The sequence below is a fragment of the Mesorhizobium sp. WSM4830 genome, from assembly GCF_055811495.1.
In genome coordinates this window covers 1-114,363 of record NZ_JBVVQI010000021.1, presented here as the reverse complement: position 1 = coordinate 114,363, position 114,363 = coordinate 1, and the positions used below count along the sequence as shown (strand labels likewise).

Genomic DNA, 114,363 nt, shown 5'->3' with positions numbered 1-114,363 from the left:
TGCTGTCGCCTAGCAAAATTAGCTTGTCAAAATTGTTTTTTTAGACGCAGTCTATATCACCCCCTCCTTTAGCGCTGCTTAGCGGCAACCCTATGGGCCGGGGTCTTGCGCCGGGGGCCACCGCAGCTCATCCGCAGTCGATTCGCCGCACCGCACGGCGCTTCACCGCCATTCGATTAGACGCCACTTACGGAACAACAAGGTGGCGTGGGCGTTTGCCTAGAGGGTTCGCCGCTTCGACCGGAATTGCCGTGTCGCAACCGTAAAGGCGAGGCCCGTAACAACAGGAGTAGACGATGAAAATCCACCTTGTTCCTGCTGCGGCGGGATTGGTGTTGCTCGCCGGCGTCGGCGTGGCCACCGCAGACCAGGTGATTGTCACGCCCGAACAGCAGACGGTCATCCGCGAATACGTCCACAAGCACCCGTTGGCGTCGATCAATCTTCTGGGGGTGGAGCTCAATATCGGTTCCACGTTGCCCGATACGGTCGAGCTGCAACCGATCGATGTTCCCGACGTGAAGTACAGATACGTCGTCGTCGGCAATCGCACGGTGCTCGTCGATCCAGGCACCCGCAAGATCGTGCACGTCCTCGACTGATCGGCGTTCACAACCGCGAACCGGATTTGGAAAGGTCACGATCTAATTACCAAATCAGAGCTCCATCCCGAGCGATCGGGATGGAGCCGCTGTCGTCTCGAAACAAGGAAAGGAGCCATTCCCATGCTGCCGCATGTCGAGCCGGTCAACGTGGCCGCCGCCGTCGACAAACTGCTTGCTGAACGAGGCGATGGCCTGCTGTCGATGAAGGCGGCGATTGCACTGTTGCGCGAACGCACCGGAACCGAGCGCTCGGACGCCGACCTTGAGGGGCTGATCATCAAGAAGGCGGCGCTCCTCGGCGTCGCCGTCCTGTGTGACAGAGAGGTTCAATGACGGTGTTGCCTAGCGCTCAAGACGCCGGTCGAAATTTCAGCTAGAACAAAGTTGCTTACGCATGAACCGAGCCGACGGAGGCAACAGTGACGGACAGGCAGGAACGGATTCGCCAGCGGGCACACGCGATCTGGGAACAGGCAGGCAGGCCCGACGGGGCGCATCAGCAGCATTGGGATCAGGCTACCGCCGAAATCGACGCAGAAATCGCCACGAAAGAGAAGACCGCCAGCCGGCCGAAGCCGACATCACGTCAGCCTAAGACGGCGCCCGCCGCCAAGAACGGAACCAAACCCAAGGCGCGACCACGCAAAACGTGAACTCGAGCGGATTTGATTCCAACGCCGGATCTCGCGGTGGACTCATCGTCAGGTGTTCCTGGCCTGTTCCGTGGTCGGAACAGCACCAGAACTGGTTCCGTTGCGGCTGTGTTCGTCCATCGCAGTGCCCATCAGCTGACACTCGCATCTGCTTCAGCAGGTAGAGGACAGTTCGGCCGATCTCGGTGGTGTTCCGCCTTCCAAGTAAAACTTTCGGAAAAATTGGCTACAAAATTCACTGGGCCGTTCTGTGAACAGATACCATGAGGCCAGAAAGTTGACTGGCAAAGAAACCGATCATCTTCTTGCAAATTAGTAGGCATGCAACCGGCGATGTCGCTGGCTGTTCAGCGCAACTACAGCAAGGAGAGTGTTATGACCACCATGATCAAAACAATCACCGATGCGGTGGCAGGCAGCGCAGTTATTTTCATGCTCTCGATGCCCGTGAATGCCGCGGACGGAATTGCCGTTGGTGTTGGAACATCCATCGGCGGCAATGGCGGCATCAAAGCCGGCCTCGGCGCGACGGTTGGCAGTCGCGGCGGCATCAACGCCGGTTCCGGCGCAACAGTTGGCGGCAACGGCGGCATCAAGGCAGGCCTCGGTGCCTCGGTGGGCGGCAGCGGCGGCATTAACACCGGTGCCGGCGCAACGATTGGCGGTTCCAGTGGCATCGCCGCGGGCGCCGGCGCATCGGTCGGGGGCAGAAGCGGCATCAACGCCGGTGCCGGTGCAACGATCGGCGGTTCCAGTGGCATCGCGGCGGGCGCCGGGGTAGGTATCGGCAGCCGCGTTAACGCAGGCGCCGGCGTCAGGGTCGGCAGTGGCATCAATGTCGGCGCCGGTGTCGGGATCGGTGGTGGGAGCAATCCGAGCAATCCGTCCAACCCGGGCAGCCCGTCCAATCCCAACAATCCCCTCAATCCCAGCTTGCCCCAGGTCGTTGCCGATATGTCGGGGGACAAGTTGGCCAGGATGAAAACGCGCTGCGTTGACGTGCTCAGCAGCGAAGGCACTTACGACAGCGATCTGCGCCAATTGTGCCTGCTGATCGCCCGCCGCTAAGGCGAATACATTGGATGAAATGTCGGACGGGGCCGAGAGGCCTTCGTCCACCAAGCCTCCAGCAGTCCAAAGCCCGCCCTTGCGGCGGGCTTTTTGCCGAGCACGTGGCGGAGCATGGCGGGGCTCGAAAGAGCACGCGCCTCAATGCGTTTGACGGCCAAGGTCCGGCGAAGCGACCGTTCCGTCTTCCAGGGCATCCCAGCCCACTGCGGGGCTGCTTTGCATCAGCTGAGGGCACGCAAACTCCGCCAGATCGGTTTCCGCGAAGCCGTCGAACTCGATAGCCGCCCCGTAGAGCTGGGCTGCTTGCATGACGAGCCATTCGATGTCTTCGCGCGCAACATTCTCGGCGAGGTTCTGCAGTCGCGCGGCTTCGGCGACAGCAGTCAGATTGATGGCAATCCCGGACCGCAATGTAGCCCGAACTCGGGAACTGACGTCTTCGTGCAGACGAACCGAAAATCCGTAGCGCATAGAAACCTTCCCTTCAGGAGCGGTTTGTCCCTCGTGTTCTACCATGCGCCCAGGTTCCGTGATTGGCAACCGAAATTCCTTAAAAACTCGTTTTATGTCAAATAGTTAGCGTATTTTGTTGATTACCTATTTGATGCTTGATCCGCTTCATCGGACTTCTGCATGACTCGCTCATCTGAAGGCCTTGACGCATTCTGCTCACGTACCTAATTCTACAGAAAATTAGGAACATACTAACTCAGCTGCATTTAGGCTGGTATGATTGGAGGCCGAGATGTCCGAACTGGAACGCCCGGAACGATTGCAGATCATGCTGACCGTCGATGAACTGGCGGCATTGGAGAACTGGCGCTTCGACAAGCACATGCCGAGCCGGTCGGCCGCTGTACGTGAGCTTTTGAGGCGAGGTCTCACAGCCGATGGTTTCCTGACGGCGGCGCATGGGACCAAGTCGCGCGACTTCGGCATTCTGCCGCATTCTGCAGATGGTGACGGGGCAGTCGAGGGGTCTTCCAGCAGCGAACAGTGATATCTCCAGCGACCCCGTTCGCCCGCCGCACCTCGTATGGCCTTCACGGCCACTGGGTATCATCAAGCAGCTTGGTCTATCTGTGTGGCCCTCCGCCGTCGGTTGACAGAGCTGGCGTTGCAGATACATTGCACAGGACTATACAGGTGCAATGAACAGGTATGCCTATGGTCCGCCGCGTGGTCCCATCGTCTCCCGGTACGGGCAAGCCCGAACAGATCGCCACGGTTCTCGAACATGAAATCCGCTCCGGTGTTCTGGGCTTCGGCGACCGGTTGCAAAGCGAGAACGAGCTCGTCCAGCGTTTCTCCGTCAGCCGCAACACCGTTCGCAAGGGCCTCGAGGAACTGTCCAGCCGCGGGCTGATTACCACCAAGGTCGGCATCGGCTCTTTCGTCACCTTCGATGGCAAGCCCGTTGACGACTCAATCGGTTGGTCGCGGGCGCTCGCCAACGCCGGCGCAAATGCCGAGACGCGGACGCTGCGGCTCGAGGTGATCGAGGACCCTGATCTTGCCACACTGCTTGGTATAGAAAACCCGTTTTTCATCGCTGTCGATCGGGTGCGCACCAATGCCAGCGACGGCCACGCTATCTCCATTGAGCGCAGCCGCCTGCCATTGTCACCCGAACTGGAGGACGTGCCGTTACGCGGTCTGCGCGAAGGCTCGCTCCACCAGACGCTGCGCGGCGCCGGCCTCATTCCAGACCATGGCGAGGAATGGGTCGGCATCGAAATGCTCAACCCAGAGGACGCCGCCATCCTCGGCTGCCCGCAAGGCACGCCGTTCCTGCGCGGTCGTCGGTTGACGCGTGCGGCCGATGACCGGCCGATCGAATATGTGACCAGCCTGCTCAACCCGGCGCATTTTGCGCTGCATATGAGGTTCTGAGTGATGCTGGACGACGCCGGGAACATGACCAATCGGGCCATGGGAGCGCTTGTCGGCGGGGCACTGGGAGATGCGCTGGGCATGCCGACGCAGCTTTTGTCGCCGGCGCGGATTGCCAAACTCTACGGTCATGTCGAGGACTTCATTGCTCCTTTCGCCGACCATCCGGTGTCGAAGGGACTTCCGGCCGGGACGATCACCGACGACACAGAACAGGCGCTTCTGCTTGGCCGTATCCTGGTCGAATCCGGTAACCGGTTCGACCATGCGCGGTGGGTCAACGCGCTGCTCGACTGGGAACGCGATGTCAAGGCGCGCGGCAGCTACGATCTGCTGGGACCATCAACCAAACGCGCCATCGACGCCATCAATAACGGTATGCCAGCCGAGGAAGCGGGACGCAGCGGCGACACAAATGGTGCGGCCATGCGCATCGCGCCAGTCGGCATCATGATGCCGCCAGAGCCGCTTGACGCACTGGTCGGCAAAGTGGCCGAAACTTGCAGGGCGACGCACAACACGTCAATCGCAATCGCTTCGGCCGCAGCGGTCGCTGCCGCCATCAGTCGCGGCATCGCTGGCGGTGACTGGCGCGCCGCTTCCGACAGCGCCATCGCCGGGGCGAGGCACGGGGCAACGCTCGGCTATTGGGTGACCGGCGGTGACATCGCCGCGCGCATTGGGTGGGCGCAGAAGCTCGTACGCGGCAAGGCGACGAAGGACGCGATCCGGCTGATCACCGATCTGGTCGGCACCGGCGTCGCCAGTCAGGAGTCCGTTCCGGCTGCATTCGCGGTGCTGGAAGTCGCCGGTGGCGATCCCTGGCAGGCGGCAGTCATCAGTGCCAATCTCGGTGGCGACACCGACACGATCGGCGCCATCGCGGCCGGCATGGCCGGTGCCTGCACCGGCTTTTCCCGATTGCCACAGAAACACATCACCCGGATCAAAGGCCTAGACATTGGGCGGGTGCGCGCGCTCGCCGCCGACCTGGTCGCCCTGCGGACGGCGAAGAGCAGGTCCGGCAAGGATACGGCGGCATGAAGGGGCGTCTCGTCCATGTCGGCAGCGCGGTGGTCGACTATGTCTACCGCATCGATGCCTTGCCGGCACCGGGCACGGAGAAGACCGCATCGAGCTTTGCACAAGTCGCCGGCGGCGGCTTCAACATGATGGTCGCGGCCAGCCGCACCGGCATGAAGGTGGTGTTCGGCGGCCAGCTCGGCAGCGGACCCAATGGCGACTTCCTGCGCAGCGCCTTTAACGCCGAGGGTATCAGTACTCTGACCCCGCCATCGCCCATGATGGACAGCGGCCATTGCGTCGCCTTGATCTCGAGCGATGCCGAACGCACTTTCGTGTCTTGGCCGGGTGCTGAAAGCGTGCTCAGCCTCGACATGCTGGCGCCCGTGGTGGTCGCTGCAGACGACTGGGTGTTCACGTCAGGCTATACGCTGAGCTATCCCAAGAGCCGCGACGCGCTCACCGACTGGTTCGAGGCGCTTCCGGCCGACACACCCCTTGTCCTCGACCCGACACCTGTCATCACCGACATTCCTCGCCATATCCTGTCGCGGATACTCGCCCGCACTACCTGGTTGAGCTGCAACACGACGGAAGCGGCCGCGATTGCCGGTCCGGGCGGTGTCGAGACAGTCGCGTCACGGCTGCTAAGCGACCACTCCCCTAAGGCCATTGGCGTCGTCATTCGTGCCGGCGCGAAAGGCTGCCATGTGCGGCTGGCCGACGGCTCGGCGCAAACGATCGCCGGCTTCAAGGTCGACGCCATCGATACCAATGGCGCCGGCGACACCCATATCGGCGCTTTCGTCAGCGCGCTGGCGCGCAGAATGACGCCTTTTGAGGCAGCGCGCTACGCCAATGCGGCGGCGGCCATTTCCGTCACCCGCCACGGTGGTTCATCAGCGCCGACCGACTACGAGATCCAGACATTCCTAAGCCATGCCGGCGGTCCGCCGATCGGCCTCCATGGCCGGAAGCAAGAGGCCAAACGCCCGACAGCCTGACAAAGCCCGGGAAGCGGGCAAACACAGAGAGGAACGAACATGCGCATGCCCCACTTGACTGCCCTAATGACGGCGGCCGCCGTCTTCGCCTCCGCACTCGCATTTGCCGCCAGGGCCGACGAGGTGCACGTACTCAACTGGAAGGGCTATGGCGCCGACGAGCCCTGGGCCATAGCCGCCTTCGAAAAGGCAACCGGCAACAAGGTCGTCAACGACTTCTTCAATTCCGAACAGGAAATGCTGACCAAGCTCAGGACCAATCCCGACCTTTACGATGTCGTCATGATCAATGCCGCCTTCAACGACCAGGCGATGGCGGAAAAGCTCATTCAGCCGATCGACACGTCCAAGCTGCCGAACTATGCCGACATCAGCAAGGACAAGGCCGGCTCATCGATGCTCGTCCATGACGGCAAGGTCTATGGGGTGCCGTGGGTTTGGGGGCTGACGGCGCTCGCCATCAACGACAAGTCATTCGACAAGCCGCCGACCAGCATCGCCGAAATGTGGGATCCCGCCCACAAGGGCCGCGTTACCATCCGTGACGATGCCGTCGAGGCCGTGCAGTTCGGCGCCATCGCTACCGGCCAGAACATCAACGACGTCAAGGACATGGAGGCGGTCAAGGCGAAGCTGACCTCGCTGATGCCGCAGATCAAGACGTTCTGGAGCTCGGAGAACGACTGGAACCAGATGGTTGCCTCCAACCAGATCGACATCGGCACCTATTGGAGCGGCTCGGCCGACCGCGCCAAGACGCATTTCAAGCTGCCGGTCTCGCTGGTCATTCCCCAGGAGGGTGCCGTCGCCTGGCTTGACGCCTTTTCCATTCCGGTCGGTTCCAAGAACGTCGCCGGGGCGCAAGCCTTCATCAACTACATGATCGACCCGAAGTTCTATGTCGAATGGGTCACCAAGGTCGGCGCGCCGGTGTCGGCCAACACCAAGGCGGTCGAAGCGCTGCCAGAGGGTTCCTTCAACCGCAAGGTGATGGGCGACCCGGCAGTCGCCAAGCGCATCCAGTTCCAGGCGCCGATTACTGACGCGCAGCGCGAGACCTATCTGGCGCTCTGGCAGCAGCTCAAGGTCGACGTGAAGTAACAGCAGAAGCCGCGATCAGCCGACCATCAATGTCGGCTGATCCTTCCTATCTTGGGAGGAGATGTCATGGCAGTACAGATCGCAACCGCGTCGCGCAGCGGGCTGAGATCGGCCTTGCCGCTGCTGGCGCCTGCCTATCTCTGGCTGACGGTTGCAATTTTCCTGCCGCTCTCGGCCATGGTCTTCTTCTCCTTCATCACCGACCTGCCGCTATCGGGAAAGCCGTGGGCATTCACGCTCGAAAACTATGCCGCCTTCTTTTCACAAAGCCTTTACCTGACATTGCTGGTGGCCTCGCTGCGCCTCGGCCTCGAGGTGACGCTGTGGTGCATCGTCATCGGTTATCCCGCCGCTTACGTGCTGGCCAAGGTGCTGAAAGGCCGCAGCCGCGAGGCGATTTTCCTGCTCGTCATTCTGCCGTTCTGGTCGAACGGGCTGGTGCGCATCTTCTCGTGGGCGATGGTGCTGCGCGAAGGGGGCATTCTCGACACAGCGCTCAACGCCGTGCTGCCGTTCAAGATCAACATTGATCTCATGTATTCCTATCCGGCCGTCATCATCGGGCTAGTGCACTCCTACGTGCCTTACATGGTGCTGACCTGCTATCTGACCCTGCAGGCCATCGATGACTCGCTGATCGAGGCCGGGCGCTCGCTCGGTGCCTCGCGGCTGCAGATGCTGAAGCGGGTCATCATTCCGCTGTCGATGCCGGGGCTGGTGGCTGGCGCAGCCCTCATCTTCGTCCCGGTCGTTGGCTCGTTCATGGAGCCGCGCATCCTCGGCGGCCGTACCGGCACCTTTTACGGCACTGTCATCGAGGACCAGTTCGTTGCCGTGTTCAACTGGCCGCTGGGTGCCGCACTGTCCTTCATCCTGCTGGCTGTGGTGCTGGTCATCCTGGCGGTTACTTCGCCGGTGCTTCGGAGGGCCGCTTAGTGGCGACGACCCGAATCCTGGAATGGCTCGGCCGGGTCTACATTCTGATGCTGCTCGCCTTCCTGTACCTGCCCATCATTATTATGGCGCTGATGTCATTCAACGTCTCGCCCTTTTACCAGCTGCCGTTCGAGTGGACGACGGAATGGTATGCCTCGCTCTGGCAGAACAATCAGCTGATCGCGGCCACGCGAAACAGCGTCGAGATCGCCGTCATCACTACCATCATCTGCACCGCGCTCGGCACCGCGGCGTCGCTAGGGCTCTATCGCTACGACTTCCGCGGTAAGAAATTCCTGCAGGCGCTGCTGTTTCCGCCGATCGCCATACCGTGGCTGATCACTGGCACGGCGATGCTGATTTTCTTTTTCGGCGTTGGCATCGGCCGCGGGCTGCATGCCATCCTGCTCGGCCACGTGGCGTTGGCACTGCCCTATGTCATCGTCGTCGTCTCGGCCCGGCTGCAGACATTTGCGCCGGAGCTGGAAGAGGCGGCGCGCTCGCTCGGCGCCAATCAATGGCAGGTGACGAACCGCGTCACGCTGCCCTGGATCATGCCGGGCGTCATTGCCGGCGGGCTGTTCGCCTTCGCCGTGTCCTTCGACCAGTTCGTCGTCTCCTACTTTCTGTCGACGCCCGGCCAAACGACGCTGCCGGTCGAAATCTACGCGGCGATCCGCAAGGGTTTCACGCCCGAGATCAATGCTGTCTCGACGATCATCATTGTTGTGTCGATGGCGCTGATGCTGCTGACGGCGCGCTTCTTCAAATTCGGCGGAGAGAAATAATGGCGGGCGTGCAGGTATCGAATGTGTCGCGCAGTTTTGGCGCGCACAAGGCGCTGGACGATGTCTCGATCGATTTCGCCGACGGCGGCTTCTACGCCCTGCTCGGTCCCTCCGGCAGCGGCAAGACCACGCTGCTGCGCCAGATCGCAGGCTTCGACTTTCCCGACTCTGGTCGCATCTCCATAGGCGGCGAAAGTGTTGAGCGGGTACCGGTGGAGAAGCGGCGCATCGGCATGGTGTTCCAGAACTACGCGCTCTTTCCCAATATGAGCGTCTCCGACAATGTCGCCTTCGGACTGTCGGTGCGCGGCGAGCCCAAGGCGGTGATTGCCAGCGAGGTGCAGCGCGCACTCGACCTCGTGCAACTCGGCACGCTCGGCGGTCGCCGGCCGCACCAGCTCTCCGGCGGCCAGCGCCAACGGGTGGCGCTCGCTCGCGCGATCGTCACCACGCCGCGCGTGCTTCTCCTCGACGAGCCGCTCGGCGCGCTCGACAAGGCGCTGCGCGTGGACATGCAAATCGAATTGAAGCGTATTCAGCGCGAGATCGGCATCACCACGATCTTCGTCACCCACGACCAGGAAGAAGCGCTGACGATGAGCGACCGCATCGGCATTCTGCGCGATGGCAAGCTGGTGCAGGAAGGCCCTCCCGAGGAGATCTACGATCGGCCGAAGAGTGAGTTTGCCGCCACCTTCCTAGGCGACGCCAACATCCTTCGCGGCAACGCCACTGGTACGGGCATCCGGCTGCCTGACGGAACGGGGATTGCCGCAGGCGCAGGGGTTACGCTTGTTGCCGGCACGAAGGCGAGCTGCGCCGTGCGGCCTGAACGAATCCGCATCGCCACCAATGCCGGCGTTCCGGACCGAGCCCATGCCAACATGCTCACGGGGCGGGTTTCCAAGCGCATCTTCGCCGGCAACAACAGCACGTATTTTGTCGATCGCGATGGCCAGACAATCAAGGTCATCGTGCAGAACACCGGCATCGAAAAGCTGGCGGAAGGACAACAGGTGGTGCTGCGCTGGTCGTCGGAGAGTACGGTGCTGATCGACGCGAGCTAGCAGATCCAATCCTTCAGTCTTGCCAGGCGGTCCGCAATCGGGGAAAGCATGGTCGGGCAAAGTGTGAGCGGAATACTCGATGTCGCTTGAATTGAATGCGGGCGACCAGTCGATGCTGCAGGGCGAGCAGGGTCCGGCCGTGGCCGCTGCGATGAAGATCCTGGTTGCCTGTTCGAAGGCGGTCGGCGCGCACAAATTGCTGGATATTGCCGGTGCGCATATCGACGGCTGCCTCTATCACGGCCAGGCCAGCCTCGATTTCGTCGAAAGGCTGATTGAGGGCGGCGGCCGCGTTCGGGTGCCGACGACGCTGAATGTCGGTTCGTTCGACCTCATCCATCCCGGATTGGTGAAGATGCCGGCCGCGGAAGAAGCGCCGGCGCGACGCCTGATGAAGGCGCATCTGGAACTCGGCTGTCAGGCGACCTTCACCTGCGCACCCTATCAGACTCGGTTCCGGCCAAGGTTCGGCGAGCAGATCGCCTGGGGTGAATCCAACGCCATCGTCTTTGCCAATTCGGTGATCGGCGCGCGGACCAACCGCTATGGCGATTTCATCGATTTGTGCTGCGCAATCACCGCGCGCGCGCCGGCCTGGGGGCTGCATCTGAGTGAAAATCGACGAGGCCGGATCCTGTTTGAGCTGATTGACGCTGCTTTCGAGCCTACCGACGCCCTGTTTGTCGGCGTCGGGCTGATCGTCGGGCAAAGGGCTGGCGACCGCATCCCTGTCATATCGGGCCTGCCGCAGCCGCGCGACGAGGACCAACTGAAGGCGCTGGGGGCGGCGGCGGCAACGACGGGTGCGGTGGCGCTATTTCATGCCGTCGGCATCACGCCGGAGGCGGAGACGCTGGATGAGGCCTTGCACGGCCTGGTGCCGGAGGAAAAAATCCGGATCTCTCGGACTGACATCCACCATGCGCTGGTCAGGCTGTCGAGCGTCCCCGACGGCGTGCAGCTTGCAGCCGTGTCGTTAGGCACGCCGCATTTCTCCCATGAAGAGTGGATGCGCCTGTTGCCGCTGCTGCGCGAAGTTGCGCCGGGCAGGGGCGTCCCGATCTACGTCAACACAGGGCGTGCCACGCTGACGCGACTGCAGGACGAAGGCGCACTGGCCGGCATGGAAGAGTTCGGCCTCGTTCCGGTCACCGACACCTGCACCTATGTCACGTCGATCCTCGAGCGTCTCGATGGCGTGGTGATGACCAATTCGGGCAAATGGGCGCATTACGCACCTGGCAATATCGGTGTCTCGGTGGCCTTCGGTGACATGGAGGACTGCGTCCGCTCGGCTGCGGCCGGCCGCGTCGTGCGAGCCGCGCCATGAAGGCGCCGGCCAGAACCGGTACATTCCACCTTTCCGGCTCGGCACAAGGCCCGGCGCTGGTGCTTTCGCAGGCGCTCAGCTTCTGGGGCGGGATCGACGTCGAAACGGGCGACATCATCGACTATTCGCATCCGGACCTGGGCGGCAATATCGCCGGCAAGATCCTGGTGATGCCGAGCGGGCGGGGGTCGTCGTCCTCGTCTTCGGTTCTGGCCGAAGCGATCCGCAGGGGCACGGCGCCGGCCGGCATTATCCTGGAGCGGCCGGACCCGATCCTTGCCGTCGGCGCCATCGTTGCCGAATTCCTCTACGACATCAGCATGCCGCTGGTCGTCTGCGACACATCAGGCATTGTCTCCGGCGACCGGATCGCCATCGGTCTGGGCGAAGATGCGCAAGCGATGGTGAGCAAGCTCTAGCCGGCCATCAGTCCCGCCGCGCCCCGCCGCCAGTAGGCTGCCGCCAGTGTTTCGTTGCGGCCGAGCGCCAGTGTACCGCGCCAATGTTCGCGCACCGTCCTGGCGGCGGCTGCTTCGGCGGCGAACCAGCCGAATGCCGAACCGGTCGGCCATGCGACCGACCGGATGGCGCGCGCCAGCCTGTCGTCGGTGCCGGCCTGCACGCCATTTCTCGGCAGCCAGTGCAGCTCAATACCGGTCGCGTTGTCGATGACTAGCCGTTCGCCATCGTCGGCGATCTCGACGAAGGCCACGCCTTTGGTTTCGGCGGGCAGCGATCCCAGCATGCGGGCCAGCGCCGGCAAGCCGGTTTCGTCGGCGCCCATGAGATACCAGGACGCCGGACGCACCGGACGGCCGACCGGCCCCATGATGCCGATCTTCATGCCGGGCGCCGCCTGCATGGCCCAGCGGGCGCCGACGCTGTCGCTGGGATGGATGAGGAAGTCGACCTCGATGATGCCGTTTTCGACGTCGAGGGCCCGGATGGTGTAGACGCGCGCTACCGGGCGCCTGTCGTCCGAGGGCCAGGCCGGCAAGCCATTGCTGCCGAGCACCGGCCAGAGCGGATCGGGGACGTCCCTGGTCGGAAACAGCATGCGGATATGCATGCCGCCGAATTTCGCAAAACGAAAGAGATCCTCGCCGGCGAAGCGGATGCGGCGCATGTGCGGCGTCAGGTCGCCGACCTGGGTGACGACCATCTCACGGAACTGCGCGAGGCGGGTTTCTTCGGCGAGATCGCCGGTCCATACAATCTCGGGACTTTCTTCCTTGGCATATACGTCTACGGCGGTGGCCAGCAGGTCCTTGATGCGGGCCAGCCCATAGCGGTCGGCGGCGTTGGCCCGCATGACCAGCCGCTCCATGTAAAGAGACGCGTCGCCGAAGGCGAAGCGGAAGTCGAGCCGCTGCCCCTCCCGCGAGGCATCGGCATCGAAGCTCTGCAGCCTGTCGCTGATGCGGTCGATGTAATGCGGCAGGTTGCGCAGGTTCAAGCGCGCTTCGCAGGCCAGTCCGCTCGCCGATGGGTCCCTCATTCTCAACCTCCGATCCTGCCTGTGAGCGCCACCTTGAAGGTGCGGCCCTTGCCCTGTTCCGTCGCCGCCGTCGTCGACCAGGCGCTTTGCGGGTCGGTGTAGGCGGTGTTGAAGACGTTATCGACACTGAAATCGAGTTTGGCGTGGTCGTTGATGCGCCAGTTGGCAAAGACGTTGACGAGGTCGAAGCCGTCGTCGATCACTGTCGGCGCGTCGGGATTGGTGCGGCTTGTCCGGGTGATCTTGCCGACGCTGAGATATTGCGCACCGACTGTGAGCTGGTCTTCCAGCATGCGGAAGCCGACGGTCGCCGAGAAGCGGTCGAGCGGCGTGTTATTTAGCGCCTGGCCGGAATAGACGCCGGTGACGACCTTGGCGTCGATCAGGGCGCCGGCGAAGTTCGCGAACCCCCAGCCATAGTCATAGACGGCTTCGGCCTCGATGCCCTTCAGCCGCGCGTCGCCGATGTTGATCGCCATACGCGGCAACACGGTGAGGTCGACGTCGATATAGCCTTCGACGGCGGTGTGGAAGACGTTGACCTTGGCACGAACCAGGTCGCCCGCGGCCAGCACATCGTCATATCTCAGATTGACGCCGGCTTCCCAGCTCTTCGCCGTTTCGGGCTGCAGAAGCAGGTTAGGCTGGTAACTGTCGCCACCGCCATGCGCGCCGCCGCCGCGATAGACGTCCTGCAGGCCCGGTGCCCGGTAGCCTTCGGAATAGGTGCCGTAGAGCTGGAAGCCATCCAACGGCGTTACGCCGACGGTGAGGCGAGGCGACCAGCGATCGCCCGAAATCGAGGTTTCCGCCGGCGGCACGGTCTTCGTTTCGCCGTCGAGCTGGTAGCCGTCATAGCGGACGGCGGCGATGAGCTGCAGCCAGTCGCTGTAGTCGCCCTGCCATTGCAGGAAGCCGCCATAACCCTGCTGCTCGCCCGAACCGAAATGCGCGGCCTCCGACGAGGCCTCCAGACAGTAGTAATCGAGGCCGTAGGTGAGGGTGTGAGCGATCTCCCAGGCATCGAAGCGCGAGGAATTCTTCAGGTTGAAGCCGGTCGTGGCGACGTCGTAGTAGCGGAAGTTGCGGATCGCCGTTGCCGGCCAGACCTGCGTCTGCTCGGCGCGCGTGCGGTTGTGATAGGCGTTGACACTGAGGTCGATCAGCTCGTTGTCGTCCGGCCTCCACGTATAGGCAGCCGTGTAGGTCTGGTTGGTGGTGTCGGTGTCGTAGCGGCTCAGCGTCGGTGAGGTCGAGCCGCTCGATCCGGTGATCTGGTCGTTGTAGCGCTGCAGGATCGCGCCGAGCTTGAGCTCGTGGCCGTCGGAGGGCCGCAGCGTCGCCTTCATGTAGCCGCTAGTGATGCGCTCGCCGGTCCATGGCACGGTATCGCCATTGCCATCGGCGTAGCTGTCGCGGTCGCGATAGATGAGGTTGCCGATGATATCTGCGTCGTCGCTGAAACGGTATGCGCCGGTGGCGCTGGTGGTGAAGCCGTCGCCATTGGTCTCATAGCCGAGCTTCTCGCTCAGCGCCCAGCGTTCCTCCTGCTTGAGGAAATCGCCGGCACCCCTGCTTTCGAAGGAGACGACGCCGCCGATGCCGCCCGAGCCATAGGCGTTCGAGACCGGGCCGCGAATGACGGTTGCTTCCTTGATCAGTTCCGGCTCGACATAGAACGAGCCTGAGCCGTGGCCGACGCGCCAGTAATCCTGGCGGGCGCCGTCGAGCGTCACCACCACGCGGCCATACTGCTCCAGTCCGCGAATGTTGATGGCGGTTGCCGGATCGTCGCCGTTCATCGAAGCGGCAACGCCGGGGGTGGTGCGGAAAATGTCGGCAGCGCTGTCAGGCTGGATGCGTTCGAGCTCTTCCTGATCGACGGCGCTGATGGCGGCCATCGATTCGATGATCGCGGTCTTGATCATCGTCGCCGAGATGGTGATCAGGTCAAGCACGGTCGGCTCGTTCTGCCCAGTTCTAGCCTGCTGGGGAGGCTTGACCGCCCGGTCGGCCTCGGCGGCGATACCCTTCTTCTCCGGCTCCTGCGCGGCGGCTAGCGGCGCGGCGCACAGGCCGAGCGCGAAGGCGAGCGCGGTGCTCGCCATCAAGGTCTTGTTGCTTGTCAGTTTCATGCGTGCAGCCCCCGGAAAAGCAAAGATTGCTGGCGGCGGCCGTTGGCGCTGGCTGGCATGATGGAGAAGCCTCGACACACGGGCCGGGCAGGGGTACTTATTAAAACATGATGACAATAGTCAACTTAATTTTGCAGGCCTGAGCCGGATCGAAGATTCTCAGTCGGCCCCTTGATCTGGCCGCCAAGATCTCGCCCGGGCGATCATGAATTTGTGACGCATCTGCTTCACCTGGTTCAGATCTCCGGGATGCTCTCCCTGAAGATCACCTGCAGCCGTGGCTGGTGCAGTTCGTAAGGCAACCCCCTGACCGCATGGCTCAAGGTGTTGAGCGCCTCGCGGGCTTCGACGCGCGGGTTCTGGTCGATGACCGCGTCGAGCGTGCCGTCGAGCAGAAGCTCCTTGGTGCCTTCCGTCACCTCATGGCCGAGAAAGACCGTCGACAGCGCGCGCCCGCGCTCCTTGAGTGCGCGGGCGATGCCGGTGTTGCCGGCGCCGACATTGTAGATGGCGGCCAGGTCCGGGTGCCGATCCAGCAGGGCGGAGGCCTCAGAATAGGCTTTTTCGCGGTCATCGAGCATTTCGCGCATCTCCACGATCTGCAGATTGGGCGATTCTTCCGTCAGTATGTGGCGGAAGCCCATCTCGCGCTCTTCGTGGCCGCGATAGGAGAGCGAACCGGCGAACAGCGCGACCTTGCCCGGACGCCCGGCGCCCATGAAGCGGTTGAGCAGGTAGCCGGCGAGCCGGCCGGCGGCGCGGTTGTCGATGCCGATATAGGCAACCCTCGGCACATGCAGGATGTCGGAAGCGATGGTGACGACCTTGACGCCGCTGGCCGAAAGCGAGCGGATCGCCTCACGCACCGTTGGATGGTCGAGCGCGATCACACCGACGCCTTGAGTCTGCCCGTGCAGTTCCTGCAGCAGACGCGCAAGCCGGTCCGGATTGAAACCTTCGATGGTAGCGACGCGGACGTCGAGGTCCGGCCGCGCCTGCGCCTGAGCCTCAATCTGGCGGTGCAGCATCTTGATGAAGGAATTGGTGCCGGCGGGCAGGGCGAAATCGAGCCGCATTACCTCACCGCGCAGCGCGTTGAGCGAGCTCGGATTATTCGAATTTTCAGCGATATAGCCAAGCCGCTGTGCCGTTTCGAGCACGACCTCGCGGGTGCGCGCCCTGACCCCGGCGCGGTTGTTGAGCACACGGTCGACCGTGGCGGCGGAAACGCCGGCTTCCCGGGCTATGTCTGTCAGGGTGGACCGCACTGTCGATCACCTCATTCCAAAATGCGCCAACGGCGCATCGAGATTACGCATTTCATGGGTCCGATGTCGCAGAGCGGCCTCATCGCCACCCGCGATTCTGATGGGAAATGATGTAACCGGCCTTGGCCGATGTGCAAGCCGCCGCGCTACAATAAATGCCGAAGCGGACCAAAGCGGGGAGGTGGGCAGCCGGGCTCCCTCAAATTCAAGCACCGGCTTCAGTGTGAGAGCCTTCACAAACGCCATTTTCTCCCCTCCCATGAGATGTTATGATGTATCTTGATTATTTATGATGTTGACAGCCTTCGTATAGTGCCGTCAATATCAATCATAAGGGCCGTGGAGGAACAAGGCCCTGAGGGAGGAGTTCCAATGTCGAATTTGATCCGCGTGTCGCGGCGCCGTTTGCTGGCGTCCGGTGGAAAGGCGGCAGTCCTTGTCGCCGCCGCAGGTATTGCACCGAAATTCATTCGCCCAAGCCGCGCCTATGCGGCCGATGCCCTGGCGCCCGGCATGATCGGTGGCCCGACGGGCTTCGACGGCTCGGAGCGCTATCAATATGGCGCCGATACGCCGGAGGGCCGCGCCATCGAGGCGGCCAAGGCGATGAAGGGCGCCGGCAAGGCGCCGGCCAAGATCGTGCTTGGCCTGTCCGACGGCTCGATCGGCCAGCTGACCCAGCCGTTTCCGGCCGGCGCGCCGTCGATCAAGGATCTCTGGGAGAAGGAAACCGGCATTCCGTTGGAAATCGTCGGTGTGCCAAACGGCCAGGAATTCACCAAGACGATGCAGGACATCTCCACCAAGGGTGGGGCGTATGACATCTATGCGGTCGAATGGAACCGCCTTGGCGACCTCGCCGAAACCGGCGGCATCCTCAAGCTCGACGACTTCGTCGCGCAATACAAGCCGGAATGGGACGATCCCGAGCGCGGTTATGTCGACGGCGCCAAGGGCGTCTCGCTGCTCAATCAGTATCGCGGCTCGACCTATGGCGTGTCGCTGGATGGCGACTTCCAGACCTGGGTCTACCGTACCGATCTGTTCGGCGACGCAAACGAGAAGAAAGCCTTCTCCGACAAATACGGTTATGAACTGGCGGCGCCGAAGACGTGGAAGCAGCATGACGAGATCGCCGCTTTCTTCCAGCGCCCGGACAAGGGCCTGTTCGGCTCGACCGATCTGCGCAACCAGGGCTGGGGCTACACCAACTGGTATCAGCGTTATGTCTCAATGGCTTCGCCCAATCAGTTCTTGTTCGACGATACTGGCAAGCCGCTGATCAATTCGGAGCAAGGTATCGCGGCGACCAACGAGTACATTGCGTCGCTTTCGCATCATTCGCCGGATGCGATCTCCTGGGGCTGGCCGGAGCAATACGGCAATTTCGCCAAGGGCGGTGCGGCCATGACCTGCGCCTTCTCCAATCTGCCGAAATTCCTCGACAATGCCGGCAACAAGGATTCAGCTGTCACCGGCAAGATCGGCTCGATGCTGCCACCCGGCCGCGAGATCGACGGCAAGCTGGTCAGCCGGTCGGTGCTGTGGCTCAATCTGTCGGCGTCGGTGTCCTCGCAAGCCAAGAATCCGGAGGCCTGCTACCTGTTCCTGCAGTGGCTGGGCTCAAGCCGCATCTACGCCTGGATGACTGCCAATCCGGGCGGCTACTTCGATCCGTTCCGGTTATCGGATTTCTCGGATCCGCTGGTTCGCCAGACCTATCATGCTTACCACATGGACGTGGTGCGAGAGACGGTCGCCCGCACCGTGCCCACCATCAACTATCCCGGCGCCACCGCCTTCCACAACGCGCTGGACGAGAACCTCGTCGCCGCGCTGACCAAGGCCAAGACAGCCGAGCAGGCGATGGCCGACACCGAGGCCGAGTGGAAGAAGATTGCCCGCCGCACCGGCGAGGAGAAGCTTCTCGAAGCCATCAAGACCAACAAGGAGGCTTGGCCGACCGTCCTCGACCCGATCGCCTGATCCTCGCAGGATCTTACCAAGGAGGGGAGGAGCGGTCGCTCTTCCCCTCGGCAACGAAGGACCCAGCAAAGCTGCAAGATGAAGCGTTCAGTTCTTTTCGAGATATTCCGCTATGCCGCGATCTTTGCGGCGATGGCGGTGACGCTGGTGCCGATCCTGTGGATGGTGTCGATGGCGTTCAAGCCGATCGCCGAATGGTCGGCGACCGGCGCCGACCTGACATGGTGGCCGAAGCACCCGACACTCAGCAATTTCCGCTTCGTCTTCGGTGAATCGACCAACAGTCTGATCGTCGCTCTCGACCGCACAGCTTTGAAGCCGATCCTTTCGTCGCTGCTGTCGGCCACATTCGGCACGGCAATCGCCATGTCGGCGGGCACCGCGGCGGCCTACGGGCTGTCGCGCTTCGGCTCGGGCCAGAACCTGCCGCTGGCGCTGATCCAGCTTCGCCTGTTTCCGCCGATGGCGGTCATGACCCCTGTGATGATCATGTGGGCCTTCCTCAATTTCACCGACAGTTGGTGGGGGCTGTCGCTGATCTACGGCATCGTCACGCTGCCTTTCGCCTTCTGGCTGATGAAGACCTTCTTCGACGACATGCCGCGCGAGATCGAGGAGGCGGCACTGGTCGAGGGCTGTTCGCGGTGGCGCGTCTTTACCCGCATCACGCTGCCGATGATGCGCGCGCCGCTGGCCAGTGCCGCGCTATTCGTCTTCATCCTCAACTGGTCGGACTATCTGATTGCGCTGCTTCTGACGACGCGCGAATGGGTGACGGTCCCCGTCTACATGGCCTCGCTGTCCTCCTCGATGACCGGACAGCTCTACGGCGCCAAGGCAGCGCTCGGCCTGATCGCCGCGGTGCCGCCGGTGATCATGGGGATCGCCATCCAGCGCCATCTGGTGCGCGGGCTGACTTTCGGGGCGCTCAAGCAATGAGTGCGGTGACAGCCACGATTTCGGAGGGCGACATGCAAGCCTCCAAAGCGGCATCGGTGTTGCTGGACGAGGGCGCACGGCTCGGCTTCCGGTTGACGCTGCCGGCGCAGATCCTGGTGCTGTTCATCGCCGTCTTCCCGCTCCTGATGCAGCTCTATATCAGCCTGACCGACTGGTCGCCGCTGTCGGGCACCGGCTGGTGGAACGCCTGGTCGATGTGGAACAGTTTCGCCAACTACACCGACCTTGCCGCCGATGCGCGCTTCTGGAGTGCGCTGAAGCGCACGGCCATCGTCATGATCGTCTGCGTGCCGGCGGAGTTCCTGCTCGGCCTGGCGCTCGCGACGCTGTTTGCCGACGAGTTCCCCGGCAAGCGGATCTTCTACTCGATCCTCTTGATGCCGATGATGGTGGTGCCGGCGGTGGCCGGCTACATGTTCTTCATGCTGTTTCAGTCGGGCGGCCCGGTCAATGACATCCTGTCGGCGATCTCAGGCGTTCCCGTCACCATTGCCTGGCTGTCGGACCCGACGCTGGCGCTCGTCGCCGTCATGGTCGCCGACATCTGGCAGTGGACGCCGCTGATGTTCCTGATCCTGCTTGCCGGCCTGGTCGGCGTGCCTGAGGACCAGATCAAGGCGGCGACTCTGCTCGGCGCCAACCCGTGGCAGCGCTTCGTCACCATCGTGCTGCCGAAGATGAAGACGATCATCATCATCGCGCTGGCGATCAGGGTGATCGAGAACTTCAAGATCTTCGACACGCTTTTCATCATGACCGGCGGCGGTCCCGGCGTCGCTACCGAAACCATCTCCGTCTACATCTACAAGCTCACCACCCAGGACTTGATCTGGGGCTATGTGGCGGCAATCGCGCTGGCCATACTGATCGTGCTGTCCATTGCCGCGGTGTTTGCCATGAAACGCATGGCTCGGGTAGGCGAGGTGGCGGCATGAGCACCATCCACCTGCAGAATCTGGTCAAGAAATTCGGCGATTTCACCGCGCTGAAGACGATGGACCTGGCCATTGCCGACGGCGAGTTCATGGCGCTGCTCGGACCCTCGGGCTGCGGCAAGTCGACGACGATGAACATGATCGCCGGCATGGAAGAGCCGACCAGCGGCAAGATAATGTTCGGCGAGCGCGACATGGCCGGCGTGCCGATGGGGTGGCGCGGCGTCGGCTTCGTCTTCCAGAACTATGCGATCTTCACTCATATGAGCGTGCGGCAGAACCTCGCCTACGGGCCGAAAATGCGCGGCGCAGCAAAGGCCGAAATCGCCCGCCGCGTCGGCACCATTGCCGAGATGCTGCAGCTGACGCCGCTGCTCGACCGCAAGGCGGACCGGCTGTCGGTCAACATATTGCAGCGGGTCGCGATCGGCCGCTCGGCGATCATGGAGCCGGCGATCTTCCTGCTCGACGAACCGCTTTCCAATGTCGATGCCGCCTTCCGGGCGGTGATGCGGACCGAACTGAAGCAGCTGCAGCGGCAGTTCCGGCAGACCATGGTCTATGTCACCCACGATCAGCTCGAAGCGATGACCATGGCCGATCGCATCGCGGTGATGGACCATGGCGTGCTGCAGCAGGTCGGCACGCCACTGGAAGTCTACAACAACCCGGCCAATGTCTTCGTCGCCCGCTTCATCGGCGCGCCGGGCATGAACCTGCTCAAGGGCAGGCCGGCGGAAAGCGACCGTGGCCTGGTCATCGATCTTGGCCCACTCGGGGCGACGCCGCCGCTGCCGGTCGAGATCGCCGATGCCGCACGCCGGATGCGCGGCGAGGTGTTTTATGGCTTTCGACCGGAGCAGGTGATTCTGACTGAAGGCGGCCGTGGCCTCTCCATGCCGGTGAGTTTCGTCGAGCGGATCGGCGCGCGCACCATCATCCATCTTGGCGAGGGTGAGACTGCGGTGAAGGCGGTGTTCGACAATGATGTCGGGCTGGCGATCGGGCAGACAGCCGTCGTCGCGCCTGCGGCGGAGGCGGTGCGCGTCTTCGACGCCGCCACTGGCGTTGCGTTGAGAGCAGCTTGAGATGGCCGATATCGTCTTTCGCAATGTCACAAAGCGCTACGGCAACACGCTGGCCGTCGACGATGCGTCGTTTGCGGTGAACGACAACGAGTTCTTCTGCTTCTTCGGGCCGCCGCTGTCTGGCAAGTCGACGATACTACGCCTGGTACTCGGCCTGGAAACGCCCGACATGGGCGAGATCCTGATTGGCGGCAAGCCGGTCAACACAGTGTCGCCGGCGGAGCGCAATGTCGCCATGGTGTTCCAGAATTTGGCGCTGTTTCCGCATATGAGCGCGCGCGACAATATCCGCTTTCCGCTGGTCGAACGCCGGGTCGCCGAAGCCGAGATCGAAAAGCGCGTCGCCGACGTCGCGGCCAAGCTGCATATCGGCCATATCCTGCACAAGCCGCCGGCACAGCTTTCGGGCGGCGAGCGGCAGCGTGTCGCGATTGCCCGCGCGCTGGTACGGGATCCCGCCGCCTATCTGATGGACGACCCGATCTCGGCACTCGACGCCCGGCTGCGCGAGGAGACGCGGGTCGAGCTTAAGCGCATCCAGCGCGAGCTCGGCAAGACGCTGATCTATGTCACGCACGACCAGGAAGAAGCGATGTCGGTCGCCGACCGAATGGCTATACTGGAGAGCGGCAAGATCAGGCAGATCGGCGCGCCTGCCGAGATCTATGACCGGCCGGCCAGCACCTATGTAGCGCGGCTGCTCGGCTCGCCGATGATGAATATATTGAAGTCGGTGCACGGCGCTGAAGGCGTGGAGGCGGCGGAAGGCACGATCCGCATCGCGGATACCGGCGCCCCGGCCGATGCCGTGGAAATTGGACTCAGGCCGGAAGACATCAAGGTTAGGGCCTGGTCGGAGGGGGGCGCGGGCCGGCCTGCGCGAGTGTTCGAGGTCGAGCCGCTCGGCGGCTACACCGTTGTGACGCTCGTCGCCGGGCAGGCGCGTCTGCGGGCGCTGTTGCGCGGCCAGCCGGACATCAGGCCGGACGCGATGGTGGCGATATCCTGCGAGCCGGGCAGGGTGCATTATTTCGGGCAAAGCGGGGGAGCGCTGGCAAGATGACGGCGGCTGCAAGGAACGAGCTTCGGGAGGAACATATGGCAGGCGAAGAAATAGCGGGCAACGGCTTCGAGCCGGACGTTAAAGTCCGCACCAGGGAATACAGGATCGGCTGCGTCGGCGCCGGCATGATCATGGCCGAATGTCACCTTGCCGCCTACAAGGAAGCCGGTTTCCCCGTGGTGGCGATTGCCTCGCGGACCAAGGCCAGCGCCGAGAAGGTCGCCAAACGCTGGGATATCCCGACCGTCCACGACACGCCGGAACAGCTCATCGAGGACAAGAACGTCGAGATCATCGATCTTGCCTTTCCACCCGACCAGCAGCCGGCGCTGATCCGCCATGCTCTGAAGCAGGCACATATCAAGGCGATCCTGGCGCAGAAGCCATTGGCGCTGTCCCTCGAAGAGGCAGTCAAGCTTCGCGACGAGGCGGCCAAGGCAGGCAAGATCCTCTCGGTCAACCAGAACATGCGCTACGACCAGTCGATGCGCGTCTTGAAGCAGATCATCGACAGCGGCGCGCTCGGCGACATCGTCTTCGCCCAGATCGACATGCATGCGATCCCGCACTGGCAGAGCTTCCTCGAGGACTATGACCGGCTGACGCTCGCCAATATGAGCGTCCACCATCTCGACGTACTGCGCTTCCTATTCGGCGATCCCCTGGAGATCACTACCCTGACCCGCAAGGATCCGCGCACCCGCTTCGATCATTCGGACGGCATCATCGTGTCGACGCTGCGGTTCCCGTCCGGCGTGCTCGCCGTATCGCTGGAGGATGTCTGGTCCGGTCCGCGCCAGGAGGGCTACAAGGACGACCAGCACATCAACTGGCGCGTCGACGGCACCAAGGGCGTCGCCAAGGGCACCATCGGCTGGCCGACAGGCGCTGCCTCGACACTGACCTATGCCTCGACCGAGACAACCGGCGGTGAATGGGTGACGCCAAGCTGGGACACGATGTGGTTCCCGCATGCCTTCATCGGCGTCATGGAGCAGCTTCAGCACGCGGTCAAGACGGGCGAGCCGCCGGCGCTGTCCGTCGCCGATAACGTCAAGACCATGGCGCTGGTCGAAGCGGGCTACCGCTCGATCGATAAGGGCCGGACAGTCAAGCTTTCCGAAATATCAACAGACTGATTCACTTACAGGGAGGAATTCACACCATGATGCAGGCAGGTATCTTCACGGGTTATTTCCCGTATGGCCTCAAGGAAACCGCGCAGAAGATCCGTGCGCTCGATTTCAACACCGTGCAGCTCGACCTGCATTTCAGGGACATCGACCTGTCCGCCGGGCAGATCACCAGGGACAAGGCCAAGACCGTCCGCGATACGTTCCGCGACCACAATCTGCCGATCTGCTGCGTGTCGGGCTACACCAACATCATCCATCCGGATATGGGCGAGCGCGAGAGGCGCGTCGGCTATTTGAAGGAGATCATCCGCAACGCACGCCATTTCGGCACCCCTTACGTGATCTCGGAAACCGGTACCTACAACACCGAGTCCGACTGGGTGCATCATCCGAAGAACAAGACCGAGGAAGGTTTTGAGGAATGCCGCAAGGTCATCGCCGACCTTGCCCAGACCGCCTATGACCACGGCGCGGTCTTCCTGCTCGAAACCTATGTCAACAATGTCGTCGGCTCGGTCGAAGAGACGGTGAGGATGTTCGCGCAAGTCGACCACCCAGGCCTCGGCCTGTTGATGGACCCGACCAACTATTTCGAAACTCACAACATCGACAGGATGGACCAGATCCTGAACCAGGTGTTCGACACGCTGACCGCAAAGATCAAGATAGCCCACGCCAAGGACGTCAAGCGCTCCGGCGGCGACAAGTCGGAAAAGCACGCAGACATCGGCGACGAGGACGCGCTGGAGAGCCACACTTTCCGCGGCGTCGGTGAGATCGAGTTGCCTGCGCCCGGCCTCGGTTCGCTGAATTACGACCTCTATCTCAAGCGGCTGGCCGAAAAGCACCCGAACATCCCGGTCATCATCGAGCATCTTTCGGAAGACGACGTGCCGCGTGCCAAGAAATTCCTCGATGGGAAATTCCGCGCCCACGGATTGTGATGGCGCGGTTCGGCTACGAAACAAGGGAGGAAGAGAAATGTTGAAATTCGCGTTGAAAGTCGCGGCCGCGGCGACCGTGCTCGCCGGTGTGGCGCTGGGTACGCCGGCGCTGGCGCAGGACGCTCAGAAGACGTTCTACCTGCTGTCGCATGGCGGCCCTTCGGATGCCTTCTGGATCGACTGGAATGCCGGCGCCACCAAGGCCTGCGACCAGCTCAAGGTGACCTGCAAGATCTCGTTCAGCGGCGGCGACATGGCGGCGCAGAAGGAAGCCTTCAACTCGGCACTCGCCGCCAAGCCGGACGGTATCGCCACCACCTCGGCGCAGCCCGGCCTGTGGACCGAGGAGGTCAAGGCAGCGAAGGCGGCCGGCATCCCGATCGTGTTCTTCAACACCGACGATCCGGCAACCGGCCGGCAGGCCTATGTCGGCGCCGACCTTAGGGAAGCCGGCGTCATCTGGGCGAAGTATCTTGTCGACCACAAGATGGTGAAGCAGGGCGACAAGGTGTTCCTGCCGGTCGAAGTGCCGGGCGCCAGCTACCAGCAGCTCGAGACCGAAGGCATTGCCAGCGTCTTCGATCCGCTCGGCATCAAATATGACGTGGTCGATTGCGGCACCGATCCGGCCGGCATCATCGCCAAGATGACCGACTACATGGTGGCCAACAACCCGCCGGCGATCATCGCGCTCGGCGATTCCGTGGCGGCCAGTGTCAAGCGGGTGTTTGACGGCGCCGGCGTGCCGGCCGGCAAAATCCCGGTCGTCGGCTGGGGCAATTCGAAGGAAACGGCCGAGTCCGTCAAGGCCGGTTTCGTCAACGCGGCTGCCTGGCAGTTCCCGTCAGCGCAGGGCTTCATGCCGGTGGCGCTGCTCGGGTTGGCCGCCGCTGGCGAACCGATCGGCTACGACATTCACACGTTCAGCCTCTACGACGCCTCGAGCGTCGAACCGATCCTGAAACTCTACAACAAGTGATTGGAACTGACGTTCGCCGCGCAGGCGGCGGGCGTCACCCTGAGATATGGTCGAAACAGTCATGACAATTGCCGCGGAAGAGGAAATGCCGCATGCCAAACGCAGGTCGAGCCTGATCCGCTCGCCGCAGTTCTCTTCGCTCGTCATCCTGATCGTCCTGCTGGCGGTGTTCGCGATCGCCGACGCGAATTTCCTGTCGCCGCTCAACATCTCCAACATGATGGCGTTCCTGCCCGAGCTCGGCATCATCGCGCTCGGCATGACGCTGCTTCTGACGGCGGGCGAGTTCGACCTTTCGGTCGGTGCCGTATTCGGACTGGCGCCGGTCGTCGTCATGCTTCTGGTCCAGAACGGCGGGTTTGATATCGGCGTCGCGCTGCTGGCCGGCCTGCTGCTCTGCATAGCGATCGGTGCGATCAACGGGCTGATCGTCACCAAGATCGGCATCTCCTCCTTCCTGGTGACGCTGTCGATGCTGCTGGTGGTGCGCGGGGCAGCGCTTTACATCACCCAAGGCTTTCCGCTGAAATCCTGGGACCAGCCGGGCTTCTTCGTGACGCTGCTGGCCGGCAGCTTCAATATCGGAACGTTCCGTTTCTATACCTCGCTGTGGTGGTTCATCGGCCTTTCGCTACTGGCGATCTATGTGCTGCGCTACGCCAAGCTCGGCAACTGGATCAGCGCTATCGGCTCGAACCGTAACGCTGCCGTGGCGCGTGGTGTGCCGGCCGACGCGGTCAAGATCTGGCTGTTCATCCTGACCTCGGTGCTGGCCGGTCTCGCCGGCATGATCAGCGCCTTCCGCATCTCTGCGGCCTCGCCGGTGGCCGGCACCGGCTATGAACTCGAAGTGGTCGCCATGGTGGTGGTCGGCGGCACCGCGCTGACCGGTGGGCGCGGCACCATTTTAGGCACCATCGTCGGTGCGCTGATGCTGCGCAGCATCCGCAACGGCATCGTGCTGATCGGAGTGCCCGGGCTCGCCTACAACATCTTCGTCGGCGTCATCATACTTGCCATGCTCATCCTGCACGCTTTGCTGCAGAAGAACGCTGCCAGGAGCTGATCATGGAAGTGCTTCGGCTGCAGAACCTGCAAAAGTCCTTCGGCAGCGTCCGCGCCCTGAAGAGCGCCTCCTTCACGCTCAACGAGGGTGAAGTGGTGGCCTTGCTCGGCGACAACGGCGCCGGCAAATCGACGCTGATCAAGGCGATCTCCGGGGTCTTTCAGGTCGATCGCGGCGACATCTATGTGCGCGGACAGAAGGTCTCCATCCGCTCGACCCGCGACGCGATGGATCTCGGCATCGAGACCATCCACCAGGACACCTCGCTGGCTCCCGACCTCAGCATCGCGCGCAATCTTTTCCTCGGCCGCGAGCCGGTCAACCTCAAATGGCTGGGTGTGTTCGCGCCGCTCGATCTCGCCCAATTGCGCGATGCTGCCTCGGCACTTTTGAAGCGCGTCGGCATTTCGAAAAAACTCGACGCCGATGCGCTGGTCAGCACGCTGTCGGGCGGCGAGCGCCAGTCGATCGCCATTTCGCGCGCCATGCAGTTCGCCGCCAAGGTCATCATCCTCGACGAGCCGACCAATAATCTCGGCGTCGAGGAAACGCACGGAGTGCTGCGCTTCGTCAAGGAAGTGCGCGACGCCGGGCATTCGGTGCTTTTGATCACCCACAACATCCATCACGTCTTCCAGGTCGCCGACCGCATCATCGTCATGCGCCGCGGCGAGATCGTCGCCGAGCAGACGGTCGCCGACACCGACCTGCTGACCGTGGAAAGCATCATCACCGGCGCCGACATGTCGGCCCTGCTCAAGGAGACGAGAGCGAAGTGAAGGGCGGGAGCAAAGTGAAGGAACTGGCCGTCACATGGTAGAGCTTTACGGCAAGACGCTGTCGCGCCGGCAGGTCTCGGAGCGCTCCGGCATGCTGTCGCAATTTGCCGGCGTGCGGCTGATGACGCTTGGCGACGGCGTCGAGCGCGGCATCCGTATGCTCGAATTCCGCACCGGCTCGGGCCTGCGCTTCACCGCGCTGGTCGACCGGGCGCTCGATATCGCCGATTGCGACTTCAGGGGCCAGGCGATCGGCTGGCATTCGCCGAGCGGCTTTCGCCATCCCGGCCTGCACGAGTATGAAGGCGAGGAGGGATTGGCCTGGGCGCGGTCGTTTTCCGGCCTTCTGCTGACCTGCGGCCTCGACCATATATTGTTCATGAACGAGGTACCCGCCGACACCTACAACTACCCGCCGAAGAAGACGGTGCGCCATTCGCTGCATGGCCGCATCAGCACCATCCCGGCGCGGCTGACCGGCTACGGCGAGACCTGGGACGGCGACCGCTGCGTGTTGTGGGCCGAGGGCATCGTCCAGCAATCGACTGTGTTCGGCGAGGATCTGCACCTGCTGCGGCGGATCGAGGCCGATGTCGGCGGCAACGAGATCCGGCTTTCGGACCGCGTCGTCAATCACGGCTTCAACCGGACGCCGCATATGTATTTCTACCACATCAACGTCAGCCATCCGGTGCTCGACGAAGGATCGCGCTACCTGGCGCCGATCCGCGACGTCGTCTGGGCCGGGCATGCCGGCGAGCACTATGAAGCGCAGAAGGTCGGCTACCGCACGGTGCCGGCGCCGCAACCGGGATTCAAGGAACAGGTCTGGCAGCACGAACTCGGTGCCGACAGCACCGGCGAAGTCCCTGTGGCGGTGGTCAACGACAGTCTCGGTCTCGGCTTCGAGGTGGTCACGCGCAAGGACCAATTGCCTTGCGCCTATCAATGGCAGAATTTCCAGGCCGGGCAGTACGCGCTTGGGATCGAGCCGTCGACGCATCATGTTCTTGGCAATCTAGCGGCGCGCGAACGCGGCGAGATGATCTGGCTGGAGCATGGCGAAAGCCGCCCCTACGATGCGGTGTTCCGGGTCCTCGACGGCGCCGGCGAGATCGCCGCCGCCGAAAGCCGGATCGCGGCGATTGCCAGACAGCCGCGAGAGGACTACCCGCGGCCGTCGGGCCATTTTCCTGTTCTTGGAGGCAGGTCGTGATAATGGCGAAGAGGATACGGGACACCAGTTGGGAGGCTGGCTCTGGCCGGAGCGGGGAGGGCTCGCGGTCGAGCTGGAATTGGAGGTCACAATGGCTGGCACGGTAAAGCGCGATTACAGCCTGGTCGGCGAGAGCACGCGCAGGGCGATCGAGACGGGACTGGCCTCAGCGGAGTGGTACCACACGGATGTCCCCCGCAAGGCGATCAAGGAGTTGATGCAGCGCTCAGACGGTCCGGCGATCCGCGACACGATCATCTGGATCGTCGCCATCCTCGGCTCCGCCGCCGGCGCCGTCTACTTCTGGGGCACCTGGTGGTGCGTGCCGTTCTTCTTCGTCTACGGCGTGCTCTACGGCTCGTCCAGCGACTCGCGCTGGCACGAATGCGGCCACGGCACGGCCTTCCGCACGCGCTGGATGAGCGATGTCGTCTATCAGATCGCCAGCTTCATGCTGATGCGCAATCCGGTGACCTGGCGCTGGAGCCATGCCCGGCACCATACAGACACCATCATCGTCGGCCGCGACGCCGAGATCGCCGTGATGCGCCCGCCGGACCTATTGCGTGCCGCGCTGGCTTTCACCGGCATCCTCGATTTCCGCTATTCGCTTCCGGCGCTGGTACGCCAGGCGTTTGGCAAGCTGACGCCCGACGAGAAAAGCTACGTTCCCGAGATGGAACAGCACAAGGCCGTCATCGCGGCGCGCTGGCACATCGCCGTCTACATCGCGACGATCGCGCTCGCCGTTTTCATGCGGTCGTGGATACCGGTGGTGCTCATCGGCGTGCCGCGCCTCTACGGCACCTGGCACATGGTGCTGACCGGCCTGCTGCAGCATATCGGCCTGGCCGACAATGTCGTCGACCACCGGCTCAACACCCGTACCGTGTACATGAATCCGATCAGCCGGTTCATCTACTGGAACATGAACTACCATGTCGAGCATCACATGTTCCCGATGGTGCCTTACCACGCGCTGCCCAGGCTGCATGAATTGATCAAGCACGATCTGCCGGAGCCGAACCCGTCGATGTGGCATGCCTACCGCGAGGTCTGGCCTGTCCTGCTCAGGCAGCTCAAATACGAGGATTATTTCCTCAAGCGCGAACTGCCGCCGACGGCGAGGCCCTATCGTGGCGAGTTCCACGAAGTGGACATGTCGGCGGCGGCTGAGTAGGCACCGCAGGAATTTCGGGAGAGATAAAAAATGGCCGATTGGGTCGAAGCGTGCGCCGTCGACGATGTCGAAGAGGAAGATGTCATCCGCTTCGACCATGGCGGCCGCACCTTCGCGATCTACCGTTCGCCGGACGATGAATTCTTCGCCACCGACGGGTTTTGTACGCATGAGAAGGCGCATCTGGCCGATGGGCTTGTGATGGACGACATCATCGAATGCCCAAAGCACAATGGCCGCTTCAATTACAAGACCGGCCAGGCCAAGGGCGCTCCCGTCTGTGTCAATCTCGCGACCTATCCAGTCAAGGTCGAAGCTGGCAAGGTGATGATCCAGATTGGCTGACGGGCCTTCTGTCACGTAGCAAAGGGGACCATAATCCATGAGCCGGAAAAGACCGACCGTCGCAGACCTGCGCGCCATGAAGGGCAAGCGGCAACTGACCATGCTGCGCGTGCTGACAATGGACGAGGCCGAGGCCGCCGAGCGCGCCGGCGTCGATATCGTCTCGGTGCCGCCGGAGCTGGTGCTCAATCCGGAATACCGTGATGCGGCACCCAGCCTGTTTACCATGCCGGGTGAGAATTTCTTCGAGATCGGCACCGCCGACGATTTCGTCCGCTGGGCGTTCCGGCTCTACAAGGCGAGCGCCGATGCGGTCTATTGCAGCGCCGGCTATGCCACCATCAAGCGGATGGCCGACGACGCCATTCCGGTGATCGGCCATGTCGGCCTCATCCCGTCACGCGCCACCTGGACCGGCGGCTTCAAGGCCGTCGGCAAGACCGCCGATACCGCCATGCAGGTGTTCGAGGCGGTGAAGCAACTGGAGGCCGCCGGCGCGATCGGCGCCGAGATCGAGGTGGTGCCGGTCGAGGTGGCCAAGGCGATTTCGGAACGCACGTCGCTGATCATGTTGTCGATGGGGGCGGGCACCGGCTGCGATGCACAATACCTGTTCGCAGACGACATCCTCGGCCAGAACCGCGGCCACATGCCTCGCCACTCCAAGGTCTATCGCAATTTCGCCGCCGAATACGATCGCCTGCAGGCCGAACGCATCGCCGCCTTTTCCGAATATGTCGCCGATGTGAACAGCCTGGCGTATCCCGAAGATAGGCACGTCGTGCACATGGACCCGGACCAGCTTAGCCTGTTCCTGGAGAAGATCGAAGCCGCATGAGACACGCCTGCAACAGCGCGAAGCGCCATGGCGGATCGTAGAAGGCCGGATCGGCGGCAGGGCCGGGTCATCGCGTAGCCGGCTGCGATGCCACACGAAAGTTTGTTGGTCCATGTCTGGACGGCACCGGCCAGATGCTGTTGAAACCGGTGCGTCATCGGTTTGCCAGAAGATTGTGCGGTTGCTGATGGAGCGGGTGAAAATTCCCTTCGGATAGTTCTGCGCATGACCGCCATTCCCGAAAACCAAGCCTTGCCCGAAACCGCGACGGCGGCGCGGCAAGCCCGGCGGGTGGCGCTGATCGTCGCCGTCGCCTTCTTCATGCAGCTTCTGGATTCGACTATCATCTCGACCTCGCTGCCGCAGATGGGAGAATCCTTCGGCGTGCCGGCGGTGGCGATGAGCATCGGCATCACCGTTTATATGCTGACCATGGCGGTGTTCGTGCCGCTGTCCGGCTGGCTCGCCGACCGTTTCGGCGCGCGCAACATCTTCCTTGTGGCGATTGCCCTGTTCACGCTGGCCTCGCTCGTTTGCGGCATCTCGCAGAACCTGAGCCAGTTCGTTGCCGCGCGTGCGGTTCAGGGCCTGGGCAGCGCGCTAATGACGCCGGTCGGCCGCATCCTGGTGCTGCGCAATGCGCCGAAATCCGAGCTTCTCAACGCCACGGCGCTGATCACCTGGCCGGCGCTGTTTGCGCCGGTGGTCGGGCCGGTGCTTGGCGGCTTCATCACCACCTATCTCTCCTGGCACTGGAATTTCTTCATCAACATTCCGCTTGGGGTTGCCGGTTTGGCGCTGGTCGCCCGCTTCATTCCCGACGACCGCGAAGCCGGCGCCAGGCCGCTCGACTGGCCGGGCTTCCTGCTGACCTCTGTGGGGCTCGCCGCGATGCTCTACGGCCTCGAGCGCATCGCACATCCGCAAGAGGGTATGTTGCCGACCGTGGCATTGCTCGGCACGGGCATTTTGGTCGGCTGGCTGGCGGTGCGGCATCTGCGACGCGCCAATCATCCGCTGCTCGATCTCACAGCTTTCAAGGTGCAGACCTTTGCTATCTCGACGCTGTCGGCCGGCACGATTTTCCGCATCGCCATCAACGCCACTCCATTCCTGCTGCCGCTTTTGTTCCAGGTGGGCTTCGGCCTGAGCCCGGTCGATGCGGGCATGATGATCCTGGCCTATTTCCTCGGCAATCTCGGCATGAAGGCGGTGACGACGCCGACGCTGAGGCGCTTCGGCTTCCGTTCGGTGCTGATCGTCAACGGGGTGATCGCTTCCTTGACGATCATGGCCTGCGCGGCGCTTTCGCCGCAGACGCCGCAAGCATTGGTGGTGGTGCTGATGCTGATCGCCGGACTGTCGCGCTCGATGCAGTTCACCGCGCTCAACACGCTGGCCTTCGCCGATGTGGCCTCACAGCAGCGCAGTTCGGCGGCGACGTTGTCCAGCATGCTGCAGCAGGTGGCGATGCTGTTCGGCGTGGCGGTGGCGGCGGCACTGCTCAACCTGTCACAGATCGCGAGAGGCGCGGCAGCGCTCGATCTCGTCGACTTCCGCCTTGCCTTCCTGGTGATCGGCGCAATCGGGCTCGTCGCCTCGTGCCGCTTTCTGGCGTTGCCGAACGCTGCCGGCGCCGAGGTCTCGGGCCATGTTTTGCGGATTTGACGCAGGACCTGCGCGGCGAGCGCGGACATGAATTCTGCCTGCTCCGCTCGTCCTGGAGCGAACCTTCGCCAGCGGTCCGATCAGCGCGATCAGTTGCAAAAGGGCTTGAGTTCCAGGCATTGCGCCAGCCTCGCCAATCGGTGCGTCCAACCGCAGAATTTCCTCGCAAGCCGGCCTGCAATGCACGGATTCATTTGACGAATTGGTCTTGAGCCGATTAGCTTTCGTTCCGATGGCCGCAGAGGGAGCAGGGCGTAGCCATCGCGGGTGAAAGCGGGCAATGAACGCGACCGGCTGGCTGAACTGGAGAAGCCTGAACCAGGAGGGCATTGTCTTTGCCATCGCGGTTGTGCTGTTCATTGCCGCCGCGATCGGACTGCCCGGGTTTATCAACTCGAACAATCTCGTTGCCATCGTGCGCTCGGTCTCGGTGCTGGGCATATTGGCGCTCGGCATGGCGGTCGTCATTATCGGCAGAGGCATCGACCTGTCGGCGGTGGCGATCATGGCGATGTCGGTCGCCTGGTATCTGCAACTGCTGAATTCGGGAACATCCGACGGGCTGGCCTTCGCCTATGTGCTCGCCGGCGTTCTCGCCATCGGGCTGTTGAACGGAATCCTGGTCGCCTACGCCGAGGTTCCGGCGATCTTCGTGACGCTGGCGACCGCGTCCTTCGTTTTCGGCTATGTGCGTTCACAACTGATCACGCAGGACGCCGTGCCGGTGCCGCCCGGCCATTGGGTCGAGCTTCTTGGCGGACTGCGCTTCCTCGACATCCCGGTCGAGGTTTTTGTCTTCGCCGGGCTGGCTTTCGCCTTCTTCCTGTTTCTGCGCTACACCAAATGGGGCCGCTACGTCTATTTCGCCGGCGACAACCCGGTCGCGGCGCGCAACATCGGCATTCCAGTGCGCCCGATGCTGGTGCTGCGCTACGTGCTGTCGGCCCTGGTCTCGCTGGTGGCCGGCCTGCTCACCGCCGCCAGCCTGCATTCGATCAACACCCGCATTGTCAATTCCACGCTGCTCTACGACATCGTGCTGGTGGCGGTGATCGGCGGCATCGGTCTGTCGGGCGGGCGGGGCGGGGTGCGCAACGTGCTGGTGGGTGCCGCGCTGATCGGCATCCTGCTCAACGCCATGACCATCATCGACATTCCGCTGCTCTATCAGAACCTGATCAAGGCAGCGATCCTGCTGGCGGCGATCATCGTCGACGGGTTCATCAATCCGCGCGACGAGCAGACCGCCCAGCAAGGCGACATTTAGACTGACGCGAACGGTTGGCGCCGGCCGCGAACGACAACGACCAAACCAGAGGATGTGACATGAAAATCATCAGGACATTTATGGCTGCCGCGGCAGCGCTTGCCGTCTCCGCCTTCGTGGCGCCAAGCTTCGCCGCCGAGGATCCGGGTCCGGCCGCCTATTCGCAAGCGCTCAAGGGCAAGCGGGTGATGCTGGTGCCGATGGCGATGGGCTTCGACCTGGCACAGGGCTGGGCGCATTACCTGAAGACGGAGGTCGAGGCCTGGGGCGGCGTGTTCGAGACGCGTGACCCGAACTGGGTGGTCGACGCCGGCGCGCAGGCGATAACCGACGCGATCTCGTCTGACACCAGGCCGGACGTGCTGATCATCCACTCGCCGGACCTCAACTCCTATGCCAAGCTGATGAAGAAGGCGCAGGCGGCAGGCACCTATGTGCTTTTGGTCGACAATCCGGCGAACTTCCCGGCCGATGCCTTTGTCGGCAGCGACTGGGATCGGCTCGGCCAGCTGGAAGCCGAAGCGGCGATCAAGGGTTGTGGGCCGAATTCTTCCAAGAAGATCGGGCTGGTGCAGGGCGACCAGGCCAACTCGTCGAGCCTCTACCAGTATGCCGGCATCATGAAGGTGCTGGACAAGAACCCCGATTTCAAGGCCGTAGCCAAGCCGGACTCGAACTGGGATGCGACGACCTCGCGCAATGTGACGACGACGATGCTACAGCAGAACCCCGACATCTGCGCCATCATCGATTTCTGGGACGGCGACGCGACGGGCGCATCGGCTGCGATCCGCGATGCCAAGCTCGAGGGCAAGGTGTTCCTGGTCACCACCGGCGGCGGCGAGAAAACCGCCGACTGCGACAAGCTGCAGGACGGCACCTATGGCGCGGTGGTGATGACCGACCTTGCCCGCCAGTCGGGCGATATGAACGCCGTCATAAAATTCCTGTTGCAGAGTGGCCAGCCCGCCGGCACCTCGCACACCTACATCTATACGCTGGAGAAAGCGACGACCAAGGCCGACCTCAAGCCAGACAGCTGCTGGGACTTGAAAGCACTGCAAGCGGAGGCCGCGGCGAAGTAGGCCGGCTTTCCTGAGCTCGGCGCTGCCCCTCATCCGCCTGCCGGCACCTTCTCCCCGTATAGTGACGGGGAGAAGGGATACGCTCCAACGCTGGCGACCCCCTCTCCCCGTCTCTATACGGGGAGAGGGTAAGGGTGAGGGGCAGCGCAAACCTGAGGCGAGCGTCCTGCGGATAGCTCGGCCGATTTTTCCCTTTTCTCTCGAATAGCAGCAACCCATGTCCTTTCGCGAACGCCTCCAGTCCTGGCGCTACAATCTCGTGCCCGACCACCTCCTCGGCGAGATACTGAGCAAACGCTGGACTGATAACGCCATTCCGTTCCTGGCGCTGGTGGCGACGCTCGGCGTGTTCGGTTCGATCATCCCCGGCTTCTTCAAGCCGATGTCGCTGCAGGAATCGACCCGCCAGCTCGGCGAGTTCTCGCTGGTCGTCACCGGCATGACGGTGGTCATGCTGGGCGGCGGCATCGACCTTTCGGTCGGCTCGATCTTCGCGCTGTCCTGTTTTTCCGCCGTGTTCGTCTTTTTCATCCTCGAACAATCGGTGTGGCTGGCGCTGGCCGCCTCGATCGCCACCGGGCTGCTGTTCGGCGCGATCAACGGTTATCTGATCGGCTATTTCAGGCTGCGCGCTTTCCTGACGACATTGGTCACCTTCATCTTCGGGCGGGCGCTGTTCGACATTTTGGTCACCACTTATGCCGCCGACGTCCAGCTTTCCGATGCCACATCGGATGTGCTGGACTTCATCGGCGACGACACTTTCTGGGGCCTCTCGGTTGCGGTGTGGGCGGCGATTATCCTGGCCATCATTACCCATGTCGCGCTGACACGCTCGCGGCCCGGCTGGCATGTGCAGGCGGTGGGCGGGTCGCGGCGATCGGCCCACAATGCCGGCATCCGCGTGCGCCGCACCGTGTTCATGACCTATGTGTTCTCCGGCTTCTGCGCCTCGCTCGGCGGCTTCCTCATCGCTTGCCGGCTGAGCGGGGCAGGGCCGGGCACAGGCCTCAACCTCGAGGTCATGGCACTGACAGCGGCGGTCGTCGGCGGCGTCAGCCTGGGCGGCGGCCGCGGCTCGGTGATCAAGGGGCTGATGGGCGCGATCATCGTGCTGACCATGACAAACGGGCTGATCCGGCTGGGCTATGGCACCGGTACCAACCAGATGGTTCTGGGCATCATGCTTGCCGTCGCGGTCACCATCGACATTCGCTGGCTGAAGAACCGCCACAAGGTTCTGGACGAGGTCTATGTCGCACCGGTCTATTTGAAGATGGGGACAACGCAGTCGGCGGCACCAGGCTCAGGCACGCCTTACGAACTCGACAACCGGTTGTCTGAGGCTGACCATATCGGGCTCGGCGAGCTGGAAGGGCCGGAAGACGTCATCCTCGACCGCGACGACCATCTCTATTGCGGCACCAGGCATGGCGAGATCGTCCGCTTCTTCGCGCCGGACTACAAACGCTCGGAGGTCTTTGCCCATATTGGCGGCTTTCCGCTCGGCCTGGCCTTCGACAAAACAGGCAATCTGATCAGCTGCGTCGGCGCCATGGGCCTCTATTCGGTCTCGCCGGAGCGGGAGGTGAAACGGCTTTCGGCGGAAACGTCGCGCTCCTGGACTTCGATCGTCGACGATGCGCGACTGCGAGACCCCAATGACTGCGACATCGCGCCGGACGGCCGCATCTACTTCACCGATTCCACCAAGCGCTATGACGCCCATGACTGGGCGCTGGACTCGATCGAGAACCGCGCCACCGGGCGGCTGCTCGTCTATGACCCCAAGGACGGTTCGACGAAGACGCTGCTCGACGGCTACCGCTATACCAACGGCGTCTGCATGGCGCATGACGGCAGGTCGCTGTTCTTCGCCGAAAGCTGGGCCTGCCGCGTGCATCGCTATTGGCTGGAAGGGCCGAAAGCAGGCACCGCCGAATGCGTCATCCGCGACATGCCGGGCTACCCCGACAACATCAACCGCGCCTCCGACGGCAATTACTGGATGGCTTGGCTCGGCATGCGCACGCCGAGCTTCGACCTGTCGCTGCGCCATCCCGACATGCGCAAGCGCATGACGCGCCGGCTGCCGCAGGACGAATGGCTGTTCCCCAACATCAACACCGGCGGTGTGGTGAAATTCAATGAGAAAGGCGGCATCGTCGAAGCGATGGGCGACCTGTCGGGCGCCGCGCATCCGATGGTCACCTCGATGCGCGAGCACAAAGGCTATCTGTTCGTCGGCGGTATCCTGAACAACCGGATCGGCCGCTACCGGATTGCCGGTGCCGATCCAAACTGGACCAGCCCCGCTTCCTACTGGGGAGCGAAGCCATGATACTGGACCCGATCCTCGACATCTTTCGCGGCAAGGCGGTGACAATCCCGCCGCTCGATGGCGCCTTCAGGCCGAATACGCTGCTGGACGATGCTCCGGCTTTTGCTGAACTGCCGGAGCCTGACAATCTGCTGATCGCTGACGGCCGGCTGCTGGCCTCCAGCGGCAATGCCATCTACGCGGTCACCGCCGGCGGCGCGCCTGTTCTGGTCGAGACATTTCCGGCCGCGGTCACCGCGCTTGCGCGCTCGCCCGCCGGAGAGCTGACGGTGGCGCTCGAAAGCGGCAAGCTGTTAATCGCGGGCAAGGAGGCTCGCCTGCCAGCCGAGATCCGCTGCATTACAGCACTCGCCTATGCAGAAGATGGCACGCTTTGGCTGGCTAATGGCTCGGCCGGCCACGCGCCGTCGCAATGGGCCGCCGATCTGATGAAGAAGGGTGCGTCGGGTTCGCTGTGGAAGCGCGATCCGGCAGGCAGCGAATTGCGCAAGCTCGCCGGTGACATCGCCTTTCCCTATGGGCTGCATCCAACCAGCACGGATGTGCTGGTCAGCGAGAGCTGGCGGCACCAACTTGTCCGCTTCGATGGCGCAACGGGCAGCCGCTCGACGGTGCTGGCGCATCTGCCCGGCTATCCCTCGCGCCTGTCGTCTGCCGTCGGTGGTGGTGCCTGGCTGGCGCTGTTTGCGCCCCGCAACCGTCTGATCGAATTCGTGCTGCAGGAAAAGCACTATCGGAACGACATGCTGGCGCAAGTGCCGCCGCAGCACTGGATCGCGCCGGCACTCGCCTCGAATCGAAGCTTCCTCGAGCCGCTGCAATGCGGCGGCATCCGCACCATGGGCATCCACAAGCCATGGTCGCCGAGCCGCTCCTACGGGCTTGTGGTCAGGCTCGATCGGGAGATGCGGCCGCAGTATAGCCTGCACAGCCGCGCCAACGGCACGCGTCATGGCATCTGCAGCGTGGCGGAGAAAGACGATCGCCTGTTCATTGCCTCGAAAGGCGGCGATTGCCTGCTGGCTATCGACCTGGCTCCAGAAGGGCATCGCTGATGGAACCGATTGTCCGCCTGGAGAACGTAACCAAGACCTATCGCGGCGTGCCCGCGGTGAAGAATGTCAGCTTCGAGCTGCGCAAGGGCGAGATCCACGCCCTGCTCGGCGAGAACGGCGCGGGAAAATCGACGCTGACCAAGATCATCGCCGGCGTCGTCGACGCGACCTCGGGAAAGATGTTCCACAACGGGCAGGAGATCGCCTACGCCTCGCCGCACGCGGCGCTTGAAGCCGGCATCGCCATGGTCTTCCAGGAGACCAGCCTGGTGCCGTCGATGACGGTGGCGCAGAACCTCTATCTTGGCACCGAGAGCTTTCTCAACCGGCTGCGCGGCACCTACATCTCGGCGCAGCAGTTCCTGCAGTCGTTGAACTTCCCGGTCGACCCGAACGCCATGGTGGCGACGCTTGGCGCGGCCAAGCGGCAGATGGTCGAGATCGCGCGCGCCGTCCACCACAATGCCGAGATCATCATCTTCGACGAGCCGACGGCGACGCTGACGCCGGAGGAAAAGCGGCACTTCTTCGCACTGATCCGTCGGCTCAAGGCAAGGGGTGTGTCGATCGTCTTCATCAGCCATGCGCTCGAAGAGGCGCTCGATATCGCCGACCGCATCACCATCCTGCGCGACGGCGAACTGGTGATCACCGACGATACCGCCGCTTTCGATCGCAACCGGATCGTCGCGGCCATGGTCGGGCGGACGCTGTCGGGACAGCTCTACAGCCAGCGCGACGAGACCAGGTTGCGCAGGGCCGGCAAGAAGGTGCTGTCGGTGCAGGACATCTCGATGAGCAATGTAGTGCGCAACAATTCCTTCTCGATCTTCGAGGGCCAGATCACCGGCGTGTTCGGGCTGATCGGCTCGGGCCGCACCGAGACGTTCAAGATCGTCTCCGGCATCTACAAGCGCGACTTCCTGCGCGGCGGCACCATCGAACTGAACGACCGGCCGGTACGCTATCTCGTGCCGAGCGAGGCGGTGGCGGACGGCATCGTCTATGTCACCGAAGACCGCAAGAGCGAGGGGATATTCGAAACGATGGACGTCGCCGAGAACCTGTTCGCCGGCTTTTTGGCGGCTGGACGGGAAAAGAGCTTGGTGATCAATGCGCAGGAGATGCGGGCGCTGTCGGCCGAATGGACGAAGACGCTGAACGTCAAGGCGATCAACGACAATGCGCGGGTGGTCGAGCTCTCCGGCGGCAACCAGCAGAAGGTGGTGATCGGCAAGGGGCTGGTGCAGAAACCGCGCATCGTTATCTTCGACGAGCCGACGCGCGGCGTCGATGTCGGCGCCATCGCCGAGATCCACCAGATCATCAACCGGCTGGCCGACGAGGGCCTGGCCGTCGTCGTCATCTCGTCCTACCTGCCGGAGATCATGAACCTGTCCGACCGCATCCTGGTCTGCCGGCAAGGCCGCATCGTCGAGGAGTTCTCGCCGGCCGAAGCGACGGAGGAGAAGATCATGTATGCGGCGGTGCATTAGTCCCTTGGCGTAGAAGTTGACATGCCAAATAGTCTTCGCATTGTCGGATTGCATGCCATGGAGATTGGCAGAAACGCCCATCGCTTCGTCATCCTGGGGCGAAGCAAGGAGCGCAGCGACGCGGCGCAGACCCCAGGATCCATGCCGCGACCACAGAGTGCTACCGCGGTGCAGAATTCTGCTCCGCTGCACCTTTCGGCTGAGGTTACGGCATGGATCCCAGGGTCTCCGCGACGGAGCTTCGCTCCTGCTTCGCCCAGGGATGACGACGTTGAGACGCTTCGGCCGGCCTTCAAGGTCTTGCCTCAGCGCGTCAATTGCTGATTTATCCGAGACGATTAGCCACTTTTTCTCAAGACCTGATTCAACGACCTCTCTCATCGATTCAAACGAAAAGGAGCCTGCCATGGCCACCACAAGACTGCTGACCGATGCCGAGGTCGAGGCTAATCCCGCCGTGAAGGCCGTATTCGACGATATCCGCGCGACGCGCAAATCCGACTTCGTCAACAATTTCTGGCGCGGGCTGGCCAATGATCCGGTCTCGCTGAAGCGGGTGTGGGAGCAGCTCAAGGCGGTGATGGTCGCAGACAGCGCCATCGACCCGCTGACCAAGGAGATGATCTACATCGCCGTCTCCACAGCCAATGGCTGCTCCTACTGCGTCCACTCACACACGGCGGCAGCACGGGCCAAGGGCATGACCGAGGCGCAGCATGGCGAGTTGGTGTCGATCATCGGCCTGGCCGGACAGACCAACCAGATGGTCACGGCGCTGCAGATTCCGGTCGATCCGCAGTTCGAGGTGAGGTGAGGGGCGAGGGGCGGGGCGCTACACCGGCCGATATACCTTCTCCGCCGTGTTCCAGAAGATATCCGCCTCTGCAGCCGCGCCGTGCTTGCCCACCGCTTCCCGGTGCGCCCTGATCAGCTCGACGTGGCTGGTCCACAGCTTCTCGATCGGGAAGTTCGAGCCGAACATCAGATGGTCGCTGCCGAGGATGTCGATGGCGGCGTCGACGATATAGCTGATCAGCGCCGGGTCGTTGCGGTGGACGAAGGTGCCGAGGCCGGACAGCTTTGCATAGAGGTTTGGTGCCGCTGACAGCGTGCGCAGGCCGGTCTTCCACGCCTCGGTGGTCTCCGGCTCCATGTCGGTCAGCATACCGGCATGAGTGAGGACGAAATTCGTCTCGGGGTTCTCGCCGACAAGCGTCAGCCCATCCTTCATCTGGGCGGGGAAAAGCTGCAGGTCGAAGGACAGGCCGTAATCCTTCAGCCGGGCGATATTGGCCCGCACCTTTGGGTCGATGACCTGATCGGCCGAGGCAGCGAAGCGGAAGGCCGGCGTTTGGTGCCAGTGCAGCTGCATACGCACGCCGCGCAACAGCGGATATTTTTTCAGCCGGTCGATCTGGGGACGCACATCGTCGACCGTCATGTCGGCATAGCCGACGATGGCGTGCGGCCAAGCGGTTTCTTCGGCGGTCTTCTGCAGGAAAGCGACCTCTTTCTCGAAATCCTCCTTGGCCCAGTTGGTCTGGACATAGACCGCCTTCTCGACGCCTGAACCTTGCTGGTCGGCGAGGAATTCCTCGATCGGATAATCGCGGCGGATCGGCTCGTAGGGGCCAAAGATGCGCGGCACCATCGGTCCGACGAGCCAGGGCTGGTCCTTTTGGCGCCAGATGTGGAAATGCGCGTCGATCGCCTTCTGCATCACAAAACCCTTTTCCAGATTGCCGCGGCCGCCGGAGCGGGGCGGGCGAGCGACAGGATGAACTCGGTGAGACCGGCAATTGAGGAGCCGTCGACCAGGTCATCCAGCACCGGCAGGATGGCGCGAAGTGCTGCCGTTGCCGGCCGGAAGCGCGGATCGCCGGCCAGCGGCGTCGCCAGCGAAAGCCGAAAGGCGCGGGCGCTCAGCCGGCGCATCGCGATTTCCAGCTCGGCATGGTCGCCGCGCTCCAGCGCATCCGACAGGATGACGATCGCCGCCCCGCGTGCAAAGGCGGAGAAGCGCGGCACCGATAGAAACACGAGCAGCGTCGGTCCCATGCGGGTGCCGCCGTCCCAGTCGTCGACGTGGGCAGCGGCGCGGGCCAGCGCCTGGTCGCGGTCGCGAATGCGCAGCGCGGAGGTGATACGGGTCAGCCGTGTGCCGAAGGTGAAGACCTCCGCCCGGTCGGCGCCTTGCACTGCCGCGTGTGCCAGCTTGAGATAGTCCGATGTGTAGAGCTTCATCGAGCCGGACACGTCGATCAGGATGAGAAGCTTGCGCGGCACTGTCTGCCGCCGGCGCAGCAGCGGCGAGGGGATATCGCCGTCGGCATTGACGATTTCGCGCAGCGAGCGGCGCAGGTCGAGCTTGCCGCGCGCATGCGTGCGCACGGTGCGGAAGGAGCGGCGGGCGGGCAAAGCGGTGGCGAGCTTGCGGCGGAAGGCGGCAAGCCCGTCGCTGTCGCGGCTGAATTCGCGGACGCTCAACTGTTCGCTGGCCGAAGACAGTTCGCCGCCTTGCTCCTGGCGGATTACCTCGATTTCTTCTTCGCCCGTTGCACCATCGTCCTTGATGCGGGTTTCCTCGTCGCTGTCGCCTTCGACCAGCGCCGCGGCGTCCCCATAGAAATGGTTCCGGAAATGCGCCTCGAATTCGTCGCGGCGATCGGGCGGCGGCGCCAGCGTGGCAAGCGCCGCTTCGCGGATGTCGGTCATCGAACGGGGACCGAGCAGCGTCACCGCTTGCATGAAGCCGGAGACCTGCTCGGGCGCCACCGCAAAGCCGTAGCGGCGCAGCAGCCGGCCGAAGCCGAGGAAGGGCGCCGCTCCTCGAGGCAGAGCCGCAGGGCTCACGCCAGCGCCTCCTCGACAATCTTGCCGAGCTCCGTCGCGATGCAGGAAAGGTCCTCCTCGTCCTTGATCAGTACGCCGATGGCCCGGCGAAACGCTTCCGGCCATGGGCTGCCGCCCTTTTCGAGGATGGTCGCGGCGTTGGCCCATTCGACCGCCTCGGCGATGCCGGGTGGCTTGGCCAACGGACGCGCGCGGATGTCGCGCACGGCTGAGGCAACGGCGCGCGCCGTGGCTCTTGCGACGTCGCCGGCGCGCAGCATGATGATCTCGGCCTCGCGCTCGGCGTCGGGATAGGTGATCCAGTGGTAGACGCAGCGCCGCCGCAGCGCTTCGGCAAGTTCACGAGTGCGGTTCGAGGTCAGGATGACGATCGGCTGCGCCGTCGCGCGAATGGTGCCGCGCTCGGGAATGCTGATCTGGAAATCGGACAGGAACTCCAACAGCAACGCTTCGAATTCATGGTCGGAACGGTCGATCTCGTCGACCAGCAGCACGCGCTTTTCCGGCGCCTTCAGCACCTGCAGCAGCGGCCGCGCTATGAGAAAGCGGTCGTCATAGATGTCGACCTCATGTTCGCCGGCATGGCGGATGGCGAGCAGCTGGCGCTGGTAGTTCCATTCGTAGAGCGCATGTGCGGCGTCGATGCCTTCATAGCATTGCAGCCGCACCAGATCGCGCCCGAGCAGTTCGGCTATCGCCTTCGCCGCTTCCGTCTTACCGACGCCGGGAGCGCCTTCGAGCAGCAGCGGCTTACCCAGCCTGATCGCCAGGAAGATGGCGGTGGCCAGGCTTTCATCGGCGAGATAGCGCGAGGCGGCGAGGCGGGACGCCACCGCCTCCGGCGAGGTCGCGACTGTGTCTGCGTTTGCAGTCTGGGCGCTTCTCTTGGGCATTTCCAGCACTCAGTTCGGAGCGCCGGCTTGTGCCTTCAGCGCCCGCAGGATGCGCTCCGGCGTGATCGGCAGCGTGTCGATGCGCACGCCGACGGCGTCGAAGACGGCATTGGCGACCGCCGGGATCTGCGGGTTGGCGCACATTTCGCCCGGCCCCTTGGCGCCATACGGCCCGTCCGCCGAGGGCCGTTCCAGCACAATGATCTCGGTTTGCGCGAGGTCGCCAGGACCCGGCATCAGATATTGGTTGAAGTCGGTGCCGCCATGGTCGCGGTTGGGATAATAGGGTTCGGTCGTTTCGTAGAGCGCATGGCTGATACCCATCCATGAGCCGCCGACGAGTTGCTGCTCGACCATTTTCGGGTTCAGCGCGCGGCCGATCTCAAACACGTTCTTCACCGTCAGCACGGTGACCTCGCCGGTCTCGTCGTCGACCTCGACCTCCGCCACCGTGCAGGCGTGCGCATAGCAGGTCGACGGCTTCATCGCGCCGGTTTCTTTTTCCGGGTAGGAGCGGGGGATCAAAAACATGCCGCGGCCGGAAATCGAACGGCCGCGTTTGAAATGCGCCGACAGCGCGACATCGAAGATCGAGATCGATTTTTGTGGCGCGCCCTTGACCAGGATGTTGCCTTGGCCGTCGGTCTCGAGGTCCGAGGCGTTTACCTCAAGTTCCTCGGCCGCCACTTCCAGCATCACCTGGCGGGCTTCCCTGGCCGCCTGGATAACCGCATTGCCGGCGCGGTGGGTGCCGCGCGAGGCGAAGGTGCCCATGCAGTGCGGACCGGTGTCGGTGTCGGCGGTGTCGACGACGACGCGGTCGGTCGGCACGCCGATCGTCTCGGCGCAGATCTGCGCCATGATCTGCTTCATGCCCTGGCCGAGATCGACACTCGACAGCGTGACCATGAAATTGCCGGTCGGCGTCGAATGCACCAGCGCCTGCGTCGGGTCGCCGCCGAGATTCATGCCGGTCGGATAATTGATCGCGGCGACGCCGCGTCCGCGCCTGATCGCCATCTCAAGCTCCCTTCGCGTAAGACGACATCGCCATGAACTTCTCCGCCACCGGCCAGTTGGCGGTGCGCGAAGCTTCCTGCATGCACTCGATCAGCGCCGCCCCCTCGGTCGGCTGGCGATGCGCCTTGATGTCGCCGTCGCGGTAGGCGTTGAGGAAGCGGAATTCGAGCGGGTCCATGCCGATCAGCCGGGCGAGCTTGTCCATCTGCACCTCCAGCGCGAAGTCGCCGATGGTGACGCCGAAGCCGCGCATCGCCGAGGACGGGGTGCGGTTGGTGTAGACGCAGTAGGTGTCGATCCAGACATTCGGGATCGTGTAAGGACCGGGATAATGCCCGGCGCCCTTCTGCGCGCCGTAGGGCGAATGGCGCGAATAGGCGCCGGCATCGGTGTAGCCGGCGACTTTGCGCGCCACGATGCGGCCGTCCTTCATCACGCCGTCCTTGATGACGACTTTCTCGGCGGCGCGCGGCGAGGAAATCTGCATCTCTTCCTCGCGGCTATAGACAAAACAAACCGGTCGTCCGGTTAGTTTTGCGCCGAGGATGGCGATCGGCTCGACGATGACGTCGACCTTGCCGCCAAAGCCGCCGCCGACAGTGCCACCGACAAAATGCAGCTTGTTGCCGGGCATCTGCAGGATGACCGAGGCGTTGTCGAGGGTGAAGAACATCGCCTGCGTGTTGGTGTAGCAGGTGAAGCGGTCGTTGCCCTCGGGTGCCACGATGCAGCCTGTCGTCTCGGTCGGCGCATGCTCGATCGGCGAAGACTGGTAGATCTGTTCGAGCACGTGATCTGCCTCGGCAAAGCCTGCCTCGACATCGCCGAAGCGCACCTTGCGGCATTCGCCGCTGTCGTAGAGGTAATAATTCCGGCCGTGATATTCGTTGACGATCGGCGCGCCGGGCTTCAGCGCTTCCTCCATGTCGAAGACGGCCGGCAGCACCTCATACTCGACCTTGACCTTGGCAGCCGCCTCCTGCGCGGCACGCTCGGTCTCGGCCAGCACCGCCACCACGGCCTCGCCCTTCCAGCGCACCTTGCCGTCGGCCAGAACCGTTTCGTCCTCCGGCCCGATCTGGATCAGGATCAGGATGGTGTAGACATTGTGCGGCACATCCTTGGCGGTCAGCACCTTGACGACACCCGGATGCCTTTCCGCCTCGGACGTATCGATGCTGCGGATGCGGGCGTGATGGTGCGGGCTGCGTACCATCTTCAGGTGCAGCATGCCGGGAAAATTGCGGTCGGCGAAATAGGCGGTCTTGCCGGTGACATGGCCGGGTGAATCCGAACGCGGCCGTGGTTGGCCGATCTCGTGCAGATCGTCCTTGCGCTGGTCGGCGAAATAGCTCTTGCGGAGTTCCATCTTTTTAACTCCCCTCAAGCCGCATTCTGCGAATTGGACCGTGCGGCGGTCAGCACCGCCTGGATGATCGGCTCGTAACCGGTGCAGCGGCAGATATTGCCCGACAGCGCCTCGACCACGTCCTCGCGGCTGGGGTTCGGCGTGTGATCGAGCAGCACCTTGGCGGCCATGATCATGCCCGGCGTGCAGAAACCGCATTGGGTCGCGAAGGCGTCGAGGAAAGCGCGTTGCAGCGGATGCAGCACGCCGCCTTCCGAAAGGCCTGACGTTGTGATGATAGTGGCACCATTGCAGGCCTCTGCCAGCGTCAGGCAGGAGAGCCGGAGTTCGCCATCGATGACGACCGAGCAGGCGCCGCAGGTGCCTTGATGGCAGCCGCCCTTCGGCGAGGTGTCGCCGATCTTGTCGCGCAGCGCATGAAGCAGCGTCGTGCCGCTGTCGATGAATTCGGCCTTTTCGGCACCATTGAGCGTGAACTGAACCGGGACCTTTGCCATCTTTTTTACTCCTTGCGCCGCGGCCAGGCGGACATACGCGCCACGGTCTTTCAGGCGAGCAGCAGCCGACCGAGATGGACCGGTAGGACTTCGTTGCGATACCAGGCGCTGGCGATCGGATCGGTTGGCGGCGAAGTGCCGTCGCGGGCAACAGCCAGTGCCGGTGCGATGCCCTCGCTGGTGAGTTCCCGGCCAATCAGGGCTTCCTCCGCCGCCCTGGCACGGATCGCCCGGTCGGCCATGCAGCCGAGCGCGATCCGCGCGGACGACACGGTGCCGTCCGGCGCCTGTTCCAGCACGGTGGCGATGCTCAGCACCGAAATGCCCTTTGGCTTGACCCTCGACACTTTCAGGAAGCGAAAGCCGTCTTCCTTCGGAAGCGTGAAGCCGACCGCAGTGACGATGGCGTGGTTGCTTTCGCGTTTTGCCAGGAAGGTTTCGATCGGCAGTTCGCCGTCGCTGGTGCTGACATTTGCGTTCAGAGCCAGCAGCGCAACGGTGAAATCGCCGTAAGGCGTGGGCGCGAAGAGATTGCCGCCGACGCTCGCCATGTTGCGGATCGCCGGTCCGCCGACGGCGCGCGCGGCACTGGCCAGCGGAGCGAGATCCGCATGGCGGGCGATTGCTGCCATGGTCACCGAAGCGCCAATGCGGACCGTGTCGCCGGAAATGCGGATGACCGACAGCGCCGGTTCGGTCGACCTGACGAAACCGGAAATCGACACGTCGCCTTCATTGACGGCGCGCACGACCAGCGTGCCGCCACCGAGATAGCGGGTGCCGGCTGCTTTCAGCGCCGCGCCGGCGTCCTTCACCGTCGGGAAAGTCTGCAATGCAAGCGCCATGGAACGCTCCTGTTTGTCAGCTCAATTCAGCTCAACCTTGCCCGCGAAATGCGCCTTCAGGGCGTTGAAGCCGCCCTGGAAGACGTTGGCGCCCATGCCTTCGGCCAGCTTGTCGGCTTCTTCGGGAGGGGCGTCGAAGCTGGCGGTCCATTCGGCATAGGTGCGGTCGCCGTCGGTCACCCGCCGCAACTGCAGCGTTGCCTTGTGGTTGGTGAGCGGTTGCGGCGTCTCCAGGATGGAGTAGCTGACGAGAAAATTTTCGTCGGAGAAATCGAGCAGCTTTTCGCGGAGGCGGGCGCCGCTGGCGAGCTGGAAATTGCGCACGCAGCCGATCGTGCCGGCGTCCTTGCCGTCCTCGATATGGCTTTCGACCATGCGTGGGTGCCAGGTCGGCAGACCGTTGAAGTCGCGTATGCGCGCCCAGACCTTTTCGACCGGTGCGTCGATGACGCTGGAGATGGTGACTTTCGCCATATGATCGTTCCCTTGCAAATCAGCTGCTTGGGAGGGTAGGGCGGCAGGCTCGGCAGCGCTTATCAATGCGTCTTGAACGCCTATCAAATAGTCTGAAAAACGGGCGCTCAGCTGATCGCCCGCGCCGCCTCGCGGTAAAGCGTCGGCGGGACGCCGACATGGTCGCGGAAGAAGCGCGAGAAATTGCCTTGCGTGGTGAAGCCGAGATTGCAGGCGACCGAGATCAGCGGCTCCTGCGACCACTGCAACTGCCGCACCGCTTCCTCCATGCGCAGCGTGTTCCAATAGACGTTGGGCGTCAGATTGGTCTGTTCCTTGAACAGCGCGAAGAAATGCGGCCGCGACAGGCCGACGCTGCGCGCCACGTCGTCGAAGCAGATGCGCTCGCAGACATTGGCTTTCATCAGCTGGATCGCCTTGCGGACGCGGAAATCCTGCATGGTGTTGACGCGGGCGCGCACGGTCTGCGGTGCGGACGCGTCGGCGGCGTCGAGCACGCTGTCGATGAAGCGCTCGATCTCGTAATTGGCGATATCGTCGATGCTCTCGTTGTCGCTGAGATGGTCGAGGAGGTTGGCCGCCGCCTTGTGCAGCCAAGGCTCGAGCGTGATTGCCGGGCTCGCGAACAGCGGCGCGGAGGAAGGCAGCTCGCGGCGTTTTCGAGCCCAGTCCGGATCGATGTAAAAGGCGAGGAACAGGCCAGGCGTGCCGTCGCGCGACAGAGCGTGGCTGTGCGGCTGGAAGGAATTGATGCCGGCGGCGGTGCCCGGTCCAAGCCGCACAGTCTCGCGGCCGATGGTCATCTCGCCGGCCGTGCCTTCCAGCCAGATGATGATATGCGCCTCGACATGGGCATGGGTGACGAAGTCGCTGGCGACGTTCAGGACAGAAACATGTCCGAACCGGCCCCAGTAGAGCCTGATCGCTTCCGTCATGGGTATATCCTCCAGCAGGCGACTGGCCTCCCTTCGCCTGCTGCGAGCGATTGTGCGGCTCAGTCTGGGCTTGCGTCAAGACGGGATGTGCCGAGCTTGACGCCTGCTTTGCCTTGCGTTGGCGGATTTTCAGACTCGGCGATAGGAGCGCGTCCCCTTCTCCCTGTGGGAGAAGGTGGATCGGCGCGCTAGCGCCGAGCCGCTTGAGGGGTGTTGGAAGAAATGAGGCGATGCCAAGCTGGAGCACCCCTCATCCGTCGCCTTCGGCGACACCTTCTCCCACAAGGGGAGAAGGGGACGTTGGGGCTTGAACGTCAGTCGTTGCGCCTGAAATTGCGGATGCGGTCGAACAGCACGGCGAGCAGGATGGCGCCGCCGATGAACACGCCTTGCCAGAAGGCATTGATGCCGAGCAGGCCGAGGCTGTTGCGGATGACCTCGATCAGCGCCGCGCCGACGACCGCGCCGAAGGCTGTGCCCATGCCGCCGGCCAGGTTGGCGCCGCCGATGACGGTGGCGGCGATCACCTGAAGCTCCATGCCGTTGCCGAGATTGGTGGTGACCGCGCCCAGCCAGCCGGTCTGGATGATGCCGGCAAGGCCAGCCGCCAATGCCGAGATCATGTAGACGACGACCTTGATCTGGCGCACCGGAACGCCGGTCAGCGTTGCCGCATGCTCGTTGCCGCCGATGGCGAAAATGTGCCGGCCGAATTTCGTCCAGCGCAGCACAAAGCCGGTGATCAACGCCAGCACGATCATGTAGAGCACCGGATTGGCGATGCCGAACACCCAGGCGCCGCCGCCCAGCGCCAGCAGCTTTTCATGGTCCGGCCCGAACTGGAAGACGACGGTGTTGTTGGAGGCGACCATGGCTAGGCTGCGCGCAATCGACAGCATGCCGAGCGTCACAACGAAGGGCGGAAAGCCGAGATAGGCGATCAAGACACCGTTGAAGGCGCCGATGATCAGCGCTGTCGCGATCGCGGCGCCAATGCCGATCTCGATGCCGTAACCGGCATGCATGGTCACGGCCAGCACCATCGAGCACAGGCAAAGCACCGAGCCGACCGACAGGTCGATACCGCCGGTGATGATGACGAAGGTCATGCCGAGCGCCACGATGGCGACGAAGGTGACGTTGCGGGTGATGTTGTAGAGGTTCTTGGTCGTGGCGAAGGAATCCGTGGCCACCGACAGGAACAGGCAGGCGAGGATGACCGCGATCACCACCCAGAAGGTCTGGCTGGCAAACACCTTGCTCAGCAAGGTGTGCTGCTTGTGCGCGATCGTCTGATCAAGGGTGACTGCCATTATCGACCTTTTTTACTCTGGTTGAGGCGTCAATCATACCTGTTCGATGGCGCCGGTGATGAGTCCGGTGACTTCTTCCGGCGAACTCGATGCGATCGTCTTGTCGGCAACCTTGCGGCCGCGCCGCATGACGATGACGCGGTCGGCGACGTCAAAGACGTCGGGCATGCGGTGGCTGATCAGCACGACGGCGATGCCCTGGTCGCGCAAATGGCGGATCAGGTTCAATACCTCGGCGACCTGGCGCACGGAGATCGCCGCGGTCGGCTCGTCCATCAGCACGATCTTGGCCTGCGAAAGCATGGTGCGGGCGATCGCCACCGCTTGCCGCTGGCCGCCCGACATTTGTTTGACCAGGTCGCGCGGGCGCGTTTCGGATTTCAGCTCGGCGAAGATCTGGCCGGCACGCTTGTACATCGCGGCATAGTCGAGGATGCGAAGCGGCCCGAGGCCGCGGCGCAATTCACGGCCGAGATAAACGTTGGCGGCGGCCGTCAGATTGTTGCACAGCGCCAGGTCCTGATGGACGATTTCGATGCCGTGCTGGCGCGCCTCGACCGGCTTGTGCAGGATCAACTCCTTGCCGTCCATCTGCATCGTGCCATGGCTCGGTGGGAAATTGCCGGCGATCATCTTGACCAGCGTCGACTTGCCGGCGCCGTTGTCGCCCATCAGGCCGACAACCTGTCCGGCCTCGATCGACAACGAAACGTCGTTGACCGCCTGGATGGCGCCAAAATGCTTCGAGATGTTGGTGAGTTCGAGAACCGCCACCAGCCTTCTTGCCTCCCCGTGCTTTGCGGCCTGCGGTTCTGCCGCGGCCTTTCGCTCTCCCCAGTTCCTCCCGGAGGCAGCGATTTTGCCCATTTACGCATAAGCCACCTTGGCGTCAACCACGGCCTCTTTCGAAAAATCAGTTTTGTAGGACAAATAGCATTGACGTCGGTGACAAGGCGATATTAGCTAAGTGTCGGAGGAGCTTGCGCCGGTCTCCCGGGTTGCCGGAAGGAATCGGTGAGGGTTTGTCGGTCAGGGATTTGGTAGCCAGCGATATCTGTCGGCGCCGGTCTGAGACTGAAGATGAAAATGCTTATCGACCTGGCTTGGCGACACGAGTGCGACGTCCTCTGTCATCTTGCTCCGGGTCGATCTGTGTGTGGCGGGCACGTGGTGTCCGTTTGTTTCAAAAGGGAGGACTGACATGAGGAAATCACTATTGCTCGCTGCCGCCGCCGTCATGGCGTTGGGTGCCGGGCCGGCCATGGCCAAGAAACAGCTCGTCATCGTCGTGAAGGGTCTCGACAATCCATTCTTCGAGGCCATCCACCAGGGTTGCGAGAAATGGAACAAGGAAAACGCCAGCTCGGAGTATGAGTGCTTCTACACCGGACCGGCATCGACCTCGGATGAGGCCGGTGAAGCCCAGATCGTCCAGGACATGCTGAGCAAGCCCGATACGGTGGCGATGGCGATTTCCCCGTCCAACGCGCCGCTGATTGCGCAGACTATCAAAAGCGCCAATCCGTCGATCCCGATCATGACCCTCGACGCCGACCTCAGCAAGGAAGATGCGGCGCTGCGCAAGACCTATCTCGGCACCGACAACTACCTGATGGGTCACAAGATCGGCGAATACATCAAGAAGGCTAAGCCGAATGGCGGCAAGATCTGCACCATCGAAGGCAATCCGGCGGCCGACAACATCCTGCGCCGCGCGCAAGGTATGCGTGACGCGCTTTCGGGCAAGGAAGGCCTCGCGGCGCTGGCAGGGGAAGGCGGCTGGACGGAAGTTGCCGGCTGCCCGGTGTTCACCAATGACGACGGCGCCAAGGGCGTGCAGGCGATGACCGACATCCTCGCCGCCAATCCCGATCTCGACGCCTTCGGCATCATGGGCGGCTGGCCGCTGTTCGGCGCTCCGCAGCCCTATCGCGACCTGTTCAAGCCGATGGCCGACAAGATCGCCAGCAACGCCTTTGTCATCGGCGCCGCCGACACGATCGGCGACGAGGTGGCGATTGCCCGTGACGGGCTGGTGACCGCACTGGTTGGCCAGCGGCCGTTCGAGATGGGCTACAAGGCGCCCTCGGTGATGATCGACCTGGTCGACGGCAAGCCGGTCGCCGATCCGGTGTTCACCGGCCTCGACGAATGCACCAAGGACACCGTCGACACCTGCATCCAGAAGTAGGTTCGCAGTTTTGGGGCGCCCGTTCGGCGGGCGCCCCGTTACGCATCGTCCATACAAAACGCACGAGGCGACGCTGCTTTGGAGCGTAGGCCGCTGCTTTGTCGTGTCCTGAGTTCAGGCTTTCGACAAGCAGCTGCCGGGGAATACGAATGCCGGACGCGACATCAAAAAAGCGACCCGCCAAGTTGAAGGCAGAGGCTGAGCGGCCGGCCGTCGTTCGGCGTGCCGACGCCGCACACTTTCCCGGCTCGAGCGTGCACGCGTCGCTCGCCAACGAAATCGGGCTGAGGATCGTGCGCGGCGATTATCCGCCGGGAACCATCCTGCCCAACGAAGCCAAATGGTCGGAGACCTTCGACGTCAGCCGCTCGGCGGTACGCGAAGCCATCAAAATGCTGATGGCGAAAAGCCTGCTTGCGTCGCGCCCGAAGATCGGCAGCTGGGTCGAGCCGAAGGAGCGCTGGAACCTGCTCGATCGCGATGTGCTGGCCTGGTATGCGACCTCGCCGGACCGCGAGGTGTTTCTCAGGACGGTGCAGGAATTCCGCCACATCATCGAGCCGGAGGCCAGCGCCTTTGCCGCCATGCGGCGCACCGACGAGCAGATGGCCGAGATCAGCCAGGCCTGCCGCGAGATGGGTGAGGCGACCAACCTGCAGGAGCGCACGCGCGCCGACACGCGGTTTCACCTCGCCATCCTGCGCGCCTCGGGCAACGACCTGCTGGTGCCGCTCGGCGTGCTGATCGAATCGGCGCTCGACCACCTCTTTGTCTTCGTCACGCGCGAAACCAGCGACCAGCAGCATGCGCAGAGGCTGCATGAGGCGATCGAGAAGAACATCCGCCTGCAGCGGCCCGCCGCAGCCCGCGCCGCGGTGCACAGGCTTCTCGCCAACACCGACGATGTTATCGGCCGGTCGCGGCGGTGATCTATGCTCCAGGGCTAGCGTTGCTCAGAACGATTGCAAAACTCGCATTCCTTCGCGCCCCCCTCTGTCCTGCCGGACATCTCCCCCACGTGGGGGAAGATTGGATGCCACTTCGGGCTTTCGCCAATCACCAACGCTAGGGCCAGGCAATGAGGGGCGGCGGCCCGGATGGGACGGGAATTCGGATTTTTTTGCCGTCGCGGTGTATTTTTGTTCTTGCTTTGTGCCGGCAGCTATGCTACTAATTTGCCTATGGTGCTAATTGGCTCCAACGACCCGCCTCCCGAGGCGGGTTTTTTGTTTCTGGCGTCTTCCGATGGGAAGTTGTGCGTGCTGCGGTGCACAGACTTCTCGCGAATACAGATGACGTTATCGGCCGGTCTAGGCGCTAATTCGATCGTTTCTCGGCCAATAGCGTGTAAGTCGGGTCAACCGGCAACGAAGGTCGATCATTCCTGTCGGTGGCAAATCGCAAATTTAGGAGATTAGCCGAAATCCTCCCTTCGTCATCCCTGGGCGGAGCAAGGAGCGAAGCGACGCGGCGCAGACCTGGGATCCATGCCGTTACCTTGCGGCAGTGCTCCAGCGGATCAGAACCAAACGCTGCCACTCCTGTCCTACGAAAAAGCTCGAAGCACTCTGGGACTGGTCGTCTCGATCAATTCGGTCTCCCATTGGTGGAGCCAGCGCTTCAGCAGCTTCTGGCTCGCGGTCATGGTGGAACGGCAACGAGCGCAATGGCGGATGCAGGCGCCGCTCTGAGCCGCTGCATTCTTCGGCGGATGTCACGGCATGGATCCCAGGGTCTGTGCGACGTCGCTTCGCTCCTGCTCCGCCCTGGGATGACGAATGTGTGGTGGCATGTGGCTAATCGCCAGCGTTGGAGATTGGCGGCTGTAGCTGGTCGGCAGCGAACGTCTACAGTTCCTTTCGGGCTCAATCGAAGAACCAAATCCTCTGTGCAAACGAACTAGCCTGCGGCAGTCGAATGTTGGTGTTTTGCGACAGACGTTAATCCCAACGTTCTCAGATCGTCTGCTTCTTGCCGTCCCTGGTCGGCATGAGGTCGACGCCGTTGACCTTGCCGATATGCGTGGCCAGCATCGGCACGTACTGGTCGGCGGGGCCGGCCGCGGAGGCGCCGGCGAACGCGTTCTTGGTGGCGTTGCCGAGCGGGTTGGCGATGCCGGCGGCACCCGCCATCGATTCGAGGTAGGTGAGATCCTTGAAGGCGTTGGCGATGGTGAATTTGTGGGCGTCGCGGTCGCCTTCCAGCGTCCAGCGCATGAAGGTCTGGTAGAAGCCGCAATCCATGCGGCCGTTGCGGATGACGCTATCGAAGCGCGGCGGCGAGATGCCGACCTTCTGCGCCAGTGCCAGCGCCTCGGAATAGATCGCGGCGTAGCCGAGCGAAATGAAATTGTTGAGCAGCTTCATGCGGTGGCCGTCGCCGGTGTCGCCGATATGGACGATGCGCCCGGCCCAGGTTTCGAGCACCGGCTTCAGCCGGGCAAAGACTGCGTCTGGCGCCCCGACCATGGCGTCGAGCGTGCCTTCCCAGGCCTCCTTCGGGGTGCGGCTGAGCGGGGCATCGACATAGTCGACGCCGAGCCCCTTGAGTTCGGCGGCCAGCGCCACCGTCGAGACAGGATCCGAGGTCGAGCAGTCGACGACAACCGATCCCTGCTTCAGGCCTTCCTTGAGGCCGCCTGGGCCGCGGATGATGGCTTCCACCTCGCGTGAGCCGGTGACGCAGATGAAGACGATATCGGATGCCGCCGCGACATCGCGCGAGGTCGCCGCCTCTTTGGCGCCGCGGCCGAGCAGGTCTTCCGCCGGCGTGCGGTTCTTGCGGCCGAGAAACGTCAGCGGATAGCCCTTGTCGACGATGTTCTTTGCTATCCCGTGCCCCATCAGGCCAAGCCCGATAAAGCCGATCTTTTCGCTCGCGGCGGTCGTGTTCATGTCGTTTCGTCCTATTTTGCAATGATGGATGACGGCGCTGCACCTTGCCGGCGAATTGTTGAAGCGGGTTTTTGCCGCATGCCATGGCAGGCGATTGCAGAGTTCGATATTGTCTGACAATACACATGAATCTTAGGGAGAGCAAAATGACGAAGCGGATCATGTTCACCGGCGGCAGCGGCAAGGCCGGGCGCCACGTCGTGCAGTATCTGGTCGAGCAGGGCTGCCAGGTGCTCAACATCGACACCAAGCCGCTCGACAATCCCAAGGTGCGCACCTTGATCACCGACATCACCGATAGCGGGCAGGTGTTCAATGCGCTGTCGAGCTATATGGGCCTGCATGAATTCGACCCGTCGCTGCGTTCACAGCCGGTCGATGCAGTGGTGCATTTCGCGGCCATCCCGCGCATCATGATCACGCCCGACAACGAGGTGTTCCGCATCAACGCGCTCGGCACCTACAACGTCATCGAAGCCGCGGTGAAGCTCGGCATCCGCAAGGTGGTGATCGCCTCCAGCGAGACGACCTATGGCCTGGTCTTCGCCAACGAGCCGCGCAACCCGACGCATTTCCCGCTCGACGAGGAGTACGACGTCGATCCGATGGACAGCTACGCGCTGTCCAAGGTCGTCAACGAGAAGACCGCGCGGGCGTTTGCACAACGCGATGGCACCGACATCTATGCCTTGCGCATCGGCAACGTCATCGAGCCGCATGAATATTCGCTGTTTCCGAAATGGTTCGCCGATCCGGGTTTCCGCAAGCGCATCGCCTGGAGCTATATCGACGCGCGCGACCTCGGTCAGATCACGCTGCGCGCCATCGAGAAGGACGGGCTCGGCTACCAGGTGTTCAATGCCGCCAATGACGACACCTCGTCCGACCTGCCGACAGCCGAACTGCTGAAGCGGTTTTACCCCAATGTGCCGGTCAAGGCCGAACTGGACGAATACGAGACGCTGCTCTCCAACCGCAAGGCACGCGACATGCTCGGCTTCCGGCCGGAACACAGCTGGCGGAAATACGTCAAGACGAGCTGACGGAGGCAGCTGACGCGGAGCTGGCGCTGGGCCAGCCCCGAATTGCTCGTCACGAGGCTAGGCTCAGGAACCGCTACGACCGATGCACCCACACCCTGCGTTCAGGCGTTTGCCGTCTGGTTCATCCACACGATTTCCCAGACGTAGCCGTCTGGGTCTTCGATGTGGCGGTTGTACATGAAGCCAAGATCCTGCGCCGGGTTGGGATCGGCGCGACCGCCCGCCGCAACCGCGCTGGTCAGCGTTGCATCGACGGCGTCGCGGTTATCGACAGTGAGGACGATCATTGCCTGGCTGTCGCGCCGTGCGTCGCCGATTGGGCGTGTAGTGAATTCGCGGTAGTGGTCATGGGTCAGCAGCATCACCCCGATCGTGTCCGAAAACATGAGCGAAGTGGATTTTTCGCCCGAAAATTGCGGGTTCACAGTGCCGCCTAGCGCCACGTAGAACGCCGTCGACGCCGACAGGTCACGGACAGGCAGGTTCACGAAAATCATTTTGGGCATCGATTTCGCCTTCTCCAGGGATGCGCGCTGCGCTATTGTCTTGCTGCAATGTTAGTAGATGCAATGTATCTTGATTGCAAGATACTTTTTGCCAAGGGAATATTTGCCATGGATCGCGCCGAGGCCGCAGCTAAGCAATGGGCCCGCGAGCGCCCCGATCTTCCGTCGTTGCCTGTTGAAACGGTAGGTCGCCTGCTCGACGCCGCCGCACGGGTTATCCGCGATCACATGAACCCGTTGCTCAAAGAAGCGGGCCTGAACGTAGGTGAGTTCGATGTGCTCACGCCGCTCAGGCGCGCCGGTGAACCCTATATGCTCTCACCTACTCAGCTCTACGAATCGGCAATGATCTCCTCGGGCGGCATGACGAGCCGCCTGGACCGGCTGGAGCGCGCCGGGCTGGTTGAACGACGCCCCGATCCCAACGACCGGCGCGGCAAGCAAATTGCGCTGACGACTGGCGGCAAGCGCGCGATAGACGATTTGATCGGTCCAATGGCGGCGCTGGAAGAACAATTAATCTCCGTGCTGACGCCGGCGGAGCAGCAAACGTTTAATGCTCTACTTAAGAAATTGCTGACAGGCCTTTAAATTGGAACGGTTTCATCGTTTCACGGAAACGCCGAACCGATCTATCTTTTTGTTTTGACGCAATTCCGGGCGGAAAACCGTTTCACACTTTTGCCGGAATTGCTTGAGGTCGTGGTCCACGTCAGCAGTCACCTCTGCCTCTGAATCAACGAGTCCTGACCCTACTTGTCTTTCCAGAATTCGGCCTGGAGTTGCGCCGCTTCATCGGCAAGCAGCGGGCCGACGACTTCAGTCGGACGCTGCCCGGCTTCGAAGACGATCCTGCAGGGCAGGTCGAGTGTGGGGTTCTCGACATGTGCACCCGTCACCCGCTTGAGGTCGTGTTCGCTCTGGCCAAAGACGACCCGTCCGATGCCCGCCCAATAGATTGTCCCGGAGCACATCGCGCAAGGTTCGGCCGAAGTGTAGAGGGTGCAGGAGGCGAGCTTTTCGAGACTGACATTCATTCCCGCCCACGCGGCCAGCAGCCTTTCGGCATGAGCGGTGCGGTCGCCCCCGCCGGCCTTGTAAGCGTTGGGCTGCTCGCGCAACACATTGCCGTCCTTGTCAGCGAGGAGCGAACCAAAGGGATGTTCGCCAGCATCGCGGGCCTTGCGCGCGACTTCGAACGCCTGACGGAGCAGGCGCTCATCATAAGGACGTTGTGGCATCGGCAGATCCTCCGCCGGTTGACCATAGTGCCGAACGATCCGCCGATACAAGTTGGCGGGCCAGGGAAAGTGACCCTATCGCTTGACTAAAGCTCCGCTCTGCCAGAGTGAAGGGATGAACAACCTCGCACCGCGACCGTTCCAAAATCCTTCACCTGCTGGTCGAGGGCCAATCTATCCGCACCATTACCCGGGAGGCTCACGCCAACGCGGTTGCTCTCCACTTCATGTTTATTCATGTATTACAATTTTGTGCGCATTCATGCTTCGCTTCGCATGAACCCGGCGATGGCCGCTGGCGTAACCGGCGAGCTCTGGGAGATTTGCGATATCGTTGCGTTAGTCGAAGCCAAGAGGCAGAAAAGCCGATGAACCGTTACAAGAAGCGCCCCCGCTAAATGAACCTACTTGTTCCATTGGTGTCTGTGATCGGTCCGATTTATTTCGCCGCTCGGGGCTTCCCCCTCGAATTTGTTTTGATCTGGGCCGCTGTCTGGACGGGGCTTCGCGCCATCGCTACCTGGAGACCGGTTTTCGCAGGTCTTAAAGAGAGCGATGGCGACCAGCCACCGTCATGGCTCGACCGGCATCCTTCCGTCGCTTTGGTCGGAGTCTTTGCAGTTACACTGGCAGCATTCGAAGCGGCGCATGTGGCAGTCTACTATTGGACGATCTGGCGGTTGATTTCCAACTGACTCACTCCCATCCAGGCTCAGGACTCGTTCCGGCTAGGGCGTTGAGCCAGCCAGATGCTGCCGATGACGAAAACGACGCCGGCGATTTGAGGCAAGGTCAGCGTCTGGTCCAGGAATACCCATCCAAGCAGCACGGCGGTCACCGGGCTGAGGAAAAGCAGCGACGACACCACTGCGGATTCCAGTCGCGCAATGCCCCGGAACCAGAGGACATAGGTCAGCGCCGCACCGATCAGCCCGAGCCACGCCAGTCCAAGCAGGTTGGCGCCGGTCGGGATTGGGACGGACGGTTCGAAAAGCAGCGCCACCGGAACGAGAAGGAGACCACCGGCAGTCAATTGCCATGCCGTAAAGGCCAGCAGCGATGCTGGCGGTTGCCACTTGCGGGCCAACACGCTGCCGAAGGCCATTGAGGCCGCCCCGGCGAGGCCGGCGGCAACGCCGATTAAATCGAGCGTCGCGTTCGGGGTCAGCACCAGCAACGCAACACCTGCGATCCCGACAAGGGCGGCGACAATCGCCAACCGACGGACAGGGCTGCCAAGCAGGACAGCGGCGAGGAAAATCACCATCAACGGCTGGACCGACAGCACCGTGGCGGCGACCCCGCCCGGAAGCCGGTAGGCGGCGACAAACAACAGGCTCAGGAAGATCGAGATGTTGAGGGCTCCGAGGACGAAACTGCGCAGCCACCAGATGCCCGTCGGCAGTTGCCGAACGATCGCCAGCAGCAGCAATCCGGCGGGCAGGGCTCGCAGCATCGCAACCGTCATCGGCGAAAAGTTCGGCAGGAACTGCGTGGTGACGATATAGGTGCTGCCCCATATTGCGGGTGCAATGGCTGTAAGCAACAGATCGGAACGGTGCGTTTTCATAAGATTTCCAGTACTTCGGCAAGAGGGCGGCGGGGCTTTTGCGGCCAGTTTCCGGACGCGGCGCGGCCGACCGCGATGAGCATCACCGGCACTTCATTCAGTCCAAGGCCAAACTCGCGGGCCACGCCTTCGGCATCGAAGCCTCCCATCGGACCAGCGACGAGCCCCAGCGCTTCGGCTGCGAAAATCAGCGTTGCAGCGCCAAGCGTCGCCGAGCGCACGGCTTCGTCGCGGGCCGCCCGAGGATCGGCATATTGGGCGCGGGCGCCTTCCTGCCAGCCCGAAGCCATATCCGCCGGCATGAAGCCGGCTTCGACGAAAGGAAGCAGCCTTGCATTGAGGGCAGCGTGGTCGGGCAGTACGCCGCAGACGATGAAGGTGACCGCTGCTTCCTGCACCTTGGCCTGGCCATGGGCCGCGCTACGCAACCGCGCCTTTGCTTCCGGCGTCCGCACCGCGATGAACCGCCAATTCTGAAGGTTGTAGGCGGTTGGCGCGCGCGTTGCGAGGCGTGCCAGTTCCTCGACCTCGGCATCCGTCAATGCATGCGAGGCATCGAACCGATTGGCCGACATGCGTCGCTCGATAAGGGAGATCGTGGGGTTGGTCATCATGTCATTCCGAAATTGAGTAAGCCATTCGGGAAGCAGATAGAGAATTTACCAACGAGCGATAATATGCGACAATTGAAAGACATTGTTTACTGAAAGAGAATGGTGCGATGGATCGCCTGACGGCGTTGCAGGTTTTCCGCCACGTGGCTGAACTGAACAGCTTTGCCGAAGCCGGGCGGCGGCTCGGTCTTTCTCCTCCTGCGATCAGCAAGAACATCGCCGAGCTGGAGGCGCATCTGGGGGTGCGGCTCATCAACCGGACGACGCGGCGCATGGCCTTGACCGAAGAAGGCAGGATCTATCTGGAGCATGTCACGCAGGGGCTCGATGCGCTGGCCAGGGCCGACCAGGTCCTCGGCCCGATCAAGACGGCGCCGAGCGGCACGTTGCGGGTCAGCGCACCGATGACCGTCACGCTGACGCGGCTTTCGGCTGCCATCCCCGCGTTCCTATCGCGCTATCCCGATTTGAAACTCGACCTGCATCTTGACGACAGGCGCGTCGATATCGTGCGGGAGGGATTTGACCTTGCCATTCGCGGCAGCGACAATCTCGAGGATTCCAGCCTGGTAGCGAGAAAGCTTGCGGTCATGCCGCACGTGCTTTGCGCAGCTCCGTCCTATTTCGAGAAGCATGGCCGGCCCAAAACGCCTGCCGATTTGAAGGCGGCCAATTGCATCCGGTTCAGCCTCTCGGGACATGCGGACATATGGGAGTTCCGCAAGGACGGCGGCAGCGAGCGGATCGCCATCGACGGACGATATTCGGTCTCCTCGAGCCTTGCCGTGCGCGATGCGTTGCGCGCCGGCTTCGGCGTCAGCCTGATCCCCTATCCCTATGTCGAGAGCGACCTGAAAGCAGGCCGGCTGCAATCGGCCCTGGATGACTGGGACAAGGTCGAAACCACGCTCTACGCGGTCTATCCGGCGCGGCAGCATCTCGCCCCGAAAATCCGCGTCTTCCTTGATTTCCTGATCGAGGAATTCAGCCGGGACAATCAGCCGGGACAAAGAAAAGCCGTTCGTGCCTCTCCGGCGTGAGCGCTCGGCAAAGCGCAGTGTCGGCGAGGCGACGGAGGCGGAAAATCAAACGGAGACACTGCCGTCGATTTCATCTCCTTGACACGTCTCCAAATCCGGACTTTGTGGAGCCATGCGGGACGCGAAGCCGGATAAGGGAAAGACAGCGGCCGAGGCGTTCGCCGAACGCACCAGCGGTGTTCGCCGGGCTGATGCGGCACGCATGCCGGGGTCGAGCGTGCATGCCTCGCTGGCCAACGAGATCGGGCTGAGGATCGTGCGCGGCGATTATCCGCCGGGAACCATCCTGCCCAACGAAGCCAAATGGTCCGAGACCTTCGACGTCAGCCGCTCGGCGGTGCGCGAAGCCATCAAAATGCTGATGGCGAAGAGTTTGCTGTCGTCACGTCCCAAAATCGGCAGCTGGGTCGAGCCTAAGGAGCGCTGGAACCTGCTCGATCGCGACGTGCTGGCCTGGTACGCGACCTCGCCGGACCGCGAGGTGTTCCTCAGGACCGTGCAGGAATTCCGCCATATCATCGAGCCGGAGGCCAGCGCCTTTGCCGCCATGCGGCGCACCGACGAGCAGATGGCCGAGATCAGCCAGGCCTGCCGCGAGATGGGCGAGGCGACCAACCTGCAGGAGCGCACCCGCGCCGACACGCGGTTTCACCTCGCCATCCTGCGCGCTTCCGGCAACGATCTGCTGGTGCCGCTCGGCGTGCTGATCGAATCGGCATTCGATCATCTATTTGCTTATACCACGCGGGAGCTCGACGATTTGCAGCATGCGCAGAGGCTGCATGAGGCAATCGAGAAGAGCATCCGCCTGCAGCGGCCGGACGCGGCACGCAATGCGGTGCGCAAGCTGCTGGCCAATACCGACAGCGTGATCAAGTCCAGGTAGCTGCCGTTCGGCCACAGGCACTCAGTCGAAAGGTGCGGTCGCGAGATGCTGCCGGGTCAGGCCGAGGAGCAGCGCCTGGTCGCGGGCGGCGTGTTCGGGTGGGTTGACCACGGCATCGCCATTGACGATCGCTCCCCAGAAGCCGCGCATCTCCTCGACGAAGGCTTCGGCATAGCCGGCACGCAAATCTTTCGTCGACAGCGTGTGACCGTCCGACGTCGTCACCGTCAGCCGCGTCGGATGATGGTTGAGCCAGGGCGAGGGGAATTCGAGCTCGAGGCTGGCATCGTCGAAGAACAGCGTGATCCGCTCCTTGTAGTCGGCGAGCTTCGGCACGGTGAGGTGGGTCATGGTCCACAGTGCCTGCCCGTCAAGCAGCCTGACGGCGCCCTGGCCGCCGTCGCCACCGGCGAAGATCTGCGCGCCGACGACTTCGCCGTCCGGCACGCCGAGCGCGTCGAGCAGGCCATGGACGGCATTGACGTCGTGAATCAAGGCCGAGCTGTAAGCGCCGGTAAATCCACGGAAAGCGAGGTCGGTCAGATGCACGCCGACGGCCTCTTCGACCTGGCGCTTCTGCTTGGCGGCGACGGCGGCGATCAAGTCGTTGGGGATATCGGTACCGCGCCTGTAGGGCTGATGGGCAATGAACGGCCAGGCGTCGGGATCGTTCACTTCCACCGAGACCGAGCGCAGCGTGCCTGATGTCCCTGGCAGCGAAGCGAGCGCCAGCCGGTAGCTAGGGTCGAAGCGCTTCATGTAGCCGACCTGCACGATTTTCCTGGCGGCGTCGCGCGCGGCGATGATCTCGGCGATTTCCGCCAGCGAATAGCAGAGCGGCTTCTCGCAAAAGACATGCAGGCCAAGCGCCAGCGCCGTCAGCACCTGTTCGTGGTGCAGCGGGTCCGGCGAGCCGATCACCACCGCGTCGAGGCGCTGGTCGAAGAGCTGGTCGATCGTTTCGAAATTGGCAATGCCATGGGTGTCGGTGACGAACTGCCGCGAAATCCTCGAGGGATCGGCGACGCCGACCAGCTCGAACAATTCGCCGAGGCGCAGCAGATTGGGGATATGCTCGACCTGCGAGATCATGCCGGCGCCGACGACCCCGACGCGTAACCTGCTCATGCCATCATTCCCCGCAATGTCCGATTGTCGGCTCAAGGCGCCGCAGGCGGCCGGTTGCCGATCTGGGCGAGCAGGCCGGCAATCTCGGCCTCGACCGCCTTCAGATCCTCACCGCCCGACATGATCGAGATGACCTCGTCGCGCGAAATCTCCGACTTGGCGTAGGTGCCGCGATTGCGGCCGCGGTTGAGCAGTGTGAAGGTGTCGCCGACCGGATAGGCATGGTGGATGTTGTGGCTGATGAAGATCACGGCCAGACCCCGCATGCGTGCTTCGATGATGAACTTCAGCACCATCGCCGCCTGGTGGACGCCGAGTGCGGAGGTCGGCTCGTCGAGGATCAGCACGCGCGCGCCAAAATGCACGGCGCGGGCGATTGCCACCGACTGGCGCTCGCCGCCCGACAGCGTGCCGACGGCCTGCGTCGGATCGCGTACGTCGATGCCGATATCGGCCATCGCCTGCCTGGCGATGGTGTTGGCGCGCTCCTTGTCGATGCGCGAGAAGGGAAGGCTGCTTTTGGTCGGCTCGCGGCCGAGGAAGAAGTTGCGGGTAATCGACATCAGCGAGATCATGCCGAGATCCTGGAACACGGTTGCCACGCCGAGCTCCTGCGCGTCGCGCGGGCTGCGGAAGGTGACCGGCTTGCCGTCGACCAGGATTTCGCCCTTGCTCGGCCGGTAGACGCCCGACAGAACCTTGATCAGCGTCGACTTGCCGGCGCCGTTGTCGCCGAGCAGGCAGTGGACCTCGCCCGGATAGACCTTGATGTCGATGTCCTGGAGCGCGCGCACCGAGCCGAAATTGACGCTGACGCCGCGCAGTTCCATTGCCGGTTCGGTCGTTCGGGCCGGTTCGCTCATTTGGGCTGGCGCAGTCATTTGCCACCTCCGCGTCCCAGCGCCTTCAGCCTGATGTAGTTGTTGACCAGCACGGCCATCAGGATGACGATGCCGAGGAAGACCTTGAACCAGTCGGTGTCGATGCCGGTGTAGAAGATGCCCATCTGCACCAGCCCGAAGATCAGCGCGCCGAACAGCACGCCATAGACGGTGCCGTAGCCGCCGGTGAGCAGCACACCGCCGATGACGGCGGCGATGATCGCCTCGAATTCCTTGAGCAGGCCGCGCGTGGTGTCGGCGGAGCCCGCCTCCATCACCTGGATGGTGGCAAGCAGCGTCGCCGCGCAGGCAGTGTAGATGAACAGGCTGATCTTGACGCGATCGACCGGCACGCCGACGTTGCGGGCTGCGATCAGGTCGCCGCCGGTAGCGAAGATCCAGTTGCCGTATTTCGTCTGGGTGAGCACATAGCCGGCCAGCGCCGTCAGGCCGAGCCACCAGACGATCGACATCGGAATGCCGGCGACGAAGGGGATGCCGTCGCTGCGGGTGGCGATCCAGCCTTGCGCGCCCATCCAGTGGAACAGGCCAGTGAGCAGATGACCGTTGAAAATGCCGGCCGTTGCCGGGTCCGGTGCGCCTTCGAGGATGTAGGGGATCTGGGTGCGGCCGGTGACGGCGCGGGTGATGCCGATCGACAGTCCGCGCAGGATATAGAGCGTGGCGAGCGTGACGATGAAGGAGGGCAGGCGCGTCTTCACCACGATCAGGCCGTTGAGATAGCCGGTGAGGATGGCGACGGCGAAGGCGCAGGCGATGCCGCCCCATAGCGGCAGGCCCCAGTACTTTACCGTCAGCCCGATGACGACGCCGGCGAAGCCGACCATGGAGCCGACCGAAAGATCGAACTCGCCGGCGATGATGAGAAGTGCTGCCGCGGTGGCGACGATGCCGAGCTCCGCCGACAGCGTCAGGAAGGTCATCGATCCCTGCAGCGAATAGAGGTTTGCCGCGCCCGGCAGCAGCGCAAAGATGATGATCGTCGCAAGCAATCCGCCGGCAGCACCGGCTTCCGGGCGGCGCAGCCACTGGGTCAGCTTGCCGGTGCTGGCCAGCCGCTCGTCGGCGCCGGCGGCCCGCTTCGACGTCATGCCGAAGCGGTCGGTCGCCTTCAGCTCAGCTGGAGGTATCGCCTTGTCTTCCACGACCGCCATTAGGCTCTCCAATCGCTCAATTCGCAATCTTCGAACGGATCGGGAGAGCGCTTGGCGCGTTCTCCCGTTCCATCGGAGCGCTTGCCTAGCGGATGCCCTCTTTGGCGAGGGCCAGGATCGCCTTCGCTTTTTCCGGCGAGTCTATGAACAGCGGTCCGGTATAGGCGTTGTTCTGCGGCCAGAAGCCGTGCGTCGCCTGCTCGACCAGATAGATCACCGGCAGATAGCCCATCAGATATTGCTGGGCGTCCATGCCGAAGCCAATTTCGCCGGCCACGACCGAGTCGAGAACCTCCGGGCTGATGTCGAAAGTGTAGAGCTTGAGCTTGCCGAACAGTTCCTTGTCGCGGAACATCGGGATCAGTGGGTTGGCGGCGGTGGCGCCGAGCGCAAAGACCGCCTGCGTGTCGGGATGCGCCGACAGATAGGCTTCGGTGCGGCGCTGGATGTCGGCCGGATCCGGCGCCACGGCCAGAACCTCGGTGCCGCCGCCGGAGGGCTTCAGCCCGTCATTGAGGCCTTGGCAGCGCTGGTCGAGGCTGACATTGCCGACCTCGTGGTTGATGCAGACGACCTTGAGCGTGCCTTCCTTGGCCAGCCGCTCGCCGGCCTTCTTGCCGGAATCATATTCGGACACGGTGCCGACATAGAGCGTCGTGCCGAGCTCGGCGCCTTCCTTTTCGCCGGAATCCAGAACCACCATGGGAATGTTGGCGGCAAGCCCGGATTTGACCGATTTGCCGAGCGCATTGGCGTCGGCGATGGAGACGGCGATGCCGTCCGGCTTGGTGGCGATGGCGGCGTCCAGAAGCCGGGCCTGCTCGACCACGTCGAAGACCTGCGGCGCGTAATATTCGACCTTGGCGCCTGTGAGGGCGGCCGCGTCATCGACGCCGCGCTTGACCACCGACCAATAGGGATCGGACGCCGACCCATGCACCACGAAGGTGATGCGGACGTCCTTCGGATCCTTGAGGCCCGCGGCATGCGCGATACCTGTCATCAGGCCCGCCGAAACGAAGGCGCCCAATGCCACTTTCAGAAGAGTTTTCATCTTATTCTCCCATTTGTCGTTGCAGTTCCAATCCCTTGTCCAATCCCTCTGGCGCCGTTTTCCGGCCGCGACGATCGGCTCACGTCGTGGATCGGGTGGCCGCTTTGCGGGCCTTTGCCGACGCAAGTCGCTGTTCGCCCGCGTTGCTGCCGCGGGCCGTTGTTGATGATCGCCCGGCCGAGAGCGTTGCGCGAAGCTCCTCGCGCAACGGCTTCATGCCGATGACTTCGAGCGGCTGCGCGGCGAGCCAGTCACGAAAGCCCTGGTCGCGGAACAGCTCGTACTCTTCGGTGCGGATATAGGCGGAGCGCGGCTCGATCAGCTCGAGTTCACCGGGCGCGTTGCAATGCAGGCAAAAGAAGGTCAGGCCCTCGCGCACACCCTCGATGAGCGCTTTGTAAGCCGGCTCGATCGGCCTGGAACGTGGCCGGCCCCAGGTCGTCTGGATCGCGGCGTCGAAAATGGCAAAGCCGCCGGCGCGGGCCAGCGCCACGCCGCGCTGGAACGCCTCCTCGGTGACGCCGACCAGATTGTCGTTGGGGGAATAGGCGGACAGGGTCTTGGTCAGCAGCACGGGCAGCTGATATTCGAGCCCGAGCTTGATGTAGATGTCGCAGAATTCCGGCGACAATGCCGCGCCCATATGCGCGTCGAGATGGGTGACGTCGATGCCGGCGCGATAGGCGGTGTCGATCTGGGCGCGAAGCTCGGCCTCGACCGCCTGCGGCACCGCCTTGCGGCGCGTGGTCGCCACGTCGGGCCACAAGAAGCCGAACTCGTCGGTCAGGCCCGCCGCCCGCGACGGCGCGGTCAACGGCCGCCATTTGTAATGCTGCTTCTCGCTGTTCAGCGTCAGGTGGACGCCGAGATCGAGGCCAGGGTTGGCGACGGCGCTTTCGGCCATTTCGAGGAACCACGGGCACGGCACCATCACCGCGCCGGAACTGCAGACACCCAGTCCGCTCAATTCGAGGAAGGCGCTGTTGGCGCCGTGGCACATGCCGACATCGTCCTCGTGGAGCACGATCCGTTTGCTGGAGCCGGCGGCGTTCACGAATGGCCGCCTTCCCGCCGGCATACCGGCTTCGGGGGTCTTCCAAAGTGTGTCCCGTATTTCATGGAACCAACCGTTTGCCCAACTGGCCGGAATGGAACGCCGAAACCTGCCTTTCCGACAGGGCCACTTTGGCGAATTCGGATGGGTACAATTTGCCTGCCGGCTGAGACACTTAGCTGCCGATTTCCCCAATCAGGGTTCAAAACCAATCATAGGAACCGTCTTCCGGGCGCAGATGGCTTGGTCGAATAGCGGCGGAGTGGTTCTTTCAAACTGTGCCGACAAGCCTACAGCTGTCCACACCATCAAGCGACCACATTATCAAGTGACCCAAACTACCAAGTAACTTGGAGGCCTGTCATGTACACCGCCGGCGAAGAGGAAATCGAAGCCATTGCCAGGGTGATCCGCTCGGGCGCGTTGTTTCGTTACGGCAAGGACAGCGAATGCGACCGCTTCGAGGCCCGCTATGCGCAGCATCTTGGCGTCGAGCATTTCGCGCTGGCCGCCAGCGGCACCTATGGGCTCGCGGCCGGCCTGATCGGCCTCGGCATCGGCCCGGGGGACGAAGTGCTGGTGCCTGCGCACACCTATATGGCGACCGCGACCGCGGTGCTCTCGGTCGGGGCCATTCCCGTCATCGTCGACATCGACGAGAGCCTGACCATCGATCCCATCGCCTTGCGCGAAGCCATCGGGCCGCGCACCAGGGCGGTGATCCCGGTGCATATGTGGGGCGCGGCCTGCAACATGAATGCGATCATGGACATCGCTGCCAAGCGCGGCTTGCTGGTGCTGGAGGATGTCTGCCAGGGCATCGGCGGCGGCTATGAGGGCCGTAAGCTCGGCTCGATCGGCCATGCCGGTGCCTATTCCTTCAACTACTTCAAGAATATAACCTCGGGCGAGGGCGGCGGCATCGCCACCAGCGATCCGAAAGTGGCGGAGCGGGCGCGCTGCGCCATCGACCCTTGCCATTTCTACTGGCAGGGCAGGAGCGACAGCATCAAACCCTTCGCCGGCATCGGCGCCCGAGCCTCGGAGCTGATGGGGGCGATGCTCAACGTCCAGCTCGACCGGCTGGACGGCATCATCGAGGCGATGCGCGCCGAGAAGAAGACGGTGCTGGCCGGTACCCGCCACCTTAGCAATCTCGGGCTGACGCCGTCGCCGATGAACAGCGCGGACGACGATTGTGCCGCACAGGTGATGTACCTGCTGCCGAGCGAGCAGGCGGCGCAGACTTTTTCGAAGACCATTCCCAGCGTCGTCGCCGGCAAGACCGGCCGTCACAATTTCACCCAGTGGGACCAGGTGCTGATGCATGAAGGCGCGCATCATCCGGCGCTCAACCCTTACGCACTGCCCGAGAACCAGGGCCTGCGGCTGGATTATTCCGACGACCTCGGCAAGCGCTCGCTCGACATCCTCAACCGCACCGTGATGGTCGCCATGAACCCAGTGCACAGCGATACCGACATTCAGGACATGATCCACAACATCGACGCGGCGGCGCGGGTGGCGCTGGAGAATGCTTCGCTCGATGATGTCGAATTGCGCAAGGCGGCACCGGTTGATCTGCAGAAGTTCGACAGTGTGAACTAGACCAGATCCGGCGCGATTTGCTACGCTGCGGCCGAGTTCCATGTCCGGCGGCCGGGCGAAGATTCCGGCGGCATAACCGGTCGTCAAAAAATACGCAGGCCCGTGTCGGATAGGCCGGGCTCCGCTCGTCCTAGGGGGCATCGATCACCAACATGGAGGATTAGCGATATGCCCGGCACCGTACGTCTGCACCGCGTTCTGACAACCAGTCCGGAGAAAGTCTACCGCGCGTTCCTCGAAGCGGATGCACTTGCGAAATGGCTTCCGCCGAACGGCTTCACCTGCACGGTTCATCACTTCGAGGCGAAAGTCGGCGGTACGTTCAAAATGTCCTTCCGCAACTTCACCACCGGCGACAGCCACTCGTTCGGCGGCGAATATGTCGAGCTCGTGCCCAATGAGCAACTGCGCTACACCGACCGGTTCGACGACCCCCACCTGGCCGGCGAGATCGAGGTGACCGTGACATTGAAGAAAGTGTCGGTCGGTACCGAAGTGAATATCACGCAGGCCGGTATTCCAGACGCCATCCCGGTTGAGGCCTGCTATCTCGGCTGGCAGGAGTCGCTGCGAAATCTGGCGAAGCTCGTTGAACCCGAGATCAACCAGTAAGATAAAGCTGCCCCGGCTGGTTGGCGTCGCTAACCGGAAACCCAGGAATGACGCCGTTCTTCCCACCCAACGTGCGCCGGGACCGGAAAGGCGGGATCGGCGAAGCAGCCGACCGCGACGGCGATCCATTCTGGCTTTCGCTCGGGCTCCCAGAAAACGCTCGAGCCGCAGCCCGGGCAGAAATGGAAAGTGACGTGATGGCCGCTCCGAGCCGACCGCCTGTAGGTACTGGCGTCGCCGTGGGCTTCAACCTTGTCGCGCGCGAAGAAGGCGGCGACGCCGTATGTGCTGCCGGTCCGTTTCTGGCAGTCGAGGCAGTGACATTGCGCGACCAGTCGCGGGTCTCCCTCACAGGAGATCCTCAGTTGCCCGCAGGCACAGGATGCGATTCTCATGGAATCCTCATGATTCAGATGAATGCGTCGCCGGCTCATACGGCGGCGGCATGCTTCTGGTTTTCGGGGAGGTTCGGCCTTGTGAGTGGCTCCTTGCGCGAACGCGGCGAAGGACCAAGACCGATGGCGTATTTCTAATCGCCTCGGGCGATTGTTGCAACCGCGGTGAACGAGATGACGCGCTTGCCCTAGCTTCTGTCCAACCTCAGAAACGCGGCGCGCAGCGCCAGCACGGCACGCAGGATCTGGCGTTCGTCCATCGCCGCATAGCCGAGCAGCAGGCCGTGCTCGGGTTCAGTAGAGTGGTAGTTGATGGAGATGCCCTGGACGTCGAGCCCCTCCTTGAGGGCGGCAGCGACCACGTCACTGTCGTTGTAGGGCCTGACGAAGCTCGCCAGCAGCTGCATGCCGGAATCGTTTTCCGTGACGGTCAGCCATTCGGCCAGATGCTCCTGGCACAGCTTGACGAAGTTCGCCTGCCGGCGCGCATAGAGCCGGCGCGTGCGCTTGAGGTGTGTGGCGAAATAGCCCTGCGTGATGAAGTCGTTGACCGTTGCCTGCAGGATCAGCGGCGCGAACTGGCCGGTGATGCTCACCGCCCGGTCGAACGGCACCGACAATTCGCGCGGCACGATCAGATAACCGATGCGCAGCGCCGGGATCAGCGTCTTGCCGAAGCTGCCGATATAGACAACGCGGTCGGCATGATCGAGCCCGCGCAGCGCCGGCACCGGCCGGCCGCGGAACCGGTATTCGCCGTCATAGTCGTCCTCGACGATCCAGGCGCCGTTGCGTTCGGCGATGTCGAGCAGCTGCAACCGCTCCTCGATGCGCATGATGGTGCCGAACGGCCATTGGCAGGATGGCGTCACATAGATCAGCCGCGGCGGCGGCAGCTCCGGATCGGCAAGATGCCAGCCGCGCCGGTCGACCTTCAACGGTGCTAATCTGGCGCCGCTGGCGAGAAAGGCGCTCTTGGCGCCGAGATAGCCGGGCTCCTCCATCCAGACATGGTCGCCTTCGTCCATCAGCACGCGCGAGACGAGATCGAGCGCTGCCTGCGCGCCGGTGACGATGATCACCTGGTCGGCGGTGCAGCTGATGCCGCGCGACAGGCCGATGGTCGAGGCAATAGCCTGACGCAGGCCGGGGTGGCCGGCAAAGGAGAGATAACCAAGCAGGCTCTCGTCGCGGCTGCGTGCATTGCGCACCAGAAGGCTTGACCAGATGGTGAACGGAAACGATGCCGTTTCAGGCACGCCCGGATGGAAATTGATGACGCCGGCATTGCGCGGCGGTTGCGGGCCGTTGACGATGGTCTGGCCACGCCGCGACAGCTTTTGCGGCGCTGCCAGACCGGCGCGCAGCGACGCCAAGGGACGGTTCTGCTGGATCGGCGCCACCCAGGTACCCGATCCGGCACGCGCCTCGATGAAACCTTCGGCGAGGAGCTGGTCATAGGCGGCGATGACCGTGTTGCGCCCGACCTTCAGATCTTCGGCCAGCGAGCGCGTCGACGGCAGCAGCGTGTTCTGCGGGATCTGGCCGTCAAGGATGAAGCGTCGCAACGCGCCGTAGATCTGACGATGCATCGGTTCTTCCGAAGCGCGGTCGACCGACATGATGTCGAGGGAAAGGCGCATGTGGTCGGCCACGGCACTATCCCCCGACGAACCGGGCGGCGCGGGCGATCTTTTCCTCGTTGAGCCGGCAGACGGTATCGAGCACCAGTCGCCTGGTTTCGGGGCGGATCTCGCGGCTGTTCTTCAGCGCGCGATGCACGGTGGCGGCGCCAAGTTCCGCCTTCTCGGCGATCTCCCGGATGGTGCAAAGCCGTTCCATGCCAAGCGCAGCTTCGAAAGCCATGTCGCTCCTCCTCGGTTGCATCAAGGCACGGCTTCCGGCCGGCCTCAAGCTTGAAAGTCGGGGTTTGAAATCCGGAGCCGGGATTCTGCGATCCGCGCCGCACAGGGAGCAAGACGGCGCGGATCGCCGGGCGCTTTCGCGTCGCTAACCCCATCGAGGCGCGCGCCCATCATGTTCCTCCGGCTCGCAATACGGTCCGGTCAGTCTGCCTGTCGCGTCGCCACTTCGAAACCGGCTTCGCGGGCGGTGGCGAGCAACGAGAAATAGCCTTTGCTGGCATAGGTCAGCGGATGTGCCTTGGCCGGATCCTGCTCAGCTTCGACAACGATCCAACCTTCATAGCCGCGCGCGGCGAGGGGTTTCAGCAATGACAGGAAATCGACCGAGCCGTCGCCGGGCACGGTAAAAATGCCGTCCATTACCGCCGCCATGAAGCTCATGTCCTCGCGGCGTGCCCGTTCCAGCACCGCCCTGCGAACGTCCTTGCAGTGGAAATGCACGATGCGGTCGAGATGCCGTTGCAGCAGCGATTGCGGGTCGCCGCCCGAAAACAGGCAGTGGCCGGTATCGAACAACAGGCCGACGCTTCGGCCCGTCGCCGTCATCAGCCTGTCGACTTCATCGTCCGTCTCGACAATGGTGCCCATGTGGTGGTGGAAGGCCATGCCGACCCCGAATGCGGCCATGCGGTCGGCGAGGGCGGTCAGTTTCTCGCCATAGGACGGCCAGTCCCGATCGGCGAGCCGCGGACGCTCGGAGATCGGCGCGAAAATGCCGTCATGGCGACCGCGCGAGGTGTCGGCGTAGACGACGATCCTGGCGCCAAGGTCGCGCAACAGCTGCAGATGTGGGGTAATCGCCGCGAATTCCTCGTCGACCGTGCGGTCGAGAATGCGGCCATCATACCAGCCGGAGACGAGTTCCAGGCCATAGGAGGACAGGAGCGGCCCAAGCACTTCAGCCTGGCGCGGAAATTTGCCGCCGAGCTCGGTGCCGCGGTAGCCGGCCTGCGCGGTTTCCGACAGGCAGGTCTCCAAGGGCGTATCGCCGCCAAGCGCCGGAACGTCGTCATTGCTCCAGGTGATGGGATTGATGCCGATCTTGACCGTCATGACGCCAGGCTTTTGCAGGCTTGGGAATACAAGCCGAGCCTGCAAACTGGCGACAAAGAGGCCCTGTCACTAGGTCCAGTTCAGCCGAATTTGGCAGAACCAATGTTAACCCTAGTCCTCTTTGGGGCGCCCGAAGAGGGCACGCAGCTCGTCCTTTGCGTCCTCCAGCACTTTCTTCTGCGCCGCCGGCAGGTTCTTGCCGGCGCGGTTGATGTAGAAATTCAGCATCGACATGGCGGATTGAAACGGCCCTGCCTTGCGTCGATCGCTGTGCTCGGCCGATCGCTTCAAAGAGGCGGCGATCTTCTTGGGATCGTGGGATTCGAAGATGTGTTCCTCTAGGTCCAGCGCGTCGCTGTGCTCGGTGACGTCGGCGGACCATTTCCGTTGCGCGGTCATGGCAAACTCCTTCCACTAGGTCGTTGCCGGGAAAACGCCTTATGGCGCACCCCTGTTCCACCTCGGCCCGAATCCCTGGAGCCACGGATTTGCCTGTCGTGGCGCTGCTCGGCGATGCGAATGCGCCGATAGTGGTCAGAACCGCCGATTCAAGAACTGCGGACAGGAAACGCCTTGACCCCAATCGTCTCAAGCCAGGCAGGAAGTTCCGGCATCGACAGCACCTACGCATGGATACGACTCGGCATCTCGATGCTGCTGGCAACGATCGGCGGGGTCGGCATGTGGGCGGTGGTCGTGGTGCTGCCCGCCGTGCAGGCAGAATTCGGCGTCGATCGCGCCGCTGCCTCGATGCCCTACACCGCGACCATGGTCGGCTTTGCCGCCGGCAATGTGCTGTTCGGCCGCGCCATCGACCGCATGGGGTATTGGATCCCGGCGCTGATTGCCGCGATTACACTTGGCGCCGGCTTCCTGCTGGCGTCGCTGACCAGTTCGATCCTGCAGTTCACCCTGGTCCAGGGCCTGTTGATCGGCGTCGGCTCGTCGGCGATCTTCGGCCCTTTGATCGCAGACATCTCGCACTGGTTCAATCGGCGCCGCGGCGTCGCGGTGACGGCTGCCGCGTCCGGCAACTATCTCGCCGGAGCGATCTGGCCGACGGCGATGCCCTATGTCATGCAGGCGCAAGGCTGGCGCTTCACCTATGCCGCGATCGGCGTCGTCTGCCTGGTCACCATGGTGCCGCTGGTCCTGCTGCTCCGGCGCGGCGCACCACCTCAGGCGGCTCCCGGGTCGCTAGGCAGCCGCGTGGTCCAGCCGATCTCGCTGTCGCCGGCGGCCTTGCAGGCGCTGCTCATCGTCGCCGGGCTCGGCTGCTGCGTTGCGATGTCGATGCCGCAAGTCCATATCGTCGCTTACTGCATGGATCTCGGCTACGGCGTCGCGCATGGCGCCGATATGCTGTCGATCATGCTGGCGGCGGGCGTCGTCAGCCGGCTTGGCTCGGGCTTCCTTGCCGATCGCATCGGCGGCGTGAAAACCCTGCTGATCGGCTCTGTGCTGCAATGCCTTTCGCTGTTGTTCTATATCCCGTTCGACGGGCTTGCCTCGCTCTATGTCGTCTCGCTGGTCTTCGGTCTGTCGCAGGGCGGCATCGTGCCCTGTTATGCGATCATCGTGCGCGAATATATGCCAGCCAAGGAGGCTGGCCAGCGCGTCGGCATCGTCATGATGGCGACCATCTTCGGCATGGCTATCGGCGGCTGGATGTCGGGCTGGATCTACGATTTGACCGGTTCCTATGCCGCCGCGTTCCTCAACGGCATCGGCTGGAACCTGCTGAACATTTCGGCCATGGTGCTGCTGCTGTGGAAGGCCCGGCGCAGCGCTGCCGTGACGGCCTGAAGCACGGCGATACGGATCAGTCTTTCCGGCATCGCTTGACAATAGCCGAAGGCTGCGCGACGCCAGACAAGGTGCAATGGGCCAGGTTGGCATGGCGGCAGTGGCAAAGACCCTGAACATCGTCTCACGATCGCGTCTGGGCGGTTGCCCGGCGTCGGGACGAGTACGGTGATCAAGCCGCGCTCACGCCGTGGCGGCGGCCGCCCGACCATCGCCGATGTCGCCCGCAAGGCCGGCGTCGGCGCCATCACCGTGTCGCGCGCCTTGCGTGAGCCGGGGCGTGTCTCGGAAGACCTGCGCCGCCAGATCGAGTCCGCCGTGAATGAGCTCGGCTATGTGCCCGACCCGAATGCGCGGGCGCTGGCTTCGGCGCGCGCCGAGGTGTTTGGCGTCCTGGTGCCGTCGCTTACCAACAACGTCTTTGCCGAAGTGGTGCGCGGCATCTACGACAGCCTGTCGGACGGCCCTTTCCGCATCCAGCTCGGCAACACCCACTATTCCGGCCTTGAGGAAGAGCGGCTGCTGCAGGTGTTCGGCCCGCAACGCCCGGCGGCGCTGATCGTGGCCGGCATCGACCAGACGCCGGCGTCGCGAAAGCTGCTGGAAACGGCAGGCTGTCCGGTGGTGCAGGTGATGGAGACCGGGCCCGATCCGGTCGACATGATGGTCGGTTTCTCACATTTCCAGGGCGGCAAGGCGGCTGCGGAACATCTGATCGAGGCAGGCTATCGCCGGATCGGCTTTATCGGCGCGCGCATGGATCCGCGTTCGCAGCGGCGGCTTGCCGGCTATCGCGCGGCGATGGAGGCGGCCGGCCTGTTCGATGCGCGGCTCACCACCACGACGCCGGTGCCCTCCAGCGTCACCCTCGGCCGCGAATTGTTCCGCGACGCGCTGGCCAAGGTGCCGAGCCTCGACGGCGTGTTCTGCAACAATGACGATATCGCCCTTGGCGTGCTGTTCGAATGCCATCGCGCTTCGATCGCCGTGCCGAAGACGATCGGAATCGTCGGCTTCAACGATCTCGACATGATGGAAGTGGCGTTTCCGTCGGTCACCAGCGTTCGGACCTACCGTTACGAGATCGGCCGACGGGCTGTCGCCATGGCGCTTGCGGCGATCGAAGGCAACAGGCCGGAACAGCGGGTCGTCGACCTCGGCTTCGAGCTCAAGCAACGTGAGAGCACGGCGCGCTGAAGCGAGCTTCAACGCAATGGCCTTTACACAGCGTCATGGTAGCGCTACCAGTTATCGCCGGGCGGTACTTCGCCCCGAAGATGGCAGGCTGTTTATTATACATAAGCGACAGCTCATGCTTGTTTATTATGTATAATATGATAGTTTTTGCGAGACTAGCCGGGCAACAAAGGAGGGGATCGGGTCGGCATTCGGCCACCTGAACGCGCAACGGGTACGGCGGGAGGTGCCGGGCCGGAAACGCGCAAATTCATCGGCGTAAGAACAAACAAAACTGCAACTGGGAGGAATATCGATGATCAAGTCACTCGTTGGCGGTATCGTTGCCGCCACTGCTTTCGTCATGCTGAGCTCGTCGGCGATCGCCGAACCTGAAATCGTCAAGGGGCCATCGGCCGAGCCTGACTGCTTCGCGCCGTGGTCGGCCGATACGCAGTTCTTCAAGTTTCCCAAGAAAGACGGCCCGTACCGCATCGCTCTGGCCAACGGCTACATCGCCAACACTTGGCGCATCCAGATGGTGCAGACGGCAAAAGCCTATGCAGCGCAGCCGGAGGTCGCGGCCAAGCTCAAGGAATTCAAGGTGGTCTCGACCGGCGAAGACGTGCCGGCCCAGATTTCGGCAATCAACAATTTCATCGATTCCGGCTATGACGCGATCGTCGTCAACGCCCAGAACCCGACCGCATTCGGCCCTGTCATCAAGCGGGCCAAGGAAGCCGGCGTGGTGCTGGTCGCCTTCGACAACATCCTCGACACCAAGGATGCCATCAACGTCAATGTCGACCAGAAAGGCCTTGGCGAATTGTGGGGCAACTGGCTGGTCAAGCACGTGCCGAATGGCGGCAAGGTGCTGGAGGTGCGCGGCGTTGCAGGCACGTCCGTCGACACCGACCGCCATAACGGCATCCACGAGGTTCTCGACGCTTCCGGCAAGAAATGGGATGTCACCGAGGTCGTCGGCAAGTGGGATGACGGCGTTGCGCAAAAGGCTACGGCCGATGCCATTGCCACCAACGGCCCCTTCGACGGCATTACCGGACAGGGCGGCGATACCGGCATCGTGCAGGCGATGATCGATGCCAAGCATCCGTTCGTGCCGTTCGGCGGCGAGACGGAGAATGGCTTCCGCAAATTCTGTGCCAAGTTCGCCGCTGACGGCCTGAAATGCTCGTCGGCCGGAACCGGCCCGGCTCAGGTCGCGGTTGCCATCAAGACGGCGATTGCAGCACTTGAAGGCCAGGTCGTGCCGCAAGCGGTCAAGCTGCCGCTGGCGATCGTCGAAGATCCGAACTTCAAGGCAGGCCAGGATTTCTTCCCCGACCAATCCGACAATTTCTTCGTCGGCAATTCCTTCCCGACCTGCGGCATCAACTTCACGGCGCAGGAAATCATGGGCCAGAGCAAGGAAAACCAGTAAACTCCGACAGCCCGACGCCGCGGGAAATTCCGCGGCGTCGGCGCTCGACATCCTGATTGCCAAGCGCCTGGGGAGGGCCGATGGACGGTGCGGTTCCGCTCTTCCGCATGGAAGGCATATCCAAGCGCTATGGCGGCGTGCGGGCGCTGGAGAAGGCTGAGCTGTCGGTCACTCCAGGCAGCATCCACGCCATTCTCGGCGAGAACGGCGCCGGCAAATCGACGCTGATCAAGGTCATGGCGGGGGTCGTCGCGCCCGACGAGGGCCGCATGATGCTGGACGGAAACGAAGTGAGCTTCGCTTCGCCGGCCGCTGCCAACCAGGCCGGCATCGTCTGCATCTTCCAGGAACTGTCGCTCGTCCCCGAACTCAGCGTTGCCGACAACATCGTCATTTCCGATCCGCCGAAGCGTTTCGGCATGATCGACCGCAAGGCGCAGCGCCGCATCGCCGAAGAAGCCCTTGCTCGCGCCGGCGCCTCCGATATCCATCCGCTGGCGCTGGTCAAGGATCTTCCTCTTTCAAGAAGGCAGATGGTCGAGATCGCCAAAGCACTGGCGCGCAAGCCACGCATCCTGATCCTCGACGAGGCGACCTCGGCGCTGACCGCGGCTGACGTCGCCAGGGTTTTCGCCGTGTTGAAGCGGCTGCGTTCCGAAGGGCTGGCGCTGCTCTATATTTCGCACCGCATGAACGAGATCGCCGAACTGGCCGACCAGTGCACGGTATTCCGCAATGGCCGCAATGTCGCCAGCTATGCGGCCGGCACCAAGAGCGACAACGAGGTCGTCGAACTGATGATCGGGCGCGAATACAGCCACATCTTTCCGCCCAAGCCCGCGCGGGCGGGTGCTGCAGCCACGCCGGTTCTGGAGGCGCGCAGCCTGTCCTGGACGGATCGGCTGCACGATGTCTCGCTGTCGGTCGGGGCGGGCGAGGTGGTCGGCCTCGGCGGCCTCGATGGCCAGGGCCAGCGCGAATTGCTGCTCGCCTTCTTCGGTGTGCTGCGCGGCCTGTCGGGCCAGATCCTGATCGACGGCAGACCGGTGGCGATTGCCAGCCCGGCCGCCGCACGCGATGACCGGATCGGCATGGCGCTGATCCCGGAGGACCGCAAGACCGAGGGGCTGATGCTGCCGATGACGGTGCGCGAAAACCTCTCCTTCGCCGCCCTCGACCGGCTGTCCAGGGCCGGCATCATCGATCGCGCCGCTGAGCAGCGGCTGATCGACGACATGGTCGGTCTTCTGGCGATCAAGACGGCCGGGCTCGACATTCCGGTCGGCGCGCTGTCCGGCGGCAACCAGCAGAAGGTCGTTATCGCCAAATGGCTGATGCGGCAGCCGCGCATCATCCTGCTTAACGATCCGACGCGCGGCATCGATGTCGGCACCAAGCAGGAGCTTTACCAGTTGATGCGCAAGCTTGCCGACCAGGGTGCGGCGATCCTCTTCTATTCGACCGACTATGACGAGCTGATCGGCTGTTGCGACCGAGTGCTGGTGCTCTATGACGGGGCGGTCAAGCGCGAACTGGTCGGCGCCGAAATCACCGAACGGGCGCTGATCGCCAGCGCGCTCAACATTCACGAAGAGATGCCAAGGCAAGGAGCGGACGCGTGAAGGATTGGCGCTACTGGCTTGCCGAACAGCGCGGAACGCTGCTGGCGTTCGGCATCTTCGTCGTCATGTTCGTCATCTACACCTCGAACCACCCAGCGGGTTTCACCGCCAATATCGTGCAGACCGCCTCGAACAAGGGCGTGCTGCTCGCCTTCGTCGCGATGGCGCAGACGCTGGTGGTCATCACCGCCGGCATTGATCTTTCGGTCGGCATGATCTTCACGCTGACCAACTGCCTGGCGTCGTGGCTGGTCGTCGGCACCGGCATCGAGACCGCCTTCGGCGTCATCGCCGTGCTCGGCACCGGGCTGCTGTGCGGGGCAATCAACGGCGCCATCGTCATCTATGGACGCCTGCAGCCGATCGTAGCCACCATCGCCACCGGCGCGGTCTATTTCGGCATCGCGCTGCTGCTTCGGCCGTTTCCGGGCGGCTCGGTCAATGAAGGGCTCGCCGATGCGCTGACAGGGCGCCTGTTTGGTTTTGTGCCGGCGAGCCTGGTGACGCTGCTGGCGGTCGTGCTCGTTGTCTGGGTGCCGTTCAGCCGGTCGGTGCTCGGCCGGGCCGCCTATGCAGCCGGCTCCTCGGAGATGGCGGCCTACATGTCCGGCGTGCCGATCCGGCGTGGAAAGTTCGCCGCCTATGCGCTTGCCGGGCTGCTTGCCGCGATCGGCGGGCTGTTCCTGACGTTTTTCACCTATACCGGCGATGCGGCCTATGCCAGCGGCAACGCCTATACGCTGTTTTCGATTGCCGCGGTCGTGCTTGGCGGCGTGTCGCTGTTCGGCGGCAAGGGCAGCGCCATCGGCGCGATCTTCGGCGCGCTTGCCTTCCGCACCATCGGCGACCTGCTGTTCGTCTTCGATTTCGATCCGCTCTGGCAGCCCCTGTTCCAGGGCGTCATCCTGCTGATCGCGGTCAGCCTCGGCGCCTTCGCCCTGTTTCGGGTCCGCAACCGGCTGGAGTGGTTCCTGTGAGCGAAACGACTGTGAGCGGTCTCGCCGGCCGCATGCCGAAATTCCTCCGCCGCGCCGATCCGGCGGTGCTCACGGCGTTCGCCTGTATCGTGCTGCTGCTGTTCCTCGGCAGCCTCTATTCGCGCAGCTTCCTGTCGCCTGAATACCTTTTGCAGCAGCTCAAGGTGGCGTCGTTTCTGGGCGTCATCGCCACCGGCATGATGCTGGTCATCCTGCTCGGCCAGATCGACCTGTCAGTGCCCTGGTCGGTGGCGGCCGGCGCCATGATGGCCTGCGCCGCGGCCGCATACGGTCCCGTCGGCGTGGCGCTTGCCATTCCGTTCGGCATCTTCTGCGGTGTTCTGATCGGCATCGTCAACGGCATCGGCGTAGCCTATCTGCGCATCCCCTCGATGATCATCACGCTTGCCACCAACGCCGTCGCGCAGGGGCTGATGGTGGTCTACACCGGCGGTTTCTCGCCGCAGGATTCGGCGACCGGTGCGATGCGCTATCTGGCGACCGGCTTTGCTGTTCCTGGCGTGCCGAACGCAGTTCTCATCTGGGCGCTGATCGGCGCCGCAATGGTGTTCGTGCTGACCCGCACCGGCTTCGGCCGCACCGTCTACGGCATCGGCAACCGCGAGCGTGCCGCCTATCTTTCCGGCATCGATACAAGGCGCGTGGTGATGGTCGCCTTTGCAGTTTCGGGCGGGCTCTCCGCCTTCGGCGGCGTGCTGTTGGCCGGCTATGCCTCCAAGGCGGCACAATCGATGGGCGATGCCTATCTGCTGCCGTCGATCGCCGCCGTGGTGCTTGGCGGCACCTCGATCCTCGGCGGGCGCGGCTCCTATCTCGGCACCGTCGCCGGCGTGATCCTGATCACGCTTTTGCAATCCATTCTCTCTGTCATGCAGATGCCGGAGGCGGGACGGCAGATCATCTACGGCGTCGTCATCGTCGCCATGCTGCTGCTCTATGGCCGCGCGCCGGCAAGCCGCTGACCTGCATGACCGGGAAAGACGTGGCATATAAGCCGGCGAGCACTGGACGAGCGACATCCGCCATCGTGGTGATGGGCGTCGCCGGCTGCGGCAAGTCGGTCGTCGGCGAAGCGCTTGCAGCGGCATCGGGCGCCGTCTTTATCGAAGGCGACAGGCTGCATCCGCCCGAAAACGTCGCGCGCATGGCGAGCGGGCAGCCGCTCACCGACGCGCTGCGCGAGGGCTGGCTCGACGCGATCGGCCAGCGCATGGCAGCATCGGTCGCAAGCGGGCAAGGTGTGGTCGCCGCCTGCTCGGCGTTGAAGCGCAGCTATCGCGATCGCCTGCGCGGCTTTTGCCCGGATATCATTTTCGTCTATTTGGAGATCGACCCGGCAACGGCAAAACAGCGCGTCGGCAATCGCAAGGGTCATTTCATGCCGGCAAGCCTGGTCGACAGCCAGTTCGCCACGCTCGAGGCGCCAGCGGCGGACGAGGCGGCGATAACCTTGGATGGCACGCGTCCGGTCGCCGACACCGTCGCAACCGCCTTGAGCCTGCTCGCGCGCTAGCGTGGTTCATCGTTTCACGGAAACGCCGAACCGCTCTATCTCTTTGTTTTTGCGCAATTCCCTAGGGAAAGCGCTACGCGCTTTTCCCGGGAAAACCGTTTCACACTTTTCCTGGAATTGCTCTAGATCTGCGACGTCAGTTCGACCGGGAAATCGTCATTGTCGGCGTCGCGCATGGCCGCGAGGCTGCGGTTATCGAGCACCTCGGCGATTGCCTGACGGACCTCCAGCATCATGTGCCGGACCTGGCAGGTCGCCTCATCGCAATCCTCGCAGCGCTGGTATTGCGTGCGGCTGGCGCAGGGGATCGGCGCCAGCGGCCCGTCGAGAACGCGCACGACATGGCCGATCTTGATCTCGGAAGCCGGCCGGGCGAGACGATAGCCGCCTTCCTTGCCCTTGCGGCTCTGGACGAATCCGGCGTTGCGCAACTCGCCCAGGATGGCATCCAGAAATTTCTTGGGGATGTTGTTGGCGACCGCAATGTCGTTGACGAATGCAAGCTGGCCGACCGGCAGGCCCGACAGATGCACGAGGGCCTTGAGGCCGTATTTGCCTTTTTTGGTAAGCATGCCCGAACCAACCCATAAAGCCCCAACCACCCGCATTTGGCGGCTGTTTGTGTGCAAATAATGACGGTTTGGCCGTGCGATGCCGTTCGCGCAGACAGGCCGTCCGACGACATATTGCGCGCAAACGCGTTGATTCTTCGTAACGTTTTGGCGGGCGGGCGGTCCGGAATGTGCGGAAGCTGCAATTTCGGCGGGGCAAAATGGAAGGAAAGCTGGCAAGCGCCGGCTTTCCATCAGTTCGCGAGGTTGGCGACGTCAGCGGCTGCCGTAAGTCTGGTCGAGCAGGCCGCCCGCTGCAAAATGCTCGGCCTGGACCTTGGCCCAGCCGCCGAAGACGTCCTCCACCGTCAGCAGGCGGACATCGGGAAACTCAGCCTTGTATTTGGCGGCGACCGCCGGGTCGCGGGCCCGCAGGCCGTTGCGGGCGGCGATGTCCTGGCCCTCCGGCGTATAGAGGAAGTCGAGATAGGTCTTGGCGAGGTCGCGTGTGCCGTGCTCGTCGGCGACCGTGTCGACGATCGCCACCGGAAATTCCGCCAACAGGCTGACCGAGGGCGTCACCTGCTCGAATTTGTCCTCGCCATACTCCTTGCGGACGCCGCGCGTTTCCGACTCGAAGGTGATGAGCACGTCGCCGATCTCGCGCTGCACGAAAGTGGTGGTCGCGGCGCGCCCGCCGCTGTCGAACACCGGCACGTTGTTGAACAGCTTTGTCACAAACTCCTTCACCTTGGCATCGTCACCTTTGAAGGCTTCCTTGGCGTAGGCGGTGGCTGCGAGATAGGTGTAGCGCGCATTGCCGGAGGTTTTCGGATTGGGGAAGATCACCTGGACGTCGTCGCGCACGAGATCGTTCCAATCCTTGATGTGCTTCGGATTACCGGCGCGCACCAGGAAGGAGGGCAGCGAATAGAAAGGCGAGGCGTTGTCCGGAAAGTCCTTCTGCCAGTCGGCGGAGATAAGGCCTTTCTTGACCAGGAAGTCGATGTCGATGACCTGGTTGAAGGTGACCACGTCGGCGCCGAGGCCTTCGGCAATGGCGCGTGCCTGCGCAGACGTCCCGGCATGCGACTGATCGATGGTGACGCCAGGGTGGCCGGCGACGAAGGCCTTGTTGACCTGCGCAAACAGTTCGCGGCCGACATCGTAAGAGGCGTTCAGCAATTTGTCGGCCGACCAGGCTTGGGAGGATGCGAGGAACAGGCCGGCCAACGTGGCGACGCCAAGCAAAAATCGCTTCATAAAACAGGGCTCCAATGCCGTGCGCTTAATGCCGGACCATAGCGGCAAGACATTGTGCGCGACGAGGGACGCGGAGCGGCCCCTCCACGTTGTCGATAGAAGAAATATTCCCGCTGTGGGCGATTTCTAGTTTTTTCTTTCAAGCAGAGTCTCAGGACAGCTTGGCAGCGGAGCCTATGCCATCGGCGTGCACGATGGTTCCCGGCGGGCCAACGCGGTGCAAGGCGATTGCGTCGCCGCGCTGTTTGGCATATACAAATGGTATATACAAGGAGCTGTCATCATGCCTCAACGCCGCCATTCAGCAACCCCGCCGAAAGAGGCGAAGTTGTTTCGCAACAATCGCAGCCAGGCGGTGCGCATTCCTGTCGAGTTCGAACTTCCCGGCGAAAAGGTCTTGATCAGCCGTGAAGGCGACCGCCTCATCATCGAGCCGGTCCGCAAACCTGGCCTCACCGCACTGCTCGCGCAATGGGCGAAAGAGCCGCCGCCGGGTGCCGAGGAAGACTTTCCCGAAGTCGAGGATATGCCTGTCAAATCCGAGGAATTTTTTTGATGAGGTTCATGCTGGACACGAACATTGTCAGCGACATGATCCGAAATCCGGCCGGGAAAGCCGCAAGCGCTGTCCTGCGCGTGGGAGACGCCGCCGTGTGTACCAGCATCGTGGTCGCGTCGGAACTGCGATATGGCTGTGTCAAGAAAAGATCAGCCAAGTTGCACAAGAAGGTTGAGGAATTGCTGGCTGAGATTCCCGTCTTGCCGCTCGATGTGCCGGTGGATGCCGAGTACGGCGCGATTCGCGCAGAACTGGAAGGCAGGGGCCAGACCATCGGCCAAAACGACCTTTTTATTGCTGCCCACGCCCGTGCACTGGGAACTACCCTGGTGACCGCCAACACCGGGGAGTTCAACCGGATCAAAGGCCTGAAGGTCGAGAACTGGCTGGTGTAGCGCCTGGATAGAGGATCAAGCAGCCGGAAAAAGCTTCCAGCGCCGCGGCCTAAAAGCCACTCGACTTTTCTGCGCCGCCGGATGATCGACGGGCAATTCGATCTCGACCCGCTGGCGTTCGCCGCCGATTTCGAGCTCGACCCGCCTGGTGCCGGCGACGCGGCGGCTGGCGGCGACCGTGCCGGCGATGCAGCCGTTGCATTCTTCCACCAGATCGACGTCGTGCGGGCGGAAGAACAGCGTCGCTTCGCCTTGCGGTGCGCGCGGCGCGGAAAGCCCGATCGGCCGGTCGGCGATCCAGACCTGGCCGTCCTCGACCTTGACGGGAAGCGAGCTCGATTCGCCGATGAAGCCGTAGACGAAGGGCGAGTTCGGCGTGTCGTAGATCTCGTCGGCGGTGCCGACCTGCTCGATGCGGCCCTGGCTCATCACCACGACGCGGTCGGCAAGCTCCAGCGCCTCTTCCTGGTCATGGGTGACGAAGACGGTGGTATGACCCGTGGTGTCGTGGATGTCGCGCAGCCAGCGGCGCAACTCGCGGCGCACCTGCGCGTCGAGCGCGCCGAACGGCTCGTCGAGCAAAAGCACGGCTGGTTCGATCGCCATGGCGCGGGCCAGCGCCACCCGCTGGCGCTGGCCGCCCGAAAGTTGCGCCGGATAGCGTTTTTCCAGACCGGAAAGCTGAACGAGGTTGAGGAGTTCCGAGGCGCGGCGGCGGATTTCCTTCGCCGACGGGCGGGACGGTCCGTGCCGGACCTTGAGTCCGAAGCCGATATTGTCGGCGACCGTCATATGGCGAAACAGCGCGTAGTGCTGGAAAACGAAGCCGACATTGCGCTCCTGGATCGACTTTTGCGAGGCATCCTCTTCGCCGAAGAAGATCTTTCCGCGGGTCGGCCGCTCCAACCCGGCAATCAGCCTGAGCAGCGTCGTCTTGCCGGAACCGGAAGGTCCCAGCAGAGCGATCAGTTCTCCCGACTTGATGTCGAGCGAAACGTCGTGGAGGGCCGGAAACCGCTCAAACTCCTTGCGCACGTTGGCAACGCGAACTTCCATGCAAATCCCTTTGTAGTTGATGCATGTCGTTATCCCAAAGCCGGTTCCCAGTTTTGGGCGACATGCATTTTGTCAGTGTCCGCGCGTCGCGGCGATCTCGGCGCCGTAGCGCATCTCGAGAAGTGTTTTCAAGACCAGCGTGACGAGCGCCAGGCCGGCAAGCAGCGAAGCGACGGCAAAGGCGGCGGCGGCATTGTACTCGTTATAAAGGATTTCGACATGCAGCGGCATGGTGTTGGTCAGCCCGCGTATGTGGCCCGACACAACCGAGACCGCGCCGAACTCGCCCATCGCGCGGGCATTGCACAGCAGCACGCCGTAGAGCAATCCCCATTTGACGTTGGGCAACGTCACATACCAGAACGCCTGCCAGCCATTGGCCCCGAGCGACAGGGCTGCCTCCTCGTCGCCGTTGCCTTGTTCCTGCATCAGCGGGATCAATTCGCGGGCGACGAAGGGGAAGGTGACGAAGATCGTGGCAAGCACGATGCCCGGCACGGCAAACAGGATGACGATGCCATGCGCCTTGAGCCAGGCGCCGAGCAGGCCTTGCGCCCCGAACAGAAGTACATAGACCAGGCCGGAAATGACCGGGGAGACCGAAAACGGTAGGTCGATCAGCGTGGTCAGGAACGCCTTGCCCTTGAACTCGAACTTGGCGATCGCCCAGGCGGCGGAAATACCGAAGACGACGTTGAGCGGCACCGAGATCGCCGCGACCAGAAGCGTCAGGCGAATCGCCGAGCGCGTGTCCGGTTCGCCCAGCGCCTGTGTGTAGGCCTCGATGCCTTTGGCGAAAGCTTCCTTGAAGACGATGATCAGCGGCAGGAGCAGGAAAATGCCGAGGAAGGCAAAGGTCACGATCATCAGCACGGTTCTCGCCGTGCGGCTTTCGGTCACTGCCGGCGACTGGCTCTCGTGGTGCGGCGCGTAGGATTTGATCTCCGGGTCAGCCATAGCGCTTGCGGCTCCAGGTCTGCACCAGGTTGATGACCAGCAGCATCACGAAGGACAGCGCCAGCATGATCGCCGCGATCGCGGTCGCCGCGGCGTAGTTATATTCCTCCAGCCGGATGACGATCAGAAGCGGCGCGATCTCGGATTTGAAGGGCAGGTTGCCGGCGATGAAGATGACGGAACCGTACTCGCCGACACCGCGTGCGAAGGCCAGCGCGAAACCGGTGACGATAGCAGGCGCCAGTCCGGGTAGCAGAACGCGGCTGATGATCTGGAAGCGATTGGCGCCGAGCGTGGCGGCCACTTCCTCTACCTCCTTGTCGATCTCCTCCATGATCGGCTGCACGGTGCGCACGACGAAGGGCAGGCCGATGAAGACCAGCGCGATGACGATGCCGAGCGGCGTATACGCGACCTTGATGCCGAGCGGCGTCAGCAGGCTTCCGATCCAGCCGTTCGGTGCGTAAAGCGTGGTCAGCGCGATGCCGGCAACCGCCGTCGGCAGCGCGAAGGGCAGGTCGACCATGGCATCGACGATGCGGCGGCCCGGAAAGCTGTAGCGCACCAGCACCCAGGCGACGATCGTGCCGAAAACGACGTTGACGGCGGCGGCAATGAAGGCGGTGCCGAAGCTGATTTCAAGCGCGTTGATGGTACGGCGATCGGTGACGATCGCCCAGAAGTCGGTCCAGCCGAGCGCCGCCGAGCGCCAGATCAGCCCGGACAGGGGAATGAGGATGATGATGGTGAGGTAGGCAAGCGAGAAGCCGAGCGTCAATCCGAAACCCGGAATGACGCTCGGCTGTCTGAACCGCCACCCCGCCTTGGCGGGTGCTGTGGTCATGTCGTCCTGATCTAAATGCTACTGGGCCGGCTTATAGATCTGGTCGAATATACCACCATCGCCGAAATGATAAGGCTGTGCCTTCTTCCAGCCGCCAAAAAGCGGGTCGTCGATGGTGATCAGCTTGATCTCAGGCAGCTTGGCCAGGTCCTCCGCCGGCACCAGGTCGGGCTTCGACGGGCGATAATGGTTCTTGGCGATGATCGTCTGGCCTTCCTTGGAATAGAGATAGCTCAGATAGGCTTCGGCAACTTTGCGCGTGCCTTTGGCGTCGACATTGGCGTCGACCACGGCGACCGGCGGCTCGGCCAGGATCGAGGTCGGCGGGTAGACGATATCGAAATTGTCGGCGCCGAACTCGTCGAGCGCCAGATAGGCCTCGTTTTCCCAGGCGAGCAGCACGTCGCCCAGCCCTTTTTGCGCGAAGGTCACGGTTGCGCCGCGCGCACCGGTGTCGAGAACCGGGACATGCGCATAGAGATTGCCGACGAATTCCTTGGTCTTGGCCTCGTCGCCGCCATCCTTGGCGCTGGCGTAGGCCCAGGCGGCGAGATAGTTCCAGCGCGCGCCACCGGAGGTCTTCGGATTGGGTGTGATCACCTGGACATCGTCCTTGACCAGATCGCTCCAGTCATGGATGCCTTTGGGGTTTCCCTTGCGGACCAGAAAGATGATGGTCGAGGTGTAGGGCGCGGAATTGTTTTCGAATTTCGTCCGCCAGTCGGGATTGATCCTCTTCGATTTCGAGACAATCGCGTTGATATCGCCTTCGAGCGCCAGCGTCACCACGTCGGCGTCGAGGCCGTCGATCACGGCGCGGGCCTGCGCGCCCGACCCGCCATGCGACTGCTGGACGGTGACCGTCTCGCCTGTCTCGGCCTTCCAGTGGGCAATGAAGGCCTCGTCGAACTGCTTGTAGAGCTCACGCGTCGGATCATAGGACACGTTGAGAATGGTGGTGTCGGCAAACGCGAAACCGAGCGTGCCGAACTGGACAGATGTGGCGACCAGTGCGCCGAGCAGTTTCCTGAAATGAGGTTTGGTCATTTCCGCCTCCGTTGAACTCGCGCCAAATCTACCGAATTGATAGAATTTAGATGCAATCAATGTTGCCTTTTTTGGCTCATTGAAGCAATTTTTCGCCTGCTTTCGGCGATGCGAGGAACTATTTTCCCCGCATGGACCATGATCGCGCTCCCGACGCGATTAACTAGAGATGGCCAGCTCTTCGGCAATGGCTGCGTCGCGTCCGAAGGTTTCGGCCGGCTATTCGGCGGTAACGGGAAAGTTGAAGCGCTCTTTTGGAAACGGCTCGTTCTCCAGCGTGAAGTGCCACCATTCGCGTGCGTAATTCTTGAAGCCGCCGGCACGCATCGCCTCGACAAGTTTTTTGCGGTTAGCGGCCGCTTCACTGGCTATCGGTCGGTGAGCCGTTTCGCTTGCCGGATCGAAACAGTCGAAACCGGTGCCGAAATCGAGCGTGTCGGCATCCGTCGCGCCGCAGACCGGTTTCGGAGCGCTGTTGCGGTCGGCCCGCGTGATGGCGGCATCGACCGTCGATCCGCGCGAATGGGTGGACAGTTCGCCGATATAGCCCTTGGCGATGAGATCCTTGCGCTTGACCTTCGGGTACCATTGCGGGTCCGGCGGGCCGCCCGTTCTGGTCCATTCACCCATGTCGGAGACAGCCCGCGCAGGGCGGTAGCAGTCGAACACGACCAGCGTCAGCCTTTCGGCAGCAATCGCTTTCTGCACTCCCGAAAGCGCTTGCGCCGCTTGCCTGGTGAGGACGCATACCGGCGCATCGTAGCCGCTTACCTTGCGATGCAGGAAATTTTCGAGGCCGGCATAGCGGATATCCTGCCGGATACTGGGATCGATGTCGGCCAGCCGAACAAAGCCGGCGGGGAGGGTGTCAGCAGAGGCCGAGGAAATACCGGCGGCCGAAAGCAAGGCGTAAAACCCAATCCCCTGAATCACCTGCCGGAATCTATTCAAGGGAAATTTTCACTCGACAAAAACCTTCACGCTGGCCGCGCGTCCCGCCGCGTCGATCACGGTCAGGGTCGAATAGCCGGCGCCGTCCGGCTGCCAGGTTGCGGTGCGCCGCCGGTCGATGCCGACCAGCGGCTTGCCATTGGCCAGCCAGCGGAATGGTGCGCGGCCGCCCTGCAGCTTGAGAACCAGCGGCGAGGCGTCGGCCGAGGAAGTGTCGAGATCGACGCGGGCACCGTCGGGCGGAAAGATGATGGTTGGCGCAGGTTCGGTCGGCGTCGCCTGCACCAGCCCATCGGTGCCGGCGCCGAAGCGCGTCAGCGTCACCGGCAGCTCCTCGCGCTTCGGACGCCGGACGCCGGACGGCTGGCTTGGCAGCGGCACGGCGGCCAGGCCGGACCGGACAAAGCCTTCGAACAAGATGGGCGCCGCCGAGATGTAGCCGGACAGGCCGGGCACCGCGCCGGCGTCGGGGCGGCCGACCCATACGCCGAGCACATAGCGGCCGTCAAAGCCGACCGACCAGGCGTCGCGATAGCCGTAGGAGGTGCCGGTCTTGTAGGCGATGCCGCGTTGGGCGGCACCCTGGGGCGGCTTGACGCCTGACAGGATGTCGGTGATCTGCCAGGTCGCCTGCCCATCGAGGATGGTGGTGGTCGAGCGTTCGGCATTCGCCGGCTCGGTACCGTCATGCAGCGTGTGTGCCTTGCCGCCATTGGCAAGCCCGGTATAGAGCTGAACCAGGTCGCGCAGCGTCACCCCGACGCCACCGAGGCCGATTGCCAGGCCGGGCGCCTCGTTGACGGGCAGGATAGGGCTCACATCGGCCTGGCGAAAGCGCGCCATCAGCCGGGCTGGGCCGACCGCATCGAGCACGCGGATCGCTGGCACGTTGAGCGACAATTGCAGCGCCTGCCTGATGCTAACATCGCCCTGATAGCCCATGTCGAAGTTCTTCGGCCGGTAACCGGAGAAATCGGCTGGGCTGTCCTCGATCAGCGTCTCCTGCGCCACCAGGCCTTGTTCGAAGGCGAGGCCGTAGATGAACGGCTTCAGCGTCGAGCCTGGCGAGCGAACGACCTTGGTCATGTCGATCCAGCCCGAACGGCTGGCATCGAAGAAATCGGCGGAGCCGACCTCGCCAAGGATATCACCGGTGCGGGAATCGGCCAGCACCATGGCCACCGAGAGGCGAGGGCCGAGCCTGGCGGCGGCATCCTTGGCCACTTGCTCCAGCCCTTCCTGGACACTCTTGCGGATCGTCAGTTGCAGTTTCTGGCCGGGGATGGCCTTGGGCAGCATCGCATAGGCCGCATGGGCAGCGAGTGCCGGCAAGGTGCGCCGCAACCCCGACACATCGTCGAGCGCGGCACGCGCGGCCTCGCGTTCGCCGAGCAGGCCCGCCGAGACCATGCGGGTCAGCACGCGGTCGCGGGCCGCATGGGCGACGTCGAGGTTGCGGTCGGGGCGCCGCTTTTCCGGCAATTGCGGCAACGCGACGAGCAGGGCCGCCTCCGAGACCGTCAGCCGTTTCGGCTCCTTGCCGAAATAGGCGAGCGAAGCGGCGCGCACACCTTCGAGATTGCCGCCATAGGGCGCCAGCGTCAGATAGCGTTCCAGGATCTCGCGCTTGGAAAGCCGCCGTTCGATCTGGACGGCGCGCAGCATCTGCTTGATCTTCGAGCCGAGGCTGCGGCTGTCGCGCGGTTCGATCAGCCGGGCGAGCTGCATCGACAGCGTCGAACCACCGGAGACGATATGGCCGCTGGTCGCGAACTGGCCGGCGGCACGCGCCAGTGCCAGCACGTCGACGCCTTGATGATCCCAGAAGCGCTTGTCCTCATAGGTGACCAGCATGTCGACGAACTGCTTGTCGACCTGGTCCAGGCTGGTAGTGAGCCGCCAATAGCCGTCCGGCGTAGCGAAGGCGCGCAGCAGCTGGCCGTCACGGTCCTGCACCTCGGTCGAGACCGTCAAAGCAGCCGGCAGCGGCGGCGGAAAAGCGCGGTCGAGCTGCCAGAGGACGGCGGCGGCGATTGCGGCGAGACCGGCGAAGGAAACGCCCGTGATGGCCGCTCGGCGCAGGAATAGTTTGGAGAGCATGGCGCCGCCCCTCATCCGCCTGCCGGCACCTTCTCCCCGTGAAGGACGAGGAGAAGGGGCTTGTCCGCAACGCTGGCGACCCCCTCTCCCCGTCCTTCACGGGGAGAGGGTAAGGGTGAGGGGCGGCGCTGCATCACGTCGTTAGCTACAACCAACCAGTTTGCGTCCCTCTCCATCGTTACGGCGCCTTGACCTCCATCATGCCGGTGGCGGTGCGGGCCGAATATTGCGGCCGGTACATGTCTTCGATCGTTGCTGCCGGGTGGGCGTAGGTGCCCGGCGTCACTGCGCGCACGACGTAGGCGAGCGTGATATTGCGGTCTCCGTCGCCGTCGTTCGGATTGAACGCCGCGACGAAACGGTCGTCGCGGAATTCGAGATGGGCGGCATCGGTCTGGGCCAGCCAGGAGAAGTTCGTCAATTGGGCGCTAGAGACCAGGCCCGGATTGTCGATCTCGAAGCCGGCCGGCAACAGGTCGGTGATCAGCAGCCGCGAAGGCCAGCTGTTCTGCTCGTAAACCTTGAGCACGACGACATAGCGTTCGTTCTGCTTGACCTCCGTCACGTTGGCCTCTGTGCCGTCGAGCCTATAGTAGGTACGGCTGATGGTAAAGCCGTTGCCGCCAGCCTGCAGAGGCTGGATCGGCGAGGCCACGGTGGTGACGACCGCCTGCAGCGGATTTCTGCCGGTATTGACGATGGTCAGCGGACTGTCGGCCAGGTCGCCACCGGCGATCTGGTCCGAATAGCCGCCGGCATGCGGTGCGCCGTTGACGGTCAGCGCGATCGAATCATTGCCGGCCTTCAGCGCCCGGGCCGCCAGCAGCATCCAGGATTCGTCCTGTGTGCTGGTCCACCTGGCGTCGGCGCGTTCCCGGGTCACCAGCTGGATCAGCGCCGGCACGATGGTCGGCACCGGCTTGCTTTCCGCGGCAAGCGCCAGGATCGCCGCGCCGTCACGCAGCGGCGAGCCGTAGTCGGACCGGTAATAGTCATATTCGGGGGTCGACTTGGCCAGTTGCAGCGCGGCCTGGAAGGTTGCCTCCGAGCGCTGCGTGTCACCGTAGAGCGCGAGAGACGCCGCCAATTGGGCGACGGCCATCGGGCTGGTAAAGGCTTCGAGCTGGGTGTCGGCATGGTAACGCAGATCGCCGACCGAGGCCTTCTTGTTGCGGGCAAGCACATAAAGCGCATAGGCGATCTCGCTGCCGCGATCCTGGACGTCCTGATCGTAGCCGATCGCGTTCTGCAGATTGCTCAGCGCCTGGTTCATCGCCAGGGCCGGCACGTCGTATTTCTGCTCGCGCGCCCGGGTCAGGAAATCGGTGACATAGGCGTCGAGCCACAGATCGCCGGAACCCGGACCCCACAGGCCGAAGCTGCCGGCCGAGGCCTGGTAGCTCAGCACCTTGTAGATGGCATCCTGGACGCGGCCATGCAGATCGGGGTCGCTGGCCATGCCGATGCCGGAAGCCATCTCGTTGACGTAGAGAAGCGGCATGGCGCGGCTGGTGGTCTGCTCGGCACAACCATAGGGATAGCGGTCGAGCGTCATCAGCAGCGACGGCACGTCGAAGGCAGCTGCCTGCGAAACGCCGACGCTGACCGAAGCGCCATCGAGCAGGCTTGCCGCCAGCAGTTCCTTGTCGACGCGCAGCGCGCCGCCATTGCCCTTGAGGTCGACGACCATGCGGGTGGTCACCGGCAGTTGCGCCGGGCGCACCGGCACATAGAGCGTCTGCTCGACGGCGGTGCCGTCGGCATGCGCAAGCTTGATGGTGATCGAGGCGTTGCCCGCGGTCTGAGCAATCAACGGCACGGTCAGTGTCTGCCGCTTGCCTTTGGCTAGCGTCAGCTTTTCAGGCAAGGCGGCACTGCCGGTAGACATGTCGCCCGTCGTGTCGATGGTCAGCTTGTAGTCGCCAGCAGGGCCGTCGGTGTCGGCGACGTCGAGCCGCATGACGGCGGAATCGCCGGGCGCCAGGAAGCGCGGCAGGCCGGCGGTGATCACCACCGGATCGCGCACGATGACGTCGGACTGGGCATGGCCGACCGCCTCCTTGGTCCAGGCGACGGCCATGACGCGCACGGTGCCGTTGAACTGCGGAATGTCGAAGTCGATCCGCGCCTTGCCGTCGGCGTCGAGCTGGACCGGGCCGGAGAAGAAGGCGACCAGCTTTTCGGTCGGCGGGCTGCCTTGGGACTGCATGTTGGCTCCGTCGCCGCCGGTGCGCAGCTTGCCGGTCGTGCCCAGCGAGCCGTCGATCAGCCGGCCATAGATGTCGCGAACCTCGAGACCGAGCATGCGCTGCCCGAAGAACCAGCTCTCCGGATCCGGCACCTTGTAGTTGGTCAGGTTGAGGATGCCGACGTCGACGGCCGCGACCATCACATAGGCGTTGGTGCCGGGCTGAACGCCGGCTACGGCGACCGGGATAGACAGCTGCTGGCGCGGCATGGTCTTGTCCGGCGGCGCCAGGCTGACGGCAAGCTTGCGCGAGCCGGGATCGAGCTTCAGCCATTTGACGCCGATGGCGCGCGCCGGCATGCGCGTCTCTTGCGCATCGCCCGGCCTGAACAGCGTTGCCGTGACGTAGGCGCCGGCACCCCAGTCGTCGCCGACCGGGATGTCGACGGTGCTGCCGCCGGCCGGCACGCTGGCGCTGACGGTCTTCAGGAGCTTGTCGGCGCCGATGGTGACGAGCAGCTCGCCGGCAAAGTGCGGCGACACTTTGAGCTTGGCCACTTCACCCGCCGCATAGGTATCCTTGTCGAGGGCGATCTCGAGGCCGTCGGGCGTTTCGGTGGTGGTGGAACTGACATACCAGCCGGCGTCGAACTCGTAACTGGTGGCCGGGCCTTCCGGATCCGCTGTCTCGATCTCGAGCCGGTAGCGGCCCCAGTCGACCGGCAGCGACACCGTCGCCTCGCCATCGGTGCTCAGGTCGACCTGGCCGTTGGCCACCGCCTTGGTGAAGGTGACCGGCTCATAGTTCCAGGAGTTGCTCGAGCGGTACCACTGGTAGCTACGCTCCACCTTGACCAGCGACCACTGCGCGCCCTTCAGCGCCTCACGCTTGCCGTCTGGGTCGACAGCGATCAGGCTGAACTTGGCCGTGCCGCCTTGCGGCACCTCGTCGTCGTCGAAATCCGGGCGGATGCCGATCATGTGGCCCTGCGGGCGTATGCCGATGTTCAGCGAGCGCTCGATCGCACGGCCACCGGTTTCACGCATCCTGACCGTGACCTTTGCATCGACCAGTTTGGTGGTGGATGGCAATTGATCGACGGAAACCGGGAAGGTCGCCTTGCCGTCGTCGCCGACCACCGGCAGGCCGGTGAAGGGCGTCACCGTCGGTTCTGCCGACTGTTCGTCGGCCAGACCGAAGGAATAGCCTTTGAAGCGGTCCCAGTCCCGGCCGGTCGACAGCGTCAATTCGCCTTCGAGCGCCAGGCCCGCGGCCGGCGCGCCATAGAGAAAGCGGCCGTCGACGGTGATGTTGGCGCTCTCGCCCTGGGCGATCTCCTGCTTGTCGGAGGACAGGTCGAACTCGATGCGATCCGGTACGAAGTCCTCGACCAGGAACATCTGGCTGGCGACTGCCGCCTGCTTGGGATCGGTATGGATCGCCACCGTCCAGGTGCCTCGCATGGCGTTGGGTTCCAGCGGCAGGTCGACCGCGTGACCACCGGCCGATGCGCCGTCGCTGACGATGCGGCGATCCTCGACGCCGTCGGGCCGCGAGAAGATGAAGGTCAGCGGCAGGTTCTCGACCGCCTTGGCGGCACTGTCGCGGGCAAGAGCCGCGACATGGACATCTTCGCCGGCGCGGTAGATGCCGCGTTCGGTCCAGGCATAGACGTCGAGCGCGCCAGGCGCCGGCCGTCCGGCGACACCACGGTCGGACAGGTCGAAGCCGGCGCGGCCCATATCGAGGAAGACGAAATCGTCGTCGCCCTGTTTGGCCATCAGCACGGCCGGCGCCATGCCGCTGTCGCCGCGCGTCAGGCCGGGATTGAACACCGCCCGCCCTTCCGCGTCGGTGGTTGCGGTGCCGAGGATTTCATTGTTCCTGGCCAGCAGCGCCAGTTCGGCGCCGGCGATCGGCTTGGCAGTTGCGAGCGAACGGGCAAAGACGTTCAGCCCATCCTGTCCGGTATAGGTCGACAGGCCGATATCGGAGACGACGAACCATTGCGTGGCGTGCGAATCATAGTCGTCGCTGTGATCGTCGACGGCTTGCGCGGTCAGCACATAGACGCCAGGCTTGCGCTTCGGCAACGCCTCGTCGATTGGAAAGGAGGTGGTGACTTCCTTGTTGAGGTCGTTGGCGATGTCGAGCTGGCCTTGCCAGACCGGCTCGCCCATCTGTTCTGAGATGTTCGAAATGTCGTAGCCGTCAAGCTGGCGCAGGAACTGATATCCCGACAGAAGCTGGGCCAGCGAGCGGTCGCCGATGCGGAAGAGCTTCATTTCGGCGGCATTCATGTTGACGGTGACGACCGGTATGCCGCGGCGTGCGCCGGCGGGCAGCACGAAGCTGTCGCCGGTGAAGCGGGCCGAAGGCGCGCGGTCCTGCACGTAGATCGACAGAACCACCGGTGCCGCGGTGACCTCGCCAATGGCGGCCGGCAGACCGGCGCGGAAGGTCACGTCATAATGTTGGCCGTGCTCGAGCCCTTCGACACAGATCTGCTTGTCCTTGGCTTCGACGCCCTTGGGAGCGGCGTTGTCGACGGTGACGAACTGGGAATAATCGACGCCGGTCTTGACCAGCTCCTCGGAGAACTGCGCGCAGATGCGTGGCGCACTGGTGTCGGCGTCGACGGTATGATCGATGACGCGGAAGCCCTTGCGCGCCTTGAGATCCTGATAGGCCGCTCTGACTGCCGGCGAATTGATGAGAGCGAGGCTCGCCTCGTAGGCCTGCAGGGCCGGCCTGTAGAGGTCGCGGCGATCAAGGCCGTCCCCGAGCAGCGCCAGCACGTCGGCGCGCGTCTTGGTGGTACGCAGCAATTTGTAGGCGTTGAAGGCGGCGGAAGTGGCGTTCGCCGGCAGGGTCGACGGCTCCGAACTGTTGGCGGTCGGATGGACGGCAAGCGTTTCGCGCGCCAGCTCGAGCCAGAGCTGGCCATCATCCGGCAACACCGAAACCGCCGCCTCGTATTTGTGCATGGCCGAGCGATGATCGCCCGTCAGCGCCGACTGTTCGGCGGCGGCCCTCAGCGCCGTCAGCCCCTCGGTCGGCTTGGTGTAGGTCGGGCCGGTGAGCTTGTTGCGGTATTGCTGGGCCTGGTCGGCCATCCAGTTGGGGAAGAAGGCGAGTTCGGGTGGCGCGCCGATGTCGGGATCGCCATCGATGTTGACGACCTTGCCGGCGACGGCGCCGCCGAAGGGTTTCAACGAATTGTAATCGGATTTAAGGAAGCACCATTTGGCCTTGAGGTTGTAGGTGAAGGCGCGGCAGGCCGGGTCGCCGAGGCACGTGGTCTTGCACTGGTCGAGGCTGACATTCTGGTCGGATCTGAGATCGAAACCGAAATAGTCGGAATTGTCCGATGTCACCACCCGCCGGGCTTCGGCCGCTTGCGCGACACCGCTCCAGGCAAAAAACAGAAGGAAAAGAATCGATAGACCACGAGCCGCGCGCATTGCCATAAACCCCTCCAGACAAGTGCTTACGTCCAGAAATCTTCAAGCTTCAGTCGCGCTTGTCAACATCAGGACGCGGCAGGATCCGCCTGCCAACGGTTTGCTTTCCGGCCGATGACCGGTAGTAGCTCCATAGGACAGGGGATCACGCTTTCTTGCGGCGACGCAGAAGGTGTGAGTTCCAAGCCCTGTCTATTTCAGCAATTGGATTGTGGCCCCTTTACGAGTGCTTCAGAACTTCATTCCAATTTTAGGTTTGCGGGTTAGGCTAGGAGCGTAATGCCGGCGTATGAAAGGCAGATGTCGGGAGGAACCGCGCCACGGCGCGCGCTTTCGCGCGCCCTGCTTTTCGCATTGTTGTGCTCGACGGCACTTGTTGCCGAAACCGGAAGTGCGGCAGCCTTCGAGATTTTCGGCATCAAGCTGTGGGGATCCAAAGACGAAGATGCCGATATCGTCGATCCGCTGCGCTATGCGGTGACGATCGAGGCGCCGGACGCCGACAAGGATCTGGCCGAGAAGCTCGAAAACGCCTCGGCGCTGAAGGCCGACGAGGAACATCCGGTATCCGGTTCTCTCGGCCTGCTGGCCAAGGCGCGCAGTGACCGTGAGCAACTTGTTGCCGCACTCTACGCTGACGCGCGCTACGAGGGTGTCGTCACCATCACTATTCAGGGCAAGCCGCTCGACGATCTGCCGCCCGATGCCGAGTTTTCCGGCCCGCAGCCGATTCCGGTGGTGATAAGCATAGCAGCCGGGCCGAAATTCACGCTTGGCAACATCAGGCTGAAAGGCGATGCCGCGGGGCTGGCAAGTGCCGATTTCGGCCTGATCGCCGGCGGTGACGCCAGTTCGGGCGCCGTACTCAAGGCCGAGGCGGCGATCGTGCGGGCACTCAAGCAAGAAGGCAGACCGCTGGCCAAGGTTACGGGCCGCGAGATCGTCGCCGAGCACGCCGGTTCGACACTCGACGTGACGCTCACCGTCGCGGCCGGGCCGGTCGCCGGCTATGGCGACACCACTGTCGAGGGCACCGAAAAGGTCGACCGCGACTTCACTGAATATATGACCGGCCTGAAGCGCGGCCGCCAATATTCGCCCGATGAGATCGATGATGCGCGCGACCGGCTGCTCGGGCTCGAGGTCTTCAACAGCGTGACGGTGAAGGAAGCCGACGCGCTCGACGCCGAGGGCAATATCCCGATTGGTGTCGAGGTCAGCGAACGCAAGCCACGCTATTTCGGCATTGGCGGCAGCTTCTCGAACACCGAGGGGCTGGGCCTCGAAGGCTATTGGGGGCACCGCAATCTGTTTGGCCGCGCCGAAAAGCTGCGCATCGACGGCAAGATCAGCGGCATCGGTAGCAACGACTTGACCCAGCTCAATTACAATGCCGGCGTCATGTTCGAAAAGCCGGGCGTGGTCGGGCCGGCGTCGAAATTCATTGCCAGCGTCAATACCGTGCTGGAGCACCCCGACGCCTACGACCATTTCTCGGTCAAGGGCAGCACCGGCCTATCCTACGAACTCGACAAGAAGCAGACGGTTTCCGCGCAAGTCGCGCTGGATTATTCGAGGATCCACGACGCTTTCGGCAAGCACACCTATCTGATCGCCAGCATTCCACTGCAATATGTCTACGACAATCGCGATAGCAAGCTCAATCCGACCCGGGGCTTCAGGGCGCTGGCCTTTGCCGAGCCGAGCTACGACATTTTGAGCGGGGCTGCCTTCGTCAAGCTGAAGGGCGAGGGGTCGGCCTACCAGTCGCTCGATTCGGCCTCGAAATTCGTTTTCGCCGAACGTGTCGCCATCGGCTCGATCATCGGCGCCGGTCTTCAAGATGTTCCGGCCGACCGCCGCTTCTACTCAGGCGGCGGCGGCTCGGTGCGCGGCTATGCCTATCAAGGCATCGGCCCGAAGGACAGCAACGGAGAGCCGATCGGCGGGCTTTCCTTCTTCGAGACCTCGGTCGAGATGCGCATCGCCGTCACCGACAAGATCGGCGTCGTGCCGTTCGTCGATGCCGGCACGGTGTCGACCAGGCAGGTCCCCGATTTTTCGGACATGAAGGTCGGCGCGGGTGTAGGCTTGCGCTATCTGACGGCGTTCGGGCCGCTGCGCGTCGACGCGGCGGTGCCGCTCAACCGCGGCCCCGACGATCCTCATTTCGGCATTTATGCCGGCATCGGCCAGGCATTCTGATGGCAATATTCAGGCGCATCCTCCGTATCCTTTTCTACACGCTGCTCATCGTCGCGGCAGCGGCGGTGGGGGCGCTCGTCGTGTTGACCAAAACCGAGGGCGGCCGCGAAAACCTTGCCGGCATCATCTCGACCATGGCCTCGACCGGTGATCGCAAGGTCACTGTCGTCGGCATCGACGGTATCTGGTCGGGCGCGCTGAGGGTTGATCATGTCGTTCTGGAGGATCGCGAAGGCGCCTGGATGGTAGCGCGCAACGTGGCCGTCGACTGGTCGCCGCTGGCACTCCTGTCGAAGAGCTTCAGCGCCGATCGCATCGGGGCCGAGCGTATCGAGTTGGCAAGGCTGCCGGTGGCCAGTACACAGCCGAGCCAAGGCGGAGCGACGACGCTGCCGGTTTCCATCGACGTCAGGCAACTCGACCTTCCCGAAATCGCGCTCGGGCAGGCTCTGGCCGGCAGCGGTGTCGCCGAACTTTCAGCCAAAGGGGCGCTCAAGGCGGACGCCTCACCGTTGGCGATCGAGACCAACCTCAACATCGTTCGCCATGACGGCAAGCAAGGCATGGTCGACGCCAAAGCCCTTTTCGCGCCGGCTGACAACAAGCTCGACCTCGACCTTAAGGCATCCGAGCCGGCCGGCGGCATCATCGCCAACCTGCTCAACCTGCCGGGCGCGCCGCCGGTCAACATTGTCGTTTCCGGCACCGGACCGCTCGCCAACTGGAATGGCATCGGGACCTTCGTTGTCGACGGCCGGATCGTCACCCAGCTTACCGGTCGCCATCAGCTTACCGACAAGGGTCATTATGTCGAGGCCAATGGCGATGGCGAATTCGAGCGCTTCCTGCCCGAAACCCTGAAACCGCTGTTTGCCGGCAAGATCAGTTTCGACCTCGCCGGCACAGCGACCGCGGCCGGCGGTGTCGATGTCGAGCGCGCCAATATCGACAGCGGCGCCTTGCACGCGACCGCCGCCGGCATTGTCGATCCGAACGGCGCCAGCGACCTTTCCGTGAAGCTCGCCGCAAAGGGGCCGCCGATCGTGCTTAGCCTCGGCAGCGAGGCACAGCCGATAACCGTGGCGATCAAGGATGCCACGGCCCGCGCCTTCGGCGATGGCAAGACGCCGATGGTGGATATCGGCGCGTCGCTGGTCTCGGTGGTGGCGGGCGGCACGCGGGTCGACGACCTGATCGGGCAAGTCCATTCCGATGGCTTCGATATCCAGAACCGTAGCGGGCCTGTCACCATCAAGCTGACGGCGGCCGGCCTGAACACCGACGTTGCGACTTTGGCGCCGTTGATAACGGGCAGGGTCAGCGCCGGTCTTGCCGGCTCGGTCAGCAAGGATCAAGTCGTCGTCGACGAAGGCACGCTGCGCAGCGACGCGCTCAATGCGTCCGTAACGGCCACAGTGGCGCTTGCCGATCTGTCGATGACGCTCAAGATGAATGCCGATGCGGCTTCGACGGCGCTGCCGCCCCAGATCAGCTCGGTTCTCGGCCAGCGCGTGCAGTTTTCCGCAACCGCGACCCGCGACCCGGACGGGGCGTTCGCCGCCAACGCATTGCAACTCACCTCAGGCACGCTTAGCGCCAGCGGCACCGCCAGTGCGCAGGGCACCGACATCCGGGCCGATATCAAGGGCACGCTGGGCGACGTGTCGGTGCTCTCGCCGCTGGTCGGCGCCCAGGTCGGCGGCACGGTCGGTTTCGCGCTGACCGCAAGCGGCGCGCGCAGCGCTCCGGATTTCTCGGTTTCGGCCAACAGCGACAGCCTGACGGCGTCCGGTCATGCTGTGAAGCAGATCAAGCTGAGCGCGAGCGGCAAGGCCGATATCGCCAGTCCCGCCGCCGATGTCTCGCTGACCGGCTCGGTCGACGACCAGCCGCTCGACCTCAAGGCATCGCTGGTCACAACCGACGGCAAGCGCTCCATCAATGGACTTGCCGTCTCGTTAGCCGACAACAGGGTCTCCGGCGACCTCGGGCTCGACGACAACCTGCTGCCGCTCGGCACGTTGACCCTCGATGCCGCCGATATTGCTCCGCTGGCCAGACTTGCCGGCCAGACGGCAGCCGGCGACGTGCGCGGCACCATCCACTTTGCGAACGACGACGGAGCGCCGACGGTCGCGATCGATGCGACGAGCACCGCGATCTCGCGCGGCGAACTGGCGGCGAAGACGATCGCCGTCAACGCGCTGGTCGCCAATTATCTCAGAGCACCGGCAATCTCCGGCAAGATCAAGGCCGACACGATCACCTCCGGAACCACGGTGATCAGCGGCATCGATGTCGACCTGAAGCGCAATGGCGACTGGACCGGCTTTAGCGGCGGCGCCACGGTCGCCGGCATTCCGGCCAGCGCGTCCGGGCGGGTCAGGGTGGCGAACGGCACCACCAGTATCGAGCTTGCCTCGGGCGAGGCGACCATCCGCGGCATCAAGACAGCTATCGCGCAGCCATCGGCGCTGACAATCGCCAATGGCATGGTGAGCATAGAGAAACTGGCGCTCGGTGTCGGCGGCGGTTCGGTTGCCGTGTGGGGTACGGCTGGCCAGACGCTCGATCTCGCTGCCACCTTGTCGGCGGTGCCGGCAGCACTTGCCAATGATTTTTCACCAGGCCTCGATGCCGTGGGCGCGCTCAGCGGCACCGCGCAGGTCACGGGATCGTCGGCTGCCCCAGATATTCGCTTCAACGCCCGGCTCAGCGGCGCCGAAACCAGCCAGACCCGGCAGGCTGGGCTCGGGCCGCTGGATCTCGATGCGGCAGGCCATTTCTCGTCGGCCAGCGGCCTGGCCATCGAGCAGGCGACGCTTGCCGGCGAGAAAATCTCCGGCAAGGCAGCCGGCACCATCAATCCGAATGGCGCCAGCGATTTTTCGCTCGACCTGGCCTCGACCGGTCCGAGCCTGCCGTTATCACTTGGCAGCAAGGAGAGCCCGATCAAGCTCGAGCTACTGGCGATATCGCTAACGGCGGCCGGGCAGGGCACCCAGCCGAAGCTCGACATCTCCGCGACGCTGCCATCGGCCGCCACCAATCTAGCTAAGATCGAGGGCATCACGCTTGCGCTGCACTCCGATCGCTTTGACGTGAAAGCCCGGAGCGGGCCGATCTCCGGCACCGTGACTGCCGAAAAAATCGGCATCGACAATCCGACCATCGCGCCGCTGATCGCCGGCAAGGTCATCGCCAAACTCGCCGGCAGCTTTGCGGCCGATGCCATCGTCATCGATAGCGGCACGGTGACCAGCGACGCGTTGAACAGCGGCTTCAACGGGCGGGTCTCGCTGGCCGACGGCGCCATCGACCTCAATGTCAAGGCGGACGCCGCCTCGGCGGCACTGCCGGGGGCGGTACGTGGCGTGCTCGCCGAGCGGACGCAATTCAGTGCCGCGCTGAAGCGGGACGCCAACGGCAATGTCACCGCCAACACCGTCAGGCTGTCGTCCGGTTCGCTGACGGCAGACGGGCGGGCCAGCCTTGCCGGCAACAAGCTTAGCGCCGACGTCAAAGGCGCGCTGGGCGACGTCTCGCTGCTATCCAAGGACGCTCAAGGCGCCATTTCTTTCGCGCTGAACGCGCAAGGCCCCACTGCCGCGCCGGATCTGTCGCTGACTGTCAACAGCGACAGGCTTTCGGTGGCCGCGCGCGAGATCACTGGCCTGAAGCTCACGGCCACCGGCAAGGCTGATGCCGTCAACCCGGCTGCGAATGTGCAACTCACCGGAAATGTCGGCGGCCAACCGCTGCAGGGCAGCGCCGTGCTGGCGACATCGGACGGCAAACGCGCCATCAACGGACTTTTGCTGTCGCTCGGCAAGAACCGTATCTCCGGCGACCTGGCGCTCGACGATGCCTTCGTGCCGGGTGGCACCGTGGCGCTCGACCTGCCCGATATCGGTCCGCTTGCGGCCCTGGCACTGGAAAAGGCCGATGGCGATGTGCGCGGCACGATCGCCTTCTCCAAGGCGGGCATCGTGCCGCAGGTCGCCGTCAAGGCGACGACGGCCTCGATCTCGCGCGGCGATGTCTCGGCCAGGGCGGTGAGCATCGATGCGCTGATCGCCAACTATCTGGCGGCACCGGTGATCTCGGGCAAAATCCGTGCCGATAGCGTAACTTCCGGCGGCACGGCTATTCGGGGCGTCAACGTCGATCTCAAGCGCGACGGCGAATGGACCGGCTTTTCGGGTGGCGCCTCCGTCAAGGATATTCCGCTGAAGGCCGCCGGCCGGGTCAAGGCGATCAAGGGCACGACGACGGTCGAACTGGCCTCCGGCGAGGCGACCATCCGCGGCATCAAGGCGGCCATCGCCCAAGCCTCGACCATCAACATCACCAATGGAGTGACCAGCCTCGACAGGCTGGTGCTCAACCTCGGCGGCGGCACGGCGACGGTCACGGGCAAGGCTGGGCAGGCGCTTGACCTCAACGCGACGCTGGCGCGCGTACCGATCTCGATAGCCAACAGTTTTTCGCCGGGCCTCGATGCCGCCGGTTCCATCTCGGGCACGGTGAAGGTGACGGGTGCGCCGGCCAATCCGGCCGTTGCCTTCAAGATCGACGCCGCAGGCGTTCAGACGTCGCAGACCCGTGGTGCAGGTTTCGGCGGCATGGGCGTTTCATCCTCAGGTACGTATTCGGGCAACAGACTGACGTTCGACGCCAACATGAGCGATGCCGCCGGCCTCGGCCTCAAGGGCGGCGGCACGATGACGACATCAGGCGCGCCCACCCTTGATCTCAACTTTTCCGGCAAGGTGCCGTTCGCCTTCCTCACCAGGACACTTGCCGCGCAAGGCCTGTCCCTGAGCGGCACGGCCGACGTCGATGTGCAGGTGCGCGGCCCGGCGACGTCGCCGGTGATCTCAGGCACTGTCCGCACGTCAGGCGCCCGCCTGCTCGACGCGCGCTCGGGGCTTGCGATCAACGACATCACCGCCGATGTCGCCATCGGTGGCGGCGTAGCAAGGATCAATCGCCTGATCGGCACGCTATCGACGCGCGGCAGCCTTTCGGCCAGTGGCACCGTCGGCATCGATCCGGCTAAGGGCTTTCCGGCCGATCTGTCGATCAAGCTCGTCGACGGCCGCTATACCGACGGCAAGGTGGTCACCGCCAATCTTGGCGGCGACCTGACCGTCAAGGGACCGCTCACCTCCGCGCCGGTGATTTCCGGTACCGTCAACCTGGCCAAGACCGTCATCACCGTACCCGAAAAGCTGCCCGGTTCGCTGGCTGAGCTCAACGTCAAGCACAAGGATGCGCCCGCCGCCGTGCGTGCGCAGGACAAGGCATTGCGCCCGGCCACGGCAAGCAGCGGTGGCGGCGGCAGCGGCCTCAACCTCGACGTCACGGTCAATGCGCCGAGCCAGATCTTCATCCAGGGCAGGGGTGTCGATGCCGAGCTCGGCGGCTCGTTGCGGCTGACCGGCCCGGCATCGTCACCCCAGGCGGTCGGCACCTTCACCTTGAGGCGCGGGCGGCTGACGATCCTTGCCAAGCGGCTTACCTTCACGGAAGGCACGGTCGGCTTTTCCGGCTCTCTGGTGCCCTACCTCAACCTCACGGCGCAATCGAAGACGACCAGCGCCACCGTGACCATCGTGGTGTCAGGCGAGGCGACCAACCCGAAATTCACCTTCTCCTCGGTACCGGCGCTGCCGGAGGACGAGGTGCTGGCGCAGCTGATCTTCGGCCGTTCGATGTCGAACCTGTCGCCGCTGCAGATCGCGCAGCTTGCCGAGGCTGCCGGACAACTGGCCGGCGTCGGCGGCTCGACCTCCCTGCTGCAGAACCTGCGCAGCGCGATCGGCGTCGACGATCTCGACGTAATCACCGACGAACAGGGCGGCACCGCCGTCTCGGCGGGCAAGTATCTCAACGACCGCACCTACGTGACGATCCAGAAGGGCGATAGGCCGGGCTCGGGCAAGGCAACCGTCGATCTCGACGTTGGGCGCGGCGTCAAGCTGCGTGGTGAGGCAACCGACGCCGGCGAAGCCAAAGGCGGTGTTTTCTACGAACGAGAATATTGAAACAGGCCGTTCGCGCAGGACAGTTGGTCTCCGAAGAACGAGCGGCGCAGCGGCGAATGTCCCAGTTTAATCGCCCGTTGAGATTTCGGACGAAATCCCTGGCGCAGTAGCAAATTTGCGTCAAGACTGTCGTTATCGCGCGAACCGCCCTGCTTTCAAAGTTGCACATTCCTTGGCATGTTCCCAATCCGTGCCGTCTTTGACATCATGGCGCGGATGCGGAATGTTAAAAGGCAGAAAGCCAACAATGGGAGTTAGTCATGACGATCTACAAGAGTAACGGCGACCGCGTTCCCGATCACATCCTGGCCATGGCCGAAGACGCCAAGGCAGGCAAGATGGATCGTCGCGAATTTCTGGCTCTCGCCAGCGTCTTCGGCGCCTCGACGGCGATGGCCTATGGCATGCTTGGCCTTGCAGACCCGACGCCGGCCAGGGCGGAAGAGGTCCAGGGCAAGAAAGGCGGCGTATTGAAGGTCGCGCAATGGATCAAGGATCCGAAGGATCCGCGCAAGTCCGACTGGTCGGAAATCGCCAATGCCGAGCGCCAGGCGCTCGAGCCGCTGGTCAAATATACCACCGAATACACGTTCCGCCCCTATCTGCTGGAGAGCTGGGACGTGAATGACGACGCTACCGAATACACGCTGCATGTGCGCAAGGGCGTCACCTGGAACAATGGCGATCCGTTCACCGCAGACGATGTGATCTTCAACCTCAAGCGTTGGGCCGACAAGAAGGCCGAAGGCAATTCCATGCCCGGTCGCCTCGGTTCGCTGGTCAAGGACGACAAGCTGGATGAGAGCGCGGTGACCAAGGTCGATGACCACACGATCAAGCTGACGCTCAGCAAGCCGGATATCGCCCTCATTCCCAACGTGTGCGACTATCCCGGCCTCATCGTCCACAAGACGTTCGATGAAAAAGGCGGCGACTTCAAGTCCTGCCCGATCGGCACCGGGCCGTTCGAGCTCGTCTCCTACGATGTCGGCCAGAAAGTGGTCTACAAGCGCCGCGAAGATAATAAATGGTGGGATGGTGACGTCTTCCTCGACGGCATCGAGTTCATCGACTACGGCACCGATCCGGCGGCCATGGTCAGCGCCTTCGAAGCAGGCGAGGTGCACACCAACTTCGAGACCTCGGCCGACTATGTGTCGATCCTCGACGGCATGGACCTGGTGAAGTCGGAGATCGTCACCGCCTCGACGATCGTCTGCCGCACCAATGTGACCAACAAGCCTTACGGCGACCAGAAGGTTCGCAATGCGCTGCAGCTCGCGGTCGACAACAATGTCGTCCTCCAGCTCGGCTACGGTAACGCCGGCACGGTTGCCGAAAACCACCATGTCGCCCCGATCCATCCGGAATACTACGAATTGCCGAAGATTGCTCGCGACCCGGCCAAGGCGAAGGCGCTGATGGCGGAAGCCGGCCAGGCCGATTTCGAGCACGAACTGATCACGGTCGACGAGGACTGGCACAAGAACACAGGCGATGCGATCGCCGCGCAGATGCGCGACGCCGGCATCAAGGTGAAGCGTACGGTGCTGCCGGGTTCGACGTTCTGGAACGACTGGACGAAGTATCCGCTGTCGATGACCAACTGGAACATGCGGCCGCTCGGTGTCCAGGTTCTGGCGATCGGCTATCGTACAGGTGAAGCCTGGAACGAGACGGCCTGGTCGAATCCGGAGTGGGATGCCAAGCTCAACGCTGCGCTGGCAGTTGCCGACGCAGCCAAGCGCAAGGAAATGATGAAGGATATCGAGCAGATCCTGCAGGATTCCGGCATTATCATCCAGCCTTATTGGCGCAAGCTCTACAGCCATTCGGTCAAGGCGGTGCAGAACTACAAGATGCACCCGACCTTCGAGCGCGACTACGGCAAGGTCTGGCTCGAACAGGCCTAACCGGACGATCCGGAAAGGGGCGTCTCGCCCCTTTCCCTCGCTCTTTGCATGGTCCTTGGACCGGAGGTCGGCGCAGCAAAAAGTTGCGGACTCTTCGGCCGGGGTCTGCAATAAAAAGGGTATTGCATCTGGGACTGGTCTGAAGGCTTGTTCTGCCGCTGCGGCAGGGCACGGCTTGCAAACCGGTTCCACCCCCAACCCGACCGGCAGGGGACCGCCATGCTTTCTTTCGTTATCAGGCGTCTCGGCACCATGGCATTGACGATGCTGTGCCTGACGATGATCGTCTTCTTCCTGGTCAATCTCGGGCCCAACCTGAAGAAGCTCGCGATCAGCCAGACCGAAATGCACACATCCGCCGAGCAGCTTGAGGCTTGGCTGGTCAACCATGGCTATCGGCAGAATTTCTTTGTCCGCTACGGCCAATGGCTGGGCATCATGCCCAAGCAGCCGGTGACCGACCCGGCGACCGGCAAGCCCGCACAGCGTTTCTCCTTCTGCAACGATCCGGCCGTGCCGACATTCTCCGGCATCCTGCAAGGCGATTTCGGTTGCTCGACCAAGTTCAAGACGACGGTCGCTTCGAAACTCTTTCCGGCGCTCAGCGCCACCGGCATCCTGATGCTCTGCGTGCTGGCCGTGATGGTGCCGATCTCGCTTTTGATCGGTATTCTCGCCGGCATGCGCGAGGGCTCACGCACCGACCGTACATTGTCGGTGGCTTCGATCGCCTCGACGGCGACGCCCGAATATGTTTCGGGCGTCATCTTTACCGTCATCTTCGCCTCCTGGCTCGGCGTGCTGAATGGTTCGGCGGCCTCGGCCAGCCAGGGCATCACCTTCTACAATTTCACCTTGCCGGTGATGACGCTGGCGATCTACGGCATCGGCTACATCGCCCGCATGACCCGCGCCTCGATGGTGGAGGTGATGACGCAGCAGTATATCCGCACCGCCCGGCTGAAGGGCCTCTCCTTCGGCAGCGTGGTGATAAAGCACGCTCTGCGCAACGCGCTGATCGCACCCTTCACGGTAATCATGCTGCAGTTTCCCTGGCTGCTCACCGGCGTCGTCATCGTCGAGGTGATGTTCCGCTACCAGGGGTTCGGCTACACGCTGGTCGAGGCCGCCGGCAACAACGACATCGATCTTCTGCTCGGCTGCTCGCTGGTCTCGGTGTTTATCGTCCTGATCACACAGCTCATCTCCGATGTCGGCTACGCGTTCCTCAATCCGCGCATCAGAGTTCAATAGGAGACCGGCGGATGCAGGTCGAATATCTCAGCGCCTTCAACGTCGTACTCGGCGTGCTTACCCGCTTCTGGCCGGTCTGGATCGCTCTCGCCCTGGTGATGGGGACGACCTTCGGCTACAAAAAGAAGCTAGGTCTTTACGGCCAGCTTTTCGACAGCGGCGTCGGCATCGTCGGCGTCGGCATCTGCCTGTTCTGGCTGTTTACAGCGATCTTCGCGTCGACGGTCGCGCCCTTCGATCCGCTCGCCCAGGTGCCGATCATGAAGGACGCGCTGCCTGGCGCAATCGATCCGCAATCGGGGCTCGCCTATCTCTTCGGCGGCGACAAGCTCGCCCGTGACGTGTTCTCCCGCATGGTCTACGGCAGCCAGATCGTGCTGATCATCGCGCCGGCGGCCACCGGTTTTGCGCTGATGGTCGGCATCACGCTCGGCCTGCCGGCCGGCTATTATGGCGGCAAGATCGATACGGTGCTGTCCTTCCTCGCCAACCTTGTGCTGGCCTTCCCGGTGATCCTGCTGTTCTACCTGCTGGTGACGCCGGGCATCATGGACACGCCGATCCCCTACGCGATGGCCGGGCTGTTCTTCCTGTTTCCGATCATCTTCTTCAGCGTGCTGTTCTGGACGCGCTACAAGAACCGGCCCGACCGCCTCTATATCCTGCTTGGCCTGACGTTGGTGGTTGGCGGCTGGATCTATGCCGGCCTTGTCTTCGATGCCGATCCGTTCAAGATCATCCACATCGATCCCAACCAGCTCAATATCTTCGTGGCGGTGGTGTTCGCCTCCAGCCCGGGCGTGTTCCGCATCGTGCGCGGCCTGGTAATGGATATCAAAACGCGCGACTATGTTGCGGCGGCGCAGACGCGCGGTGAGTCGCCCTGGTACATCATGCTGTGGGAGATATTGCCCAATGCGCGCGGGCCGCTGATCGTCGACGCCTGCCTGCGCATCGGGTACACCACGATCCTGCTCGGCACGCTCGGCTATTTCGGGCTGGGCCTGGCGCCGGAAAGCCCGGACTGGGGCACGGCGATCAAGGATGCCAGCCGGCTGCTGCGCTCCTTCATCCACCCGGCGCTGCCGCCGACGATCGCATTGATGTCGTTCGTGCTCGGCCTCAACCTCCTGGCGGATTCGTTGCGCGAACAGTCTATGAAAGATTGATTCCGGGGAAAGATCGATGCCGGGTTCGGCCCGACATGGTTGAAGAACAAGGATTGGAGCGACCCATGAATGAGGCAGTTCGAAATCCCGCCAAGCCGACCAATGGGCCGACCAATCGGCCGATCATCGAGATCGAGAACCTGTCGATCTCCTTCTTCACCCGCAAGGGCGAGATCCCGGCCGTCATGGATTTTTCCTGCACGGTCATGCCCGGCGAGGCGATGGGCATCGTTGGCGAATCCGGCTGCGGCAAGTCGACCGTGTCGCTCGGCATCATGCGTGACCTCTCCAACATCGGAAAGATCGTCGGCGGAAAGATCAAGTTCCAGGGCAAGGACATGGGAGAACTGTCCGACGAGGAGCTGCGCGCTATCCGCGGCAACAAGATCGCCATGATCTACCAGGAGCCAATGGCCAGTCTGAACCCGGCGATGAAGGTCGGCCAGCAGCTAATGGAAGTGCCGCTGATCCACGACAAGGTGTCGAAGGACGAAGCTTATAAACGCGCTTTGGAAATGGTGCGCGCGGTGAAGCTGCCGGATCCCGAGCGCATCATGCGTTCCTACCCGCACCAGCTTTCCGGCGGCCAGCAGCAGCGCATCGTCATTGCCATGGCGCTGCTGTCGAAGCCGGCGCTGCTTCTGCTCGACGAGCCGACGACGGCGCTCGACGTGACGGTTGAGGCCGGCATCGTCGACCTGGTCAAGGGGCTGGGCGAGAAGTTCGGCACCTCGATGATCTTCGTGTCGCACAATCTCGGCCTGATCCTGGAGACCTGCGACCGCATCACTGTGATGTATTCGGGCGAAGCGGTGGAGACGGGCAAGATCAAGGACGTCTTCGACCGGATGCGCCATCCCTACACGCAAGGCCTGTTCCGTTCGATCCCGCTGCCGGGCGCCGACAAGAATTCGCGGCCGCTGATATCCATCCCGGGGCAATTGCCGCTGCCGCACGAGCGGCCGAAGGGCTGCAATTTTGGCCCGCGCTGCCACCATTTCGTCGAGGGCGTCTGCAACGCCGCCGAAATTCCGATGATCGCGGTCGAAGGCCATGACGGGCATTTCTCGCGCTGCGTGCGCTTCAACGAGATCGACTGGGAGGCGCTGCCGCCCGGCGCCAAGAAGGTCAACGAGCGGGTGGTGCCCGGTGCGCCGGTGCTCCAGATCGAAGACCTGCGGAAGTACTACAAGGTCGGCGGCAGCGAAGTGTTCGGCTCGAGCGAGGGCCGCGTCGTCAAGGCCAATGAGACGATCTCGTTCATGGCGCGCGAATCCGAGACCGTCGCCATCGTCGGCGAATCCGGCTGCGGAAAATCGACCCTGGCCAAGGTGCTGCTCGGCCTCGAAACGGCAAGCTCCGGCCGCGTCAAGCTCGGCAACAAGGAGATCCAGTCGACCGGGATCGAGAAGCGCAGCGTCGACACGGTGTCGTCGATCCAGATGGTGTTCCAAAATCCGTTCGACACGCTCAATCCCAGCCATTCGGTCGGTTCGCAGATCATCCGGACGCTGGAAAAATTCAATGTCGGCGACACGGTGGCCGACCGACGCAAGCGGATGCTGGAACTGCTCGATCTGGTGAAGCTGCCAAGGGCGTTCGAGACGCGGAAGCCGCGCCAGCTTTCAGGCGGCCAGAAACAGCGCATCGGCGTTGCGCGTGCCTTTGCCGGCGACGCCAAGGTGGTGGTGGCGGACGAGCCGGTCTCGGCGCTGGATGTGTCGGTCCAGGCCGCGGTGACCGAGCTGTTGATGGACATCCAGCGCAAGAACAAGACGACGATGCTGTTCATCAGCCACGATTTGTCGGTGGTGCGCTACATCGCCGACCGCGTCGTCGTGATGTATCTCGGCTATATCGTCGAGCAAGGCACGACCGACCAGATATTCGCGCCGCCCTATCACCCCTATACCGAGGCATTGCTGTCAGCGATCCCGATCGCCGACACCAGCGTGGTCAAGAAGCACATCGTGCTGGAGGGCGACATCCCTTCGGCGATGAACCCGCCGCCCGGCTGTCCGTTCCAGACGCGCTGCGGCTACAAGAAACTGGTGCCGGACAATCTTTGCGAAACCAAGGTGCCGCCAGTCAAAAATCTCGGCGACGGCCATATGAGCCTGTGCTGGCTGTCCGACGACGTGCTGGCCAAAATGGAGCCGGTGATCAAATTCGACAAGGAGCACGCCGCGAACGAGGGTGTGCCCGAGGATGCAAACCACGGTGTTGGCCCGGGCTTTGCCGGTGATCCGCCCAAGCGCCCGCATGGCAAGACCGGCAGCGTTGAAGCCGATGCCGAGGGCCAGGCAGCGGAGAATGACGAAGCGGTCGCCAAGGCCCGCCGTCACGAGGTTCGCGACGAGGTTTCAGAGACCGGCGGCACCTCAAGCTCTGCCGATAGCGCGGTGGCACCAATCACGCCGCCGACAGTCGGCGACGGTCGCCAGGCCGAGGACGCCACGCGCAAGCCGCGCAAACCCAAGGGCGGCTGAGAGCCGTTAATATGCTAGACTACGGCGGGCACTGGCGTAGCTGAGCGGCGTAGTCCTGCGCCATCTGCTCGGTGGCATGCGCATAGCGCTGCACATCGGCGTCGCCGCGATTGCCGCGCTTGTAGGCGTTCCAGCCGAGATAGTAGGCGAGATACAGATTGTATGTGTCGTTGCGGGCGACGCCGAGGGTGTCGGCGGTTTTCGAATGATACCAGCCGACGAAATCGACCGCATCGGCAAACCTGGTGCGCCGCGCCGCCCAGCTGCCGGTCTCGTTCTGGTATTGCTCCCAGGTGCCGTCGAGCGCCTGCGAGAAGCCGGTGGCACTGGAGATATGTTTCCAGGGAATGAAGCCCAGCAGCTTGGTGCGCGGCGGCCTGGCATTGCTCTTGAAGCCGGATTCCTTGCGCACCGTCGCCATCAGCACGGGGACCGGCACACCGTATTTCTGCTCGGTGCGTTGTGCCGCCGCCTGCCAGTTGTCGAACCAGCCGTCATTCTGGTCGAACACGGCGCAGACATCGTTGATGTGGTTCGGCGGCGTCGCGCAGGCCGAAAGCGCCAGCGGCCCGGCGATCGCTACAATTTTACTAAAACTCGACCTACGCATGGAAGAGCATTAGGCCGAAAACATAAAAGGAATCTTGCTGCGTTCCTTAACGGCTCATCGACCGCTTTGGGTGGCACTGAGCAAGTATAAACATTCCGACGCTTGTTGTCGCTTTTACCGATGTGCAATTCCCGCAATGGCGCCTTGGCTAAAATCACGCCCGCAGGTGGCGGATTCTTGACAGCTCGATCCTCGTGCCGGCGCTTTGATGCGCCGCATGAGCGAACCAAGACGCAAGCGCGGCGCCGAGCGAACCAGCAACAGGGGACCGACCGCCATCCCGCAACTGCTGCTCAGGCGGGTGACAAATCCGTATCCACCGATGGCGATGCTCTCGGCCGACCAGATCGAGGCGATCCACCAGGCGTCGATGCATATCTTGGAGAATTTCGGCATCGAGGTGATGAGCCCGCGTGCGCTGTCGCTGTTCGAGAAGGCCGGGGCCAAGGTCGATCATGCCTCGATGAACGTCCGCATCGATCGCGGCATGATCGAGGAAGCGCTGAAGACGACGCAGTCCAGCTATACGCTGACGCCGCGCAATCCCGCCCATGCCGTCCACCTCGGCGGCAATACCATCAACTTCACGCTCGTCGCCGGGCCGCCGAATGTGCACGACATGGAGCGCGGCCGCCGTGCCGGCAATTTGCGCGATTATTCCGATCTCGTCCGGCTGGCGCAGCATTTCAACTGCATCCACATGCTAGGTAACCAGGTCTGCGCGCCGATGGAACTGCCGGCGAATTCCCGTCATCTCGACACCTATTTCGCCAATCTGACACTGACCGACAAAAGCTTTCACGTCTCGGCCATTGGCCGCGGCAGGGCGCTCGACGGCATCGAAATGATGGCAATCGCGCGCGGACTGACGCTTGACGAGATGCGCGACGATCCCGGCGTCACCACGATCATTTCGGTCAACTCGCCGCGCCGTTTCGATGAGATGATGGCCGAGGGGCTGATGACGATGGCCGAGTTCGGCCAGTCGGTGGCGGTAACGCCATTCACGCTGATGGGGGCGATGAGCCCGGTGACGCTTGCCGGCGCGCTCGCCCAGCAGAATGCCGAGGCGCTGTTCGGCGTGGTGCTGACGCAGCTCGTCCGCCCCGGCGCGCCGGTGATGTATGGCGCCTTCACCTCCAATGTCGATATGAAATCGGGAGCGCCCGCGTTCGGAACGCCTGAAAACACCAAGGCGAATATCGCGTCCGGACAGTTGGCGCGGCGTTACAGGCTGCCTTACCGGACGACGCCGGGCTCGGCTTCCAATGCCGCCGACGCGCAAGGCGCTTATGAGACGCTGATGGCGCTGTGGGGCGCGGTGCTCGGCCATGGCAACCTCATCTACCATGCCGCCGGCTGGCAGGAGGGCGGGCTCACTGCGTCGTTCGAAAAGTTAATCATCGACGTCGAGATGATCCAGCACATGATGGAGTTTTTGCGCCCGATCGAAGTCAACGAGGCCGAGCTTGCCGTCGAGGCTCTGGGTGCGGTGCCGACCGGCGGCCACTTCTTCGGCGAGCCGCACACGCTGGAGCGCTACGCCACGGCCTTCTACCAGCCGATGCTGTCCAACTGGCAGAACTACGAGGCCTGGCAGGAGGCCGGTGGGCTCGACGCCACGGCGCGTGCGACGAGGCTGTGGAAGAAGGCGCTGGAGGACTATGTCGAGCCGCTGATGGAACTCTCCAGGCGCGAGGCGCTTGAGGCGTACGTGGCCAAGCGCAAGGAAGCGATCGGGCAAAGCGAGCCGTGATGGTTGAACGTCGGGGGGGGCCCCCCCCCCCCCCCCCCCCCCCCGCAAAAAACGGGGGGGGGGGGGGGGGGGGGGGGGGGGGAGAAAAAAAAACCAGAGTGAAGGGGGGGGGGGGGG

At 63.3% G+C, this 114,363-nt stretch carries 100 protein-coding genes and 1 pseudogene; 61 read left to right on the top strand and 40 right to left on the bottom strand.

The window, feature by feature from the left end; all coding sequences use genetic code 11:
* The first annotated feature begins 296 nt into the window (after positions 1-296).
* The 4 genes from AC0L2Y_RS24105 to AC0L2Y_RS24090 all read left to right on the top strand — a co-directional run bounded on the left by AC0L2Y_RS24105 (position 297) and on the right by AC0L2Y_RS24090 (position 2,326).
* On the top strand, positions 297-602 hold the full coding sequence (locus tag AC0L2Y_RS24105) for a DUF1236 domain-containing protein (protein ID WP_473559934.1): 306 nt from the start codon (positions 297-299) through the stop codon (positions 600-602).
* 123 nt (positions 603-725) lie between these two features.
* Positions 726-938, top strand: a complete 213-nt coding sequence (locus AC0L2Y_RS24100; RefSeq protein WP_352452715.1) for a hypothetical protein — start codon at positions 726-728, stop codon at positions 936-938.
* An 86-nt stretch (positions 939-1,024) separates the two neighbouring features.
* Entirely contained in the window at positions 1,025-1,258 is a 234-nt protein-coding gene (locus AC0L2Y_RS24095; RefSeq protein WP_473559932.1) for a DUF2934 domain-containing protein, read from the top strand.
* 375 nt (positions 1,259-1,633) lie between these two features.
* Positions 1,634-2,326, top strand: coding sequence for a hypothetical protein (locus tag AC0L2Y_RS24090; protein ID WP_473559931.1), 693 nt, complete (start codon positions 1,634-1,636; stop codon positions 2,324-2,326).
* Between the two features lie 141 nt (positions 2,327-2,467).
* On the opposite strand, the gene AC0L2Y_RS24085 is transcribed toward AC0L2Y_RS24090, so the two are convergent.
* Positions 2,468-2,845: a hypothetical protein gene (locus AC0L2Y_RS24085; RefSeq protein ID WP_473559930.1), complete on the bottom strand. Its 378-nt coding sequence runs from the start codon at positions 2,843-2,845 to the stop codon at positions 2,468-2,470.
* A 229-nt stretch (positions 2,846-3,074) separates the two neighbouring features.
* On the opposite strand from AC0L2Y_RS24085, the gene AC0L2Y_RS24080 reads away from it, so the two are divergent.
* The 10 genes from AC0L2Y_RS24080 (at position 3,075) to AC0L2Y_RS24035 (ending at position 11,890) form a co-directional block, all read left to right on the top strand.
* Complete coding sequence (locus AC0L2Y_RS24080; RefSeq protein ID WP_352868816.1) at positions 3,075-3,329, top strand: hypothetical protein; 255 nt, start codon at positions 3,075-3,077, stop codon at positions 3,327-3,329.
* Positions 3,330-3,496: 167 nt separating this feature from the next.
* Positions 3,497-4,222, top strand: a complete 726-nt coding sequence (locus AC0L2Y_RS24075; protein ID WP_473559947.1) for a GntR family transcriptional regulator — start codon at positions 3,497-3,499, stop codon at positions 4,220-4,222.
* Between the two features lie 3 nt (positions 4,223-4,225).
* On the top strand, positions 4,226-5,266 hold the full coding sequence (locus tag AC0L2Y_RS24070) for an ADP-ribosylglycohydrolase family protein (RefSeq protein ID WP_473559946.1): 1,041 nt from the start codon (positions 4,226-4,228) through the stop codon (positions 5,264-5,266).
* Positions 5,263-6,249, top strand: a complete 987-nt coding sequence (locus AC0L2Y_RS24065) for a PfkB family carbohydrate kinase (protein WP_473559929.1) — start codon at positions 5,263-5,265, stop codon at positions 6,247-6,249. Before AC0L2Y_RS24070 ends, AC0L2Y_RS24065 begins: the two co-directional genes overlap by 4 nt.
* Positions 6,250-6,288: 39 nt before the next feature.
* On the top strand, positions 6,289-7,350 hold the full coding sequence (locus AC0L2Y_RS24060) for an ABC transporter substrate-binding protein (RefSeq protein ID WP_473559927.1): 1,062 nt from the start codon (positions 6,289-6,291) through the stop codon (positions 7,348-7,350).
* A 66-nt stretch (positions 7,351-7,416) separates the two neighbouring features.
* The gene (locus AC0L2Y_RS24055) at positions 7,417-8,286 is read left to right on the top strand and encodes an ABC transporter permease (protein ID WP_473559925.1); all 870 of its coding nucleotides are present in this window, start codon (positions 7,417-7,419) and stop codon (positions 8,284-8,286) included.
* Positions 8,286-9,074: an ABC transporter permease gene (locus AC0L2Y_RS24050; RefSeq protein WP_031194613.1), complete on the top strand. Its 789-nt coding sequence runs from the start codon at positions 8,286-8,288 to the stop codon at positions 9,072-9,074. The genes AC0L2Y_RS24055 and AC0L2Y_RS24050 overlap by 1 nt, the downstream gene beginning before the upstream one ends.
* Entirely contained in the window at positions 9,074-10,141 is a 1,068-nt protein-coding gene (locus AC0L2Y_RS24045; protein ID WP_473559924.1) for an ABC transporter ATP-binding protein, read from the top strand. The genes AC0L2Y_RS24050 and AC0L2Y_RS24045 overlap by 1 nt, the downstream gene beginning before the upstream one ends.
* Before the next feature lie 79 nt (positions 10,142-10,220).
* Positions 10,221-11,471: an aconitase X gene (locus AC0L2Y_RS24040; protein ID WP_473559922.1), complete on the top strand. Its 1,251-nt coding sequence runs from the start codon at positions 10,221-10,223 to the stop codon at positions 11,469-11,471.
* The gene (locus AC0L2Y_RS24035) at positions 11,468-11,890 is read left to right on the top strand and encodes an aconitase X swivel domain-containing protein (RefSeq protein WP_473559920.1); all 423 of its coding nucleotides are present in this window, start codon (positions 11,468-11,470) and stop codon (positions 11,888-11,890) included. Before AC0L2Y_RS24040 ends, AC0L2Y_RS24035 begins: the two co-directional genes overlap by 4 nt.
* Here the strand turns inward: AC0L2Y_RS24035 and AC0L2Y_RS24030 are convergent.
* The 3 genes from AC0L2Y_RS24030 to AC0L2Y_RS24020 form a co-directional block, all read right to left on the bottom strand.
* Positions 11,887-12,969 carry an SIP domain-containing protein gene (locus AC0L2Y_RS24030; protein ID WP_473559918.1) on the bottom strand — a complete coding sequence of 361 codons (1,083 nt, stop codon included), beginning with the start codon at positions 12,967-12,969 and terminating at the stop codon, positions 11,887-11,889. The two genes, AC0L2Y_RS24035 and AC0L2Y_RS24030, sit on opposite strands and share 4 nt — an antisense overlap.
* A 2-nt stretch (positions 12,970-12,971) precedes the next feature.
* Positions 12,972-15,104 (bottom strand): TonB-dependent hemoglobin/transferrin/lactoferrin family receptor, encoded by a 2,133-nt coding sequence (locus AC0L2Y_RS24025; RefSeq protein WP_473559916.1) that lies wholly within the window; start codon positions 15,102-15,104, stop codon positions 12,972-12,974.
* A 236-nt stretch (positions 15,105-15,340) separates the two neighbouring features.
* Positions 15,341-16,372, bottom strand: coding sequence for a LacI family DNA-binding transcriptional regulator (locus tag AC0L2Y_RS24020; protein ID WP_352491017.1), 1,032 nt, complete (start codon positions 16,370-16,372; stop codon positions 15,341-15,343).
* Between the two features lie 372 nt (positions 16,373-16,744).
* Between AC0L2Y_RS24020 and AC0L2Y_RS24015 the strand changes: the two genes are divergently transcribed.
* The 21 genes from AC0L2Y_RS24015 (at position 16,745) to AC0L2Y_RS23915 (ending at position 40,613) form a co-directional block, all read left to right on the top strand.
* Positions 16,745-18,358 (top strand): extracellular solute-binding protein, encoded by a 1,614-nt coding sequence (locus AC0L2Y_RS24015; RefSeq protein ID WP_352564290.1) that lies wholly within the window; start codon positions 16,745-16,747, stop codon positions 18,356-18,358.
* A gap of 78 nt (positions 18,359-18,436) precedes the next feature.
* Positions 18,437-19,297 carry a carbohydrate ABC transporter permease gene (locus AC0L2Y_RS24010; protein ID WP_473559915.1) on the top strand — a complete coding sequence of 287 codons (861 nt, stop codon included), beginning with the start codon at positions 18,437-18,439 and terminating at the stop codon, positions 19,295-19,297.
* On the top strand, positions 19,294-20,253 hold the full coding sequence (locus AC0L2Y_RS24005; RefSeq protein WP_473559913.1) for a carbohydrate ABC transporter permease: 960 nt from the start codon (positions 19,294-19,296) through the stop codon (positions 20,251-20,253). Before AC0L2Y_RS24010 ends, AC0L2Y_RS24005 begins: the two co-directional genes overlap by 4 nt.
* On the top strand, positions 20,250-21,341 hold the full coding sequence (locus AC0L2Y_RS24000; RefSeq protein WP_473559911.1) for an ABC transporter ATP-binding protein: 1,092 nt from the start codon (positions 20,250-20,252) through the stop codon (positions 21,339-21,341). The genes AC0L2Y_RS24005 and AC0L2Y_RS24000 overlap by 4 nt, the downstream gene beginning before the upstream one ends.
* Before the next feature lies 1 nt (position 21,342).
* A complete protein-coding gene (locus tag AC0L2Y_RS23995) occupies positions 21,343-22,404 on the top strand; it encodes an ABC transporter ATP-binding protein (RefSeq protein WP_473559910.1) in 1,062 nt (353 codons plus the stop codon).
* A gap of 35 nt (positions 22,405-22,439) precedes the next feature.
* Positions 22,440-23,543, top strand: a complete 1,104-nt coding sequence (locus tag AC0L2Y_RS23990) for a Gfo/Idh/MocA family protein (RefSeq protein ID WP_473559908.1) — start codon at positions 22,440-22,442, stop codon at positions 23,541-23,543.
* A 26-nt stretch (positions 23,544-23,569) separates the two neighbouring features.
* On the top strand, positions 23,570-24,484 hold the full coding sequence (locus tag AC0L2Y_RS23985; RefSeq protein ID WP_473559906.1) for a sugar phosphate isomerase/epimerase family protein: 915 nt from the start codon (positions 23,570-23,572) through the stop codon (positions 24,482-24,484).
* A gap of 37 nt (positions 24,485-24,521) precedes the next feature.
* The gene (locus AC0L2Y_RS23980; RefSeq protein WP_473559903.1) at positions 24,522-25,463 is read left to right on the top strand and encodes a sugar ABC transporter substrate-binding protein; all 942 of its coding nucleotides are present in this window, start codon (positions 24,522-24,524) and stop codon (positions 25,461-25,463) included.
* Between the two features lie 61 nt (positions 25,464-25,524).
* Positions 25,525-26,529: an ABC transporter permease gene (locus tag AC0L2Y_RS23975; protein WP_473559901.1), complete on the top strand. Its 1,005-nt coding sequence runs from the start codon at positions 25,525-25,527 to the stop codon at positions 26,527-26,529.
* Positions 26,526-27,308 carry an ATP-binding cassette domain-containing protein gene (locus tag AC0L2Y_RS23970; protein WP_473559944.1) on the top strand — a complete coding sequence of 261 codons (783 nt, stop codon included), beginning with the start codon at positions 26,526-26,528 and terminating at the stop codon, positions 27,306-27,308. The genes AC0L2Y_RS23975 and AC0L2Y_RS23970 overlap by 4 nt, the downstream gene beginning before the upstream one ends.
* A gap of 34 nt (positions 27,309-27,342) precedes the next feature.
* Positions 27,343-28,524, top strand: coding sequence for an aldose 1-epimerase family protein (locus AC0L2Y_RS23965; protein WP_352491027.1), 1,182 nt, complete (start codon positions 27,343-27,345; stop codon positions 28,522-28,524).
* A 91-nt stretch (positions 28,525-28,615) separates the two neighbouring features.
* Positions 28,616-29,704, top strand: coding sequence for a fatty acid desaturase family protein (locus AC0L2Y_RS23960; RefSeq protein ID WP_473559898.1), 1,089 nt, complete (start codon positions 28,616-28,618; stop codon positions 29,702-29,704).
* A gap of 30 nt (positions 29,705-29,734) precedes the next feature.
* Positions 29,735-30,049 carry a MocE family 2Fe-2S type ferredoxin gene (locus AC0L2Y_RS23955; protein WP_473559896.1) on the top strand — a complete coding sequence of 105 codons (315 nt, stop codon included), beginning with the start codon at positions 29,735-29,737 and terminating at the stop codon, positions 30,047-30,049.
* A gap of 37 nt (positions 30,050-30,086) precedes the next feature.
* Positions 30,087-30,887, top strand: a complete 801-nt coding sequence (locus AC0L2Y_RS23950) for a 3-methyl-2-oxobutanoate hydroxymethyltransferase (protein WP_473559894.1) — start codon at positions 30,087-30,089, stop codon at positions 30,885-30,887.
* 225 nt (positions 30,888-31,112) lie between these two features.
* Positions 31,113-32,555, top strand: a complete 1,443-nt coding sequence (locus AC0L2Y_RS23945) for a DHA2 family efflux MFS transporter permease subunit (protein WP_473559893.1) — start codon at positions 31,113-31,115, stop codon at positions 32,553-32,555.
* Between the two features lie 280 nt (positions 32,556-32,835).
* Complete coding sequence (locus AC0L2Y_RS23940; protein WP_023675789.1) at positions 32,836-33,822, top strand: ABC transporter permease; 987 nt, start codon at positions 32,836-32,838, stop codon at positions 33,820-33,822.
* 59 nt (positions 33,823-33,881) lie between these two features.
* Positions 33,882-34,907, top strand: a complete 1,026-nt coding sequence (locus tag AC0L2Y_RS23935) for a sugar ABC transporter substrate-binding protein (RefSeq protein ID WP_473559891.1) — start codon at positions 33,882-33,884, stop codon at positions 34,905-34,907.
* A 217-nt stretch (positions 34,908-35,124) separates the two neighbouring features.
* Complete coding sequence (locus tag AC0L2Y_RS23930) at positions 35,125-37,248, top strand: ABC transporter permease (RefSeq protein ID WP_473559889.1); 2,124 nt, start codon at positions 35,125-35,127, stop codon at positions 37,246-37,248.
* Positions 37,245-38,303: an SMP-30/gluconolactonase/LRE family protein gene (locus AC0L2Y_RS23925; protein WP_473559888.1), complete on the top strand. Its 1,059-nt coding sequence runs from the start codon at positions 37,245-37,247 to the stop codon at positions 38,301-38,303. Before AC0L2Y_RS23930 ends, AC0L2Y_RS23925 begins: the two co-directional genes overlap by 4 nt.
* Positions 38,303-39,799, top strand: a complete 1,497-nt coding sequence (locus AC0L2Y_RS23920; protein WP_473559887.1) for a sugar ABC transporter ATP-binding protein — start codon at positions 38,303-38,305, stop codon at positions 39,797-39,799. Before AC0L2Y_RS23925 ends, AC0L2Y_RS23920 begins: the two co-directional genes overlap by 1 nt.
* A 406-nt stretch (positions 39,800-40,205) precedes the next feature.
* Positions 40,206-40,613 carry a carboxymuconolactone decarboxylase family protein gene (locus AC0L2Y_RS23915; protein WP_473559885.1) on the top strand — a complete coding sequence of 136 codons (408 nt, stop codon included), beginning with the start codon at positions 40,206-40,208 and terminating at the stop codon, positions 40,611-40,613.
* An 18-nt stretch (positions 40,614-40,631) separates the two neighbouring features.
* Here AC0L2Y_RS23915 and AC0L2Y_RS23910 read toward each other — a convergent pair whose 3' ends face one another.
* From AC0L2Y_RS23910 to AC0L2Y_RS23860, 11 genes are all read right to left on the bottom strand, one after another.
* Positions 40,632-41,519 carry an amidohydrolase family protein gene (locus AC0L2Y_RS23910; protein WP_473559884.1) on the bottom strand — a complete coding sequence of 296 codons (888 nt, stop codon included), beginning with the start codon at positions 41,517-41,519 and terminating at the stop codon, positions 40,632-40,634.
* Complete coding sequence (locus AC0L2Y_RS23905) at positions 41,519-42,595, bottom strand: vWA domain-containing protein (protein WP_473559943.1); 1,077 nt, start codon at positions 42,593-42,595, stop codon at positions 41,519-41,521. The genes AC0L2Y_RS23910 and AC0L2Y_RS23905 overlap by 1 nt, the downstream gene beginning before the upstream one ends.
* 53 nt (positions 42,596-42,648) lie before the next feature.
* Positions 42,649-43,545 carry an AAA family ATPase gene (locus AC0L2Y_RS23900; RefSeq protein ID WP_473559882.1) on the bottom strand — a complete coding sequence of 299 codons (897 nt, stop codon included), beginning with the start codon at positions 43,543-43,545 and terminating at the stop codon, positions 42,649-42,651.
* A gap of 9 nt (positions 43,546-43,554) precedes the next feature.
* A complete protein-coding gene (locus AC0L2Y_RS23895) occupies positions 43,555-44,565 on the bottom strand; it encodes a xanthine dehydrogenase family protein molybdopterin-binding subunit (protein ID WP_352936922.1) in 1,011 nt (336 codons plus the stop codon).
* A gap of 1 nt (position 44,566) precedes the next feature.
* Positions 44,567-45,934 carry a xanthine dehydrogenase family protein molybdopterin-binding subunit gene (locus AC0L2Y_RS23890; protein ID WP_473559880.1) on the bottom strand — a complete coding sequence of 456 codons (1,368 nt, stop codon included), beginning with the start codon at positions 45,932-45,934 and terminating at the stop codon, positions 44,567-44,569.
* Between the two features lie 14 nt (positions 45,935-45,948).
* Positions 45,949-46,431, bottom strand: coding sequence for a (2Fe-2S)-binding protein (locus AC0L2Y_RS23885; RefSeq protein WP_473559878.1), 483 nt, complete (start codon positions 46,429-46,431; stop codon positions 45,949-45,951).
* Positions 46,432-46,481: 50 nt separating this feature from the next.
* On the bottom strand, positions 46,482-47,276 hold the full coding sequence (locus AC0L2Y_RS23880; RefSeq protein WP_473559876.1) for an FAD binding domain-containing protein: 795 nt from the start codon (positions 47,274-47,276) through the stop codon (positions 46,482-46,484).
* Positions 47,277-47,297: 21 nt separating this feature from the next.
* Complete coding sequence (locus AC0L2Y_RS23875; protein ID WP_352481579.1) at positions 47,298-47,750, bottom strand: SRPBCC family protein; 453 nt, start codon at positions 47,748-47,750, stop codon at positions 47,298-47,300.
* A gap of 107 nt (positions 47,751-47,857) precedes the next feature.
* On the bottom strand, positions 47,858-48,685 hold the full coding sequence (locus tag AC0L2Y_RS23870; protein WP_473559873.1) for a helix-turn-helix domain-containing protein: 828 nt from the start codon (positions 48,683-48,685) through the stop codon (positions 47,858-47,860).
* Positions 48,686-48,999: 314 nt separating this feature from the next.
* A complete protein-coding gene (locus AC0L2Y_RS23865; RefSeq protein WP_352465268.1) occupies positions 49,000-49,998 on the bottom strand; it encodes an ABC transporter permease in 999 nt (332 codons plus the stop codon).
* A 33-nt stretch (positions 49,999-50,031) separates the two neighbouring features.
* Positions 50,032-50,772: an ATP-binding cassette domain-containing protein gene (locus AC0L2Y_RS23860; protein ID WP_023675804.1), complete on the bottom strand. Its 741-nt coding sequence runs from the start codon at positions 50,770-50,772 to the stop codon at positions 50,032-50,034.
* A 427-nt stretch (positions 50,773-51,199) separates the two neighbouring features.
* Here AC0L2Y_RS23860 and AC0L2Y_RS23855 point away from each other — a divergent pair, with 427 nt between their 5' ends.
* Together AC0L2Y_RS23855 and AC0L2Y_RS23850 are read left to right on the top strand one after the other, a co-directional pair.
* Positions 51,200-52,189, top strand: coding sequence for a sugar-binding protein (locus AC0L2Y_RS23855; protein WP_473559871.1), 990 nt, complete (start codon positions 51,200-51,202; stop codon positions 52,187-52,189).
* A 149-nt stretch (positions 52,190-52,338) separates the two neighbouring features.
* Positions 52,339-53,118 carry a FadR/GntR family transcriptional regulator gene (locus tag AC0L2Y_RS23850; protein WP_473559869.1) on the top strand — a complete coding sequence of 260 codons (780 nt, stop codon included), beginning with the start codon at positions 52,339-52,341 and terminating at the stop codon, positions 53,116-53,118.
* Between the two features lie 1,026 nt (positions 53,119-54,144).
* Here AC0L2Y_RS23850 and AC0L2Y_RS23845 read toward each other — a convergent pair.
* Positions 54,145-55,083 (bottom strand): NAD(P)-dependent oxidoreductase, encoded by a 939-nt coding sequence (locus tag AC0L2Y_RS23845; RefSeq protein WP_473559867.1) that lies wholly within the window; start codon positions 55,081-55,083, stop codon positions 54,145-54,147.
* Between the two features lie 146 nt (positions 55,084-55,229).
* Between AC0L2Y_RS23845 and AC0L2Y_RS23840 the strand changes: the two genes are divergently transcribed.
* On the top strand, positions 55,230-56,126 hold the full coding sequence (locus AC0L2Y_RS23840; protein WP_473559866.1) for an NAD-dependent epimerase/dehydratase family protein: 897 nt from the start codon (positions 55,230-55,232) through the stop codon (positions 56,124-56,126).
* A 101-nt stretch (positions 56,127-56,227) separates the two neighbouring features.
* On the opposite strand, the gene AC0L2Y_RS23835 is transcribed toward AC0L2Y_RS23840, so the two are convergent.
* Positions 56,228-56,632 (bottom strand): VOC family protein, encoded by a 405-nt coding sequence (locus tag AC0L2Y_RS23835; RefSeq protein ID WP_352815684.1) that lies wholly within the window; start codon positions 56,630-56,632, stop codon positions 56,228-56,230.
* 108 nt (positions 56,633-56,740) lie between these two features.
* On the opposite strand from AC0L2Y_RS23835, the gene AC0L2Y_RS23830 reads away from it, so the two are divergent.
* Positions 56,741-57,223, top strand: coding sequence for a MarR family winged helix-turn-helix transcriptional regulator (locus AC0L2Y_RS23830; protein ID WP_473559865.1), 483 nt, complete (start codon positions 56,741-56,743; stop codon positions 57,221-57,223).
* A 161-nt stretch (positions 57,224-57,384) separates the two neighbouring features.
* On the opposite strand, the gene AC0L2Y_RS23825 is transcribed toward AC0L2Y_RS23830, so the two are convergent.
* Positions 57,385-57,873, bottom strand: coding sequence for a nucleoside deaminase (locus AC0L2Y_RS23825; protein ID WP_473559863.1), 489 nt, complete (start codon positions 57,871-57,873; stop codon positions 57,385-57,387).
* Between the two features lie 237 nt (positions 57,874-58,110).
* On the opposite strand from AC0L2Y_RS23825, the pseudogene AC0L2Y_RS23820 reads away from it, so the two are divergent.
* Positions 58,111-58,245: pseudogene (locus AC0L2Y_RS23820) on the top strand (IS1 family transposase); the annotation flags it as partial.
* Between the two features lie 26 nt (positions 58,246-58,271).
* Positions 58,272-58,568: a hypothetical protein gene (locus tag AC0L2Y_RS23815; protein WP_473559862.1), complete on the top strand. Its 297-nt coding sequence runs from the start codon at positions 58,272-58,274 to the stop codon at positions 58,566-58,568.
* 17 nt (positions 58,569-58,585) lie between these two features.
* On the opposite strand, the gene AC0L2Y_RS23810 is transcribed toward AC0L2Y_RS23815, so the two are convergent.
* Positions 58,586-59,443, bottom strand: a complete 858-nt coding sequence (locus AC0L2Y_RS23810; RefSeq protein ID WP_473559861.1) for an EamA family transporter — start codon at positions 59,441-59,443, stop codon at positions 58,586-58,588.
* The gene (locus tag AC0L2Y_RS23805) at positions 59,440-60,054 is read right to left on the bottom strand and encodes a nitroreductase family protein (protein WP_473559859.1); all 615 of its coding nucleotides are present in this window, start codon (positions 60,052-60,054) and stop codon (positions 59,440-59,442) included. The genes AC0L2Y_RS23810 and AC0L2Y_RS23805 overlap by 4 nt, the downstream gene beginning before the upstream one ends.
* A 110-nt stretch (positions 60,055-60,164) precedes the next feature.
* Here AC0L2Y_RS23805 and AC0L2Y_RS23800 point away from each other — a divergent pair, with 110 nt between their 5' ends.
* Both AC0L2Y_RS23800 and AC0L2Y_RS23795 read left to right on the top strand, forming a co-directional pair.
* Positions 60,165-61,097: a LysR family transcriptional regulator gene (locus AC0L2Y_RS23800; RefSeq protein WP_473559857.1), complete on the top strand. Its 933-nt coding sequence runs from the start codon at positions 60,165-60,167 to the stop codon at positions 61,095-61,097.
* Between the two features lie 112 nt (positions 61,098-61,209).
* Entirely contained in the window at positions 61,210-61,983 is a 774-nt protein-coding gene (locus AC0L2Y_RS23795; protein ID WP_473559855.1) for a FadR/GntR family transcriptional regulator, read from the top strand.
* Between the two features lie 21 nt (positions 61,984-62,004).
* On the opposite strand, the gene AC0L2Y_RS23790 is transcribed toward AC0L2Y_RS23795, so the two are convergent.
* From AC0L2Y_RS23790 to AC0L2Y_RS23770, 5 genes are all read right to left on the bottom strand, one after another.
* Positions 62,005-63,111, bottom strand: coding sequence for a Gfo/Idh/MocA family protein (locus AC0L2Y_RS23790; protein ID WP_473559853.1), 1,107 nt, complete (start codon positions 63,109-63,111; stop codon positions 62,005-62,007).
* A 32-nt stretch (positions 63,112-63,143) separates the two neighbouring features.
* Positions 63,144-63,974 (bottom strand): ATP-binding cassette domain-containing protein, encoded by an 831-nt coding sequence (locus tag AC0L2Y_RS23785; protein ID WP_352491124.1) that lies wholly within the window; start codon positions 63,972-63,974, stop codon positions 63,144-63,146.
* Between the two features lie 14 nt (positions 63,975-63,988).
* The gene (locus AC0L2Y_RS23780; RefSeq protein ID WP_352491125.1) at positions 63,989-65,104 is read right to left on the bottom strand and encodes an ABC transporter permease; all 1,116 of its coding nucleotides are present in this window, start codon (positions 65,102-65,104) and stop codon (positions 63,989-63,991) included.
* Positions 65,105-65,252: 148 nt separating this feature from the next.
* Positions 65,253-66,221, bottom strand: coding sequence for a rhizopine catabolism ABC transporter substrate-binding protein (locus AC0L2Y_RS23775; protein ID WP_352709816.1), 969 nt, complete (start codon positions 66,219-66,221; stop codon positions 65,253-65,255).
* A gap of 79 nt (positions 66,222-66,300) precedes the next feature.
* Positions 66,301-67,275 carry a polysaccharide deacetylase family protein gene (locus AC0L2Y_RS23770; RefSeq protein ID WP_473559851.1) on the bottom strand — a complete coding sequence of 325 codons (975 nt, stop codon included), beginning with the start codon at positions 67,273-67,275 and terminating at the stop codon, positions 66,301-66,303.
* Positions 67,276-67,638: 363 nt separating this feature from the next.
* Between AC0L2Y_RS23770 and AC0L2Y_RS23765 the strand changes: the two genes are divergently transcribed.
* On the top strand, positions 67,639-68,883 hold the full coding sequence (locus AC0L2Y_RS23765) for a DegT/DnrJ/EryC1/StrS family aminotransferase (RefSeq protein WP_473559850.1): 1,245 nt from the start codon (positions 67,639-67,641) through the stop codon (positions 68,881-68,883).
* Positions 68,884-69,051: 168 nt separating this feature from the next.
* The gene (locus tag AC0L2Y_RS23760) at positions 69,052-69,495 is read left to right on the top strand and encodes an SRPBCC family protein (protein WP_473559849.1); all 444 of its coding nucleotides are present in this window, start codon (positions 69,052-69,054) and stop codon (positions 69,493-69,495) included.
* Positions 69,496-69,524: 29 nt separating this feature from the next.
* On the opposite strand, the gene AC0L2Y_RS23755 is transcribed toward AC0L2Y_RS23760, so the two are convergent.
* From AC0L2Y_RS23755 to AC0L2Y_RS23735, 5 genes are all read right to left on the bottom strand, one after another.
* Positions 69,525-69,890, bottom strand: a complete 366-nt coding sequence (locus AC0L2Y_RS23755; RefSeq protein WP_473559847.1) for a GFA family protein — start codon at positions 69,888-69,890, stop codon at positions 69,525-69,527.
* Between the two features lie 188 nt (positions 69,891-70,078).
* Complete coding sequence (gene mocR / locus AC0L2Y_RS23750) at positions 70,079-71,545, bottom strand: rhizopine catabolism transcriptional regulator MocR (RefSeq protein ID WP_473559845.1); 1,467 nt, start codon at positions 71,543-71,545, stop codon at positions 70,079-70,081.
* Positions 71,546-71,549: 4 nt separating this feature from the next.
* Positions 71,550-71,756 (bottom strand): LacI family DNA-binding transcriptional regulator, encoded by a 207-nt coding sequence (locus AC0L2Y_RS23745; RefSeq protein WP_352453276.1) that lies wholly within the window; start codon positions 71,754-71,756, stop codon positions 71,550-71,552.
* A gap of 200 nt (positions 71,757-71,956) precedes the next feature.
* Positions 71,957-72,868, bottom strand: a complete 912-nt coding sequence (gene iolE, locus AC0L2Y_RS23740; RefSeq protein ID WP_473559843.1) for a myo-inosose-2 dehydratase — start codon at positions 72,866-72,868, stop codon at positions 71,957-71,959.
* A gap of 111 nt (positions 72,869-72,979) precedes the next feature.
* Positions 72,980-73,267 (bottom strand): DUF3175 domain-containing protein, encoded by a 288-nt coding sequence (locus AC0L2Y_RS23735; RefSeq protein WP_023675825.1) that lies wholly within the window; start codon positions 73,265-73,267, stop codon positions 72,980-72,982.
* Positions 73,268-73,441: 174 nt separating this feature from the next.
* Between AC0L2Y_RS23735 and AC0L2Y_RS23730 the strand changes: the two genes are divergently transcribed.
* The 7 genes from AC0L2Y_RS23730 to AC0L2Y_RS23700 all read left to right on the top strand — a co-directional run bounded on the left by AC0L2Y_RS23730 (position 73,442) and on the right by AC0L2Y_RS23700 (position 81,424).
* On the top strand, positions 73,442-74,674 hold the full coding sequence (locus tag AC0L2Y_RS23730) for an MFS transporter (protein WP_473559841.1): 1,233 nt from the start codon (positions 73,442-73,444) through the stop codon (positions 74,672-74,674).
* A gap of 168 nt (positions 74,675-74,842) precedes the next feature.
* Complete coding sequence (gntR, locus tag AC0L2Y_RS23725; RefSeq protein WP_473559839.1) at positions 74,843-75,871, top strand: HTH-type transcriptional regulator GntR; 1,029 nt, start codon at positions 74,843-74,845, stop codon at positions 75,869-75,871.
* 295 nt (positions 75,872-76,166) lie between these two features.
* Entirely contained in the window at positions 76,167-77,291 is a 1,125-nt protein-coding gene (locus AC0L2Y_RS23720; RefSeq protein WP_352709807.1) for a sugar ABC transporter substrate-binding protein, read from the top strand.
* An 80-nt stretch (positions 77,292-77,371) separates the two neighbouring features.
* Positions 77,372-78,913, top strand: coding sequence for a sugar ABC transporter ATP-binding protein (locus AC0L2Y_RS23715; RefSeq protein WP_473559838.1), 1,542 nt, complete (start codon positions 77,372-77,374; stop codon positions 78,911-78,913).
* Positions 78,910-79,890, top strand: coding sequence for an ABC transporter permease (locus AC0L2Y_RS23710; RefSeq protein ID WP_473559836.1), 981 nt, complete (start codon positions 78,910-78,912; stop codon positions 79,888-79,890). Before AC0L2Y_RS23715 ends, AC0L2Y_RS23710 begins: the two co-directional genes overlap by 4 nt.
* Complete coding sequence (locus AC0L2Y_RS23705; protein ID WP_473559835.1) at positions 79,887-80,873, top strand: ABC transporter permease; 987 nt, start codon at positions 79,887-79,889, stop codon at positions 80,871-80,873. The genes AC0L2Y_RS23710 and AC0L2Y_RS23705 overlap by 4 nt, the downstream gene beginning before the upstream one ends.
* A 5-nt stretch (positions 80,874-80,878) precedes the next feature.
* Positions 80,879-81,424, top strand: coding sequence for a gluconokinase (locus AC0L2Y_RS23700; protein WP_473559833.1), 546 nt, complete (start codon positions 80,879-80,881; stop codon positions 81,422-81,424).
* Positions 81,425-81,546: 122 nt separating this feature from the next.
* Here AC0L2Y_RS23700 and AC0L2Y_RS23695 read toward each other — a convergent pair whose 3' ends face one another.
* On the bottom strand, positions 81,547-81,996 hold the full coding sequence (locus AC0L2Y_RS23695; protein WP_006202816.1) for an RrF2 family transcriptional regulator: 450 nt from the start codon (positions 81,994-81,996) through the stop codon (positions 81,547-81,549).
* A gap of 255 nt (positions 81,997-82,251) precedes the next feature.
* Positions 82,252-83,238, bottom strand: coding sequence for a sulfate ABC transporter substrate-binding protein (locus tag AC0L2Y_RS23690; protein ID WP_352709803.1), 987 nt, complete (start codon positions 83,236-83,238; stop codon positions 82,252-82,254).
* Positions 83,239-83,521: 283 nt separating this feature from the next.
* Between AC0L2Y_RS23690 and AC0L2Y_RS23685 the strand changes: the two genes are divergently transcribed.
* The gene (locus AC0L2Y_RS23685; RefSeq protein WP_473559831.1) at positions 83,522-83,794 is read left to right on the top strand and encodes an antitoxin; all 273 of its coding nucleotides are present in this window, start codon (positions 83,522-83,524) and stop codon (positions 83,792-83,794) included.
* A complete protein-coding gene (locus AC0L2Y_RS23680) occupies positions 83,794-84,192 on the top strand; it encodes a type II toxin-antitoxin system VapC family toxin (RefSeq protein WP_352771334.1) in 399 nt (132 codons plus the stop codon). Before AC0L2Y_RS23685 ends, AC0L2Y_RS23680 begins: the two co-directional genes overlap by 1 nt.
* A gap of 15 nt (positions 84,193-84,207) precedes the next feature.
* Here AC0L2Y_RS23680 and AC0L2Y_RS23675 read toward each other — a convergent pair whose 3' ends face one another.
* From AC0L2Y_RS23675 to AC0L2Y_RS23645, 7 genes are all read right to left on the bottom strand, one after another.
* On the bottom strand, positions 84,208-85,248 hold the full coding sequence (locus tag AC0L2Y_RS23675) for a sulfate/molybdate ABC transporter ATP-binding protein (protein ID WP_473559829.1): 1,041 nt from the start codon (positions 85,246-85,248) through the stop codon (positions 84,208-84,210).
* Positions 85,249-85,320: 72 nt separating this feature from the next.
* Positions 85,321-86,205, bottom strand: a complete 885-nt coding sequence (gene cysW, locus AC0L2Y_RS23670; protein WP_292658912.1) for a sulfate ABC transporter permease subunit CysW — start codon at positions 86,203-86,205, stop codon at positions 85,321-85,323.
* Positions 86,198-87,049 carry a sulfate ABC transporter permease subunit CysT gene (gene cysT, locus AC0L2Y_RS23665; RefSeq protein ID WP_352465239.1) on the bottom strand — a complete coding sequence of 284 codons (852 nt, stop codon included), beginning with the start codon at positions 87,047-87,049 and terminating at the stop codon, positions 86,198-86,200. Before cysT ends, cysW begins: the two co-directional genes overlap by 8 nt.
* A gap of 18 nt (positions 87,050-87,067) precedes the next feature.
* Complete coding sequence (locus AC0L2Y_RS23660) at positions 87,068-88,096, bottom strand: sulfate ABC transporter substrate-binding protein (protein ID WP_352491075.1); 1,029 nt, start codon at positions 88,094-88,096, stop codon at positions 87,068-87,070.
* Between the two features lie 219 nt (positions 88,097-88,315).
* A complete protein-coding gene (locus AC0L2Y_RS23655; RefSeq protein ID WP_473559827.1) occupies positions 88,316-89,029 on the bottom strand; it encodes a M15 family metallopeptidase in 714 nt (237 codons plus the stop codon).
* Positions 89,030-89,056: 27 nt separating this feature from the next.
* Positions 89,057-91,147, bottom strand: coding sequence for a penicillin-binding protein 1C (gene pbpC / locus AC0L2Y_RS23650; RefSeq protein WP_473559825.1), 2,091 nt, complete (start codon positions 91,145-91,147; stop codon positions 89,057-89,059).
* Positions 91,148-91,325: 178 nt separating this feature from the next.
* Complete coding sequence (locus AC0L2Y_RS23645) at positions 91,326-96,806, bottom strand: alpha-2-macroglobulin family protein (protein WP_473559824.1); 5,481 nt, start codon at positions 96,804-96,806, stop codon at positions 91,326-91,328.
* 273 nt (positions 96,807-97,079) lie between these two features.
* Here AC0L2Y_RS23645 and AC0L2Y_RS23640 point away from each other — a divergent pair, with 273 nt between their 5' ends.
* The 6 genes from AC0L2Y_RS23640 to AC0L2Y_RS23615 all read left to right on the top strand — a co-directional run bounded on the left by AC0L2Y_RS23640 (position 97,080) and on the right by AC0L2Y_RS23615 (position 111,880).
* The gene (locus tag AC0L2Y_RS23640) at positions 97,080-99,005 is read left to right on the top strand and encodes an autotransporter assembly complex protein TamA (protein WP_473559822.1); all 1,926 of its coding nucleotides are present in this window, start codon (positions 97,080-97,082) and stop codon (positions 99,003-99,005) included.
* Positions 99,005-105,055, top strand: coding sequence for a translocation/assembly module TamB domain-containing protein (locus AC0L2Y_RS23635; RefSeq protein ID WP_473559821.1), 6,051 nt, complete (start codon positions 99,005-99,007; stop codon positions 105,053-105,055). The genes AC0L2Y_RS23640 and AC0L2Y_RS23635 overlap by 1 nt, the downstream gene beginning before the upstream one ends.
* A gap of 260 nt (positions 105,056-105,315) precedes the next feature.
* Positions 105,316-106,968, top strand: a complete 1,653-nt coding sequence (locus AC0L2Y_RS23630; protein WP_473559819.1) for an ABC transporter substrate-binding protein — start codon at positions 105,316-105,318, stop codon at positions 106,966-106,968.
* 219 nt (positions 106,969-107,187) lie between these two features.
* Positions 107,188-108,222 carry an ABC transporter permease gene (locus AC0L2Y_RS23625; protein WP_473559818.1) on the top strand — a complete coding sequence of 345 codons (1,035 nt, stop codon included), beginning with the start codon at positions 107,188-107,190 and terminating at the stop codon, positions 108,220-108,222.
* 11 nt (positions 108,223-108,233) lie between these two features.
* The gene (locus tag AC0L2Y_RS23620; protein WP_473559816.1) at positions 108,234-109,391 is read left to right on the top strand and encodes an ABC transporter permease; all 1,158 of its coding nucleotides are present in this window, start codon (positions 108,234-108,236) and stop codon (positions 109,389-109,391) included.
* A gap of 65 nt (positions 109,392-109,456) precedes the next feature.
* Positions 109,457-111,880 (top strand): dipeptide ABC transporter ATP-binding protein, encoded by a 2,424-nt coding sequence (locus AC0L2Y_RS23615; protein WP_473559815.1) that lies wholly within the window; start codon positions 109,457-109,459, stop codon positions 111,878-111,880.
* 19 nt (positions 111,881-111,899) lie between these two features.
* Here AC0L2Y_RS23615 and AC0L2Y_RS23610 read toward each other — a convergent pair whose 3' ends face one another.
* A complete protein-coding gene (locus tag AC0L2Y_RS23610) occupies positions 111,900-112,490 on the bottom strand; it encodes a transglycosylase SLT domain-containing protein (RefSeq protein WP_473559814.1) in 591 nt (196 codons plus the stop codon).
* 217 nt (positions 112,491-112,707) lie between these two features.
* Here AC0L2Y_RS23610 and AC0L2Y_RS23605 point away from each other — a divergent pair, with 217 nt between their 5' ends.
* Positions 112,708-114,246, top strand: a complete 1,539-nt coding sequence (locus AC0L2Y_RS23605; RefSeq protein WP_473559812.1) for a trimethylamine methyltransferase family protein — start codon at positions 112,708-112,710, stop codon at positions 114,244-114,246.
* The last annotated feature ends 117 nt before the right edge of the window (positions 114,247-114,363 follow it).

What these genes read in the sequence shown, in the direction of transcription:
- AC0L2Y_RS24105 (WP_473559934.1), top strand. Translation starts at nt 297, where the DNA reads ATGAAAATCCACCTTGTTCCTGCTGCGGCGGGATTGGTGTTGCTCGCC.
- AC0L2Y_RS24100 (WP_352452715.1), top strand. Translation starts at nt 726, where the DNA reads ATGCTGCCGCATGTCGAGCCGGTCAACGTGGCCGCCGCCGTCGACAAA.
- AC0L2Y_RS24090 (WP_473559931.1), top strand. Translation starts at nt 1,634, where the DNA reads ATGACCACCATGATCAAAACAATCACCGATGCGGTGGCAGGCAGCGCA.
- AC0L2Y_RS24085 (WP_473559930.1), bottom strand. Translation starts at nt 2,845, where the DNA reads ATGGTAGAACACGAGGGACAAACCGCTCCTGAAGGGAAGGTTTCTATG.
- AC0L2Y_RS24080 (WP_352868816.1), top strand. Translation starts at nt 3,075, where the DNA reads ATGTCCGAACTGGAACGCCCGGAACGATTGCAGATCATGCTGACCGTC.
- AC0L2Y_RS24075 (WP_473559947.1), top strand. Translation starts at nt 3,497, where the DNA reads ATGGTCCGCCGCGTGGTCCCATCGTCTCCCGGTACGGGCAAGCCCGAA.
- AC0L2Y_RS24070 (WP_473559946.1), top strand. Translation starts at nt 4,226, where the DNA reads ATGCTGGACGACGCCGGGAACATGACCAATCGGGCCATGGGAGCGCTT.
- AC0L2Y_RS24065 (WP_473559929.1), top strand. Translation starts at nt 5,263, where the DNA reads ATGAAGGGGCGTCTCGTCCATGTCGGCAGCGCGGTGGTCGACTATGTC.
- AC0L2Y_RS24060 (WP_473559927.1), top strand. Translation starts at nt 6,289, where the DNA reads ATGCGCATGCCCCACTTGACTGCCCTAATGACGGCGGCCGCCGTCTTC.
- AC0L2Y_RS24055 (WP_473559925.1), top strand. Translation starts at nt 7,417, where the DNA reads ATGGCAGTACAGATCGCAACCGCGTCGCGCAGCGGGCTGAGATCGGCC.
- AC0L2Y_RS24045 (WP_473559924.1), top strand. Translation starts at nt 9,074, where the DNA reads ATGGCGGGCGTGCAGGTATCGAATGTGTCGCGCAGTTTTGGCGCGCAC.
- AC0L2Y_RS24040 (WP_473559922.1), top strand. Translation starts at nt 10,221, where the DNA reads ATGTCGCTTGAATTGAATGCGGGCGACCAGTCGATGCTGCAGGGCGAG.
- AC0L2Y_RS24035 (WP_473559920.1), top strand. Translation starts at nt 11,468, where the DNA reads ATGAAGGCGCCGGCCAGAACCGGTACATTCCACCTTTCCGGCTCGGCA.
- AC0L2Y_RS24030 (WP_473559918.1), bottom strand. Translation starts at nt 12,969, where the DNA reads ATGAGGGACCCATCGGCGAGCGGACTGGCCTGCGAAGCGCGCTTGAAC.
- AC0L2Y_RS24025 (WP_473559916.1), bottom strand. Translation starts at nt 15,104, where the DNA reads ATGAAACTGACAAGCAACAAGACCTTGATGGCGAGCACCGCGCTCGCC.
- AC0L2Y_RS24015 (WP_352564290.1), top strand. Translation starts at nt 16,745, where the DNA reads ATGTCGAATTTGATCCGCGTGTCGCGGCGCCGTTTGCTGGCGTCCGGT.
- AC0L2Y_RS24010 (WP_473559915.1), top strand. Translation starts at nt 18,437, where the DNA reads ATGAAGCGTTCAGTTCTTTTCGAGATATTCCGCTATGCCGCGATCTTT.
- AC0L2Y_RS24005 (WP_473559913.1), top strand. Translation starts at nt 19,294, where the DNA reads ATGAGTGCGGTGACAGCCACGATTTCGGAGGGCGACATGCAAGCCTCC.
- AC0L2Y_RS24000 (WP_473559911.1), top strand. Translation starts at nt 20,250, where the DNA reads ATGAGCACCATCCACCTGCAGAATCTGGTCAAGAAATTCGGCGATTTC.
- AC0L2Y_RS23995 (WP_473559910.1), top strand. Translation starts at nt 21,343, where the DNA reads ATGGCCGATATCGTCTTTCGCAATGTCACAAAGCGCTACGGCAACACG.
- AC0L2Y_RS23990 (WP_473559908.1), top strand. Translation starts at nt 22,440, where the DNA reads ATGGCAGGCGAAGAAATAGCGGGCAACGGCTTCGAGCCGGACGTTAAA.
- AC0L2Y_RS23985 (WP_473559906.1), top strand. Translation starts at nt 23,570, where the DNA reads ATGATGCAGGCAGGTATCTTCACGGGTTATTTCCCGTATGGCCTCAAG.
- AC0L2Y_RS23980 (WP_473559903.1), top strand. Translation starts at nt 24,522, where the DNA reads ATGTTGAAATTCGCGTTGAAAGTCGCGGCCGCGGCGACCGTGCTCGCC.
- AC0L2Y_RS23975 (WP_473559901.1), top strand. Translation starts at nt 25,525, where the DNA reads ATGACAATTGCCGCGGAAGAGGAAATGCCGCATGCCAAACGCAGGTCG.
- AC0L2Y_RS23965 (WP_352491027.1), top strand. Translation starts at nt 27,343, where the DNA reads ATGGTAGAGCTTTACGGCAAGACGCTGTCGCGCCGGCAGGTCTCGGAG.
- AC0L2Y_RS23960 (WP_473559898.1), top strand. Translation starts at nt 28,616, where the DNA reads ATGGCTGGCACGGTAAAGCGCGATTACAGCCTGGTCGGCGAGAGCACG.
- AC0L2Y_RS23955 (WP_473559896.1), top strand. Translation starts at nt 29,735, where the DNA reads ATGGCCGATTGGGTCGAAGCGTGCGCCGTCGACGATGTCGAAGAGGAA.
- AC0L2Y_RS23950 (WP_473559894.1), top strand. Translation starts at nt 30,087, where the DNA reads ATGAGCCGGAAAAGACCGACCGTCGCAGACCTGCGCGCCATGAAGGGC.
- AC0L2Y_RS23945 (WP_473559893.1), top strand. Translation starts at nt 31,113, where the DNA reads ATGACCGCCATTCCCGAAAACCAAGCCTTGCCCGAAACCGCGACGGCG.
- AC0L2Y_RS23940 (WP_023675789.1), top strand. Translation starts at nt 32,836, where the DNA reads ATGAACGCGACCGGCTGGCTGAACTGGAGAAGCCTGAACCAGGAGGGC.
- AC0L2Y_RS23935 (WP_473559891.1), top strand. Translation starts at nt 33,882, where the DNA reads ATGAAAATCATCAGGACATTTATGGCTGCCGCGGCAGCGCTTGCCGTC.
- AC0L2Y_RS23930 (WP_473559889.1), top strand. Translation starts at nt 35,125, where the DNA reads ATGTCCTTTCGCGAACGCCTCCAGTCCTGGCGCTACAATCTCGTGCCC.
- AC0L2Y_RS23925 (WP_473559888.1), top strand. Translation starts at nt 37,245, where the DNA reads ATGATACTGGACCCGATCCTCGACATCTTTCGCGGCAAGGCGGTGACA.
- AC0L2Y_RS23920 (WP_473559887.1), top strand. Translation starts at nt 38,303, where the DNA reads ATGGAACCGATTGTCCGCCTGGAGAACGTAACCAAGACCTATCGCGGC.
- AC0L2Y_RS23915 (WP_473559885.1), top strand. Translation starts at nt 40,206, where the DNA reads ATGGCCACCACAAGACTGCTGACCGATGCCGAGGTCGAGGCTAATCCC.
- AC0L2Y_RS23910 (WP_473559884.1), bottom strand. Translation starts at nt 41,519, where the DNA reads ATGCAGAAGGCGATCGACGCGCATTTCCACATCTGGCGCCAAAAGGAC.
- AC0L2Y_RS23900 (WP_473559882.1), bottom strand. Translation starts at nt 43,545, where the DNA reads ATGCCCAAGAGAAGCGCCCAGACTGCAAACGCAGACACAGTCGCGACC.
- AC0L2Y_RS23895 (WP_352936922.1), bottom strand. Translation starts at nt 44,565, where the DNA reads ATGGCGATCAGGCGCGGACGCGGCGTCGCCGCGATCAATTATCCGACC.
- AC0L2Y_RS23890 (WP_473559880.1), bottom strand. Translation starts at nt 45,934, where the DNA reads ATGGAACTCCGCAAGAGCTATTTCGCCGACCAGCGCAAGGACGATCTG.
- AC0L2Y_RS23885 (WP_473559878.1), bottom strand. Translation starts at nt 46,431, where the DNA reads ATGGCAAAGGTCCCGGTTCAGTTCACGCTCAATGGTGCCGAAAAGGCC.
- AC0L2Y_RS23880 (WP_473559876.1), bottom strand. Translation starts at nt 47,276, where the DNA reads ATGGCGCTTGCATTGCAGACTTTCCCGACGGTGAAGGACGCCGGCGCG.
- AC0L2Y_RS23875 (WP_352481579.1), bottom strand. Translation starts at nt 47,750, where the DNA reads ATGGCGAAAGTCACCATCTCCAGCGTCATCGACGCACCGGTCGAAAAG.
- AC0L2Y_RS23870 (WP_473559873.1), bottom strand. Translation starts at nt 48,685, where the DNA reads ATGACGGAAGCGATCAGGCTCTACTGGGGCCGGTTCGGACATGTTTCT.
- AC0L2Y_RS23865 (WP_352465268.1), bottom strand. Translation starts at nt 49,998, where the DNA reads ATGGCAGTCACCCTTGATCAGACGATCGCGCACAAGCAGCACACCTTG.
- AC0L2Y_RS23855 (WP_473559871.1), top strand. Translation starts at nt 51,200, where the DNA reads ATGAGGAAATCACTATTGCTCGCTGCCGCCGCCGTCATGGCGTTGGGT.
- AC0L2Y_RS23850 (WP_473559869.1), top strand. Translation starts at nt 52,339, where the DNA reads ATGCCGGACGCGACATCAAAAAAGCGACCCGCCAAGTTGAAGGCAGAG.
- AC0L2Y_RS23845 (WP_473559867.1), bottom strand. Translation starts at nt 55,083, where the DNA reads ATGAACACGACCGCCGCGAGCGAAAAGATCGGCTTTATCGGGCTTGGC.
- AC0L2Y_RS23840 (WP_473559866.1), top strand. Translation starts at nt 55,230, where the DNA reads ATGACGAAGCGGATCATGTTCACCGGCGGCAGCGGCAAGGCCGGGCGC.
- AC0L2Y_RS23835 (WP_352815684.1), bottom strand. Translation starts at nt 56,632, where the DNA reads ATGCCCAAAATGATTTTCGTGAACCTGCCTGTCCGTGACCTGTCGGCG.
- AC0L2Y_RS23830 (WP_473559865.1), top strand. Translation starts at nt 56,741, where the DNA reads ATGGATCGCGCCGAGGCCGCAGCTAAGCAATGGGCCCGCGAGCGCCCC.
- AC0L2Y_RS23825 (WP_473559863.1), bottom strand. Translation starts at nt 57,873, where the DNA reads ATGCCACAACGTCCTTATGATGAGCGCCTGCTCCGTCAGGCGTTCGAA.
- AC0L2Y_RS23815 (WP_473559862.1), top strand. Translation starts at nt 58,272, where the DNA reads ATGAACCTACTTGTTCCATTGGTGTCTGTGATCGGTCCGATTTATTTC.
- AC0L2Y_RS23810 (WP_473559861.1), bottom strand. Translation starts at nt 59,443, where the DNA reads ATGAAAACGCACCGTTCCGATCTGTTGCTTACAGCCATTGCACCCGCA.
- AC0L2Y_RS23805 (WP_473559859.1), bottom strand. Translation starts at nt 60,054, where the DNA reads ATGACCAACCCCACGATCTCCCTTATCGAGCGACGCATGTCGGCCAAT.
- AC0L2Y_RS23800 (WP_473559857.1), top strand. Translation starts at nt 60,165, where the DNA reads ATGGATCGCCTGACGGCGTTGCAGGTTTTCCGCCACGTGGCTGAACTG.
- AC0L2Y_RS23795 (WP_473559855.1), top strand. Translation starts at nt 61,210, where the DNA reads ATGCGGGACGCGAAGCCGGATAAGGGAAAGACAGCGGCCGAGGCGTTC.
- AC0L2Y_RS23790 (WP_473559853.1), bottom strand. Translation starts at nt 63,111, where the DNA reads ATGAGCAGGTTACGCGTCGGGGTCGTCGGCGCCGGCATGATCTCGCAG.
- AC0L2Y_RS23785 (WP_352491124.1), bottom strand. Translation starts at nt 63,974, where the DNA reads ATGAGCGAACCGGCCCGAACGACCGAACCGGCAATGGAACTGCGCGGC.
- AC0L2Y_RS23780 (WP_352491125.1), bottom strand. Translation starts at nt 65,104, where the DNA reads ATGACGTCGAAGCGGGCCGCCGGCGCCGACGAGCGGCTGGCCAGCACC.
- AC0L2Y_RS23775 (WP_352709816.1), bottom strand. Translation starts at nt 66,221, where the DNA reads ATGAAAACTCTTCTGAAAGTGGCATTGGGCGCCTTCGTTTCGGCGGGC.
- AC0L2Y_RS23765 (WP_473559850.1), top strand. Translation starts at nt 67,639, where the DNA reads ATGTACACCGCCGGCGAAGAGGAAATCGAAGCCATTGCCAGGGTGATC.
- AC0L2Y_RS23760 (WP_473559849.1), top strand. Translation starts at nt 69,052, where the DNA reads ATGCCCGGCACCGTACGTCTGCACCGCGTTCTGACAACCAGTCCGGAG.
- AC0L2Y_RS23755 (WP_473559847.1), bottom strand. Translation starts at nt 69,890, where the DNA reads ATGAGAATCGCATCCTGTGCCTGCGGGCAACTGAGGATCTCCTGTGAG.
- AC0L2Y_RS23745 (WP_352453276.1), bottom strand. Translation starts at nt 71,756, where the DNA reads ATGGCTTTCGAAGCTGCGCTTGGCATGGAACGGCTTTGCACCATCCGG.
- iolE (WP_473559843.1), bottom strand. Translation starts at nt 72,868, where the DNA reads ATGACGGTCAAGATCGGCATCAATCCCATCACCTGGAGCAATGACGAC.
- AC0L2Y_RS23735 (WP_023675825.1), bottom strand. Translation starts at nt 73,267, where the DNA reads ATGACCGCGCAACGGAAATGGTCCGCCGACGTCACCGAGCACAGCGAC.
- AC0L2Y_RS23720 (WP_352709807.1), top strand. Translation starts at nt 76,167, where the DNA reads ATGATCAAGTCACTCGTTGGCGGTATCGTTGCCGCCACTGCTTTCGTC.
- AC0L2Y_RS23715 (WP_473559838.1), top strand. Translation starts at nt 77,372, where the DNA reads ATGGACGGTGCGGTTCCGCTCTTCCGCATGGAAGGCATATCCAAGCGC.
- AC0L2Y_RS23700 (WP_473559833.1), top strand. Translation starts at nt 80,879, where the DNA reads ATGACCGGGAAAGACGTGGCATATAAGCCGGCGAGCACTGGACGAGCG.
- AC0L2Y_RS23695 (WP_006202816.1), bottom strand. Translation starts at nt 81,996, where the DNA reads ATGCTTACCAAAAAAGGCAAATACGGCCTCAAGGCCCTCGTGCATCTG.
- AC0L2Y_RS23690 (WP_352709803.1), bottom strand. Translation starts at nt 83,238, where the DNA reads ATGAAGCGATTTTTGCTTGGCGTCGCCACGTTGGCCGGCCTGTTCCTC.
- AC0L2Y_RS23685 (WP_473559831.1), top strand. Translation starts at nt 83,522, where the DNA reads ATGCCTCAACGCCGCCATTCAGCAACCCCGCCGAAAGAGGCGAAGTTG.
- AC0L2Y_RS23680 (WP_352771334.1), top strand. Translation starts at nt 83,794, where the DNA reads ATGAGGTTCATGCTGGACACGAACATTGTCAGCGACATGATCCGAAAT.
- AC0L2Y_RS23675 (WP_473559829.1), bottom strand. Translation starts at nt 85,248, where the DNA reads ATGGAAGTTCGCGTTGCCAACGTGCGCAAGGAGTTTGAGCGGTTTCCG.
- cysW (WP_292658912.1), bottom strand. Translation starts at nt 86,205, where the DNA reads ATGGCTGACCCGGAGATCAAATCCTACGCGCCGCACCACGAGAGCCAG.
- cysT (WP_352465239.1), bottom strand. Translation starts at nt 87,049, where the DNA reads ATGACCACAGCACCCGCCAAGGCGGGGTGGCGGTTCAGACAGCCGAGC.
- AC0L2Y_RS23660 (WP_352491075.1), bottom strand. Translation starts at nt 88,096, where the DNA reads ATGACCAAACCTCATTTCAGGAAACTGCTCGGCGCACTGGTCGCCACA.
- pbpC (WP_473559825.1), bottom strand. Translation starts at nt 91,147, where the DNA reads ATGCTCTCCAAACTATTCCTGCGCCGAGCGGCCATCACGGGCGTTTCC.
- AC0L2Y_RS23645 (WP_473559824.1), bottom strand. Translation starts at nt 96,806, where the DNA reads ATGGCAATGCGCGCGGCTCGTGGTCTATCGATTCTTTTCCTTCTGTTT.
- AC0L2Y_RS23640 (WP_473559822.1), top strand. Translation starts at nt 97,080, where the DNA reads ATGCCGGCGTATGAAAGGCAGATGTCGGGAGGAACCGCGCCACGGCGC.
- AC0L2Y_RS23635 (WP_473559821.1), top strand. Translation starts at nt 99,005, where the DNA reads ATGGCAATATTCAGGCGCATCCTCCGTATCCTTTTCTACACGCTGCTC.
- AC0L2Y_RS23630 (WP_473559819.1), top strand. Translation starts at nt 105,316, where the DNA reads ATGACGATCTACAAGAGTAACGGCGACCGCGTTCCCGATCACATCCTG.
- AC0L2Y_RS23625 (WP_473559818.1), top strand. Translation starts at nt 107,188, where the DNA reads ATGCTTTCTTTCGTTATCAGGCGTCTCGGCACCATGGCATTGACGATG.
- AC0L2Y_RS23620 (WP_473559816.1), top strand. Translation starts at nt 108,234, where the DNA reads ATGCAGGTCGAATATCTCAGCGCCTTCAACGTCGTACTCGGCGTGCTT.
- AC0L2Y_RS23615 (WP_473559815.1), top strand. Translation starts at nt 109,457, where the DNA reads ATGAATGAGGCAGTTCGAAATCCCGCCAAGCCGACCAATGGGCCGACC.
- AC0L2Y_RS23610 (WP_473559814.1), bottom strand. Translation starts at nt 112,490, where the DNA reads ATGCGTAGGTCGAGTTTTAGTAAAATTGTAGCGATCGCCGGGCCGCTG.
- AC0L2Y_RS23605 (WP_473559812.1), top strand. Translation starts at nt 112,708, where the DNA reads ATGAGCGAACCAAGACGCAAGCGCGGCGCCGAGCGAACCAGCAACAGG.